The organism is Rhizobium sp. WCS2018Hpa-16 (assembly GCF_031843705.1).
GTDB lineage: Bacteria > Pseudomonadota > Alphaproteobacteria > Rhizobiales > Rhizobiaceae > Agrobacterium > Agrobacterium tumefaciens_C.
Genome location: NZ_JAVTIX010000002.1, coordinates 172,035 through 286,000, shown reverse-complemented (window position 1 = coordinate 286,000; position 113,966 = coordinate 172,035). Strand labels below are relative to the sequence as shown.

The following is a 113,966-nucleotide window of genomic DNA, read 5'->3' as shown; positions in this document are numbered from 1 at the left end:
AACGCCGGCGAATCCCCTTCGCCGGCGTTTTTGTTTGCAGAATTTTCATCTTTCGTTAAGATTTTCCTATTGCGACATTTTTCATTGTCTTTACGACAGAGAGACAACATATCGCCACAGTTTCCACAAATGTTGGCACAAAATAATCCTAAGGGGGACCGGATGGGACTGAGCCTTAAGCAGCGCTTCGGCAGAAAATTCGAAGAGGAAATCCGTTTCTTCAAGGGAATGGTCAATCAGCCAAAGAAGGTTGGCGCCATTGTTCCGACGTCAGGCGTGACCGCACGGCGCATGGCCAGCGTCATCACCCCGCAATCCGGCCTGCCCGTGCTGGAGCTTGGGCCGGGAACCGGCTGCATCACCAAGGCCATTCTGGGCCGGGGCGTGAAGCCGGAAAACGTGACGGCCATCGAATATTCCACGGATTTCTATCAGCAACTGCTGCGCAGCTATCCGGGCGTGAATTTCATCAATGGCGACGCCTTCGATCTGAATGCGACCTTGGCCGCGCAGAAAGACCAGATGTTCGACTGCGTGATTTCAGCCGTGCCGATGCTGAACTTCCCCATGGCCGAGCGCATCCGCCTTCTGGATGACCTGCTGAACCGTGTGCCGCACGGTCGCCCGGTGATCCAGATTTCCTACGGTCCGGTTTCGCCCATCGTTGCCCAGCCGCATCTCTACCACATCCGCCATTTCGACTTCGTGGTGCGCAACATTCCACCTGCCCAGCTGTGGACCTATACCCGCGCCTGAGTTAGCGTCTTGGGCATGTACGCGCTTTATATTACCCACCCGCAGGTCAGGATCGATGCGAACGTGCCAGTGCCTGATTGGGGACTGTCCGACCTCGGTGCGCAGCGCGTTCGCAGGGCTGCCGCCTCTCCCTGGGCAGAGGCGTTGCGGCGCATCGTTTCGAGCAGCGAGAAAAAGGCCATTGAAACGGCACGGATTTTCGCGCGCGCCTCCGGTATCGAGGTCGAGACAGCAGCCAACATGCATGAGAACGACCGAAGCGCCACCGGGTTTCTTCCGCCCGATGAGTTCGAACGCGCCGCAGACTGGTTCTTTGCCCACCCGCAGGCAAGCTACAAGGGCTGGGAGACGGCAGCTGACGCGCAGGCGCGGATCGTCGGCACCATCGAGGCCGTTCTCGCCAGCCACGATCCCGCTGCTCCCATCGCATTCATCGGCCACGGCGCGGTCGGAACGCTGCTGAAATCGCACCTTGCGCATGGCACCATCAGCCGTCGCGGCGACCAGCCACCCGGTGGTGGCAATATCTTCTGTTTTAGTCTTGCAGACCGCAGTCTCACATGCGACTGGACGCCAATGGAACAGTGGAAGGGGATGACATTATGACCGCACGCGAGCGCCTGATTGTCGGGCTTGATCTTCCAACCGTGGCCGAAGCCGAAAAAATCGTCAACGCATTGGGCGACGACGTATTGTTCTACAAGATCGGCCATCAACTGGCCTTTGCGGGCGGGCTTGAGTTCGCCAAGGAACTGGCCGCAAGCGGCAAGAAGATCTTCCTCGACATGAAGCTTCTCGACATCGACAACACGGTGGCATCGGGCGTGGAAAACATCGCCAAGATGGGCATGTCGATGCTGACGCTGCATGCCTACCCCAAGGCGATGCGGGCTGCGGTGAAGGCAGCGCAGGGCTCTGACCTGACGCTGCTGGGCGTGACCGTTCTGACCTCCATGGACGATGCCGATCTGATCGAAGCGGGATATCAGGGCGATGCGCGGTCGCTAGTGATGAAGCGGGCAGCGCAGGCGCGGGATGCGGGCATGGGCGGCATTGTCTGCTCAGCCGAGGAATCTGCTGCCGTGCGCGAGATCGTGGGCACCGACATGGCGGTCGTGACACCCGGCATTCGCCCCGCGGGTTCTGACGCTGGCGACCAGAAGCGTGTGGTGACACCGTTTGATGCGATCAAGGCCGGGTCCAGCCATCTCGTGGTTGCCCGCCCCATCGTCAAGGCTGCAGACCCCAAGGCTGCGGCACGCGCTATCATGGACGAAATGTCCAAGGCAATCTGAAAGGAAGACATCATGGCCAAGGGTTACTGGATTGCACAGGTGGATGTGCGCGATGCTGAACGCTACAAGGATTACATTTCGACAGCCAAGCCCGCCTTCGAGCGTTTCGGCGCGAATTTTCTGGCGCGTGGCGGTGTGGTCAACCAGCTTGAGGGCAAGGGCCGGGCGCGCAATGTCGTCATCGAGTTTCCATCGATGCAGCATGCGCTGGATTGCTACAACAGCGATGAATACCAGCAGGCGCTCAAGATCCGCCAGGAAGTGGCCGATGCTGAGTTGATGATTCTCGACGGCGCCTGATCATTATCAAGTATACGTTCACTCTCATCATGTCTGGTCGCTGTTCTCTCTTCCCGTTGCATCGGCTTTGAGCTAAGAGACGGAAACGCCTAGATTCAACGCTTCGCAGGAGCTTCCCATGCCTTTGGCCAACCTTCCCCCTCTCGTCACCGTTTTCGGCGGTTCGGGCTTTGTCGGACGGCATGTGGTGCGCACTCTGGCCAAGCGCGGATACCGCATTCGCGTCGCCGTACGCCGCCCCGATCTGGCGGGCTTTTTGCAGCCGCAGGGCAATGTCGGACAGATTTCCTTCGCGCAGGCCAACCTGCGCTACAAGGAGTCCATCAACAAGGCCGTCGAGGGTGCAGACCATGTGGTCAACTGCGTCGGCATTCTGTTTGAAAACGGACGCAACACATTCGACGCCGTGCAGGAATTCGGCGCACGCGCTGTGGCGGAAGCTGCCAGAAATGCCGGTGCGACGCTGACCCATATTTCCGCGATTGGCGCAAATTCCAATTCGACCGTCGGTTACGCCCGCACCAAGGGCCGCGCAGAAGCCGCGATCCGTACTGCTCTGCCAGACGCCATCATTCTTCGCCCATCCATCGTGTTTGGACCGGAAGACGATTTCTTCAACAAGTTCGCGGGCATGGCGCAGAGCATGCCGTTCCTGCCGCTGATCGGCGGTGGCCACACCAAGTTCCAGCCCGTCTATGTGGAAGATGTTGCAGAAGTCGTCGCCCGCAGCGTTGACGGCGCACTGAAGCCCGGCGCGACCTACGAGCTTGGCGGACAGGATGTCATGACATTCCGTGCCTGTCTTGAGGCGGTTCTGGCCGCGACCTACCGCCAGCGCCCGCTGGTGAACCTGCCATTCGGCATCGCGACGCTGATCGGCAAGATCGCTTCTATGGTGCCGCTGATCACGCCGCCATTGACGGCAGATCAGGTCACGATGCTGAGAGATGACAACGTCGTTTCTGCAGAGGCCGAAAAGGCCGGCCTGACGCTGGAAGGTATCGGCATGACGCCCGTGCGCGTGTCTTCGATCCTGCCGACCTATATGGTGAGCTACCGTACCAACGGACAGTTCAGCAATGCAGGAAAAGCTGCCTGAGGCAGTGCAACCAAACGCACATCCGTGCGTTCTCACGATAACGGGCAGCGACTAGTTCGCTGTCCTTTGCATGTGGGGGCACATCTTGATCAGAGTTTCAGCGGCACAAGCGTGGCACAAGGGCAACTGTGGACAAGAGTTCGCATTAACCCCGTATTCAGTAAGCTCCTTTATTGCTACACGCCACATCCTACACACATCCAGAACATAATAATCACCGTGCAACGCTTCGCGTCCTCACGTTCATCGTCTGAAAGGCTAAATAAAAATGGGCAAGTCTATCGCACTCTTTTTTGCGTGTGCGGCTTTGGTTGTTCTGGCAGGTTCGTTTATGGCTCCAGGTACTGTCGCAGCCAACAAGTCAGGCTGTTCACCAGCTTACGGCGTCGACCCATGCACGACGAGCTCCATCTCGGCGAACTGATCAATCGCAAGCAGAGCGCCTTGCTCTGATTTTTCAAAAAGCGCCATCGGCTCAATCGACGGCGCTTTTTTCATGAAAAACGCCCTTTTAAGCCGTTATGCGCCGGGACAATCGTCATCTCGTTAAACTTGTCTTAAAAAAGCTGAACTTATAGTTTCTGCACAGGCGATCACGTCCGCTGTCTGGCGATAAAAGACACACCCCTCCTTTCACCAAATGTTTGAGTACCGATGCCAACCCTTTTTCATTCTCCCATGTCGACTGCGTCCCGTTTCGTCCGGCTGATCCTGACCGAATACGGATTTCAGGTCGATCTGGTCGAAGAACAACCCTGGGAAAAGCGGCGGGAGTTTCTGGCGCTCAACCCGGCGGGCACATTGCCGGTCTATCTGGATGACAATATGCGCTCGCTTTGCGGGCCCTATGTTCTGGCGGAGTTTCTGGACGAAACGCATGGTGTCTTGAAAAGGGACAAGCGACTGCTGGCCGAAGACCCCTTTCAGCGCGCAGAAATTCGTCGTTTGACCGAGTGGTTTCTGCAGAAGATGGAAACGGACGTCACCCGCCCACTGGTGCGCGAGCGTGCCTACAAGTTGCAAATGTCTACCGCGCAGGGCGGCGGCCCACCAGACAGCAAGCTGTTGCGCACCGCACGTGCCAACGTGCATCAGCACATGAAATATCTGGAATGGCTGGCGGGTTCGCGCACATGGCTGGCGGGCGACCGGCTGAGCTACGCGGATCTTGCCGCAGGTGCCTCGATCTCGATTCTCGACTACCTCGGCGAGATCAACTGGCTGGAAGCGCCGATTGCCAAGGAATGGTATCAGCGCGTCAAATCCCGCCCATCCTTCCGCCCGCTTCTGGGTGAACGTGTGCCGCGTCTTGCGCCATCCTCCCATTATGCGGATCTGGATTTTTAAGCGCGCCGACAGCTTATGATAGTATGCTGCGACAGACGGGATGTCTGCCACCAGCATCGGGAGAACAGCCATCGACACGGCATTGCAGAAGCAGCAAGCGCGGATGGCGAAGCTGACGGATTTCATCCGCGCTGAAGCGACCTCGCTTGGCTTTGATCTCTGTCGCGTCACCTCTGCCGACAGCATTCCGTTGGCGCCTGAGCGATTGCGGGAATTCATCGACAACGGCTACCACGGCACGATGGGCTGGATGGAAGAGACGGAAGCACGGCGCGCCAGCCCGAAAACGCTGTGGAGCGAGGTACGGTCCGTGGTCATGTTCGGCATGAATTACGGCCCTGACGAAGACCCGCGTGGCATTCTCTCAAAACCGGACAAGGCGGCCATATCGGTCTATGCGCGCAACCGCGATTATCATGACCTTATCAAAGGACGGCTGAAAGAGATTGCCACACGCTTTGCTGCAAGGGCGGGAGAGGACGTGAAGGTCTTTGTTGATACCGCGCCTGTGATGGAAAAACCGCTGGCTGCGGCAGCAGGTCTTGGCTGGCAGGGCAAGCATACGAACCTCGTGAGCCGCAGCCATGGTTCCTGGCTGTTTCTGGGCAGTATGTTCACAACGGCCGAGCTCTGTCTGGATGAGGCGGAGCGCGACCATTGCGGATCGTGCCGGGCCTGTCTGGACGCCTGCCCGACGGATGCCTTTCCTGCACCCTACAAGCTGGATGCGCGGCGCTGCATTTCCTACCTGACCATCGAGCACAAGGGGACTATTCCCCATGCGCTGAGGCCCTTGATCGGCAACCGCATTTACGGCTGCGATGATTGCCTTGCGGCCTGCCCGTGGAACAAGTTTGCCGCCAGTGCATCCGAGATGAAATTGCAGGCTAGGGACGACCTGAAGGAGCCTGAAATCGCCTTTTTGCTGACGCTGGATGACGCGCAATTTCGCGCCTTTTTCAGCGGATCTCCGGTCAAGCGCATCGGTCGCAACCGCTTCATTCGCAATGTTCTGATTGCCGCAGGCAATTCTGGCGATACTGCATTTATTGAACGGTGCCAGATACTTAGTCAGGACGACTCACCAGACGTGCGCGGCATGGCGGTGTGGGCGCTATCAAGATTGATGGACAGGCAGAGCTTCAATGCCTACGCTTGCGCCCGTGCACCCGAGGACGATTCGGACGTGCTGAACGAGTGGATGACCGCAGGAGTGTAAATGTCGCATCTGATGATTTTCGGGGCCGGATATTCCGGCAAAGCTATCGCCAGAGCACTCCAGACAGACATGGACCGCATTTCCGGCACGACGCGCAGCGAGGGCAAACTTTCCACGCTGCAGTGCCACGCCATCGCACCTTATATCTTCACCGGCGAGACCATCAGTGATGAGTTGCGCGCCGAGCTGCTATCAGTAACGCATCTTGTGCAGTCCATTGCGCCCAGCACATTCGGCGATCCTTTGCTACGGCTGAGCGAGGGCGGCCTGAAAAGCCTGATGCCGAATTTGCAATGGTGCGCTTATCTCTCGACTGTCGGCGTCTATGGCAACCATGATGGCGCCTGGGTGGATGAGGACACGCTCTGTCGGCCCGTTTCGGTGCGCTCAAAAGAGCGGGTGCATGCCGAGAATGCCTGGGGCGAGGCCTGCAAGCAGACTGACGTCAAGCTATGTGTACTGCGTCTTTCCGGCATTTACGGGCCGGGACGCAACGGGCTTATCAATCTCGAAAAAGGCACAGCGCGACGGCTGGTGAAGAAGGATCAGGTCTTCAACCGTATTCGCGTTGAAGATATCGGCGCGGCCACAGCGTTTCTGATCGAGCAGAAGGCCAACGGCATTTTCAACGTGACAGACGACGAACCTGCCCCGCCGCAGGATGTGGTTACATTCGCCGCCGGACTGATGGGTATAGAGCCGCCTGAAGAGCAGTCTTTCGAGACCGCGCAACTGACCGAGATGGCCCGCTCCTTTTATGGCGAGAACAAACGGGTCTCCAACCGCAAGCTCAAGGCCCTCGGTTTCGATTTTTCCCATCCTGACTATCGTCAATCCTTGCGTGAGATGTGGAATGCGGGCATCTGGCGAGATGAATAAATGTTCATATTGGATGCGGTGAAAAATCCATCCAAAGGCCCTTTTGGGGAATGTTTTAATCACAATTGCGCCTAATTAACCATTTGTTAAAGTGCAATTTGGCTTAATTTTTCATGCATTGGAAAATTATTTCACAGGGATTTCGTGATCCGACTCCTGTTCGGCGCTTCACGCAATGGATTTTCGTTGCTCTTTGATTCCAAATGAATTTTTTGCGGAATCATCGAAAGCTATCCAAATTGCAGGTCAGCTGTATGATCACGAATGTTACAGACTGTAATACTTCGTGATTAGACCTCGGCCATTTTTCGCCATTTTTCCCACGCTCTACACTCCATCAATTGAATGAGCCTTAAGTTCATCGGCGCGGGGCCGAGTGTCAGGGAAGCACAGTTTGACGAATATTCGACGCATGACTATCGCGGCTGCAACTATAGCCGTCTGTTCCATCATGACTCCACTACAAGCCAATGCCGGTACCGGTTGCGGGGGCGCATCCTGGTATGCCTTGACCTCGAAGACTGCTTCAGGCGAACGGATGAACCCTTCCAACCTGACGGCTGCCCATCGCTCGCTGCGCTTCGGCACCAAGGTCAAGGTCACCAATGCCCGCAACGGCAAGGCTGTTGTGGTGCGCATCAATGATCGCGGCCCATTCATCAAGGGACGTGTGCTTGATCTTTCCAAGGCAGCGGCCAAGGACATCGGCATGGTCAGCTCCGGCACGGCCAAGGTTTGCTACGAGATCATCGCGGCCAAGTAAGGTTCTTTAGTGAAATCTGCGCGAAGGCTTGCCCTCGCCACTATTCACGTCTACCTACCCGGACGAATTTGTGTGTGAGGTAGATTATGCGTTTGGGCGGGCGTTTGGCCGGGGCGATCGAAGTGTTGGCGGATATCGAAGCGCGCAGGCGCCCGGTGGCCGATGCACTGAAGGACTGGGGACTGGCGCACCGTTTCGCTGGTTCCGGCGACAGGGCAGCGATTGGCAACATCGTCTATGACGCCTTGCGCATGAAACTCTCCCACGCATGGGTGATGGACGACGATAGCGCGAATGCGCAGGGTTACGCCGTGATGCTGCGCCAATGGGGACAATCCGTCGAGCAACTGGCCGCCGAATTCGACGGCGACAAGTTTGCACCGGAGCCCCTGTCGGATGCCGCGGCATCTGCTTTTGCATCCCGCTCTCTGACCGATGCACCTGCCCACGTGCAGGGCGATATTCCCGACTGGGTGCAGGCTTCCTTCGAGGCGACCTTTGGCGAGAACTGGCTGCGCGAGGCGCAGGCACTGAACCTGCGTCCGACACTTGACCTTCGCGCCAATACGCTCAAGGCATCCCGCACCAAGGTTATCAAGGCGCTGGAAGATGCCAAGGCACAGGCCACGCGCATTGCCCGCCACGGCGTGCGTATTGCCGCCGGTGAAGGCCCATCGCGGCTACCCAACGTGACCGCCGAGCTATCCTTCCAGAAGGGCTGGTTCGAGGTTCAGGATGAGGGTTCGCAGATCGTTGCCGATCTTGCCGGTGCTCAGGAAGGCGAACAGATCCTCGATTATTGCGCAGGCGGTGGTGGCAAGACGCTGGCCATGGCTGCAACCATGAACAATAAGGGCCAGGTTCACGCTTTCGATGCGGACCGCAAACGGCTGGCACCCATCATCGAGCGCCTGAAACGCGCTGGCACCCGCAATGTGCAGGTGCATGACCGGGCCGAAAATCTTGAACGTTACCAGGGCAAATTCGACCGTGTGCTGGTTGATGCTCCCTGCACCGGCACCGGCACATGGCGCCGCCGCCCCGACACCAAATGGCGGCTGACGCAGCGCAATCTGGAAGAGCGCGTTGAACAGCAGGTTCAGGCGCTGGATCAGGCCAAGATGTTCGTGCGTCCCGGTGGTGAGCTGGTTTATGTGACATGCTCTGTTCTGCCGGAAGAAAACGAGCGCCAAGTGCGTCGCTTCTGCGCGGAAAACCCTGAATTCTCCATCCGCTCCGGACTTGACCGCTGGACCAGCATTTTCGGTGCAGACACCATCAAGCCGCATTCTTCCGACGGAGAGACTGTGACGCTGACCCCGGCCACCACTGATACGGACGGCTTTTTCTTCTGCGCGATGAAGCGCACGGCCTGATATTCATCCAAAATGGCCTGACATGCTGGCGCAGCTGGCATGTCACCCTTGGAACATTTCTAAACTAGAATATTTGACACAAGTTTGTGATTGGTTCAGAACTCGCCATCACAGCCTCGTTACGAGTGGGCTGGATGAGGAGAGATAATGTTCCGCAAATCCATTTTGGGTGCCAGCCTGGCACTTCTGGCCGCTTCCGCGACATTCAGCGCAATTCCAGCCCGGGCCGAGACCGACACGGCCGCCGTGGTCAAGCATTATGCGGAACTGGGCTACGCCAAATATCAGGACTCGCTGCTGACAGCGCAGACGCTGGACAAGGCCATCGACGCGCTGATCGCAAGCCCCAGCGAAGCCAATCTGAAGGCTGCCCGCGAGGCATGGATCAAGTCCCGCGTGCCTTACCAGCAGACGGAAGTCTACCGCTTCGGCAACCCGATCGTTGACGAGTGGGAAGGCAAGGTCAACGCCTGGCCGCTGGACGAAGGCCTGATCGACTATGTCGACGGCTCCTACGGCACTGAAAGCGACGAGAACGAGCTCTACACCGCCAACATCATTGCCAATACCAAGCTCAAGGTTGGTGGCGAAGAGGTGGATGCCTCCAAGATCACGCCTGAGCTGATCCGCAGCCTTGCGGAGGCGGGTGAAGTGGAAGCCAATGTGACCACCGGTTACCACGCCATCGAGTTTCTGCTCTGGGGTCAGGATCTGAACGGCACCGGCGCAGGTGCTGGCAACCGCCCCTATACCGATTATGACGTGAAGAACTGCACCGGCGGCCATTGCGACCGCCGCGCCGAATACCTCAAGGCAGCATCCACGTTGCTGGTTGCCGACCTCAAGGAAATGGCTGACAACTGGGCACCGGGCGGCGAGGCGGCGAAAGCCGTCGAGGCCGACCCGAAACAGGGCCTCACAGCCATCCTCACCGGCATGGGCTCGCTCTCTTACGGCGAACTGGCGGGCGAACGCATGAAGCTTGGCCTTCTGCTGCACGATCCTGAAGAAGAGCATGATTGCTTTTCCGACAACACCTACAACTCGCATCTGAACGACGCGATCGGCATCGCCTCGGCCTATACGGGTGAGTATACCCGCGTTGATGGCACAAAGCTCACCGGCCCTTCGCTCTCGCAGCTGGTTGCCGCAAGCGACAAGACGCTGGACGCCGAAATGCAGGCGAAGCTCAACAAGACGCTGGATGCCATGCACGCCATGGAAAAGCGCGGCCAGACCGTTGAAGCCTACGACCAGATGATCGGCGAAGGCAACAAGGATGGCAACGCCGTGGTGCAGGCTGCCATTGACGGGCTTCTGGACCAGACCAAGACCATCGAGCGCGTCATTGCTGCGCTTGATCTCGGCAAGATCCAGCTGGAAGGCTCAGACAGCCTTGACAGCCCGAACGCCGTCTTCAAATAGACCCGATCATGAGGCCGCGTGGATGACACGCGGCCTCCTATTCAAAAGCGTTGCAGGCGGACCATTTTGCGAAGAGCGCAATCTCTCACATGTCGGTATCACAGAGCTGATACGGCTCAGGCGCGGCCTGCCGGTTGCCTGTCATGAGATCGGCGCGTTGGCTTTGCCGCTCCGGCGTGCTGCTTGCTTTGACCGCGGGCGGCATCGCCTTTGCCGAAGACGTGCCACGCGCCGACATTTCCTCTGAAGACTTGCAGCGCGTGCGACAGGTCACGCAGCCTACTAGCGATTTTTCCAAAGCAGAACCCTTCGAGGCTATGTCTGCCGGGGCTGCTACGACGACGGCAACGACAGACCCGTTCTCGCAACCTTCAGCCAATATGGGCTTTGAGCGTGGGCAGGATTTCAAGCTGGGCAATGCGCTGTTTCAGAAGCTTTGGGTCTCCTCGCCATCCTCCACACAGGCCTCTGACGGGCTGGGGCCGCTTTACAATGCGCGCTCCTGCCAGACCTGCCACATCAAGGATGGTCGCGGGCGTCCGCCTGTGGGCGGCGAAGATGCCGTTTCGATGTTTCTGCGGCTTGCACGCCCTGCCCGCACAGACGACGAGAGGGCCGCAATTCGCAGCCATGCGGTTGTGAACTTTCCCGATGCGACCTATGGCGGCCAGCTTCAGAACCAGGCTGTTCCGGGCTTGAAGGCTGAAGGAAAACTGTCCGTGACCTACACTGAGCAGAGCGTGACGCTGGCCGGTGGCGAGGTCGTTGCGCTGCGCAAACCTTCCTACGCCATATCCCGGCTGAATTACGGGCCGCTTGGTGATGACACGACGCTTTCGCCCCGCATCGCCCAGCCGACCCTTGGTCTGGGGTTGATCGAAGCCATTGCGGATGGGGATATTCTGGCGGGCGCCAGACCCGGTGGAGAGGTATCAGGCAGACCCGCATGGGTGCGCGACCACCGCAGCGGGGCGGTGAAGCTCGGGCGCTTCGGCTGGAAAGCGCAGAATGCCAGCGTGCGCGATCAGGCCGCCAATGCGCTATCGCATGATATCGGCATATCCTCTCCGGATGTGCCCAATGCCTTTGGTGATTGCACGCAAAGGCAGACGGACTGTCTGGCCCTGCCGACGGGTGTGCAGAAACGGCTGGGCGATGTGGAAGCGCCCTCACCCGTGCTCGACCTGATGACGTTCTATACGGAAAATCTGGCTGTGCCTGCGCGTCGCGACGTGGATGATCCGGCAGTGCTGCAAGGCAAGCAGCAGTTTTACCAGGCCGGATGCGCCGCCTGTCACACGCCGAAATTCGTGACGAAGCGCGATGCCGCAGACCCGCTGCACTCTTTCCAACTGATCTGGCCCTATTCGGATTTTCTGCTGCACGACATGGGCGAGGGTCTCAGCGACGGGCAGCAGGTGGGTGAGGCAAGCGGAAGCGAATGGCGCACGCAACCGCTGTGGGGCATCGGCCTCACGCAAGCCGTGAATGGTAATGGCTTCTACCTGCATGACGGGCGGGCGCGCAGCCTGTCCGAAGCGATTTTATGGCATGGTGGAGAGGCGCAAAAGGCGCGTGACGCCTTTGCTGCCTTGCAAAAGCCTGACCGGCAGGCTTTGCTGAGTTTTCTGGAGTCCCTTTGATGACAATAGCGATGCGACCATCCCACATGCTTCTGCCGCTTGCCTTTCTGCTGAGCTTCGGCACGGCATTGGCGCAGGATGTGGAACTGATGCCACCGCCGCCGCTGGATCCGGTCAAGATACGCTCGGTGATGACTAGGGCGGTCGATGGTTTCATCCGCCCCGGCTATGATGGTTTCCGCGACCGTGCCAAGGCGCTGGAAGGCAAGATGCAGGCGCTGTGTGCTGCCCCTTCAGCGGACACGGTGAGCGCTGCGAAAGCGGGCTATGCCGAGGCGGCGGGCGCATGGTCTGCCATCGAGATCGTGCGGGTTGGCCCCGTGATCGAACAGAACCGTTTTGAGCGTGTGCTTTATTATCCCGACAAGAAAGGCCTTGGCCTCAAGCAGGTCCAGAAATATCTTGTCGATAAAGACGAAAGCGTGACCACGCCACAAGGCTTGCGAGGCAAGAGCGTTGCGGCCCAAGGGTTCGGTGCGCTGGAATATGTGCTCTACGGCACCGGTGCAGATGACGCGCTAAAGCAGAAGAACAGCTTTCGCTGCCGATATGGCGCAGCCATTGCTGGTAACATTGCCAATATTGGCGTTGAGCTTTCCGACCTGTGGAATGCACCTGATGACACGGCGAGACACTGGAAGGAGCCGGGGCCGGACAATCCGGTATTTCGCGATGAACGTGAAGCGCTGGTGGCGCTGCTCGGCATTCTGGTGCACGCCTCCGAAGACATTCGCGACAAGCGCATCGAGACCTTTTACAAGGGGCCTGACAATGCGAAATTTCCGCGCACCGCGATCTATTTGCGCTCTGGCCTGACATGGATGAGCATTGGCACCAATATTGCTGCCGTGCAGCGCTTGATGCACACGGCGCAGATGAGCGATCTTTTGCCGCCGGATCAGCGTTCCATCATCGGCTCCATCGATTTCATCGCCAAGTCCATGGTCCGTGTTGCAGGCACAATCGAGCCTGACGTGGAAAAGGCACTTGCCGACGACAAGGAGCGCGCAAAGGTCGATTATATGCTGCTGAATGGCAAGGATATGATCTACCGCATCAACGACCAGTATGGTGGCGCCATAGGGCTCAGCTCCGGCTTTTCCTTTTCGGACGGAGACTGAACAGTGGCTCGCGACAAACGGCTGCTGATTGACCGGCGCAGCTTCATCAAGGCGGCAGGCGTGCCATTTCTGGCTGGCCTTGCGCCGCGGTCCCTCTATGCGCTTGAGCGAGCGGATGCGGTTTTTGCCTCGGCTTTCCGTGCCCGCGATGGCTCCTACGGGGTTGCGACGGTGACTGAAGCCGGAGAGATCGTTGAGGGCATGCCATTGCCAGCCCGCGCGCACGGCATGGCAACCAGCCACGTAACCGGGATGACGGTTGCCTTTGCGCGCAGACCCGGCACGTTTTTCATGGCGTTTGATCCGGCCCGAAAGCGCGAGCCCATCGTCATGCACACGCCTGAGAACCGGCATTTCTATGGCCACGGACAGTTCTCGCCTGACGGCTCCATTCTTTACGCCAGCGAGAATGACTTCGATCAGAATCGCGGCGTGATCGGTCTCTACGATGCGCGGGACGGCTTTCGACGCATCGGCGAATACAGTGCGCGGGGCATCGGCACCCATGACATGACCGTCAGCGACGATGGCAAGATGATCATCATCGCCAATGGTGGCATCGAGACCCATCCGGATTTCGGGCGCACCAAACTCAATATCGACACCATGGAGCCCTCGCTGGTGCTGCTGGATGCGGCAACGGGGCGACTGATACAGAAACATGGCCTTGCCAAGAACCTAAGCCAGCTTTCCACCCGCCATGTGGATCTGGGCCGCGACGGGCGCATCTGGTTTGCCTGCCAGTATGAAGGCCCGCGCAACACGCTGCCACCGCTGATCGGGCATTTCTCCAAGGGCGACGACCTCAATTTCATCGACCTGCCGGAGGAGACGACGACACGGCTGGCGAATTACGTCGGCGCCATCGCAGTCAACAGACGAGATGGCGTCATCGGCGTGACATCGCCCAACGGCAATGTGGTGGTGACGTTAGATGAGAAGACCGGCAAGGTTTTGCGCGAAGCCACGTTGAGTGAAGCGGCGGGCGTGGCGGCGGCGCCACATGGCGTTGTAACATCGTCCTATGACGGACATTTCGGCACGGCGACGAGCCCTGTGGCCTGGGATCAGCATATCGTGAGGCTTGCCGGCTAAATTGGCTACCGGCACTGGAACCAAAGCATTTTCTGTGCATTTCATGGTCCATGAAGAAGCCCCTCGTCTACATCGCTTTCATCGTTGCCCTCGTTGCCATTGGTGCGTTCATTGGCATGAACAATGTTCCGGGCGCGTGGTATCAAACCCTGAACAAGCCCTTCTTCAATCCACCCAACTGGATCTTCGGGCCGGTGTGGACCGCTCTCTACGTGATGATCGGCATTGCCGGTGCACGCACATGGCTGAAAAGCCGCATGGGCGGGCGGATGCAGCTGTGGGGCAGCCAGATGCTGCTCAACTTCATGTGGTCGCCAATCTTCTTCACCATGGAAAGCCCCGTTGGCGCGCTCATCCTCATCGTACCCATGCTGATCTGCGTCATCGCCTTCATCATCATGACGGCGACGCGGGACCGGCTTTCCATGTGGCTTTTCGTGCCCTATGCGGCGTGGGTGGCCTTTGCCACGCTTTTGAACGCCAGCATCGTTTATCTGAATTAACCGTCTCACGCCCTTGCCTTGCGGTCTGTCACACGCCATGTTTTGACAAAGACAAGGAGAGGCAGGGGAATGGATTTCATCGATCCCGGCGATTTTCGCCAGCGGATAGAAAAGAGCTTCGCGCGCCAGGGCGTCGTTCAGGCTATCAAGGCCGAGATTTCGCGCATTGAGCACCGGCTGGTGGAAATCGAACTGCCATTTCACCGCAAGCTGACGCAGCAGCACGGCATTTTGCATGCCGGTGTGATTGCCGCTGCCCTTGATACAGCCTGCACCTATGCCGCCTACACCATCATCGAACCCGATGCCTCCTTGCTGACAATCGAATTCAAGGTCAACCTCATGTCTCCAGGCCGGGGCGAGCGGTTTCTGTTTCGCGGTGAAATTACCAAGCCCGGCAGCAACATCATTGTGGCCGATGGCCGCGCCTATGCACTCTCGGACGGCCCCGCCAAGCTGATCGCCTCCATGACCGGCACAATGATGGTGATGAAGGGACGGGAAGGTTTTGAAGAATGAGTTTTGAGATTGTAGACGTGGCGGGCAAGCGGCTGTTGTTCGTCATGGCAGCGGATGCCGAATATGGACCTCACCTGAAAGCCCGCTTCAAACCCTTGATGACGGGTGTTGGCCCGGTGGAAGCTGCCGTTTCGCTGGCTTCGGCGCTGGCGAAGCTGGCTGCTGACCATGCCCTGCCCGACCTCGTCGTCTCCCTCGGTTCGGCGGGATCTCGCACACTGGAGCAGGCTGAGGTCTATCAGGCCACCTCCGTATCCTACCGGGATATGGATGCGTCTGCCTTCGGCTTTGAGAAAGGCCGCACGCCGTTTCTCGATCTGCCTGCCGAAATTTCGCTACCCTTGCAAATTCCAGGCATCGCTGGCGCCCGACTTTCCACGGGCGCGAATGTCGTCTCGGGTGCCGCCTATGACACTATCGACGCCGATATGGTGGAGATGGAGACATTTGCGATGTTGCGGGCCTGCCAGCGTTTCGATGTTGCGCTGATCGGTCTGCGTGGCATATCGGATGGCAAGGCGGATGTGCAGCATATTTCCGACTGGACCGCCTATCTGCATGTGATCGACGAGAAGCTGGCGCAAGCGGTGGACAGGCTCTGCCGCGCCGTGGAAGATGGCAGCATTTCGCTCTGAACCACTTGCCTGATGGCGCAATTTCTGGCTTTTCAAGCCATATCACGGGTTGCCTAAAGCACCGTATTTCTTTAAAGGCTCGCCATGACCCAGATAGCCCATCCCGACAGCATCCTCATCATCGATTTCGGCAGCCAGGTGACGCAGCTTATTGCGCGCCGTGTTCGCGAGGCCGGAGTTTACTGTGAAATCCATCCGTTCCAGAACGCAGCCGATGCGTTTGAGACGCTGAAGCCGAAGGGCGTGATTTTCTCCGGCGGCCCGGCATCTGTCACGGCAGAAGGAAGCCCGCGCGCACCGCAGGCGGTGTTCGATTCCGGTATCCCGATCCTCGGCATCTGCTATGGCCAGCAGACACTGTGCACGCAGCTGGGCGGCACGGTTGAAGGCGGACATGCGGCAGAATTCGGTCGCGCCGATATCGAGATCAAGAAGGCAAGCCCGCTGTTTGATGGCTTCTGGGATGTGGGCAATCGTTACCCCGTCTGGATGAGCCATGGCGACCGCGTAACGCAGTTGCCGCATGGTTTCGAAGTGGCCGCGACATCCGAAAACGCGCCATTTGCCATCGCCGTTAATGAAGAGCGCCGCTACTACACCACCATGTTCCACCCGGAAGTGATGCACACGCCTGATGGCGCAAAGCTTCTGTCCAACTTCGTGCACAAGATCGTCGGCCTGAAATCCGACTGGACCATGGCGGCCTACCGCGCCGAGATGATCCGCAAGATCCGTGAGCAGGTGGGCAGCGAGCGCGTGATCTGCGGCCTTTCGGGCGGTGTGGATTCCTCCGTTGCAGCCGTTCTCATTCATGAAGCTATTGGCGACCAGCTCACCTGCATCTATGTCGACCACGGCATGATGCGCATGGGCGAGAGCGAGCAGGTTGTGGGCATGTTCCGCGACCACTACAACATTCCGCTGGTGCATGTGGATGCCTCCGACCTGTTCCTGACGGAACTGGCTGGCGTTTCCGACCCGGAAGTGAAGCGCAAGACCATCGGTCGCCTGTTCATCGAGACATTCGAAGCCGAAGCCGCCAAGATCGCCTCCGACGGCAAGGGCGCACCGGCGTTTCTGGCGCAGGGAACGCTCTATCCAGACGTGATCGAAAGCGTGTCCTTCTCCGGCGGTCCGTCTGTGACCATCAAGAGCCACCACAATGTCGGCGGTCTTCCAGAGCGCATGAACATGAAGCTGGTGGAGCCGCTTCGTGAACTGTTCAAGGATGAAGTGCGCGCGCTTGGCCGTGAACTGGGCCTGCCCGAAAGCTTCATCGGTCGCCACCCCTTCCCCGGCCCGGGTCTTGCCATCCGCTGCCCCGGCGTCGTGACCCGCGAGAAACTCGACATTCTGCGCAAGGCAGACGCCGTCTATCTCGACGAAATCCGCAAGGCCGGTCTTTACGACACGATCTGGCAGGCTTTTGCCGTGCTGTTGCCGGTCCAGACCGTTGGCGTCATGGGCGACTACCGCACCTATGACTTCGTCTGCGCGCTGCGCGCCGTGACCTCCGTGGACGGCATGACGGCAGACTTCTACCCCTACGACATGAACTTCTTGGGACGTGCGGCAACCCGCATCATCAACGAAGTCAAGGGCATCAACCGCGTCGTCTATGACGTGACGAGCAAGCCACCGGGCACGATCGAGTGGGAATAATCCACTCCTGATACCAGATATCACCGGGTTTTGTCTGAAGACGGAGCCCGGTTTTTTTTGACTTCATGTCAGGCGGGTGCGGTTGCGCCGGACGAGCATCGATATTTGCTGTGGCGGTCGAAAGCGGAAAATCTAGGGAATTGGGTGATGCTGAGCATCTGATGGGAACTGCGATGCGACGGGTTGGTCGCGTGTGTCACATGTTTATCGTCGGGCGATTGCGCATCATGCGCGATGCAGCCTCAACGAATGCGGTGAAATCCACCGCGCGTGGATGAGGGGCATATGCGCCTCATACCAAGGCGAGGCAATGGCGCCTCGCCAGCAGACTTAAAAAATTAGAGCTGTACCTTGTCGAAAGCCTTGCGGTCGATGCCGAGTGCGTCGAGATCAGCGCCAGCAGGCTTGCGGTGGGAGCGAACAGCTGCAGAAACGGCCAAAGCTGCGCCGAAAACTGCAAATGTTTCGCCAAAAAACTTACGGGATGTCTTAGCAACGTTACGCATGTGCGTCTCTCCTTGTGATGCCGACAATATGAGCATTTAAGCGATTTCGCACAACTCATGATTTAGCAGCCAAGCCATGCAGCTTAGCTCGAACTCGTTTGAATGACTGACCCACTAAATATGCATAGCTAGCAGCCATTTGATCGCGGCTGATTTCTTGATATGTCCATTTCAGCAATGCGGAGGACGGCGTAATGGTCACGATTTATGGTATCAAGAACTGCGACACGATGAAGAAGGCGCGCACCTGGCTTGAGGCTGCCGATATCGCCTACACATTCCATGATTACAAAACCGCAGGCATTGATGCTGTTCACCTGAACGCCTGGTGCGATGCGGCCGGTTGGGAAACCGTGCTGAACCGCGCAGGCACGACGTTCAAGAAGCTGGATGAGGCTGATAAGGCAGATCTGACCCGCGAAAAGGCGATTGCGCTGATGCAGGCCCAGCCTTCCATGATCAAGCGTCCGGTGCTGGAAGCAAAAGGCAAGGTTACGGTTGGCTTCAAGCCTGAAATCTACGCCGCGCTGTTAGGTTAGGCTGCCCCATGTCAAAAACCACCCGCGCAACCCAGATGCTGACCAAGGCCGGTATTTCCTTCACCACCGTTGCCTATGACTACGATCCAAACGCTGAGCGTATCGGGCTGCAGGCGGCGGAAGCCATTGGGGCCGAGCCGCATCTGGTGCTGAAAACGCTGATGGCGGAGGTGGATGGCAAGGCTGTCTGCGTTGTCGTGCCCTCTGACCGGGAGGTGAGCATGAAAAAGCTGGCCGGGGCGTTTGGCGGCAAATCCGCCCATATGATGAAGCCCGCGGATGCCGAGCGCGCAACCGGATATCATGTCGGCGGCATCAGCCCCTTCGGCCAGAAAAAGCAGGTGCCGACGGCCATCGAAATACAGTCCATGGGGCATGATCTGGTTTACATGAATGGCGGCCAACGCGGGTTGCAGGTGCGTCTTTCTCCCGCAGATGCGCAGGCCGTCTTGAGGGCGCTTGCCGTGCCGCTGGTCACGGATTAGCACAAAGACGGTTGGCTTTCGCGACGAATGGGCTATGTTTTGCGCCTCGCAATAAAGACATTGAAGGCGTACCATGACAGTCTCCCCCATCGATCCCGTCAAACTGGAAAAGCTGGCCGAAGTGGCCATCAAGGTCGGGCTGCAATTGCAGAAGGATCAGGATCTGGTCATCACCGCACCGCTCGCCGCGCTGCCGCTGGTGCGATTTTTGACCAAGCATGCCTATATGGCTGGCGGTGGTCTGGTGACGGCTTTTTACTCAGATGAGGAAACGACGCTCGCCCGTTACAACCATGCCAGCGACGCCAATTTCGACCGGGCATCCGGCTGGCTCTATGAAGGCATGGCCAAGGCCTATGCCAATGGCGCGGCCCGCCTTGCGATCTCCGGCGACAATCCGATGCTCTTGGCGGATGCGGATCCCGCCAAGGTGGCGCGGGCCAACAAGGCCAACTCCACCGCTTACAAGCCAGCTCTTGAGAAGATTTCCAACTTCGACATCAACTGGAACATCATTTCCTATCCCAACCCTTCCTGGGCAAAACAGGTGTTCCCCGGCATTCCCGAGGATGAAGCGGTACAAAAGCTGGCGGATGCGATTTTCGCGGCATCTCGTGTGGATCTTGCCGATCCGGTTGCGGCCTGGGCTGAGCACAACGCCAATCTTGCCAAGCGCTCCTCGTGGCTGAACGGCGAGCGCTTCGCCTCGCTGCACTTCACCGGCCCCGGCACAGATGTGACGATTGGTCTTGCGGATAATCACGAGTGGCATGGCGGCGCGTCAATGGCCAAGAATGGCGTGACCTGCAACCCCAACATTCCAACCGAGGAAGTCTTTACCACGCCACATGCGCTGCGGGTGAACGGATATGTGTCCAGCACCAAGCCGCTGTCTCATCAGGGCACGTTGATTGACGATATCAGTGTCACGTTTGAGGATGGTCGCATTGTAGAAGCCAAGGCTTCCAAGGGCGAGGCCGTGCTGAACAAGGTTCTGGACACGGATGAAGGTGCGCGGCGTCTGGGCGAAGTGGCGCTGGTGCCGCACTCCTCGCCGATCTCGGCCAGCGGCATTCTGTTCTACAACACGCTGTTTGACGAAAATGCGTCCTGCCATATCGCGCTTGGCCAATGCTATTCCAAGTGCTTTATCGACGGCGCGACGCTGACGCAGGATCAGATCAAGGCACAGGGCGGCAATTCCAGCCTGATCCACATCGACTGGATGATCGGCTCCGATAAGGTCGATATTGACGGTGTCAGAGCCGATGGCTCGAAGGTGCCAGTCATGCGTAAGGGCGAGTGGGCCTGAGCATTCAGCGCGGTGCCTGACTTTTCTGGCTGAGCCAGACGCTTGATAGCACCATGACGAAACCGGCGATCTGCGCTGGCGCGAGGTTTTGACCGAGCGCCAGCCAGCCCAAAAGCGTTGCTGTGACCGGGCTGAGAAAGCCAAGCGATGCCGCCGCTGATGGCTCGATACGCGCCAAACCTCTGAACCACAGAAGGTATGTGAATGCGGCTCCGATCAAACCGAGATAGGCCAGACCAAGCACGTTCTCCGCGCTCAGTTCGGGCAAGGCCGGCTCGAAAAACAACGCCACCGGCACCAGCAAAAGACCACCTGCTGCCAGTTGCCACGCGGCGAAGGTGAGGCTTGAGACCGGCGGTTGCCATTTGCGCGTCAAAACCGTGCCGAAGGCCATGGACACTGCGCCCGCGAAAGCTGCCGCGACGCCCACGGGATCCAGCGCCGCCTGAGGTGTCAAAACCAGACATGCGACACCAGCGATGCCGATGATACCGGCCAATACGGTCAGCGTGCGAATGGGGCGCGCCAGATAGATCCGTGAAAGCGCGATGACGATCAATGGCTGCACGGCGCCAACGGTGGCCGCCACACCGCCCGGCAGGCGGTAAGCTGCCATGAAAAGCATGACCCAGAAAAACGCGAAGTTCAGCGCTCCAAGGATAAACACCCGGCCCCACCAGATGCCATGCGGCAGCCTGCGCACAAGTAGCAGCAAAAGCAGCCCGGCAGGCAGCGCACGCAGCATGGCCACGTGCATGGGATATCCCTGCGGAAGAAATTGCGTCGTGACGTAATAGGTACTGCCCCAGATGGCTGGAGCAATTGCGGTCATGGCGATATCAATGGTGTGGCTAAATTTTTTCTTCATTTCAAGATTCTCGACGTCAAGATAAATCGACACTATGCCATTTTATCTTGACGTCAAGATATCCAATGATATTTCTAATCCATGAGTGAAGCGCCCCCACCTGACCATGTCGACAAGATTCTCGCCCAATGGAGAAGCGAGCGACCTGACCTTGATGTTGCACCAATGGGTCTTATCGGCCGACTGCACAGGCTGACGACCCACCTTGGCCGCGAGATCGAGGCCGTGCTGATGCAGCATGGATTATCGATATCCGCGTTCGATGTGATGGCCACCTTGCGGCGGGCGGGCGCGCCCTATCAGCTCTCGCCCGGCGAGTTGCTCGCCATGACCATGGTCAGTTCCGGCACAATGACAAACCGTATCGACCAGCTGGAAAAAGCAGGTCTTGTGCAGCGGATCAACAATCCGCAGGACCGCCGGAGCGTGCTGATTGCCTTGACCGACAAGGGATTTGCCATTGTCGATGAGGCCGTGACGGCACATGTTGCAAACCAGCATGCACTGCTTGCGGAAGTGAGCGAGAACGACCGGGTCGAATTTGACCGGCTGCTCAGGTTGTTTTTAGCAAGGATCGAGTGAGAGGCGATGGGTTTCAACCCAAAGAGCTGAACCAACCTTCGCTCTCACACTTAAAACAGAGTCCCCTGATCGACAGGACCTGATGAACCTGGTTTGGCAGGCTTCTTCTTCGGCGCTGGAGGAGTGCCTTCTGCGGGTGGGGTATCGGAACCACCGGCTACGGCAGAGACGCGACCATCGGCGAATTCCATTGAGACCACAGCGCCTGAAGCGACAAAAGCGGCACGGGTTAGCGGGCGGTTGTCCTCATCCAGAATGACCGCATAGCCGCGTTTCAGCACATTCTTGTATGACAAAGATTGCAGAATGCGATCATGGGCGGCGATGCCGGCGCGGTTTTGCGACATGCGATTGAGCACGGCGGTATCGGCCCGGCGGGTGGCACCGGCCACCTTTTCTTTCTGGCGATCCAGTTGGCCCAGAAGGCGCGCGGGAAGAGCGCGCAAGGAGGAGTCCGACGACGACACGCGTGATTGCGCCTGCAGCAGGCGGCGTTCCACCAATCCTTCGGCGCGCTGCATCCGCTCCTGAATGCGCTGGCGCTGCTGCTGGATGCCATGACCAAGCACGTCTGGTCGCAGACCGGAGGCGGTGCGCTCGAAACTGCGGCGCTTGTTGAGCGTGTTCAATTCCAGCCCACGACCGAGACCGGAGGCTGCCTCATCAAACCGGCGACGCGGCAGAGCGAGCAACTGATCCAGCGAGGGAATGGCGCGCACCAGCGCCCGCACGCCCTGACGACGATTGTCCATCTGGCGCGACATGGAGCCGGACAGGCGCGCAGACAGGCCCGCCAGTTGCGCCCCCAGATCCGCCCGCACCGGCACGGCCATTTCGGCAGCACCTGTGGGTGTCGGCGCGCGCACATCGGCAGCGTGGTCGATCAGCGTCGTGTCGGTCTCATGCCCGACAGCCGAGATGAGCGGTATCTCGCTTTCGGCGGCTGCACGCACGACGATCTCATCGTTGAAACTCCAGAGATCTTCCAGACTGCCGCCACCGCGGGCCACAATCAACACATCCGGGCGGGGAATGGATCCGCCGATCTCTAGCGCATTGAAGCCTCTGATGGCGTTGGCCACCTCTTCGCCAGACCCCTCGCCCTGCACCTTGACCGGCCAGACCAGCACATGCACGGGGAAACGATCGGAAATACGGTGGAGAATATCGCGGATGACGGCACCGGTTGGCGAGGTGACGACGCCGATGACGCGGGGCATATAAGGCAGGCGGCGTTTGCGGGCCTGATCGAAAAGGCCCTCCGCTGCCAGCTTGCGGCGGCGCTCTTCCAGAAGCGCCATCAGCGCACCGGCACCGGCAGGCTCCAGGCTTTCAATGACGATCTGGTATTTGGAGGAGCCGGGGAAGGTGGTGATCTTGCCGGTAGCGATGACCTCCATGCCCTCTTCCGGGCGGAATTTGAGCTTGGAAAAGCTGCCTTTCCAGATGACGGCATCGATGCGCGCCCGGTCATCCTTCAGGGAGAAATAGGCATGGCCGGACGTATGCTGGCCGCGATAACCCGAGATTTCACCGCGCACCCGCACTTGATCAAAGGCGGTTTCCACCGTTCGCTTGATGGAGCCGGAAAGCTCCGAAACAGAAAATTCTGCGAGGTTGGTGAGAGGCTGGCTGAAAATATCGCTCATGCCCGTTTCTAACCCATGAGCCGCGATTCGCAAATCGACTTGATGACGCCGATTTGACAATTTCACGACGAATAAATTTCACAAATTTGTAACAATCTGGTATTTTAGCAATTGGACGTGCATGAATGGAGGAGAATAAGGGTTTTTGAGGATGACGGTGCCTTTCCTCAAGCCCTCTGGAGGAGGAGCGGCATCATGGTATTTATTCTTGGAATCTGTCTTGGCGTAGCTGCGCTTGCACTGCGCTCGATGACTGTAATTGCAGCGACTGGCACGTTGATTGCCATCGCATTTGGTGTCGCCGCACTTGTTTCTGCGTCAGGCGTGCACATCATAACTCTGCTCATTGCGCTTGCTGGGTACAATGTTGGCATTGGAGGTGCCATCGGCGTATTCATGGCCTTGCGTGGATTGCGTACAGCTTAAAAGCTTCTGCGCGTCGCCCTGCTCATATAGTGTCCGTTTCAACGATTTGAGACGGGGCGATGACGCATGAGCATGCTGACATTCATTCTGATGAACACCGCTTTCATAGCAATTGACGGCGCAATGACGTTTGTGCTCTCAAATGCCACGGCTTTGTCCATCGCACAGGCTCGTCTCATCGGCTGCACGATCACGCTTGTTGTGATTGGCTTCTCGATGGCCCGGCTTGTGCCACAGAGCGCCTCAAGCGACGGCCCCAGCCGCACGCAGGCTGCCATCGTTAGCGCGCTGGCCAGCGGTCTGAGTTGCGGGCTTTTTATCCTCATCCTCAGCAGAAGTCCAATGCTGCAATGGCTGGCCGTCTTCGCCGCCAGCGCATTTGCGAGCCTAATTTTCGCCTCCCTCGCCTACAGGCGCGCGCAGAGGCGTTAGACCGTTTCCCATCCGTCTTTTTCAGCGGCGCGGTAGATGGCATCGATGAAGCGCTGGCTGTTTTTCGAGCTTTCCAGCGACACGACCTCAGCCTCTGCGCCACTTGCGGCGGCTGCGAAGGCTTCTATTTCGCGACGATACTGGCGGCTGTCCTGAAAACGGAAGATTTGAGATTGACCGTGGCTCTGGTTGGTAAGCTCAACCTCCTCGGCACCCCAGCGATCTGCGTTGAAGGGAGATTTTACCTCGATGTAACCTTCCGTGCCGTGCAGAACCATGAGCTGACGGGCGGCGAGCTGGGTCGAGATATAGAAGCTGAGTTCGAAATCACCGAAATCGGCCTTCACGCTGGAATAGATATCCGTGCCGAAGACAGGGTCGCGCTCGACCACTGCCTGTACACGCTTCGGCTCCTTGCCGGTGACAAAGCGTGTGGTGATGGTTGGGTAAACGCCGATATCCGGCAATGCGCCGCCGCCGAGTTCCGGAATGTTGCGCATATTGGCCGGATCACGGTTGAAATAGGTGAAGGACCCCTGGACGTGCTTGAGCGTGCCGATGGCACCGGAAGCGAGCAGTTCCCGCACCTTCAGCCACACGGGCGTGTAGGTCACCATATAGGCTTCCGAGATCAGCACCTTGTTGCGGTCCCGGGCGGCAATCAGGCTGTCGATCTCGTTTGCCTTCAGCGCAATCGGCTTTTCGCACAGCACATGCTTGCCCGCATCTGCCGCCTTGATGGACCACTCCACATGCTGGGCGGTTGGCAGCGGAATATAGACGGCATCGATAAGGTCGGATGCCAGCATGTCCTCATAGGAGCCAAAGGCGTGAGGCACGGAGAAACGGTCTGCCAGCGCCCGCGCCTTGGTGAAATCGCGGCTGGCGATGGCGGTGACAACGGCGTTTTCCGCATCCTGAATAGCGGGAATAACCAGCTCCCGACCAATCTTCGCCGTCGACAAAATTCCAAAACGCAGCATGCAAACCTCCACAATGTTGGGCGGCACCTTATCACGCTCTGATCCGCGTGCAACATGTCCACGCGCCATGAACCATCATGGCTGAAAATGTCCGCTCTTCGGCGCTTCCGTTTCTTTCGTCTTTCTATTGAAGGCTCAATACTGTAATTCCAAGAAATCGGAGATACATGAAATGTCCCATACGAAGACAGCGCTTCTGGTGATCGATGTGCAACAGTCCTTTCGGCACGCCCCTTATTTCGATGAAAGCGGCCTGCCCGCCTTTCTCGCCGCTCAGCAGAAACTGATCGATGGCGCACAGGCCGCAGGCATTCCCATCATCCAGATTTTCCACGTCGACGGCGACCGCGCCTTTGCTGAGGACAGCGGCTTCATCCGCGCGCTCGATGGCATCACGATCAACCCGACAGTGACGTTCCGCAAGAACCGCCATTCGGCCTTTGTTGGCACGGAGCTGGATGCCTGGCTGAAGAGCCACGGCATCGAGCGGCTGATTGTATCAGGCATTCGCACCGAGCAGTGCTGCGAGACCACCACGCGGCACGGTTCCGATATGGGATATGCGATTGATTTCGTGACCGAGGCGACGCTGACATTTCCGATGACGCATACCTCTGGCACGGTGTTTTCGGCAGAGGATATCGCCAAGCGCACCGAACTGGTTCTCGCTGGCCGTTTCGCCCGCATCACCACTGTCGATGGTGCCTTGCTGGCGCAACAAGACGCCGCATGATGACCGGCACCACCACGCAGACAAAGGCCATACCGGTTTTCGTGGTGCTGCCCGCACAGACGCTGTTGCTGGATGTCGCAGGGCCGCTGGAGGTTCTGCGATACGCCAATGACCAGCAAAGTGCTATCAGGTTCGATTTTGCCTATGTGGCAGCAAACCCGACCCAGACAACGACCATCGGGCTGCTGCTGTCAGGGCTTCAACCCTTGCCAGAAACACTGCCTGAAAATGCCATGGTCATCATCGCAGGCGGATCGTTGCTGGAAACAGTACAGGGCAGCCCACGGCCGGAGCGGCGTTCTCTGGCGGACTGGCTGCGGCGATGCGTGCGAAGCGATACCACAGTCGTTTCCATCTGCTCGGGCGCGCTGATTGCCGCCGAAGCAGGGCTTTTCGATCATCGCCACTGCACCACCCATGCCGACTGCATGGATGAATTGCGGCAGATTGCGCCCCTGGCCTATGCGGTGAGCAACCGGCTATTCGTGGAGGATGGGCGCTACTTTTCCAGTGCTGGCATAACCACCGGCATCGACCTTCTGCTGCACATCGTCTCGAGCCTCACCAGCCATGCCGTCGCCTCCCGCGTTGCCCAGATCATGGTTATCTATATCAGACGGACCGCCAATGATCCGCAAATCTCTCCCTGGCTGTCAGGGCGAAACCACATCCACCCTTCCGTTCACCGGGCGCAGGATGCCATCGTTGCCAACCCCGCCGCCGAGTGGTCGCTGGGGAAACTTGCCGATGTGGCCCATTTGAGCGAGCGCCATCTCTCCCGGCTTTTTCGCGAGCATACAGGGCTGAGTGTGGTGGACTATATCAACCTGATGCGCGTCAATCTCGCGGCTGATATCCTGACGCATTCCCGGCTGGACATGGAGGCTGTGGCGGAACGATCCGGCTTTGCATCTGCCCGCCATCTTCGTCGTGTCTGGCAGCAGCACCATGCGCAACCGCCCAGTTCTTTCCGAACGCTTTCGTCCTGATCGTCCTTTGCATCACAGGCGCGAGGGCCAGGCATCAACGAAATTCAATGGTTATGCCGTGGGCCGCTTGATAGTGTCGCGCCTATCATGAAAGCAAAGGGAGTATTGTCCGTGGAGAAACGTGCGCTTGGCCGAACCGGCCTTTCCATCGCCCCCATCGTGTTTGGTGGAAACGTGTTTGGCTGGACTGCGGATGAAAAGACCTCGTTTCAGTTGCTGGACGCCTTCTTCGACGCAGGCTTCAACACCATCGACACAGCGGATGTGTATTCCGCATGGGTGCCGGGGCATGAGGGTGGCGAATCCGAGACCATTATCGGCAAATGGCTGAAAACAGGCAGCGTTGCTCGCGACAAGGCGATCATTGTTTCCAAGGTCGGCTATGACAAGGGCCTCAAGCCGCAATGGATTGAGCAAGCCGTCGAGGCATCGCTGCGCCGTCTGCAGACTGACTACATCGACCTTTATCTGGCGCATAAGCCGGATGCCGAGACACCGATTGAAGACACGCTGGCCGCTTTCACAAAACTGAAAGAGCAAGGCAAGGTGCGCGCCATCGGTTGCTCCAATTATGATGCACCGGAGTTGCAGGCGGCACTGGATGTTTCGGCCCAAACAGGGCTTGCCCGCTTTGATGTCGTTCAGCCGGAATACAATCTCTACACCCGCGAGAGATTCGAAGGGCCGCTTGCGGAACTTTCGCTGAAGGAAGATATCGGCGTCATCAATTATTACAGCCTTGCGGCTGGATTTCTGACCGGCAAATACCGCAGCAAAGCCGACACGGAAGGCGTCGCGCGATCCTACCGCGTGGGCGATTACGTCAATGCGCGTGGACTTGAGATTTTGGGTGCCATGGACACGATCGCCGCGCAAACAGGCGCAAAGCTTGCCGATATCGCGCTTGCCTGGCTGTTGCGCAAACAGGCCGTCACCGCGCCCATCGCAAGCGCCACCAGCCTCTCGCAACTGGAAAGCTTCAAGCGCGCCACGGAACTGAAATTGACCGACGACATGGTCGCCCTTCTCGACAAGGCAGGCGCATGATGAAGCCAGAGATTCGTGATGCACTCCCTGAAGATAAGGTGGATTGGCTGAAACTGTGGAACGATTATCTTGCCTTCTATAGTGTCGATCTTGCCGACGATGTGACAGACCACACATGGGCGCGCATTGTTGACCCGACTTCGCGCGTATCTGCGCGCCTTGCCATCGTGGATGGGCAAGTGGCCGGCTTTGCCATCCATCACTTCCATGATTCCACCTGGGTCAAGACACCGGACTGCTATCTGGAAGACCTGTTTATCGACAGCAGCATTCGCGGCAAAGGCATAGGGCGGGCGCTGATTGATGATCTCATTGCCATCTGCCGGGACAAGGGCTGGTCACGTCTCTATTGGCACACCAATGAAGACAATGAGCGGGCGCGCAAGCTCTATGACAGCTATGTCGAGAGCGATGGCCATATTCGCTACCGCATCAAGTTCTGACGCGGAAAAAATCCACGAAAGCCCTCAACGCCGGTCGCATTTGCTGGCGTGAGGGATAATAGATGTAAAAGCCATCGAAGGGCGCGCACCAGTCTTCCAGCACACGGATCAGACGGCGCTCCCTGATATCGTCTTCGATGCGCTGCTCGAAAACGAAGGCCAGCCCCGCACCATCAATGGCTGCCGAGCGGATGAGGCTTTGATCGGAGAGGATCAGCGGCCCCTCAACATCAACCACCAGCGGCTTGCGATCCTTCTCCAACTCCCAGCGATAGATGAGCCCGCTTGAAAAGCGGCGGCGAATGCAGCGATGTTGCATGAGATCGCGCGGATGCTGCGGCATCGGATGATGGTCGAAATAGGCCGGCGAGCCGACGATGGCGCCGCATAACGGGCCGCTCGCGCGAACCGCAATCATATCCGCTTCCAGATTCTCACCCAGCCGCAAACCGGCATCGAAGCCTTTTGCCACAATATCCTCGAAGCGATCATCGGTGGAGATTTCCAGTGCGATATCCGGATAGCGGCTGAGAAATTCCCCGAGCCTTGGCACGATGATATCTTCCGCCGCCAGCCGTGGCATGGTGATGCGCAACGGCCCGGCGGCGCGTCCGCCCTGTTCAGCCAGCGCGCCAATGACGGCATCGATATCGGCAAGCGCCGGTGCGAGTGTTTCAAGCAGCCTGCGACCTTCCTGCGTGGGCGAAACGCTGCGTGTGGTGCGGTGAAGCAGGCGCAAGCCGAGGCTGAGTTCCAGCGACGACACCGCATGGCTGACAGCGGACGGGGCAATGCCCAGCTCTGCCGCAGCCTTGCGGAAGCTCAGACCTTCAGCCACGGCGGCAAGAACTGCCAATTGTGAGAGTTGAACGCGGTTCATTGTTCGAAATGATAGAACAAGCTGGAGTGAATTACAGCAGTTATTTTGCCCTTCACGAGACGCTATCTTACAGCATGCCCTTGATGACAAGGCGGCTCCCTAGGGAAGGACATTCCAATGCAAAACAGAATTCTCGGCAAAGATCTCACGGTTTCCGCCCTCGGGCTTGGCTGCATGGGCATGAGCCATGCCTATAGCCCCTCTGCGGATGAAAGCGCATCGATTGCGACGCTTCACCGGGCGGTGGAACTGGGCGTCACATTCTTCGATACGGCGGAGGTTTATGGCCCCCACACCAATGAGGTGCTGGTTGGCAAAGGCCTGAAGCCGCTTCGGGACAAGGTGACCATTGCGACGAAATTCGGTTTCAAGATCGATACCAGCAAGCCTGCCGGGCAGATGATGGTGGGAACCGACAGCACGCCGAAAAATGTGCACGCGGTTGCCGACGCCTCGCTGACGCGGCTGGGCGTCGATGTGATCGATCTGTTCTACCAGCACCGGGTTGATCCCAATGTGCCCATCGAAGACACGGTCGGCGCCATGGCGGAACTGGTTGCGGCTGGCAAGGTGCGATATCTGGGGCTTTCGGAAGCCAATGCCGGAACGATCCGCAAGGCGCATGCCACCCACCCCATCACCGCACTTCAAAGCGAATATTCACTGTGGACGCGCGACGTGGAAACCAATGGCGTGCTGGATACCTGCCGCGAACTGGGGATTGGCTTTGTGCCGTTCAGCCCGCTGGGTCGTGGCGTTCTGACCGGGGCGTTGAAGAAGCTCGATGGCCTTTCCGATACGGATTTCCGCCGCTCCCTGCCCCGCTTTCAGGCGGAAAATTTCGACGCCAATCTGGCGCTCGTCACACTGCTGGAAGATATGGCAGCGCAGAAGGGTGTGACGGCAGCCCAACTGGCGCTCGCCTGGGTGCTGGCGCAGGGCGACTTCATCGTGCCCATTCCCGGCACCACCAAGATTGCCAATCTGGAAACTAATGTCGCGGCTGCGGATATTGTTCTGAGTGCCGATGAGGCCGCGAAGCTGGGTGAGCTTCTGTCTCCGACCAAGGTGGCGGGCGGGCGCTATCCCGAGCAGATGGCAGCGATGGCGAACCGTTAAAACACAAAGGCCGGGGAAGAATTTTCCCCGGTCTTTTGAGTTCAAGCACTATCCGTCAATCAGGCGCGCAAAACGCCGCCCGTCGATTTCTCGACATTGCCGACGATCTTGGCCGTCAGCGCTTCGAAATCCTCATCGGTCAGGGTCTTGTCAACCGGCTGGATCTGCACCTCGATGGCGATGGACTTCTTGTTCTCACCAACGGACGCGCCTTCGAATACGTCAAAGACATTGACGCCCGTGACGAGCTTGCGGTCAGCACTGGTTGCAGCCTTGATGATGGCACCGGCTTCGACCGAGCGATCCACCACGAAAGCGAAGTCACGCTTCACGGTCTGGAAGGGTGACAGGTCAAGAGCCGGCTTGGTGCGTGTTGCCTTCTTCTTCGGCTCAGGCATGGCATCGAGATAGATTTCGAAACCGGCGTAGACGCCTGACACATCCAGTTCTGACAACGTCTTCGGATGGAATTCTCCGAACGTGCCGAGGATGACCTTTGGCCCCATCTTGATCGTGCCGGAGCGACCGGGGTGATACCAGCCGGGTGCGCCCGCTTCGATCTGCACATTGCTCATGGGCAGGCCGCAGGCTTCGATGACCGCCAGCGCATCGGCCTTGGCATCGTAGACATCGACAGGCTTGCCACCGCCCTTGGTGGCGTTGGACCACATGCGACCGGAACCGGCAAGCGTTGCGGTGCCCCGGCGAATGCCGCCAGCCACGCGACGCTGGCCTTCCGGCGTGTCGCTTTCATAGGTGCCAGAAACCTCGAAGATTGCCACATCCGCATGGCCCTTGTCGGCATTGCGCTGTGCGGCGGTCAACAGTCCGGGCAGAAGTGATGGCCGCATATCCGACATGTCGGCAGCAATGGGGTTGGCCAGCTTGAGGGCTGCCGAACCACCACCGAAGAGCTTGGCCTGGGCTTCAGGAATGAAGGACCATGTGACGGCTTCCAGCATGCCACGGCTGGCCAGCGCCCGGCGTGCCGTGCGCGTGCGGATCTGCAGCGTCGTCAGAATACGACCATTCACCGCGCCGAAGCTTTCCAGCGGTTCAGGCTTGATATTATCGACGCCATGAATGCGCATGACCTCTTCCACCAGATCGGCCTTGCCATCCACATCGGGACGCCAGGATGGAACATACACGCTGACGCGCTCGCCCGATCCTTCGATGCCAAAACCCAGACCCTTGAGAATATGGAGGCTTTCTTCGCTCGAGATTTCAAGACCCGTCAGGCGCTTGACGTCCGACAATGGGAAATCCACGAACTTTGGTTCAAAGCCCTTATAGCCGACGATCTTGGCTTCTGCTGCGGTTCCACCGCACAGCTCCAGAACCAGTTCCGTCGTGCGCTCAAGGCCCGGCACCATATATTCAGGGTCAATGCCGCGCTCAAAGCGGTAACGCGCATCAGTAATGATACCCAGCGCACGGCCTGATTTGGCGATGTTAATCGGGTCCCAGAGAGCGGACTCGATCAGCACATCCGTGGTGTTTTCATCGCAGCCGGAATGCTCGCCGCCCATGATGCCGCCGATGGATTCGATGCCGTTATCATCGGCAATGACGACGTTGTTGGGCCCAAGCTTATATTCGCGCTGGTCCAGCGCAAGGATGGTTTCACCGTCCTTGGCGCGACGTACGACGAGGTTGCCCTTGACCTTTGCCGCATCGAAGACGTGCATTGGACGACCCTGATCGAAGGTCATGTAATTGGTGATATCGACCAGTGCATTGATCGGGCGAAGGCCGATGGCGAGCAGACGCTGCTGCATCCATTTCGGGCTTGGGCCGTTCTTCACGCCGCGCACGAGGCGCAGGCTGAAGCCGGGGCAAAGTGCGGCGTCATCTAGATCGAGCATCACATCTACGGAGGTCTGACCTTCGACCTTGAAGCCCGGTGCAGGCATTGTCTTCAGCGTGCCGAGACCGGAAGCCGCGAGATCGCGCGCAATGCCGTAGATCGAAGTGCAATCCGGCCGGTTCGGCGTAAGGTTGATCTCAATCATGGGATCATCAAGACCGGCATAGGTCGCGAAAGACGTGCCAACAGGCGCATCATCCGGCAGATCGATAATGCCATCATGGCTATCGGACATATTGAGCTCTTTTTCCGAGCACATCATGCCATGGCTTTCAACACCGCGGATCTTGCCGATGGCAAGCGTCACATCAATGCCCGGAACATAGTCACCCGGACGCGCCAGCGCGCCGACAAGGCCAGCACGCGCATTCGGCGCACCGCAGACGATCTGCACCGGCTTGCCGTCGCCCGCATCGACGCTTAGCACCTTGAGGCGATCAGCTTCTGGGTGCTTTTCAGCGCTCAGGATTTTGGCAATGACGAAGGGCTTATAAGCCGCCTTGTCATCGACATCCTCGACCTCGAGGCCGATGGCTGTCAGGCGTTCGCAGATCTGTTCAAGAGACGCATCGGTTTCGAGATGCTCTTTCAGCCAGGAGAGTGTGAATTTCATCGTCTTTTCTCCTTAACTGCTCAAACCGCCGAACAATGTGGGCATGTCGAGCGGGCGGAAGCCATAGTGGTTCATCCAGCGAACGTCGGCGTTGAAGAAGTCGCGCAGGTCAGGCATGCCGTATTTCAGCATGGCGATGCGGTCGAGACCCATGCCCCAGGCAAAGCCCTGATACTCATCCGGGTCCAGGCCAACGGCGCGCAGAACATTCGGGTGGACCATGCCGCAGCCGAGGATTTCCATCCAGTCCTTGCCTTCGCCGAATTTGACGATGGGACCGGAACGGTCGCACTGGATATCCACTTCGAAGCTTGGCTCCGTGAAGGGGAAGAAAGACGGGCGGAACCGCATGACGACGCTGTCGACTTCGAAAAAGGTCTTGCAGAATTCTTCGAGAACCCAACGCAGATTGCCGACATGCGCCTTCTTGTCGATGACCAGACCCTCGACCTGATGGAACATCGGCGAATGGGTAGCATCCGAGTCCTGACGATATGTCTTGCCGGGAATGACGATGCGGATCGGCGGCTTCTGGGTTTCCATGGTGCGGATCTGCACAGGCGATGTGTGCGTGCGCAGCACCTTGCGCTCACCCTTCTCATCCGGCGGGAAGAAGAAGGTGTCGTGCATTTCACGCGCCGGATGCCCTTCCGGGAAATTCAGAGCCGTGAAGTTATAATAGTCGGTTTCGATATCCGGGCCTTCGGCAATGGAGAAGCCCATATCGGCGAAGATGGCGGTGATCTCATCAACGATCTGGCTGATCGGATGAATGCGGCCACGCTCGGCGGGCGACTGGCGAACCGGCAGGCTGATATCCAGCGTTTCCGCCTGAAGGCGTGCCGTGATGGCGGCGTCTTTCAGTTCTGTTTTACGGGCGGAAATCAGATCCGTCACTTCGGTCTTGAGCTGGTTGATGGCCGCGCCACGGGTCTGGCGCTCTTCCGGCGTCATGGCGCCCAGCGTCTTCAAAAGCTCCGAAACCGAGCCCTTTTTGCCCAGAGCAGAAACCCGCACGGCTTCGATGGAAGCCTCATCTGCGGCGCCCGCGATTTCCGACATCAATTGCGATTTCAACGTATCAAGTTCGGTCATATTTTCCTGCCTCGCCGGGCTTATGCCTGCGGCTTCGGGTTCACAGCATTCTTCAGATAATCGGTCGCCACGATAAAGCGTCGGAGATCACTACCCATCTGCACGCGCCCAATCAACCGTGCCAGCGGCAAAAAACGGCTGAGAACGCCCACCAGTCGCTGCAATTCGGCGATTGCCGCCTTTGGTGCACGCAATGCCCATGCCTGATAGGCGGCATCGAGCGTGATTTCGCCGTTCTGGGCAAGGTCTGTCAGCGGCAGAAACAGCAGCCAGAGATCGCGGGCCTGCGCGGTTTCAAGCGGCATGACCGCTTGCGGCTCTTCCTCGAAATCCATGAAGCCGATGCGGCCATGGCTCAGAAAGAAATCGCGCACGTGCGGGCGACCATGACACAATCCGGCGGCATGGAGTTCGCCGATTGCGGCAGCGCATTGGATAACCAGTTCATCATGACCGGGTTCGCCATTCCGGCGCTTCGCACTGAGGGTTCGCTGAACAGTTGGCCCGACGTCCGAGAGGACTATAGCTGTGTCGGACTGATAGATGATTTCGGGCACAGGAAAACCCCTACTGCCAAATTCGCCCATCCGGCGCTTTTCACGCGCCATCATTAAATCCGGCGTCAGCGTGGGGGACGGCCTGAGGAACTTGTATGGCAAGGCGGATGCAAGACCGGCTTGAAGCTGGAGCAACCACCGGGGCAGTTCTGCACCTTGGCGCTTGATCCATACAGACCCGATAGAGAGTTCCAGCTTTTGAACCCGACCTTCGCTGGCCACAAGAGCCTGCATCAGGGCAGCAATATCCGCATCCTCAAGATGGATGTGAAATCCTTTTGCTCTCTCATCAGGGTCAGCGGTTTGGTGCATTCAAAACTCGTGCACGGGAACATTGCCCGTTTTGCGGTTCAAACTCCGCCGGAAACAGAAAAACCCGCACCGGTTTCCCGGCGCGGGTTTCAAATGAACAACAATTTGTCCGCGCCGTAATTACTTTACAGCGGTTTCAAACTCGTTGGTTGTGCCTGCGTCCTTGAGGTACTCAAGAGCCTTCTTTGCGCTTTCGACGAGAACGCCGAATGCTGCTGGCTCATGAATTGCCATGTCAGACAGAACCTTACGGTCAACTTCGATGCCAGCCTTGTTGAGGCCGTCGATGAAGCGGCCGTAGGTCAGGCCGAATTCGCGAACTGCCGCGTTGATACGCTGGATCCACAGAGCGCGGAAGTTGCGCTTGTTGACCTTACGGTCGCGGTAAGCGTACTGCTTGGAACGATCCACAGCAGCCTTGGCTGCGCGGATGGTGTTCTTGCGGCGGCCGTAGAAGCCCTTGGCTGCCTTGAGTGTCTTGGTGTGCTTGGCGCGGGAAGTTACGCCACGTTTTACGCGTGCCATGTCATGATCTCCTTAAAATGTCCAAAAGTGCGGAAAAGTCTTAGAGACCGTTCGGCAGATAGTTCTTGACGACCTTCTTGGCGTCTGGCTCGGCCAGAACCATCGTTCCGCGTGCGTCGCGAATGAACTTGTTGGACCGCTTGATCATGCCGTGGCGCTTACCGGCGGCAGCTGCGAGAACCTTGCCGGTGCCTGTGATCTTGAACCGCTTTTTAGCGGCGGACTTCGTCTTCATCTTGGGCATTTTGCTACTCCATTCTTGTATCGAAAACAGGCAGACGGAGCCTGCTTTCAAGCTATTCTGGAACGGACACGGCATGCCCTGCCGGACCGTTCGGACGCGCTCCTATAACCGCAGTTATAGAAAAGAGCAACGGGGAATCATAAATTCCCTGCAGTTTGAGCGCCAGGCGCCCGGATGGACGCCAAAAGCACGCTCTGGATCGAATGTTTGCGCATCTGAAACGATGCGCTTTGCCAAACGCCTGAAACCAGACGTCAGCGAGTTACTTCGGCGCCAGCACCATCATCATCTGACGTCCCTCGAGCTTCGGTTCGGCTTCAACCTTGGCAATGGCCAGAGTGTCTTCCTTGACCTGCAGCAGAAGCTTCATGCCGAGTTCCTGGTGGGCCATTTCGCGGCCACGGAACTTCAGCGTCACTTTTACCTTGTCGCCTTCTTCAAAGAAACGGTTCATAGCCTTCATCTTCACCTCATAGTCATGGGTGTCGATGTTGGGCCGCATCTTGATTTCCTTGACCTCAACGATCTTCTGCTTCTTGCGCGCTTCGGCCGCTTTTTTCTGGGTCGAGTACTTCAGCTTGCCAAGATCAAGAATCTTACATACAGGCGGTTCGGCGTTCGGCGAAATCTCAACGAGATCGAGACCGGCGTCTTCCGCCATCTTCAGAGCCTGGTCCGTCGGCATGACGCCAAGGTTCTGGCCTTCTTCATCAATCAGCTGAATCTTGGGAATTCGAATTTCCCTGTTGGAGCGCGGGCCCTCTTTGACGGGGGCATCGGCTTTGAACGGTCTGCGAATGGTCGTATTCTCCTGATCTGTTTCGGGATCGCGTCGGCAAAAACCAGCTTGTCGGTGCAAATGGCGGAAATGTCGTGAATGCCGCCGCGAAGTCAATAGCATGTCTGCGCAAAAAAATCACCTCCTGTCGTGCTTTTTACGAATCTGCACTACATAACCATCAAATTGCAGGAGAATAACGCCAAGATGACTGAGCAACCCATCGAATACATCACCGTCGGCGCGAGCGGCGACACACGCGAGATCGCTATACTCTCACGCCCTGCGGCAAAACAGGATGACGCCCCTGCCCTTGTTTGGCTGGGCGGCTATCGGTCCGACATGACGGGCACCAAGGCGGTGGAGCTGGACCGTTTCGCGCAAGAGAGTGGCTTGGCCTGCATACGTCTGGATTACTCCGGCCACGGTGCCTCCAAGGGTGACTTCAACAAGGGCACGATTTCGCGCTGGCTTGAAGAAACGATGGTCGTGCTGCGCCACACGGCGCCCAAGCGGATCGTGGCGGTCGGCTCTTCCATGGGCGGCTGGATTGCGCTGAGATTGGTCGAGGAACTGCGCAAGCAGACAGAAGGCCCCGCAATCGACGGGCTGCTGCTGATTGCGCCAGCACCTGATTTTACCGCCGAGTTGATCGAGCCAAACCTTTCGGATGCGGAAAAAGCGTCTCTGGTTGAACGCGGTTATTTCGAGGAACCGTCCGAATACAGTAGCGAACCCAACATCTTTACGCGCGACCTGATCGAGGATGGACGCAACAATCTGGTGCTGAAGGGCATCATAGAAACGGGCTGCCCCGTCCACATTCTTCAGGGCATGAAAGATGACGACGTGCCCTATTCTCACGCGCTCAAACTGCTCGACCACCTACCTGCCGATGATGTCGTGCTCAGCCTTATCCGCGATGGCGACCACCGCTTGTCGCGTCCACAGGATATAGAACGGATGCTAGCGGCGGCGAAAAGCCTCGCTCTGCATGGGCAGCAGCCCCGATCTTAACCATATTATTCATCTAGCGTTCACGAATGGTGAGTTCCGATTGACACATGCCCCTGTAGCCTCTTAACTTTTCATTAAGATTTTAAGGGACGGGTTTCATGAAGAACGCACCTCGGGCGCTTGCTCTGCTGTTCGCAGTCGCGGCAGGACTAATGTCTGCGGCCTCTGCGCAGGCTGAAAACAAGGGCAGCCCCGCCATGGTCACCGGAGGGATCACGTCCCAGCCCATCGGTCATTACGAGTTCTGCCAGAAGTACCAGTCCGAATGCGACATTCGCAGCAAGCTGACCCCGCCACCAAGGGTGACGGAATATGGCTGGAACGTCATTCGCGAAGTCAATAAAGACATCAATTCCCGCATCATCGCTATGACGGACCAGGAAGTCTACGGCAAGGATGAAGTCTGGGAATACCCGAAGACTGCTGGTGACTGCGAAGATTTCGTGCTGTTGAAGCGCAAGACGCTGATTGAAAAGGGTTTTGCCGTTTCCGACCTGCTGATAACAGTCGTTCGCAAGCCTGATGGCGAGGGTCACGCCGTGCTGACCTTGCGCACCAACAATGGCGATTTCATTCTCGACAACCTGTCGGATGACGTCAAACTTTGGACGGATACCAACTACACCTATCTGAAGCGTCAGGCCTCGTTCAACACAGGCCGCTGGGTTTCCATCGAAGATGGCCGCGACGTGCTGGTGGGCGCCCTTCGGTAACCTGCCAGAACCGCCTTCAGCTTTCGGCTAAAAGCCCGGATGCCAGATGGCGAAAGGCGTCCACTGCCTTGGGAAAGGCTTCGCGGGGTTCATCCGAAGCGGCAATCCACAGGGCCGCATTCAGCACCGCGCCATTCAGCAGCCAAGTCGCCGCCTTGGCATCCACGGGTTTTAACGTTCCATCATCGATCAGGGCCTGAACCGTATTTTCGATACGCTTCAAACAAGCCGTCTGGTTTGGCCATTTGGCGGGATCGCCGAGGACGGCGGGGCCGTCAAGCAGCATCACCCGCTGTATCTCTGGCTCAAGCGCCATTTCGATATAGGCCGTACTCTCAGACAGCAAACCAAGCCAGGGTGTCTCCGCACCCTCTTGCACAACGCGCAGTCGCGCTAGCATTTCCGCGTCGATCTGGTCGATCACGGCCTGCAGCAGGCCCTTCTTGTCACCGAAATTGTGATAGAGCGCGCCGCGCGTCAGCCCGGCCTCTGCCGTGATGTCGTCCATGGATGAGGCGGCATAGCCCTTGGTCGCAAATGCTTTCCGGGCCGCACTGATGAGCTTTTCGCGGGTCTCCTCAACCATCTGCGCTCTCGTTCTCGGTGCCATATCCGTGCCTCTCATTAACATACGCGGCGTATGCCTATTGACATACGTCGCGTATGTGGACTATTTAAACATACGGAGCGTATATCAAACTTCGTTCCGCCGAGTAAAGCCAATCAATCGCCAGACTGCACACTCTGCGCCTGTCGCATCCAGCGATGCGCGGGCATGGATGCGGCTGCCTTGCGCAAAGGAACACGACAATGGGTAAACGAGACGCTATTTTTCCACCGGGCCGACATGCGCTTTATGAAAAGCATGGCTATTCCGCCGCCGTGCGCTCCGGTGATCTGCTGTTTGTTTCAGGCCAGGTTGGCAGCCGTGACGATGGGTCAACAGAGCCTGATTTCGCAAAACAGGTGCAGCTGGCCTTTGACAATCTCAAAGCGGTGCTCGCTGCCGCCGGTGCGACATTCGATGACATCATAGACGTCACCACCTTCCACACCGACCCTGAAAGCCAAATGGCAACGATCATGGCGGTGAAGGAGACCGTCTTCAGTGAACAGCCCTACCCTACCTGGACGGCGGTCGGCGTGAACTGGCTGGCCGGGTTCGATTTCGAAATCAAGGTTATTGCGCGCGTTCCCTTGGCCGCATGACCATGACGACAGGGGTTGAGGGGTTTCGCAACCCCTCTCCCTTGGTCAACCATTGCCGATCAGGATGCCAGCGGCAAGCACGAGGGAGCCGCCGAGCACCACCTGAAACACCGCCCGCATAAATGGCGTTTCCATATAGCGGTTCTGGATGAAGGCGATGGCCCACAGCTCCACGAAGACGATGATGGCGGCCACAGCGGTGGCGGTCCAGAAATGCGAAATGAGGTAAGGCAGCGTGTGGCCAAGGCCACCAATGGTGGTCATGATGCCCGAGGCAAGGCCACGCTTGAACGGGGATCCACGACCGGACAGCTTGCCATCATCATGGGCCGCTTCCGTAAAGCCCATGGAAATACCAGCGCCCACGGATGCCGAAAGGCCGATGAGGAAGGTCTGCCAGGTATCCTGCGTGGCAAAGGCGGCGGCGAAAATCGGGGCGAGCGTGGAGACGGAACCATCCATCAGGCCCGCCAGACCTGGCTGGATATAGGTCAGCAGAAACTGCCGCTTGGCGGTCTGTTCTTCCTCAGATTTCGCATCGTCAGGTAAATGCTTGCCATCCAGCATGGTGGCGATGTCTTCATGCGCACGCTCGGCCTCCGCCAGATCGCCCAGCAGCTTGCGAGTGGAGGCGTCTGTAACGTGCTTGATGGCTTCCTCGTAAAACCGGATGGCCTGCTGTTCCATCTCTTCCGCCTGCGCACGGATTTTTTCCAAGGGCAGGTTTTTCACAAGCCAATCGGGTTTGCGCTCATAAAAGCCGCTGACATGTTCCCGGCGAATGAGGGGAATGAACTCGCCGAAGCGATCCTGATGCATGCCGATCAGCATGTTGCGGTGCGCCTGCTCCACCTCTGCCATATCCGCAAAGACCTTGGCTGATTGAGGAAACTGCGCCCGCAGGTGATCGGCATAGGACCGATAAATCCGCGCATCGTCTTCCTCAGACGATATCGCTAGGGCAAGAATTTCCTGCTCGGTTAGGGATGCAAATGGACGCTTTGAGCGGGGAAACAGGCTGCGCAACATGATAAGGCTCTCCTTAGAATGATTCTAAATATACCCGTAGCGAGGGACGCGCAAGCGAAATTAGAATGATTCTAATTTGATCGTCGCAGCGTGATCGCCCACTTAGAACCTTCGCTGACCACCCAGACGGTTTGACCGGCAATTGCGCGCAACGTTGTTTCGACATCCGGAGAGACTGACTTCGGAGGCAAGCAAGCTCGGCTGACGTGCATTAGAAAAGCCGACAGGATGCCGCATTTGCTACAACAATGTCTTGAAGGCTGCTTGCGGACATGGTTATTAGTTGACGGGAGGCGTACCATGCGGTTCGCCTATAGTGCTACATTCAAGGCTTGAATCACAATGGATCGCAGATCATTTATCCGCCGGGCTGGTGCCGTTGGCGCTGGCGTTACCGCAACCGCTCTCGCAGCCCCTGCTATCGCGCAGGAAAATCCCAAGATCAACTGGCGCATGACCTCGTCCTTCACCAAGGGACTGGACATTCTGTTCGGCGCTGGCCAGATCGTTGCGGATCATGTGAAGGAAGCATCCGGCGGCAACTTCGTCATTCAGCATTTTGCTGGCGGCGAAATCGTGCCTGCACTTCAGGCAGCAGATGCGGTCACATCAGGCACGGTCGAAATGGCCCACACCTGCTCCTATTATTATGTCGGCAAGGACCCGACCTTTGCACTCGGCACATCCATTCCTTTCGGCCTCAATGCCCGCCAGACCAATGCCTGGTTCAACCAGGCCGGTGGCAACGAGCTGATGAACGAGTTCCTGGCCAAGCATAACATCTATTCCATTCTGCTCGGCAACACCGGCGCGCAGATGGGCGGTTGGTTCCGCAAGGAAATCAACACGATCGATGATCTGAAGGGCCTGAAGATGCGCATTGCTGGCCTGACGGGCCAGGTCATGAAGAAGGTCGGCGTTACCCCGCAGCAGATTGCTGCCGGCGATGTCTATGCGGCGCTGGAAAAAGGCACGATCGACGCGACGGAATTTGTCGGTCCTTACGACGACCAGAAGCTCGGCTTCTACAAGGTTGCGAAATACTACTACTATCCAGCATGGTGGGAAGGTGGCCCCGCCTGCCACGCCTTCGTGAACCTCGAGAAATTCAACAGCCTGCCTGAAAACTACAAGCGCATTCTCAAAGATGCCTGCGCGGCTGGCAGCGCCTCGATGCTGGAGCGTTATGACGCCCGCAACCCAAAGGCTCTGAAGGAACTGGTCGCGCAAGGCGCTATCCTGCGTCCATTCAGCCAGGAAATTCTGGATGTCTGCCACAAGGCGGCGCTGGAAACCTACGCCGAGCTTTCTTCGGTCAATGAGAACTTCAAGAAGATCTACGAGAGCCAGCAGGCGTTCAAGAAGGACGCTTACCTCTGGGCTCAGATCTCCGAATACACCTATGACACCTATATGATGATCCAGCAGCGTAACGGCACGCTTTAATCATCCGTCAGCCAAGATCTAAGAGGCCACGCGCTCCGGCGCGTGGCCTTTTTTATTGGACGCAACAAGCTTCCAAACCTGACGCTCCCGCCAAGCCAGCGGGCTCATGCCGGTGATGCGGCGAAATTCCCGGTTGAAATTGGATTTGGTCTGGAAACCGCAGTCCAGCATGATAGCGGTCACGGATTGCTCTGTCTCCTCCAGCAGGCGGCAGGCATCGCTGATCCGTAGCTGGTTGATATATTGCGAGACATTGCCACCCGTGGCGCGGTTGATGGCCTGGGAAATCTGGCGGCTGGGCAAGGCCAGCTTGCGGGCCAGACGCGACAGATTGAGGTTCTCGTCGCGGTAAACTTTCTGCCGCGCCATCAACGCCTCCAGCCGTGCCATGATCTCGTGATCTTCGGTCGTCGCACTGACGGACGCGGCATCCGCCTGTACGCCGCCTTCCGGCGCACCACCTGCCAGCGTCTCGGGTTTACTGTTGCCCGCAACCCATGCGGTGAGGCCAATCATGAAAAGGACCAGCAGGTTGCCATTTCCGACGATGACGCCAATATTCTGGCCTCGCGCCCACTGGAAATCGAGCAGGACGAGAATGTCGAAAGTCGCTGACATGCAGAGCGCAGCACCTGCGAGAAAAAGCGCGCGATGGACCGATGCAACACTTGCGAACTGCGCCTCCTCCAGCCCATCCGGCCCACGCCTGCCAAGCAGCACGATGGCGATGGCATAGCCGACAAACAGGGCAATCAGAACGTAATCGATAGCGACGGGTGCAAGCACCATCACCAGCAGAATGACCAGGGATGGCATGACAAGACTGGCAATATTTGCCGTGCTTTTCAGCCGCCATTCATCCATCAGGCTTCGAAAACTGGCATAGGCCAATGGTGGCAAGACAGACGCCATGACCGGCAGGACAAATCTCAGCCATTCGACCTGATAACCCCAACGCAGACCGAGCAGAGCCGATTGCACCGCACTGAGCGCGATGAGCGCCAGAAACGGACGGTTGGCCTTGCCCCCTCCACTGCCGCGAACAATTGAGAACAACATCAGGAACAACAAAAGCGAAACGACAAAAGGCAAGGGAATGAAAAGCACGATGGGTGATCCGGAGTGTGAACCGATAATGCTTCCTACATGAACTGAATCGTGTTTGCGCACGACCTCAAACGTGTTTCAGGGCGTGAAAAAAGCGGGATGGACGGACATCAGCCTCGTTCCTCCAACCCATGAGGCTTTTTATGCGCTCCATTCTATCCACCATCTTGCTGTCCACTCTCTTCCTGCCATCTGCCCACGCAAGCGAAGATGTCGGCGTCCGCGACATCGCCATCCCCTCACCGCTTCGCGGCAAGGATATTGCGGTTACGGTCTGGTACCCATCTGACGGAAAGGGCGAGGCCGTCCGTGTTGGCGAAAACAGGTTTTTCGAAGGGGCGATGGCGCTGAAAGATGCTGCCATTCAGCCGGGACACCTTCCATTGGTGCTTCTTTCGCATGGCTCCGGTGCACGCGGCACCACCATGGCCTGGATTGCCACGGAACTTGCAAAAGCGGGCTTCATCGTGGCAGCACCTGACCATCCCGGCACCACGAGCGGCGATTCCACACCTGAAGATACGCCGAAGATATGGGAGCGCACGGATGATCTCTCCACCATCATCACATCACTGACCACCAATGCCGAATGGTCACCTTCCATCGATGCCAATCGCATCGGGGTCATGGGCTTTTCACTGGGTGGCAGCGCTGCGCTGGAACTGGCGGGAGCTCGCGCCAATCTCGACGCCTATGTGAAATATTGCGTCGATTATGCCCAGTCCATGGATTGCACATGGTTTTCAGGTGGCCGTGGCTATAAAAACGGCGAGGCTATTACTGTGCCGCCATTGGATTTGCGCAACGTCGATAAAGTCCGGTTCGAGCAATCGAACCACGATCAACGCATCCGCACCGCCGTTCTGGTTGATCCTGGCCTTGAGGTCGCCTTCACGAAAGAGAGCCTTCACGACATCAAGATACCGCTGACCTTCATTAATCTGGGCAGCGTCGGCGCTGTCCCCGTGTCGGTCCTAGCAGATCAACTGGCCAAGGATGTGCCAGATGGCACCTATGCGCAGGTGAACGGTTCCGACCACTTCAGCTTCTTGCCGGTCTGCAAGCCGGGCGCTCAAGAGTTTCTCAAATCGGTCGGCGAGCTCGATCCGATCTGCACGCCATCCGGTCCGCGAGAGCGTGGCGATATTCACGGCGAACTGGTCAAGATGATCGTCGGAGCCTTCAAGACATCTCTGAGCAGCCAGCCTTAAGAGCAGCAAAAATATTGCCCGTCATTAAGGCCGGTACATTTCACCGGCCTTAATGACGCAAAGCTAAACCCATAGATATTAATGGTTTTTTCAAACCTCGCCTGCAAAAGTTGAGGCACGGCGATCTCACCGAAAGAAAGAGACGCTGGTTCAAAAACGGGCCTTGGGGAAAGTTAATGATCATCGATAATCTGTTGGCGCGGTTTAAGATACAAACCAAAGTCATCGTCTTCATCGCACCATTTGTGGCAAGTATTCTTGCAGTTGGCCTTTCGGGTTTATACGCTTCAAACCTGCTTCAAAGCCGCATGGATGTTTCAAACACGATTTTGCAATCCTTGACAGGCTTCAAGGAAGTCTATGGCGGCATGACTTCGTTTCTCAGCAATACCAATGAGGAAACACGGTCTGCCCTGCACCGCCAGCTGGCTGAACAGGCCAATTTTCTGCGCGCGGCCGAAGATGGCAGCTCCGCAGAGATAAAAGATGCTGTCGAGCGCACAAAAATTATCGACAAGCAGGTCGATGAATTATGGACCAGCCACGGCCAGGAACAGTCCCTGCGGGCAAGCATGAACGCTGACCTCGCGACCATGACGCGGGAGTTGAACGGTGTTCTGGCCAATGCCACAAACATCAGAAGCACGTTGCAGTCGGATGAGGCGAAAGCCAAGCAGATGTTGCGCGAAGCGGACAAGCTGAACCGCGGCGCCAATGTCATCGCGACTGTCGTTACCGATTTTAACAAGACGACCGTGCCAGAGGAAAAGACCGCCGCCATCAAGGCCGCAATCGGAACACTGGAAGGCACCGTCAAGGAACTCGTCGGCATGGCAACCGCCGATCAGAAAATGATCATGGATCAGTTGGCCGACGGCGTGAAGCAAATCCGCGCCCAGCTGGATATCGGTGTCGTCAATGAGACCACCGTTGGTGCCATCGAGCGCGTGGTCAACCTCATGCGGCCTGCCACCATTCGTCTTCAGGGCTTTGCGAGTTTGAGATCACGGCAGGCGACAGAGGTGTTTGGCAAGCTGGACCAACCGCTGGAACAGGCATCAGGCTTCCTGGCCAATGCCCGCCAGATCGCCGAGGACGCAAAGAACCTTGAATTGGAGATGGCCGGCTATGTGGCGGCACCCAGCAAGAAGAAACTCGAGACATTTCGTGACGCAGCTTTCCGTCTGAATGTGTCCACCGGCTCCATGTCCGGCGACGACAAGATGTCAGACGCCACGCGCAAGAGCGCCAAAACCATCGACGGCCTGGCAACGAAGCTGGACGGCTCCGCGACCCAGCTTCTTGCGATCTCGCAGCAGCGCAAGGTCGCTTTCAGCATGGCGGAAGAAGAAATTGGCCGCGTCTGGACCAGCCTGACGACATTTGCTGAAAAGCAGCGCAGTGCCGCCGATACAGAGCGTAGCAAGGCGGATGGCATTTCGCTTTCTGCCATGGTCATCGGCGTTCTCGTCGCGATTTTTGCGGGCATCGGCCTCGTCATGACCTTCAAGGGCCCAATCCTTGGCATTGTTGGCGCCATGAAGCGTCTGGCCAAGGGCGACATGGACATTCCGCTTGAGGCCAAGAACCGCTACGACGAAATCGGCGACATGGCGCGTGCGCTCGAAGTGTTCAAGGAGAATGCTGAGGAGCGGATCCGGCTTGAGGCTTCAACGCAGGAGCAGCGCGCATCTGCCGAAGCTCAGCGCCACGCCAATGAAACCGAGCGCAGGGAACTCGACCGCCAGATCCAGTTTGCCGTCAGCGCGCTGGCCGGTGGCCTTGAGCGGCTGTCTGCAGGCGATATTTCCACCACGATCGATACGCCTTTCAACGATCGTCTGGAGCAATTGCGTGTCGACTTCAACCGCTCCATGCTGCGCCTGCGCGACACGATTGGCGGCATTGCCGAAAACGTTGCTGCCATTCGCGGCAACGCCCAGCAGATGTCGGAATCGGCGGTTGACCTAGCACGCCGCACGGAACGTCAGGCTGCATCGCTTGAAGAGACGGCAGCGTCTGTAGACGAGGTCAACTCGAACATGCGCAATGCGGTTGAACGTGCCCGCGAAGCCAATGGCATTGTCGACAAGACCCGTCGCAACACCGAGGAATCGCTTGTTATCGTGCGCAATGCGGTTGACGCCATGCAGCGGATCGAAAATGCATCGCAGACCATCGGCAACATCACCGAAGTCATCGATTCCATTTCGTTCCAGACCAACCTGCTGGCGCTCAACGCCGGTGTGGAAGCCGCGCGCGCCGGGGAAGCCGGAAAGGGCTTTGCCGTGGTTGCCCATGAGGTGCGGGAACTGGCGCAACGATCCGCCGCTGCGGCCAAGGAAATCCGTGAACTGATTGCCGTTTCATCCAGCGAAGTCGCCGCAGGCTCCAGCCTCGTCGCCAAGACGGGTGAAGCACTGGCCCAGATCGGCACGCAGATTGCCAATGTCAGCGATCAGGTCGGACAGATCACACAGGCGACGCAGGATCAGTCTGTGGCCATGCAGCAGATCAACAGCTCCGTTGGCGAAGTGGATCTCTTGACCCAGCAGAACGCGGCGATGGTGGAAGAAACCAGCGCAGCGAGCGAGCAGTTGAACGAAGAAACCGATCAGTTGCTCACGCTGCTGGCGCAGTTCCGCCTGGAGTCCAACCAGAGCGGCAGCCAGGGCAAACGCTTCGCAGCTTAAGCCAATATTGTTTGACACCAGAACGCGCGGGCGAAATCGTCCGCGCGTTTTGCGTTCTGGCAGACCCGGTCAAAGTGGCAAAACGGATAGCGCCTCAAGACATTTCCCGATCGTAAAGATTGGATTCAGCCTTTTTTGATAATTTGTCGTTAGTGATAATTTTTTGATGGTCCCGGGCATGCGCGCTTTGCGTTTTGCCCCTTGTTTTGCGTACGGGTTCTCATGCATCGATCGACAGTGCCAGCTTTTGTTCTAGCCTGCCTATCCCTCACAGCCTGTACATCCAGTACCGGGCCAGAAGGCCTGATGGCGGGTATCCCTTCCCGGGAAACCACAAGTTCTGTGACGCCTTCGGCACCCGTGCCTCAGGCAAGCGTTGGCCAGACGCAGGCTCCCCTTCGTGCGGAACCATCCCAGAAGGTTCTGGCCTGGGGTGGGCCCGTGCCGTCTGGCTCGCCGGCCTTTGCGGCTGTCGATCATCAGACTCCTATGCCGGAAATGAACCGACCCATGGCGCCGCAAGCCGGGGTCGCCCTACCCAATGAGCGCCCGGTGCAGATGGCCATGGCGGCAGCGCCCGCAATCAGTTCGGGACCTGCGGTGCGTTCGCGCCTCTTCCGTTCCAATTTCAGCGATGCGAAGCCGATCAATTTCGGCAGCGTCACGCCACGGCACTATCCTGTGCACGGCGTGGATGTGTCCCGTTGGCAGGCCAATATCGACTGGGAACGGTTGAGATCCCGCGGTGGCAACTTCGCCTTCATCAAGGCGACCGATGGCGGCGACCATCTGGACCCGATGTTCAAGACCAACTGGAACCGTGCCAAGGCGGCAGGGGTCAAACGGGGTGCTTACCACTTCTTCTACTGGTGCCGTGCTGCAAGCCATCAGGCGGAATGGTTCATTCGCAACGTACCACGCGACCCGGATGCGCTGCCTCCGGTCATCGATGTGGAATATAACGGCGAATCCAGCTGCAAGATGCGGCTGCCCCGCGCCAAGGTGCTGGAAAAGATGCAGGTCTTCATGGACATGCTGGAGCGCCACTATGGCAAGCGCCCGATCATCTACACCGCACCGGATTTCTACAAGGACCACCTGTCCGGCGAGTTCCTGGATTACCCCTTCTGGCTGCGGGCAGTGGCACAGCATCCATCCAAGGTTTACCCCGGACGCAAGTGGTTGTTCTGGCAATATTCCGGCTCGGGCCTTTCTCAAGGCGTTGATGGCAAGATCGACCTGAACGTCTTCAGTGGCAACGAGAAGTCTTGGGAACGCTGGTCATCGCAAGGCGGCAGGGGCTAGAGCGAAAACCTTTTCGCACCTGCCACACAGGCAACGACACCGAGTGTGACGCCCAGCATCGCCACACTCACAGGCTCACCCAGAAGCGTCGCGGCCAGCGTGAGGCCAAAGAATGGTTGCAGCAACTGCAACTGTCCCACTGCGGCGATGCCACCCAGCGCCAGGCCGCGATACCAGAAGATGAAGCCAATCAGCATGCTGAACAGCGACACGTAAAACAGCCCGCCCCACGCATCAGCGGCGATATCACCCCAGTGCGTTGGCATGGTAAGCACTGCCAAGGGCAGCATGAGGGGCAGCGACAGAACGAGCGCCCAGGAAATGACCTGCCAACCGCCCAGCCGCCGCGACAGCGCCGCCCCTTCCGCATAACCCAGCCCGCAAACGACGATGGCGCTCAACATCAAGAGATCGCCTCTCCACGACATGGCCGCGTCCTGACCCAGTGCAAACCCGGCGACCAGACTGCTGCCGAGACCGGAAAACAGCCAGAAGGCCAGACGGGGCCGCTCCCCGCCACGCAGCACGGCAAAGATGGCTGTGGCAAGCGGCAGAAGGCCGACGAAGATGATGGAATGGGCGGATGTGATGTGCTTCAGCGCAAGCGCCGTCAACAGCGGAAACCCGACGATGACGCCCAGCGCAACAATTGCCAGAGGCATGATATCGCGGCGCGCCGGGCGCTTCTCTTGAAAGACCATCAGTAAGGCCAACGCCAGAAGCCCCGCGATGCTGGCGCGGGCGAGCGTGAGAAAGGCTGGATCGAAACCCGTCACCGCCATGCGTGTGGCCGGCAGAGAGCCGCTAAAAATGACCACGCCGATAAACCCGCTCCACCAGCCGCTTGATGTCTTGTCCATTGCATCACTCCGTTTCAGGTCAACGCTATGCGTGAACATGGCTAGCGACACCAGCAACAGTGCGATACAGTTGAAACAAACCGTTATGGTATGTGGAGCAGTACGGATGGATGGATCAGCAATGAAAGCCGATGGCTCCGCGCCGCGCATCGAAGCGGTGATGCGTGAGATCAGACGCCGTATTGCGGCACGCAGCCTGCCGACCGGTGCAAAGTTGCCATCGGTGCGCAGCTTTGCAAAGCTCATGCAGGTTTCCACCTCAACCGTGGTTGAGGCCTATGAACGACTGGTGGCGGAAGGTGCGATCCGTTCCCGCCCCGGCTCGGGCTTCTATGTCGCAAGCGCACTTGCGCCTCTGTCTCTTGCTGAAATCGGTCCCAAACTCGACCGGGCGGTTGATCCTTTCTGGGTGTCTCGATTGGCGCTGGATGGCGGGGCTGATGTCGCGAAACCCGGCTGCGGCTGGATGCCCGCCGACTGGATGCCGCAGGATGTGCTGCGTCGCGCCATGCGCACTCTTTCGCGCGGTGAGCTGGAGCACCTTACGGATTACGCCACCCCGCTTGGGCTTTTGCCCATGCGCCAGTTTCTTTCGCGGCGTTTTGCCGAGCAGGGCCTGCATGCAAGCACGGGGCAGATCATTCTCGTCGATTCCGGCACTCAGGCGATTGATCTCCTGTGCCGCTTTCTGCTTGAGCCTGAGCAGACCGTGCTGGTCGACGACCCCTGTTATTTCAATTTCCATGCGTTGCTGCGCGCCCACCGGGTCAAGCTCATCGGCGTTCCCTATACGCCCACCGGGCCGGACGTGGCGCTGTTCGAGCAGGCTTTGAGTGAACACAAACCCCGGCTTTACATCACCACCTCTGGCGTCCACAATCCAACCGGTGCTTGCCTATCGCCCGTAAATGCCCATCGCGTCTTGATGCTGGCCGAACGGGCCAACCTCACCATCATCGAAGATGACATTTTTGCTGATTTCGAAGAGCAGAGAGCGCCGCGCCTTGCCACCTTCGACGGCTTGAACCGCGTGGTCCAAATCGGCAGCTTTTCCAAGACCCTTTCGGCATCCGTGCGCTGCGGCTATATCGCAGCGCCCAAGGACTGGATCGAGCCGCTGACGGATCTAAAAATTGCTGCCAACTTTTCCGGCAGCCAGCTTTCGGAAGCCCTTGTCTACGCGGCATTGAGGGATGTGCAATACCGCCGCCACATGGATGGGCTGAAACCACAGCTTTCGCGCGCGAGGATCGTGACCATCAACACGCTTGGCGACCTTGGCATCACCCCCTGGATGCTGCCGCAGGCCGGTATCTTTGTGTGGTGCAAGCTACCATCAGGCGTCGATGCTGCGCAGGTTGCCCGCCATGCTTTGACGCAAAACATGGTTCTGGCACCGGGGCAAATCTTCAGCCAATCACCCGGGGCAGCAGGCTTTATGCGCTTCAATGTCTCGCAATGCGCCAGCCCTGATCTGGTCAATACTCTGCGCCGGTCCCTGAAAGAAGGGAAATCGTCCGCTTCAGAATATTAAGGATTTCTCATGTTTCGGGAACAAAATACGAGACTGCTTGTTTTCTCGGCATAGTAGAGGAGAAACGAGCATGTCAATCGATCCAAACCTGCCACGCGATCCGAACCTTCGTCCAGATCGCCCTGAACTGCGCACCACACCGGAAGCCGCACGCAAATCACCCGGCTTGATGCCGTGGATTGCCATCATCGCCGTGCTGCTGATCGGTGGCTTCATATGGATGCAGATGAGCGCGCCGGCGACGACAGACGCAACGACGACCTCATCGACAACAGCGCCAGCGGCCAACGAGCCAGTACGGGCACCGATGACACCCGCTGCGCCAAACACCACAGCGCCAGCATCGCCAAACACTGGCGGCACGCAGACGCAGCCATAAGCTGACACCATATTGGTGAAAAAGAAAAACCGCTTGGCCTTGGCTCAAGCGGTTTTTTCGTGATCAATCGTCGCTCATCTTCAGCGCGGCGATAAAGGCTTCCTGTGGAATGTCCACCTTGCCGAACTGGCGCATGCGCTTCTTGCCTTCCTTCTGCTTGTCCAGAAGTTTGCGCTTACGGGTGGCATCGCCGCCGTAGCACTTGGCCGTCACGTCCTTGCGCATGGCCGAGATCGTTTCACGCGCAATGACGTTACCGCCGATGGCTGCCTGAATGGGGATCTTGAACATGTGGCGCGGAATAAGGTCTTTCAGCTTTTCACACATATCACGGCCGCGCTTGTCAGCTGCGGTGCGGTGCACGAGCATGGAAAGCGCGTCCACCGGCTCACCATTGACCATGATCGACATCTTGACGAGGTTGCCTTCGCGGTAACCATCCAGATGGTAATCGAACGAGGCATAGCCCTTGGAAATGGACTTCAGGCGGTCATAGAAATCGAACACGACTTCGTTGAGCGGCAGCTCATAGGTGAGCATGGCGCGCTTGCCGACATATGTCAGTTCCGTCTGAATGCCGCGACGATCCTGACAGAGCTTCAGAATACCACCGAGATAATCATCCGGCGTCAGAATGGTCGCCTTGATCCAAGGCTCGCGGATTTCTGAAATCTTGACGACATCAGGCATGTCAGCCGGATTGTGCAACTCGCGCTCAGAGCCATCGGTCATGGTCAGCTGGTAGACCACAGACGGCGCTGTTGCGATGAGGTCGAGGTCGAACTCGCGCTCCAGACGTTCCTGAATGATTTCCAGATGCAGAAGTCCAAGGAAGCCGCAACGGAAACCAAAGCCGAGAGCAGCAGAGGATTCCATCTCAAACGAGAAGGAAGCGTCGTTAAGGCGAAGCTTGCCCATGGCCGCACGAAGATCTTCGAAGTCCGCAGCATCGACCGGGAAGAGGCCGCAGAACACCACAGGCTGGGCAGGCTTGAAGCCCGGCAGTGCCTGCGCCGTCGGGCGCTTGTCTTCGGTAATGGTATCGCCAACGCGGGTGTCGGCCACTTCCTTGATGGAACCGGTGATGAAACCGATTTCACCCGGGCCGAGGCTATCGACAGCCACCATTTTTGGGGTGAGAACGCCAACGCGCTCCACCTGATACTTGGCATCGGTGCCCATCATGCGGATGGTCTGGCCCTTGGTCAGCACGCCATCGAGCACGCGCACCAGAACCATGACGCCGAGATAGGTGTCGTACCAGCTATCGACCAGCAGGGCCTTCAACGGACCCTTTTCGCCCAGCTCGCTCTTTGGCGGCGGCAACTGGTGAACGATGGCTTCCAGAACATCTGGAATGCCGAGGCCGGTCTTGGCCGAAATCAAAACGGCCTGGGATGCGTCGATGCCGATGACTTCTTCGATCTGTTCGCGGATGCGGTCCGGCTCTGCCGCAGGCAAATCGATCTTGTTCAGAACCGTGACGATCTCGTGATCATTGTCGATGGCCTGATAGACGTTGGCCAGTGTCTGCGCTTCCACACCCTGGGAGGCATCCACCACCAGAAGCGAACCTTCGCACGCGGAAAGCGAGCGGGAGACTTCATAGGCAAAGTCAACGTGGCCGGGGGTATCGATAAGGTTCAGGACATAGGTTTCGCCGTTATTCGCCTTGTAATGCAGGCGCACGGTCTGTGCCTTGATGGTGATGCCGCGCTCGCGCTCGATATCCATGTTGTCGAGCACCTGCTCGGACATATCGCGTTCGGCAAGGCCACCCGTGGACTGGATCAACCGGTCTGCAAGCGTGGATTTGCCATGATCGATATGGGCAACGATGGAGAAGTTGCGGATATGGTCAAGCGGGGTGCGGGTCGAATTTGTGCTCATGCCCCGCGCTATAGCAGGGGCTCTTGCGCTGGAAAAGCGGGAATTTGGCGAAACGCCTTTAAAGTTCGGCTTTTTAACGATCGTGACGCCGTAAGACTTTTGGAGCAGCCATTCTCCTGCGGCATCTTGACTCCATCTTGAGAGATTTATATTCTCACATAATGGAAAATCACGATGACATCGAGCGGTCCATTGCGGAGCGCATCAAACATTTGCGCCAACAGCGCAATCTCACGCTCGACCAGCTCGCATCCACATCCGGCGTCAGCCGGGCGATGATTTCGCGGATAGAGCGGGCGGAAGCCAGCCCGACGGCTGCTCTTCTGGCCCGCATCTGCGCGGCGTTCGGGCTTTCGCTATCCGGCTTCTTTGCGCAGGATGAAGGCGTCGCCTCACCGCTCATCAAACGGCAGGACCAGCCGACATGGCAAGATCCGGATACTGGCTATATCAGACGCGCCATCTCCCCTCCCCTTAACGGGTCCGATGTCGATATCGTCGAGGTGGAGTTTCCGCCCCATGCCAAAGTGACCTTCCCGCCGCACGCGGCAAGCCGCGGCATGGTGCAATATGTCTGGCTGCTGGAAGGCGCACTGGAGATGACGACCGGTGGCGAGGTGCACCAGATGGGGCCGGGCGATTGCCTGTTCATGCCCGTCGGTGAAGGACACATGTTCCACAATCCATCCGATAAACCTGCGCGCTATGCCGTGGTGCTGGACCAACGCAAGCGCTGACATCTTCAGGAGTTACGAATGACCCTCATCCGCACATTGAACGGGCAGGAAACACTGGCAGCGTTGCCAGAGCTTTGCGAGGTTCTCTCCGATTGCGTCAATGGCGGCGCGTCCGTTGGCTTCATGCTGCCCTTTTCGCCCCATGATGCGGAGGCCTATTGGCGCGGCGTGGCTGACGCAGTCGACAGAGGCGAGATCATCCTCGTTGCCGCGCAGGTGGATGGCAAAACAGTGGGCACCGTTCAGGTCGCTCTGGCATCAAAACCCAACCAGCCGCACCGGGGCGATCTGATGAAGCTTCTCGTGCATCGATCGGCAAGAGGTCTCGGCCTTTCCCGCAAGCTGATGGGCCATGTGGAAGCCGAAGCGGCCAGGCGTGGCCGAACCCTTCTGGTTCTGGACACCGCCACCGGCAGCGAAGCGGAAGCCATTTATATCAGGTTCGGCTGGCAGCGCGTGGGTGTCATTCCCGATTATGCGCTATTTCCCGATGGTCGCTACTGCGGCACAACCCTGTTTTTCAAGCGGATCGGCTAGCCCACGCACTTGCAAATCTGCACCGGCTGGCGAAACATGCTTTTCACGCCTTTCTGCAGATATGAGGATACGATGCAAGACGCCGCCCCAAAACCACGCATTGCCATCATCTACTGCACCCAGTGCAACTGGCTCCTGCGCTCCGCCTGGATGGCGCAGGAACTGCTGCACACATTCGCAGACAGCCTTTCAGAGGTAGCGCTGGTTCCGGCAACCGGCGGCCGATTCGAAATTCTGGTCGGCGACCATGTCATCTGGGAGCGCAAGCGCGATGGCGGCTTTCCCGGCCCTAAGGATCTCAAGCAGCGCGTGCGCGATATGATCGACCCGAACCGGGACCTCGGTCATTTTGACCGAACACCGAATGAAGGGATTGATAGCTGACTCTCAAGCCAGCTTCAGAGAAGAAGGCCGCTTGGCGTTGAACTCCCACAGGCTGATGTCGTTTTTTTCGCTTAAAAATCAATGATCGTCACAAAACTTCAAAATGTCTGTTGACACCAGACGGCTGCCCCCGTACATGGCTCCTCGTCGCCCAGATGGCGGAATTGGTAGACGCGCCAGCTTCAGGTGCTGGTACTCGAAAGGGTGTGGAGGTTCGAGTCCTCTTCTGGGCACCATTCCATTTTTGATCTTAGCCAGATCAACAACTTAGCAAAAATTCGCAGTGAAAATCACGCCTTCGGGCGCATGCGGATTTGCGCGCTTTCGCATTTGGAAAGCACGGGCATGCGCGTGGCTAGGTTGACGTTTTCAGCCATGCCTTTGGCGCATTGATATCGTCAGAAAAGTGTTATTGGCCGCTGGCCGCGCCGCCTTCAGTGGGCGCATGCTCTTCGCAGTTCGGCGTACAGGACAAGACCGTGCGGGCAGTCTGGCGGAAGACGCGGACGGTGTTACCTTCATCGATGGAAACGAGCACGCGCTCATCGACAATAGCATTTCCATCAATATCCAGCAGGACCAGATTGGTGGTGCCGAAGCTGCGCCCTGTCAGCACAATGGTCGTTGCATCCGCAACGGTGGCATCTGCGACTTTGGAGTTGCCGATAATGACTTTGCTGACGGGCCGATCCAGCTTCAGCACGCGGGCGTGATTCATGGAAACACGCAGCATATCGCCATCGGCTGAGAGGACTGCCGTCGAGGATGTGATGACCATAGCCAAGGTTACAGCGATTCGTGCCGTGGAAATGGACAGCATGGGTCGGGACAGCCTTGATTGGAGCGGGCGCGCTATAGTCATAGAAGCACCATGCGCGGGATTGGTGAATGAAGCGTTAAATCGCAATCCCATTATGGCATAGGCGCAAAGCTTCGCGCGTCCAGTTTCTTGCACCACTATGGGGCATGCCCCATTTTGAAACTCGATATGCGCCACATTGAAACGTTATCTGAGAGTGAATTAAAGCGTGTTTTCCGCAAGAATAAAGGCTTTCAGCGATGTATAAATATTGAAATTCTACTTTGATCTATTGTTTACTATGCTCAACGTGACCCTCGCTTAATCATTTCTTAAGCAGCTTTTTTAAGTGGTTGGAAATCTACCCTCGCTAGTTTGGCTGGAACCGAACAACGGAAAACAGTTGTCGGCGTGCTGAACAACAATCGAAGAGTTTAGGAGAACCCGCATGACACAGATTTTCGCTCGCTTCATGAAAGACGAGTCCGGCGCGACCGCCATTGAATACGGCTTGATCGCAGCGTTGATTTCCGTCGGCATCATCACTGGTGCCTCGACCATCGGATCGTCTCTTTCGCGCGTGTTCGGTGACATCTCAACGAAGATTTCTGGTTCCGGCGCTGGCGGCGCTGCTGCACCAGCCAAGTAATTCAGATAGAAATACAATCGACTATACCGCCGTATGGCGGTATAGTTTTTAATGATAAAGAAGCAGGCGATGGCATTTATTCTGAGGTCTGAATAATGGTTACCGCAGCAATATTTCTTATTATACCGCTGTGCCTCGCTTTCGCGGCTATGAACGACCTCTTTACAATGACGATCCCCAATCGCATTTCGATTGTCCTGCTTTTGTCATTTGTCGTCGTTGCACCCCTGGCAGGTATGGACCTGCAAACATTCTCCATGAGCCTTGTGGCGGGGCTTGCCGTTTTCGCAGCAAGCTTTGCCTTGTTCGCACTCAATACAATGGGCGGTGGAGATGCCAAACTACTGACAGCATCTGCCGTCTGGTTCGGCTTCGATCAGGCGTTGGCGGTCTATATGGTTGCCGTAGCCCTTTTCGGCGGCATCCTCACCATCGGCATTCTGTTCATCCGCTCTCATCATCAACAAATCATGGCAAGCGGCCTTCCTGTTCCCGACTCTCTGCTCGTTGCCAAGAAAGTGCCCTATGGCATTGCCATTGCTGCGGCTGGTCTCGTGACCTATCCGGATGCGCCCATCGTACAATTTGCCATGCGGGCCATGATATAGGTCTCTAGCTTCCAAGCAGGGCGGCGTTTAAATCTCATTAACCACAGCGCGACACATTTTATTAACTATAATTACACCAATGGCGGGCCATGGTGGGGAGAGATTCTGACTCCTTCAAGGCCCAAGCATGAAACCGTCTCGCATCGTCATTCTTTCAGTCGCCGTGGTCGCCGCCGGTCTGGCCGGTTTGCTGGCCATGCAGCTTGGCGGGCCGCAGCAGGTTGTCGAGCATGCGGAAGCGATCATTCAGAAGGAACCGACGGTCAATATTCTGGTATCTTCCGTCAATCTGCCTGTCGGAAGCCGTTTGAGCGCCGACTCCGTTCGCTGGGCAGCATGGCCGCAGGGCAGCATCAATGAAAATTTCGTCACCGAGACCAAACGGCCAGACGCTATCACCGAGTTGACAGGCTCTGTGGTTCGCCTGCCCTTGTTTGAAGGCGAGCCACTGCGGCCTGAAAAGGTGGTGGATTCCAGCACGCGCATCATGTCTGCCCTGTTGCCAGCGGGCAAACGGGCTGTAGCAACGGAAATTTCCGTTGCGACCGGAGCAGGCGGTTTCGTGCTTCCCAACGACCGTGTCGACGTGATCATGGTTCGCAAGGGCGATGCGGGGAGTTTTCTCACCGAAAACGTTCTCAACAATGTCCGTGTTCTGGCCATCGACCAGCAGATCAAGGAAGGCGAGGACGGCACCACCGCCGTCGTCGGTGCAACGGCCACGCTGGAACTGACGCCTGAGCAGGCGAAGATCATGACGGTTGCGCAGCAAATGGCAGATCGCCTGACACTTTCGCTGCGATCCGTGGCTGACGCGCAGGATAGCGACACGACATCTGCCGACTATCTCCTGAGTGGGGGCTCCGGAAAACCGGCTATCCAGATCATCAAATCCGGCTCAATCGTCCGGGACGGACAGGGAGGGTCGGCACAATGACCAGACACCGCGCAATTTCCTGCCTGACAAAAGCCATGCGCTCGTCCGTCACGGGCGGACTGGCGTTTTGCATCGCATTCTCTGGCTTTCCCGGTTTGAACGCGCCATTGGGCTTTTCGACACACGAAGCACTGGCCCAGAGCGCCAGCATCGTACGGATCAATGAAAGCGGCCAGGGTGTTCGCAAGCGGCTGAAGCTTGGGCTTAACAAGGCGCTGGTCATCGACCTGCCGCAGGACGCCCATGATATTCTGGTGGCAGACCCCAGCATGGCAGATGCCGTAACGCGCAGTTCGCGGCGTATCTACCTGTTCGGCAAGGCGGTCGGCCAGACCAATATTTTCATATTCGGAGATCAGGGGCAGGAAATTGTCAGCCTTGATCTGGAGGTCGAGCGGGATATTACCGGCCTGCAAGCCAATCTTCGCCGCTTCATTCCCGAATCCGACATTCGTGTTGAAATCGTATCGGACAATATCGTCTTGTCTGGAAGCGTGCGCACGCCTCAGGATTCCGCCCGTGCCGTTCAGCTTGCATCCGCCTTCCTGAAGGGCGGTGAGGCAACCACGCGTAACATTACCGAGACCAGCCAGAGCAATGGCGATGGTGCGGTCGCTATTTTTGCGGAAGATCGCCAGGCATCATCCATCGTCAATATGCTGACCATCGAGGGTGAAGACCAGGTCACATTGAAGGTGACGGTGGCGGAGGTCAGCCGGCAGGTTCTTAAGCAACTCGGCTTCAACGGCTCCATCAGCGGTTCCGGCAGTGACGCTAGCGGTCGCATTTCCTTTTCCAACCCAGCGAACCTTGGCAACGCAATCGGCGTTGCCGGGACAGGTAATATTGCCGGAACCATCGGCAAGGTCACTCTGGGCAGCTATTTCAACGCCATGGAACAGGCCGGTGTCATGCGCACGCTGGCAGAACCAAGCCTGACGGCCATTTCTGGCGAACAAGCGAAATTCTATGTTGGCGGCGAGTTCCGCCTGCCTGCGGAACAGGAAGTGGCCGTTGATGGTACAACCGGTCGGCCCACTGTGACGCGCACCACAGATACGGTCGATTATGGCATCGAGCTGAATTTCCGGCCCGTCGTGCTGTCGCCGGGCCGTATCAGCCTCAAAATCGAGACCAATGTCTCAGAGCCCACCTATGAAGGCAGTGCCGTCACCGGCAACGGAAGCAGCGTCAGCATTCCCGGCAGCACCTATCTGTCCATCCGCAAGCGAGAGGCTTCCACAAGCGTGGAGCTGCCATCCGGCGGTTCCATCGTGATTGCCGGTCTTGTGCAGGACAATGTTCGCCAGGCCATGTCCGGCCTGCCCGGAGCTTCCAAGGTGCCAATCCTCGGCACATTGTTCCGCAGCAAGGACTTCATCCGCAACGAGACCGAGCTTGTCATCATCGCGACGCCCTATCTGGTGCGACCGGTGGCGCGCAACGAAATCGCCCGCCCGGATGACAACTTCAACCCGGACAATGATGCCGGCATGTATTTCATGAACCGCGTCAACAAGGTTTACGGCAACCGGCAGCAGGCTCACACACAGCCCTATCAGGGCTCGGTAGGGTTTATTTACAAATGATGAAAATGCACCCAATGACCCCGTCCCAAAACGCCTCCCGCCTTCGCAGAGCCGGGATTACCCTCTCATTGCTGACCGCAACCCTGCTGCTTCAGGGATGTGCGCGCGACCCGATGTCGACTGGCGCCATTCCCGATGACTACAGAACGCGTCATCCGATCACCCTTTCGGAAGCGCAGCACTCGCTGGATATTCCGGTTTCTGCTGGCGACAACCGTCTGACCATCGGCATGGCTGATACCATCAAGGGGTTTGCGCAGAGTTATACAGCGGTCTCCTCCGGGCTGGTGCAGATCCAGGTGCCGACGGGATCGGCCAATTCTGCCGCGGCGTCCATTCTCAGGCGCCAGATCCGCTCCGTGCTGGGCAATTCCGGTATAGCGTCGAACAAGATCGTAGAAACCCATTACCGCGCAGCGCCAACGGGCGATGCCGCACCCATTCGCCTGAGCTACATTGCCATGACAGCCATGACGGGGCAGTGCGGACAATGGCCGGAAGATCTTTCCGACAACACCTATTCCAACAAGAACTGGTACAATTTCGGCTGCGCATCGCAAAACAATCTCGCCGCGCAGGTGGCAAACCCGATGGACCTCGTCGGTCCGCGTGGCATGAGCGCAATCGATGCGGAGCGCCGCTCCGTGGTGATCGGTAACTATCGCGCAGGCAAGAACACTTCCACGGCGGACTGATACCGACGAGAACGCATGCGGCAACAGGAAAAACAATGAGCCCGGTCAATTACGATATTCAACAGGCCAATCCGCAAGAGTCCTATTCCGAGGAACCCTTGCGCATGGGCGATCTGGACGGTTTGAGACCCCTGCCCCGCATCTCCATCCATGCCTTTTGCGAAAGCGAAGGCATTCAGCGGCTGATGGAGCGCCTTTCGGGCGACCGCCGCATGAACAAGGTTAGCCTGCGTGTCACCAATGGTGAAATCGAAGCGGCAGCGACGATGTTTTCATCCAGCCCGACGCCAAACCTGATCGTGCTGGAAACAGCGCGTGAACCGTCTAACCTGCTGAGCGACCTTGCTCCTCTGGCCGAGGTCTGCGACCCCACGACACGCGTCATCATCATTGGTCGCCACAACGATATCGCGCTCTACCGGGATCTCATCCGCACCGGCATTTCGGAATATCTCGTCGCGCCGGTGACGATGCCGGACCTGCTGGCGTCGATTTCTGCCATTTTCGTTGACCCGGAAGCAGAGCCACTTGGCCGCAACATCGCCTTCATCGGGGCAAAGGGCGGCGTCGGGTCATCGACCATCGCCCATAATTGCGCCTTCGGCATTTCCAACCTGTTTTCAACCGAAACCATTCTTGCCGATCTTGATCTGCCGTTTGGCACAGCCAATATCGACTTCGATCAGGACCCGGCTCAAGGCATCGCCGAGGCGGTCTATGCCCCGGAACGTCTGGACGAAGTGTTTCTCGACCGGTTGCTGACCAAGTGCTCCGAGCATCTTTCGCTGCTGGCCGCGCCATCGCTTCTGGACCGGCCCTATGATTTCGAACGCCTGGCCTTCCAGCCGCTTCTGGAGCTTTTGCAGCGCAGCGCGCCTGTTGCCGTTCTGGACGTACCCCACACCTGGTCCGACTGGACTCAGACGGTGCTGGCCGACGCAGACGAGGTGGTGATTACGGCTGTGCCTGACCTCGCCAACCTCAGAAACACCAAGAACCTGCTGGATGCCCTGAAAAAGCTGCGACCAAACGACAAGGTGCCGCATCTCGTGCTCAATCAGGTCGGCATGCTCAAGCGCCCGGAGATTGCGCCTGCCGATTTCTTCGAACCGCTGGAAATCGAGCCGATTGCCATCATTCCGTTCGATGTGCAGCTCTTTGGAAATGCGGCCAATAGCGGACGGATGATCAGCGAAATCGACGCGAAATCACCGATTGCTGAAACATTCTCGCAGATTTCCCACATCGTTACGGGCCGTTCTGCTGCGCGCAAAGCAAAGCGGGCCGGACTTGGCAAGTTCATGGATCTTATAAAACGCAAGTGATGCGCGGCTTGGCCGTGAAACATACCGGAAGACACAAATGTTCGGAAAACGTGGCAACGAAGGTCCCGCAAGGGGCGCATATAGCGGGCAGGCAGCACCATCTGCACCTGTGCCGCCTCCTGTTGCAACGGCACCACGCGCCGAGCAGGCGGACATGCTTGTCATGGCCCCACCCGCGCCACCAACCCATGCAACTCCACCCCAGGTGCGCAAGCGTGTTCGCACGGATGAATATTACCAGACAAAAGCGCAGGTGTTCTCGGCCCTGATCGACACGATCGATCTGTCGCAACTGGCAAAGCTGGACACGGAAAGCGCCCGTGAAGAAATTCGCGATATCGTCAACGACATCATCACCATCAAGAATTTCGCGATGTCGATTTCCGAGCAGGAAGAGCTGCTGGAAGACATTTGCAACGATGTACTGGGTTATGGCCCGCTGGAGCCGCTGCTGGCACGCGACGATATTGCCGACATCATGGTCAACGGGTCGGGCCAGACCTTCATCGAAGTCAACGGTAAGACCATCGAATCCGACATCCGGTTTCGCGACAATGCGCAGCTCCTGTCGATCTGCCAGCGCATCGTCAGCCAGGTTGGCCGCCGTGTGGACGAATCAAGCCCGATCTGCGACGCGCGTCTGCCGGATGGATCGCGCGTCAACGTCATAGCACCGCCGCTTGCCATCGATGGTCCCGCACTGACGATCCGCAAATTCAAGAAGGACAAGCTGACGCTTGACCAGCTGGTGCGCTTTGGTGCAATCACGCCAGAGGGTGCGGTTCTCCTGCAGATCATCGGGCGCGTGCGGTGCAACGTCGTCATCTCAGGCGGAACAGGTTCTGGCAAGACCACGCTTTTGAATTGCCTGACAAGCTATATCGACAAGACCGAACGCGTCATTACCTGCGAAGACACAGCCGAGCTTCAGCTTCAGCAGCCGCATGTCGTGCGGCTCGAAACCCGCCCGCCCAACATTGAAGGCGAAGGCGAGATCACCATGCGTGATCTCGTTAAGAACTGCCTGCGCATGCGGCCAGAACGCATCATCGTCGGCGAAGTCCGTGGCCCTGAAGTGTTTGACCTCTTGCAGGCGATGAACACCGGCCATGATGGCTCCATGGGCACCATCCACGCCAACACGCCGCGTGAGTGCCTGAGCCGCATGGAATCCATGATTGCCATGGGCGGCTTCAGCCTTCCGGCAAAGACCGTGCGCGAAATCATCTCGTCTTCCGTCGATGTCATCATTCAGGCTGCCCGTCTTCGCGATGGTTCGCGCCGCATAACGCAGGTCACCGAAGTGCTCGGCATGGAGGGTGACGTCATCATCACCCAGGATCTGATGCGCTATGAAATGGACGGCGAGGACGCCAACGGCCGTCTGATCGGTCGCCATGTTTCGACGGGTATCAGCAAGCCATATTTCTGGGATCGTGCACGTTATTTCAACGAGGAAAAGCGCCTTGCCGCTGCTCTCGACGAGATGGAAAAACAGTCTCAATAGCCAAGACCTAGAGCATTTCCGGCGAAAACGGGATCACCTGAAATGCTCTATCTATTTGTTTTCACGCAGTCCGAACGCAAAACCGCTCACGCACTTTTGCTGGACGCGCTCTAGGCGGAATGCACAATGAACATGACGGTGCTGTTGCTCGTGATCCTCGTCGCCGTTTCGGCAGGAGCGATGGCCTATGTCTTCCTGTTTCCGCAGATCGAGGTTGAAAAGAAAACAGCAAGCCGTGTGAGCCGGGTGAAGGCGGCTGAAACCGACCGCATCAAGATCAAGGCTGCGCGAGACCGCGTGCAGGAGATGAGCAAGCGCCGAAAATCGGTGCAGGACACGCTCAAGGATCTTGAGAAAAAACAGAGCGAGAAATCCAAGAACCGGCGCGACAACAGCGTTCGTGGCAAGCTCGTTCAGGCCGGACTTTCCATAACCATCCAGAAATTCTATCTGATGGGCGGTGGGCTTGGCCTTGCCGTCTTTCTGGTCTCGCTTCTTTACGGAGCGCCGCTGCTTCTTGCCGTTGGTGGTGGAATGGTGGGCGCGCTTGGGCTGCCGCGCTGGATCCTCGGCTTTCTGGTCAAGCGCCGGCAGAACAAGTTTCTGGAAGAATTTCCCAACGCGCTTGATGTCATGTACCGCTCCATCAAATCGGGCCTGCCACTTAATGATTCCGTCCGGCTGATCGCGTCAGATGGGCAAGAGCCTGTGAAGACCGAGTTTCAACGGGTTGTCGAGGCCCAGCAGGTGGGCATGACCATTCCTGAAGGCATCAACCGCATGATGTTGACCATGCCTTTGTCTGAGGTGAACTTCTTCGGTACCGTCATCACCATTCAGGCACAGGCCGGTGGCAACCTCTCGGAGGCGCTTGCCAACCTGTCCAAAGTACTGCGTGAACGCCGTAAAATGCGGGCCAAGGTCAGCGCACTTTCCATGGAGGCCAAGGCATCGGCCGTCATCATCGGCGCGCTTCCCTTCATTGTGGGGCTCCTCGTCTACCTGACATCGCCGGACTATATCGCGGTGCTTTTCAGCGATCCGCGCGGGCACCTTATTCTCGGCGTATCCGGGTTCTGGATGCTCATCGGCGTGGTTGTCATGCGCCAAATGATCAACTTCGATATTTGAGGCGCAAGAGCAATGTCACAGGAACTGATCGCCAGCCTCGTCAACCCGCACCTCATCATCGCCCTCCTCGTCGGCGTGGCCGTCTTTGCAACCTTTTATACGCTGGCACTCCCCTATTTTGAAAAGGGCGACCTCAGCAAACGCATGAAGGCGGTTTCCACCGAGCGGGACCAGATCAGAATTCGTGAACGCGACCGCATGGCCGAGGCGGCCAAGGGCGGGAAAACGACGCTGCGCGCCAGCAACAACAAATCAGCAACGCGGATCGTCGAGCGGTTCAATCTGCGCGAAGCCTTGGTGGATGCCAATACCGTCAACAAGCTACGGGCCGCGGGCTACCGTTCCCAGAACGCTTTGAACACGTTTCTGGCGGCACGTTTCATTCTGCCCTTCATCTTTCTGCTGCTGGCTTTTCTCTGGGTCTTCGTCATGGGCAATCTGGCGACACGGCCCTTCGGCCTTCGGCTGATGGCGGTTCTCGGCTTTGGTTATCTCGGCTTCTACGCGCCCAACATTTTTGTTTCCAACCAGATGTCCAAGCGGCAGAAATCCATCAAGCGGGCCTGGCCGGATGCGTTGGATCTGATGCTGATCTGCGTGGAATCCGGGGTCTCGATGGAAGCGGCGATGCGCCGGGTTGCCGAGGAGATGGCCGACCAGTCTCCCGAACTTGCCGAGGAAATGGTGCTGACAACGGCTGAATTGTCGTTCTTGCAGGACAGGCGCACCGCCCTTGAAAATCTCGGCATTCGCACGCAGCTGGATGGCGTGAAAAGCGTGGTGCAGGCGCTGATCCAGGCAGAGCGTTACGGCACACCGCTCGCACAGGCGTTGCGTGTGCTGGCGCAGGAAGGCCGTGACGAGCGCATGAATGAAGCGGAGAAGAAGGCGGCCGCACTGCCCCCGAAGCTAACCGTTCCGATGATTATTTTCTTTCTGCCGGTACTGATCGCCGTCATTCTCGGACCAGCTGGCATTCGGGTCTCTGACACGTTCTAAAGAGCTATCGACAACAAAAAAGGCGGCCCACAGGCCGCCGTTTGCAATCATTAAGATGAGCTCGGCAATCAGTTTGTCGCGGTCTTCTTGTTCTTGTCGGAAAGTTGCGACCATGCGTTCTGCTGGGACAGCATGCCCCGCAGATAGGTCAGGTTTGCCTGCGCCTGCTGTGCAGAAAGCTCCTGCATGGCAATGCGTTCGGCCTCTTCGAAGCGTCCCTGAAGTCCGACGACAAGCGCGAGGTTCTGCCGGATGCGGCTATCGGCACCGGGCTGGGAGGCCGCAGAGCGCATATAGGTTTCCGCCGTGCGCGGATCATTCTGAAGAACGTATGACATTCCAAGATTGGACAGAATGCTCGGATCATTCGGCTTGAGATCTAGCGCCTGACGGTATTTCGCCCGCGCTTCTCCAGAACGGCCCAGTTGATCGAGAACCGCACCTTCAGCGGAGTAGAGACGCCAATCGGGCCTGTCAGGCGTTTGCGCGCGGGTGATCGTCGAGAGTGCCTGTTCCAGTTGTCCGGCGGCGGCCTGCGCCTTACCATAGGATGCCAGAACCTCACGGTCGGATGGGTAGGCAATGGCCACCTGCTGCATGACGGCGAGAGCCTGCGTGTTCTTGCCGGTCATCATCAGCACATTGGCGTAGTTCAAGCCCGTATTGCGGTCCTTGGGGTTACGCTCATAGGACTTGCCGACGGAAGCCTCCGCCTGCCGCAGCTGGTCCATGTTCATCTGGTCATAGGAATGGGACACCGCCGGAATGGAGCCGGTGGACATGCGGTCGGGCTTGTTGGTAGCGCATCCGGCCAGCGCCAAGGCAAGGACTCCGGCGCAAACGCCGCGTACCAACAATGAATGGCGCGCTGAAAGGGAAGAAACAGCAATCACAACATTGCCCCCGGCTCTGGTTTTGATCGAAACGGGCAACGCAGCGCGATTTCTCTCGACGCAACCCTCGCTCCAGCAATAATCTGTTAACCCTAACAGAGTGTTAATTCGACGATTCCACCCCCCTTTCGAAAGCATCCTATGCCCCATTATCAATATATCGAACGCGCCACGCCTTTCACGTCCAAGGGGGGAAAAACACTGCCGGTCTTCGCGGTCACACCTGCCCATATCGAACAGGCTGCGATTGACCCGATTGCGCTGGATTGGGCACGCAAAGCAGGCTTCAAGGGCGATGCGGGCGCTATCCTTCTGGTGCCATCGGCAGAGGGTGCTCTGGGTGGAGCGCTGCTAGGACTTGGAACCAACCCTTCGGAATTCCCCTTCATTACGGGCAAACTGGCACGTGAGCTGCCGGAAGGCGAGTGGCATATTGAAACGGCACCGCTCACCGTCAACCGCCTGATGCTGGGCTTTGGTCTGGGCGCCTACCGTTTTGACAAGTACCGCACCTTGAAAAGCAGTGGCGCAAAGCTGCTCATGCCACGCGACGCGGCAGATGCAGAGATCAAGCGCATTCTGGCTGGCGTCTATCTGGCCCGCGATCTTATCAACGTTCCGGCCAATGATATGGGACCTGACCAGCTTGAGATCGCATTCCGCAGCCTTGCCGCCCACTACAAGGCGCAGGTTAAGGTCGTGGCCGGTGAGGACCTGCTGAAGGAAAACTTCCCTCTCATTCACGCTGTTGGCCGCGCCAGCGAAAGCGCACCTCGCCTTCTGGACATGCGCTGGGGCAAGAAGGGCAATCCGCGCATCACGCTGGTGGGCAAGGGCGTCTGCTTCGATACGGGTGGCCTCGACATCAAGCCGTCTTCATCCATGGCGCTGATGAAAAAGGATATGGGCGGAGCCGCCAATGTGCTGGGTCTCGCCTTGATGATCATGGATGCCCGGCTGCCAATCGAGTTGCGCGTCCTCGTACCTGCGGTGGAAAACTCCATTTCCTCCAATTCCTTCCGCCCCGGCGATATCTATCAGAGCCGCAAGGGCCTGACCGTACAGATCGACAATACCGATGCGGAGGGGCGTCTGGTGCTGGCGGACGCTCTGGCCTATGCGGATGAAGATGCGCCTGATCTGATGATCGACATGGCGACGCTGACGGGTGCTGCCCGTGTGGCGCTTGGTCCCGATGTTCCGCCCTTCTTCACCGATGACGAGGATCTGGCGCACGGCATAGCGGATGCGAGCATGGATGTTGATGACCCGTTGTGGCGCCTGCCGCTCTACATGGGCTATGATAAGGATATCCGCTCCCGCGCAGCAGACATTACCAATGCGCCTGCTGGCGGCATGGCTGGATCCATCACCGCCGCCCTCTTCCTCAAGCGTTTCGTGACGCAGACGAAGAGCTGGGCCCATCTGGATATTTACGGCTGGTCGCTCAGCGAGCGCCCGCATTCATCCATCGGTGGCGAAGCGCAGGGCATTCGAGCGCTGTTCCATTACATCTCGCGTAACTTCGCAAAGAAGTAACAGGGAAATGGGGGCGGAAAACCGCCCCTTTTTTATACGCGCACGTCCTGATCCTTGCGGTCTTCCTGACCGAAGAATTTCAGGTAGCGTTGCACCTCTCCCGGTTCTCCGGTTGCCTTTTGCGGGTTATCGGAGAGCTTGACGGCCGGACGGCCATTGGCGTCGATAACCTTGCAGACGATGGAGATCGGCTTCAGGCTTTCGATGGTGTTGGGCGCGCAGCCTGCGAAGTCATTCGTCAGATTGGTGCCCCAGCCGAAGCTCATTCTGACGCGGCCTTCGAAGTGCTTGTAAGTGTCGATGATGGCATCGACATCCAGACCGTCGGAGAAGATCAGAAGCTTCTTCTTCGGATCACGGTCCATCTTCTGCCACCAGTCGATGATCTTCTCGCCGCCTTCGATCGGGGGCGCGCTATCAGGTCGAAAACCAGTCCAGTCCGCCACCCATTCCGGTGCATTGCGCAGGAATGACGCCGTGCCGAATGCATCTGGCAGCACAATCAGCAGATTGCCGCCATAGAGACGGTTCCAGTCTTTCATCACCTGATAGGGTGCGGCGGCGAGGCTTTCGTCATTCTGGGCAAGAGCGGCCACTACCATCGGCAATTCATGCGCATTGGTGCCGACGGCTTCCAGGTCCGAATCCATTGCCAGCAACACGTTGCTGGTGCCGGTAAAGGCCGGACCTATGCCTTCCTTCAAAGCTTCGACGCACCAGCGTTGCCACAGGAAGCTGTGGCGCCGGCGCGTGCCGAAATCTGAAATGCGCAGGCCGGGTAATTCCCGCAGGCGCTCCACCTTCGCCCACATTTTCGCTTTTGCACGAGCATAGAGAACATCGAGCGTGAAATAGCCGAGCGAGCGCATGGCGCTGCGCGACCGCAGCTCGTTGATGATGGCAAGGGCTGGAATTTCCCACAGCGTGGTATCCATCCAGCGACCATGAAAATTCAGCTCATACTGACCATCACGCTTGAACAGTTCATATTCCGGCAACTGATAGCTATCCAGCCAGGACAGGAATTCAGGCTCGAAAATCTGGGCCCGACCATAGAACGTGTTACCGGCAAGCCAGATGCTTTCCTTCTTGGAAAGTCGCAGACTGCGGGCGTGGTCAAGCTGCTCGCGCAGTTCCATCTCGTCGATTTCATCGGCCAGCTTGACCGTTTTTGTACGGTTGATGAGCGAGAAAGTCGCGTTGACCTCTGGATAGATCTTCCAGATCATCTGCAACATCAACAGCTTGTAGAAATCCGTATCGATGAGACTGCGTACAATCGGGTCCAGCTTCCAGGCATGATTGTGAACACGGGTTGCGATATCTATCTTCGTCATTGCTGCTGAAATCCCCCGTGCCGACCGAGCCGACACCCCTTGCGCGTTACCAAAGGCCTGACATCGTGATGAGCCTTATTCGCTCTCCAATCAGAGACTTATCTGAAAACGGGATCAAGTCCAGACCGGTTCAGGCAAAGACAGTTCCGTGAATGAGGGATAGCGAATGTTTCAAAAATCCACAGCTGGCGGGTTGATCCCCGGATACCAGTCTCTGGAGGTGGGAGCACGCGTGCCAGTGGCGGAACCTCCGGCTGAGCCGGTGCAGCGGTAGCCCTGAACAGGTAATCCCTGACTACCGAAAACATCCCGGTAAGCGCCATCAGGGTAACCGGACTGAACGGATGTGGAATAGCAATTATACCGCTCTTTCGGGCGAAGCGTCTTGGGGTCCTTGACGCCGGGCAGATTGGCGTAAGCATCCGGCGCGGGCATGAAGCCGTTCTCGTAAACCGTCTGCGCCTGCGCAATCGTTGAAAACGAAATGACGGCTATACCCAGAACTGCGGCGCATGATGCCAATCTTGCCATATCAATGACCCGTATTAAACTGCCTGCCTTCATATAGAAGCCACCCCGGCACCGGAACAGTGCAGACGCTAAACGTTTTCGTGAAGGTCTAGAGTCGCCGGAACGCGGTGGGCATCTCGTAGAGCCAGCCGATCCGCTTGATGGCCTCATCAAGGTTCTCGCGTGATACATTCATGGTGTGGCCGTTGGCGTGGAGAAGCGTCTGTTCGTCCTCCATGATGCCGACATGGCCCTTCCAGAAGACGAGATCGCCACGGCGCAATTCATCCCGGCTGATATCAGTACCGAGCGTGCTGACCTGCATATCCGTATCGCGCAGGACCGATCTGCCAACCATCGCGGCGGATAATTGCACCAGACCGGAGCAATCGATACCTAAACCGGAGCGTCCGCCCCAGAGATAGGGTGTTTCCAGAAAGCGTAGGGCGACAGACACGTAATCATCCGCTACGCATTCGTTCACAGCCATGCAGTGGGCGGCGATGATGCCTTCGCCTTTTTCGGTCATGAGATAGCGTGTTCCGCGCGTCTCTTCCTCTCCAACAACAGTGACAAGGCTGCCCATGGAGAGCGCAGCGACGGGGGGCTTTCTCAGCTCTGCCTGCGGGTAGAGAAAGGTGCGGGGCGCGATGATGCGGTGGGTCGGGGCAACCGTTTCGCCGATGGCCGCTTCCGGCACATAGCCAGCATAGCCATCCGCATCGGCCTGCACCCAGGCCCAGCCATTTGCCCTGTCAAAGACACGCACCGTCTCTCCCAGCAGCAACTCGGTATCGACACCGCATTCCAGTTCAGGTTTGGGGCGAAGACCGATGACGGGAAGGTTGACGCTGGCGGGCGTGCCCGTCACGTAACGCTCCGCCTCAACCTTGCCCCGCAGTCGCTCATCGGCAAGATCGGCGCGGAAGATGTTGAGACGCCGGTCAAGGGGCATGTCCTGGGATGTCATATTGCTTTGTCCTCGGTTTACGCACGATCCAATGATCGCCACCCTATATCGCGCGTGCCTGCGCGATAACTAGGTCTCCGAATTTTTCCAGATAGAGCGCACCAGTGACAGTGCGCTTGATGATGACGTTGCGGCGGTCGCGCGGGTCGCGCTCACGCTCAACCAGACCTAGCGCGCCCATACTGTCCAAAGCACGGGTGATGACCGGCTTTGTTACACCCAGCACGGCGGCCAGACCGCGAACCGTATGGGGAGGAGGCACAAGATAGATATGTAGCAGGATTGCCATCTGCCGGGATGTCAGGTCCGGCCCGTCATCCTCGACCTGGGCCAGCACCACCCGGTGCCATAGGCTCAGCGCTTGCGATGGCGACAGTTCGAAAGACACACTCGGCTCCATTCATTGGTTCCGCAGGGGATAATAACCGGAGCATAGTCTCGCAAAACGGTGAACAAAATGAAACCGCCGACACGCATTCTGTACCCGTTTGGTACAGCGCAGTGTCGGCGGTGTCTTTGCCCGTTATCGAGCTTTTATGTCCCCTCTGGACTTGGCGATAACCATGCATGAAACGTGCCAGATGAAAAACTGCCAGTTACACGCCGAAAATCGCCTTCGAAGGGTAATCTGCTTCGGCAATTCAGCCACCGAAGCTCATTTTTTAAGCGATGCGCCATCTGAGAAGCATCGCGCACAGGTCGCTTAATGCTTGGTGCTATGTCCAGCAGCCAGCTCATGGGCTCTTTCGCGCTTGTTGTAGCGGATAGAGGACCACAGCGAGATACCAATCAGTGTCGCGCCGCCAAGACCCGTAATGACTTCGGGAATATGGACAAGGCTCTGCACATACATGATGACCGACAGGATGAGGATGGCATAAAACGCGCCATGCTCCAGATAGCGGTATTCCGCCAAGGTGCCCTTCTCAACCAGCATGATCGTCATCGAGCGGACATACATGGCGCCGATGCCAAGGCCGATGGCGATGATGAACAGGTTGGAGGTGAGCGCGAAGGCACCGATCACGCCATCGAAGGAGAAGCTTGCATCGAGCACTTCAAGATAAAGGAATGCGCCGAAACCACCCTTGGCAGCACCTTCCAGCACCTGCTGGCTGCGGTCCAGAATACCACCCAGAACTTCCACCAGAAGGAAGGTCAGGAGACCCCATATGGCTGAGCTGAAGAAGACATTTGCTGCTTCCGGCCCGAGCTTCGGGTCAGCGCTGCCCGCGATGATGCGCGAGAAGACGAGCATGACGATCAGCACGAAAGCGATCTCGATGCCCTTGATCGACGAATAGGTTGCAATCTTCTCTTCGAACCAGCGCACCCAGTGCACGTCTTTTTCGTGATCGAAGAAGAAGCTGAGGCCCACCATCATCAGGAACGTGCCACCGAAGGCAGCGATCGGCAGATGCGCGTCCTTCATGATCTGCGCGTAACGATCCGGCTCTGTTGCCGCCATGACCATGGCCGTCCAAGGACCGACATTAGCAGCAATGACGACGATGAGCAGCGGGAAGACGATACGCATGCCGAAGACGGCAATGAGAATGCCCCATGTCAGAAAGCGATGCTGCCATTCCGGCGTCATGTCTTTCAGCTTGTTGGCATTGACGATGGCGTTATCGAAGGACAGAGAGATTTCGAGAACAGCCAGAACCGCACAAATGAAGAAGATCGTGGCGGTACCGCTGACGGTACCTGTCATCTGCCAGCCGAGGTAGCCACCCAGAATGAGGCCGACAACGGTGACAATAAAGGCCCACTTGAAGTAGGTCAGTGTGGATTTTGTACTTGTGGTCATTACAGCGCTCCCAGCAACGATGTGCGAACAGGAAAACGCGGCGCAGACGTGACAGAAAGCGCACGCACAGAATGCATGGTCAGATTTTTCATGGGTTACAATCCGCCGGCGTAATAAGCAGGCGGTACCGACATCACGAGAGCGCCGTAAAACTCTCGCCAGAGGGGCCCGGCACCTAAGTTCATCTCCCAAAGCCCGATGTCAGGGCGCTGGTAATATATTTGTAGTCTCGCAACTCGCCTGCTTCGTCAAGCTCAAAGTTGTGTTCGCAACGGTTTCGACTGATTTTGACCTGAGGCGACCTCCATTTGCAAACCATGGTTGCGCGATGCCATGTCGTCATACGATTCTATAAAGTGGTACTATTTGTTTCTTGAACCGACAGTCCGGTTGCGGTAGATAGCGCAGAGCCGATGCCAATGGATGGAGATCCCCGATGACCGTTTCCTTCGACCTGACCGACAAGACAGCTATCGTCACTGGGGCCAATACGGGACTTGGACAGGGCATCGCGATTGCTCTCGCCGGTGCAGGAGCGACCGTGGTCCTCGTTGGACGTTCTTCGATGGCGGAAACGGAGGATGGGATCGCCGCCATCGGTGGGAAAAGCCACAGCATCAAGGCCGACCTTTCCAGCATTGCCCCTGTCGACGCAATCATGGAAGAAACGGTGCGCCATTGCGGCGGTGCCGATATCCTCGTCAACAATGCGGGCATCATCAAACGCGCTGACTCCCTCGACTTTACTGAGGCTGACTGGGATGCGGTGATGGATGTCAATCTGAAGACGGTGTTCTTCCTCAGCCAGGCCTTCGCCCGCCACCTCGTGGCGCAAGGCAAGCCGGGCAAGATCATCAATATCGCCTCGCTGCTATCGTTCCAGGGCGGAATTCGTATTCCGTCCTACACCGCCTCCAAGAGCGGACTTGCGGGCCTGACGCGTCTTCTGGCCTGCGAATGGGCGGGCAAAGGCATCAACGTCAACGCCATCGCACCGGGCTATTTCGACACCAACAATACGGAAGCCCTGCGCAACGATCCGGACCGCAACGCCGCCATTCTGGCGCGCATTCCCGCTGGACATTGGGGCAAGCCGGAAGAGATCGGCGGCGCGGCCGTGTTTCTCGCCTCAGCCGCATCAAACTATGTCCACGGCACGGTTCTGCCCGTGGATGGTGGCTGGATGGCGCGCTAAGCGCCGAAACCTTCAAACGATGTCGTCGAGGGGCGGGTTTGCCGCTCTCGCCTGTCGGCGCTTGAGCGCGTTCTCGCGGAAAAAAATGTAGAGGCCTGACAAGACGATCAGGCCCGCACCGATGACGATGCTGGTCTGGGGTACATCGCCAAAAATCAGCCAGCCAAACACCACCGCCCAGAGCAGCAATGTATATTGAAGCGGCGCAACCGTTGCGGCATCGGCCAGCTTGAGGGCGCGATTGACCAGAACATGCGCTGTCATCGCCACAATGCCCAAAAGCCCGAGAAGCGAGAGATCAAAGCTTGATTTCAGCGGCACCCAGCCGGATGGCGCAATGGACAGCGCCACGGCGCCCGCAAGTCCTGCACCCACGACCTGCCAGAAGGCCAGAACCGTATCCGGTGTGTTTCGCAGCTGTCGTCCCGATAGCATCATGAAGGCGAAGGCCGCACTTCCGAGGATCGAGAACAACGCGGCAGAGGTCAGGGATGCCGAACTTGGCTGGAGCGCGATCACCACGCCGACAAAACCGACGCCAATCGCGGTCCATCTGCGCCAGCCGACTTTCTCTCCCAGCAGAAATGGCGACAGCGCTGCCACATAGATGGGAGCCGCCAGCCAATAGGTCATGACATCCGCCAAGGGCAGTGCGGTCACTGCGAAATAGAAGCAGAAGAGTTCGGCGGTGGAGAAAAACACTCTGGCAGCCTGAAGCGCGGGTCGCTCGACACGCCACAGCTTTGTCATCCCCGAACGCAAAAGAATAAACAGCAGGACAATGATGGCAGCGCCACTGCGCACCAGCACGACCTGCCCCAGACTATAGGTCGAGACCAGCCACTTGCCCATGGCGTCGTTCAGCGCAAACAAAAGCATGCCGAGCAGCATGACGGCCACGCCCATACCGGTGGGCGAAAGCTGGCGGAGGAATTTTGGCATTGTAATCTCGAACTCCCTGAATGCCCATGACTCGGCGAGCCACCGCACCAAGTCAAGCCCAGCGGAAACATGTATTAGCGTGTCCGCAGTTTCTACACGGACAAAAGCTGCGTCATCGTCTGGCGGAACCGTTGCGAGATCGTTTCGCGCAGAACATGGCGGCCATTGCGCACGACTGAGCGGCCATTGATCCAGACCTGATCCGGTTTGACGAGATTGCCGAAAATCCAGCCGTCGAGCAGATGATCACCCTCCAGATAGGGGGCATTATCGACATTCAGCGACACGAAGTCTGCCGGATGACCCTGCCTTATGCCGGATTGTGCGCCGAGTGCCTGTGCGCCACCGTTCAAAGCCGCATCAAACAGGGTGCGCCCCGTGGAGCCGTTTGCGGGCGCAATCACATTGCGGGCGCGCTGCGCCAGACGTTGGGAATATTCCAGTTGGCGCAATTCATCGGCAACACCGATGAGCACATTGCTATCGGACCCAATTCCGAAGGCACCGCCATCGGCGAGAAATTCCGGCGCGGAAAATGTGCCGTCGCCCAGATTGGCTTCGGTAATGGGGCAAAGCCCCGCGACTGCACCAGCCCTTGCCACAGCAGCCGTTTCTTCCGCAGTCATATGCGTGGCGTGGATGAGGCACCAGCGATCCGTCACATCAGCATGTTCCAGCAGCCATTGCACCGGGCGCTGTCCGGACCAAGCGATGCAATCTTCCACTTCCTTGACCTGCTCGGCAATGTGAATATGCAAGGGAGCGTCTGGCGCAAGCTGCGCTGCGATTGCCAGCTGCTCCGACGTCACAGCCCGCAAACTGTGGGGCGCAAGCCCGACGACGCTATTTGGCAGTGCAGATGCGGCTTTCTGGCAGCCTTCGAACAAACGCGCAAAATCATCGGTGGAATTGATAAAACGGCACTGGCCTTCAAGAGGCTCCTGCCCGCCAAAGCCGGAATGGGCGTAGAGCACGGGAAGCAGCGTCAGCGCGATGCCGGTCTCAGCGGCTGCGCTTGCAATGCGCTCTGCAAGCTCGGCGATGTTGGCGTAGTGCCCGCCATCCGTATCGTGGTGCAGATAGTGAAACTCGCCGACGCGACCGAAGCCCGCCTCCAGCATTTCCATGTAAAGCTGTGCGGCGACCGCTTCCATCTGGTCCGGCGTCATCGTCAGGGCGAAGCGGTACATTAGCGTGCGCCAGCTCCAGAAACTATCCTGCGTGGGACCGCGCGTTTCCACCATGCCTGCCATGGCCCGTTGAAAAGCATGGCTGTGCAGGTTCGGCATGGCCGGGACGATGACCTTCACCCGCTCATCACCGGCAGCCGCCTCCACGCCACTTTCAACAGAGGCAATCCGCCCTTCCTCGATTTTCAGGCGGATACTCCTGGCCCAACCGTCTGACAGGAAAGCGGTTTCAGCATGAAGGTACATGTCGGCTCCTCATTTTCAACTGACGGCTCTTGCCTCGCAACCTATTATGTATATACATATTAAACATATGGGAAGGGAAAATTGAGCATGACTGGCACCTTCATTCCAGACCAGACCACCGATCAGACCGCAATTTCTCTCTGGCGCAACGCCCGGATTGCAACGCTTGCACCATCAGCGCCAGATCTCGGAATTGTCGAAAAAGGCGCCATTGCCGTGCGCAATGGGCGGATCCTGTTTGCAGGACCCGAAGCAGAGCTGCCTAATGACTATGCAAGCGCCGCCCATGTGTTTGATTGCAAGGGGCGCTGGATCAGCCCTGCGCTCATGGATTGCCACACCCATCTCGTTTTTGGCGGCAACCGCGCCATGGAATTCGAGATGCGGTTGAATAGCGCAAGCTATGAAGACATCTCAAGAGCGGGCGGCGGCATCGTTTCTTCCGTGCGCGATACGCGGGCCTTATCAGAGGATGAACTGGTTGCGCAGGCGCTGCCGCGACTGGATGCGCTTCTGGCCGAGGGCGTTTCCACCATCGAGATCAAATCCGGTTACGGGCTGGATATCGAAACCGAACTGAAGATGCTGCGCGTGGCGCGTAAACTCGGTGTGTTGCGGCCCGTGCGTATTCTCACCACCTACCTCGCCGCCCACGCGACCCCGGCTGACTATAAAGGCCGCAACGCAGATTACATAGCCGATGTTGTTTTGCCCGGCATGGAGCGCGGCCATGCCGAAGGCTTGATCGACGCCGTCGATGGTTTTTGCGAAGGTATCGCATTTTCCGTTGAGGAGATGCGCATTGTCTTTGAGAAGGCCGTGTCGCTCGGCTTGCCGCTCAAGCTGCATGCCGAACAGCTTTCCAATCTGGGTGGCTCGCAACTGGCGGCGTCTATGGCGCATTGTCTGCCGATCATCTGGAGTATCTGGATCAAGCGGGAGCCTTGGCGCTTGCCAAAGCCGGGACAGTTGCTGTGCTGTTGCCCGGCGCATTCTACACATTGCGCGAAACGAAAGCGCCGCCGGTTCAGGCCTTGCGTGATGCAGGCGCCGAAATGGCGCTTGCCACCGATTGCAACCCCGGCACCTCACCGCTGACCTCGCTGCTGTTGACCATGAATATGGGCGCGACGCTGTTCCGGCTGACGGTCGAGGAATGCCTCACAGCCACCACACGCAACGCTGCCAAGGCGCTCGGTCTTTCCGGCGAAACCGGAACGCTGGAAGCCGGAAAATCCGCCGATTTTGCCATCTGGAATATCGAGCGGCCCGCCGAGCTTGTCTACCGCATCGGGTTCAACCCGCTTCATGCCCGTATTTTCAAGGGACGGATCACATCATGACCATCACTCTCCACCCCGGCTCCGTGCAGCTTGCCGATCTGGCCGATATCTACTGGAACAACGGTTCGGCAAAGCTTGATCCGTCTTTCGATGCCGGCATTGAAAAAGCTGCGAGACGCATAGCGGAAATTGCCGCGGGCAATGCTCCTGTCTATGGCATCAATACTGGCTTTGGTAAACTGGCCTCGATCAAGATCGATGCGGCCGACGTCGCCACACTCCAGCGCAATCTCATCCTGTCCCATTGCTGCGGCGTGGGTGCGGCCCTGCCGGAAAATATCGTGCGGCTCATCATGGCGCTGAAGCTGATTTCGCTCGGTCGCGGTGCATCCGGCGTGCGGCTGGAACTGGTGCGGTTGATTGAAGCCATGCTGGAAAAAGGCGTCATCCCCGCCATACCGGAAAAAGGTTCGGTCGGCGCATCGGGAGACCTTGCACCCCTGGCGCATATGGCCGCTGTCATGATGGGTGAAGGCGAAGCATTTTATGAGGGCGCCTTGATGCCCGCAGCAGAGGCGCTCGCAAAAGCTGGTCTGACGCCTGTCGTGCTGGCCGCGAAAGAGGGTCTGGCACTGATCAACGGCACCCAGACATCTACGGCTCTTGCGCTGGCAGGGTTGTTCCGCACCCACCGGGCAGCCCAAGCGGCGCTCATTACCGGCGCTCTCTCCACAGATGCGGCCATGGGCTCATCCGCGCCATTCCATCCAGACATTCACACATTGCGTGGCCACAAGGGGCAGATCGATGCCGGTGCTGCCCTTCGCAATCTGCTTGACGGTTCCGAGATCCGCGTCAGCCATATCGAGGGCGATGAGCGTGTGCAGGACCCCTACTGCATCCGCTGCCAGCCACAGGTGGATGGTGCCTGCCTCGACCTTCTGCGCCACGTCGCCCAAACCTTGCAGATCGAGGCGAATGCGGTAACCGACAATCCCCTGGTGCTTTCAGATGACACCGTTGTATCCGGCGGTAATTTCCACGCAGAGCCGGTTGCGTTCGCGGCGGACCAGACAGCCCTTGCCATTTGCGAGATCGGGGCCATTGCCCAGCGCCGTATCGCGCTTCTGGTGGACCCGGCGCTGTCTTACGGCCTGCCTGCTTTTCTGTCGAAAAAGCCGGGTCTCAATTCCGGCCTGATGATTGCCGAGGTTACCTCGGCAGCCCTGATGAGTGAAAACAAGCAGATGTCGCACCCGGCCTCTGTGGATTCCACGCCGACCTCTGCCAATCAGGAAGACCACGTGTCCATGGCCTGCCACGGCGCGCGCCGCCTTTTGGTGATGACGGAAAACCTGTTTGCCATTCTGGGCATCGAAGCCCTGTCTGCCGTTCAGGGCGTGGAATTGCGCGGACCGCTGAAAACCAGCCCGGAGCTGCAAAAAGCGATGGCTGTGCTGCGCGGCGTCATCCCCTCACTGGATGATGACCGTTACATGGCTCCCGATCTGAAAGCCGCATCGGAATTGATCGCGTCAGGCGCACTGATTTCGGTCATTTCAGACGGCATCCTGCCGAAGCTGGAGGTCTGAGCATGTCTGTTTTCGAACTGCATCATGGGTCATCGCCCATCATTCTAGGGTTGCCGCACACCGGCACCGAGGTGCCAGCGGATATATGGGAACGGCTGAACGGCAATGGCAGAACCATTGCCGATACCGATTGGCACATTCACGATCTCTACGCCGGACTGCTGGATGACGCGACGACCGTGCGCGCCACGTTCCACCGTTACGTCATCGATGCGAACCGCGATCCTGCGGGTGTGAGCCTCTACCCCGGCCAGAATACGACAGGGCTGGTTTCGACAACGGATTTCGACGGCAATCCCATCTGGAACGAGGGCGAAGAACCGACTGCGGCGGATATTACCCAGCGGCTGCAACAGTTTCACGCGCCCTATCACGCAGCCCTTTCGGCTGAAATTGCGCGGGTGAAGGCCATACATGGCATCGCCATTCTCTATGATTGCCACTCGATCCGCTCTCACATTCCGTTCCTGTTTGACGGTGCGCTGCCTGATTTCAACATCGGCACGGATATGGGTCGGACATGCGACCCTGCCATCGAAACCATCGTTCGCGAGGGTGCGGCGGAGGCGCAAGGCTACACCTCCGTTCTGAACGGTCGTTTCAAGGGCGGCTGGACAACACGCCATTATGGAAAGCCGGAAACCGGCGTTCACGCCATCCAGATGGAACTGGCGCAATCCAACCATCTCACTACGCAAACGCCGCCATTTGCCTATGACCGCGAAAAGGCGATGCGCCTTCGCATTCACCTCAAAGACATTCTGACGCGTCTGGAAGACTTCGCGCTTCAGGCCAACGACAAGGGGAGATCATCATGAACAATCCACGCCACAATGAACGCGAGGTCCGCAGCCCAAGAGGCCCGGAACTCAACGCCAAAAGCTGGATGACCGAAGCGCCGCTGCGCATGTTGATGAACAATCTCGATCCTGATGTCGCCGAGCGCCCACATGATCTGGTTGTTTATGGCGGCATTGGCCGCGCCGCCCGCACCTGGGAGGATTTCGACCGCATCGTCGCCACGCTGAAGGACCTCAACGAGGATGAGACGCTGATGGTGCAATCCGGCAAGCCGGTTGGCGTGTTTCGCACGCACAAGGATGCGCCGCGTGTGCTGATCGCCAATTCCAACCTCGTGCCGCATTGGGCAACGTGGGAGCATTTCAACGAGTTGGATAAGAAGGGGCTGGCCATGTATGGCCAGATGACCGCCGGTTCGTGGATTTATATCGGCACTCAGGGCATCGTGCAGGGCACCTATGAGACTTTCGTGGAGGCCGGACGGCAGCATTACGAAGGCAACCTCAAGGGCAAATGGATCCTGACTGGCGGGCTGGGTGGCATGGGCGGCGCACAGCCACTGGCCGCCGTCATGGCTGGCGCCTGCTGCCTTGCGGTGGAGTGCGATGAAACCCGCGTCGATTTTCGTCTGCGCACCCGTTACGTCGATGCCAAGGCCCATACGCTGGATGAAGCCCTTGACCTGATCGACCAATGGACAAAGGCGGGCGAAGCGAAATCCGTCGGCCTGATCGGCAATGCCGCCGAGATATTCCCGGAACTGGTCAAGCGCATGCAGGCTGGCGGTCCACGCCCCGATATCGTGACCGACCAGACATCAGCCCATGACCCGGTCCACGGATATCTGCCGCTGGGTTGGACGGTTGGTGAATGGCGCGCAAAACAGGAAAGCGACCCGAAAGCGGTGGAAGTTGCCGCCCGCGCTTCGATGAAGCAGCATGTTCAGGCCATGGTCGATTTCTGGAATGCCGGTGTCCCGACACTCGATTATGGCAACAACATCCGCCAGGTCGCCAAGGAAGAGGGCCTGGACAATGCCTTCGCCTTCCCCGGCTTCGTGCCTGCCTATATCCGTCCGCTGTTTTGCCGGGGCATCGGCCCGTTCCGCTGGGCAGCCCTTTCGGGTGATCCTGAGGATATCTACAAGACGGACGCCAAGGTAAAGGAACTCACGCCCGGCAACACCCATCTGCACAATTGGCTGGATATGGCGCGTGACCGCATCGCCTTTCAGGGCTTGCCCGCCCGCATCTGCTGGGTGGGTCTTGGCGACAGGCACCGCCTGGCGCTCGCCTTCAACGAGATGGTGAAAAGCGGCGAGCTGAAAGCGCCCGTCGTGATCGGTCGAGACCACCTCGATTCAGGCTCCGTCGCCTCTCCCAACCGGGAGACGGAGGCAATGAAGGACGGATCGGATGCTGTTTCCGACTGGCCGCTTCTGAATGCGCTGCTGAACACTGCATCGGGCGCCACGTGGGTTTCGTTGCACCATGGCGGCGGCGTCGGCATGGGCTTTTCCCAGCATTCGGGCGTCGTCATCTGCGCCGATGGCACAGACGACGCAGCACGGCGTCTGGATCGTGTGCTGTGGAACGACCCGGCAACCGGCGTGATGCGGCATGCCGATGCGGGCTATGATATCGCGCTAGATTGCGCCCGTGAAAAGGGCCTTCGCCTGCCCGGCATTCTAGGCAACTGACGCCATGAAGCTCTACCGCGCGCACGACCACAAGCGTATGCCATGGAAGAATGGTGGTGGGGAGACGGTGGAAATCGCCGTCTTTCCACCCGGTGCTGGCGTCGATGACTTCGATTGGCGCATCAGCATGGCGACGGTTGCCAGCGATGGCCCATTCTCCATCTTTCCCGGCATTGATCGCACATTGTCCATTCTGGATGGTGCCGGACTGTCGCTGAAGATGGAGGGCGGCAATGCGTGGCGCTGAATGGCGCAAGCCTGCCATTGTCCTTCGCAGCCGATATTGCAGTGGCGGCCACGCTTCCCGATGGGCCCGTGACCGACCTCAATGTCATGACCCGGCGCGGGCGCTATCACCACACCGTCGAGCGGGTGACGGGGCGTTTTTCCGCCAGCAAACAGACTTTGAGCGAGACGGTGCTCGTGCTTGTTACGGGAGATGCCTTGGCGACATCGGGGACCCAGACGGTAGAGCTGGCCGCACTGGATGCTGTCGAGGTCGTCGAAGCGATGACAATTGAGGCCAATCACGCCGTTTGCTACGTCATCCGCATCATGCCGCAGGGCTGAAGATGTGGCGCTCGCTTGCGACAATGTCCTGAAGAAACTGCACGACAGTTCGCACACGGGCCAACTGGCGCGCGTTCTCATGAAACGCCGTCCAGTAGGAGCGGCGGATGGTGACGTCAGGCATGATGCGCGTAAGCTCGGGGTGATTGCGGGCAATGTAATCATGCAGGATGCCGATGCCAGCGCCGGATCGCACCGCCTCTGTCTGGCCGATGGCGCTCGAGATTTCAAAGCTCGCATTCCAGTCCCGCATCACTTCGCCCGTATAATTCAGCGATGGCGAAAAGATGAGATCCTCGACATAGCCGATGCGCCGGTGAAGCTTTAGTGCCTCGATGGTATCTGGCACTCCATTGAGGCGCAGATAGGCGTCCGACGCATAAAGACCCAGTGAATAATCGGTGAGTTTGGACAAAACGAGCCTGCCCTGCTCGGGCCTCTCAATGGTAATGGCAATGTCTGCCTCACGCTGTGATAGCGAGAATGATCGCGGCACAGGGACGAGTTCTATTTTCAGGTCCGGGTGCATTGCCGTCAGTGCGCCAAGACGCGGCGCGAGAAAGGAAACGCCGAAACCATCGGGCGCGCCGATCCGCACCGTGCCGGTGATGGCCGAATCCCCTCGCCCCAGATCAGCCCGCACGCCGAGCATTTCCGTTTCCATCCGTTCCGCCGAGGCCAGAAAGCGGGTGCCGTCCTCGGTCAGCTCGCATCCGGTCGTGCTGCGCAGGAACAGTTGACAGCCGAGTGCTTCCTCCAGCACGGACACCCGGCGGCTGAGCGTCGCATGGTTGACGCCGAGCTTTCTGGCCGCTGCGAGAAACTGCCCGCTTCGCGCAACGCTGAGGAATACGCGCACATCGTCCCAGTTCATATCCCACCCCTAATGTCGATTTATGCACAACGGATGATTATTCGAGGTGATTGATTTGTGCAATTCAAAGCGCGAAGGTGCGGCATCAAATCTGGAGGACTACCCATGAAAGAAATCGGCCATTTCATCGACGGCAAGCATGTGAGCGGCACCAGTGGCCGCACATCCAATGTCTACAATCCGGCAACAGGCGAAGTGCAGGCAACGGTCTCGCTGGCCAGCGATGCCGACATTCTGGCAGCTGTTGAGAGCGCCAAGAAAGCCCAGCCAAAATGGGCAGCGACCAACCCGCAGCGTCGCGCCCGCGTGTTCTTCAAGTTCGTAGACCTGCTGAACCAGCACATGGACGAGCTGGCTGTGCTTCTTTCGAGCGAACACGGCAAGACGGTGGAAGATTCCAAGGGCGACATTATTCGCGGGCTGGAAGTCTGCGAATTCGTCTGCGGCATCCCGCATCTTTCCAAGGGTGAGTTCACCGAAGGTGCTGGCCCTGCCATCGACATGTATTCCATCCGCCAGCCAGTTGGCATCGGCGCTGGCATCACGCCTTTCAACTTCCCCGGCATGATCCCGATGTGGATGTTTGCACCGGCAATCGCCTGCGGCAACGCCTTCATTCTGAAGCCTTCCGAGCGCGACCCATCCCTCCCGATCCGTCTTGCCGAACTGATGATCGAAGCCGGTCTGCCCTCAGGCATTCTCAACGTCGTCAATGGCGACAAGAGCGCTGTTGATGGCCTTCTGACGAACCCGGATATCGGCGCGGTATCCTTCGTCGGCTCCACACCAATCGCACGCTATGTTTATGGCACGGCTGCCATGAACGGCAAGCGCGCACAGTGCTTTGGCGGCGCCAAGAACCACATGATCATTATGCCGGATGCCGATCTCGACCAGGCCGTCAGCGCGCTGATGGGTGCCGGTTACGGTTCGGCTGGCGAACGCTGCATGGCGGTATCGGTTGCTGTCCCCGTGGGTGAAGACACGGCAAATCGCCTCATCGAAAAGCTGATCCCGCAGATCGAAGCATTGAAGATCGGCCCCTACACAGACGACAAGGCCGATATGGGCCCGCTGATCACCAAGGAAGCACAGACCCGCGTTCAGGGCCTGATCAACAGCGGTGTCGAGCAGGGTGCCGAACTCCTCGTCGATGGCCGGGATTTCAAGCTTCAGGGTTATGAAAACGGCTATTTCGTCGGCGGCTGCCTGTTCGACCATGTGACCACGGATATGGACATCTACAAACAGGAGATCTTCGGACCGGTTCTGTCGGTCGTTCGCGCTAGGAACTATGAAGAAGCCCTGGAACTGCCGATGAAGCACGAATATGGCAATGGCGTTGCGATCTTCACCCGCGATGGTGATGCCGCCCGTGATTTTGCCAGCCGCATCAATATCGGCATGATCGGCATCAACGTGCCAATCCCTGTTCCGCTGGCCTACCATTCCTTCGGCGGCTGGAAGGCATCAAGCTTCGGTGACCTCAACCAGCACGGCACGGACTCGATCAAGTTCTGGACCAAGACCAAGACGATCACGACGCGCTGGCCGTCTGGCATCAAGTCAGGTGCAGAATTCGTCATGCCGACGATGAAGTAATTGAGATGATGCGCCCCCGGTTGGACCGGGGGCGCATGGACTGCTTATTTCGTGCCGTACATGCGGTCGCCCGCGTCACCCAGACCGGGCATGATATAGCCCTGTTCATTCAGGTGGCTGTCGATGGAGGCCGTGAAGATTGGAACATCCGGGTGGGCTTCGCGGAAGTTCTTGATGCCTTCAGGGGCGGCGAGAAGGCACACGAAGCGCATATTCTTGGCGCCGCGTTCCTTCAGCTTATCAACGGCGGCGATGGACGAATTGCCCGTTGCCAGCATTGGGTCCACAACGATAATCAGGCGTGCATCGAGATTGTCGGGTGCCTTGAAGAAATACTCCACGGCCTCAAGCGTATCGTGATCGCGGTACACACCGATATGCGAGACTCGGGCGGATGGAACGAGCTCCAACATGCCTTCCAGCAGACCGTTACCGGCGCGGAGGATGGAGGCGAAAACGAGCTTCTTGCCTTCCAGAACCGGCGCCTGAATGGTCTGCATCGGTGTTTCGATGGTTTCCTGCGTCATTTCCAGATCGCGCGTCACTTCATAGCACAACAGCGTCGATATTTCGCGCAGCAGACGGCGGAAACCAGCAGTCGAGGTTTCCTTCTTGCGCATGATGGTAAGTTTGTGCTGCACGAGCGGGTGAGCGATAACGGTGACGCCGTCCATGAACCTGGCCTTTTCTTTGATCTCTGATGTCTCTGTATTTCACCGAATGAACCGGTTTCGCAAGACCGGAAGCACATTTTGCGCCTCCGTCCTTGCCTGTTTCTATGAAGCAGATGGTGTATCCAACAGGACGAGCAGCCGGGCGCGGGTTTCCTCATCCACAAAGGCCGCTTCGATGGCAGTGCGGGTCATTGCATTGATCTCGGCGTCACTGAAACCGAAGGCGTGGCGGGCGATCTCATATTCCTGCGCCAGCGACGTGGAGAAGAAGGGTGGGTCGTCAGAACTGACGCAGACGCGAACGCCCGCATCCCGCAGGCGCTTCAAAGGATGGCTTTCAAAATCCGGGTAGACATTCAGCGCGATGTTGGAGCCGGGGCAGACTTCCAGAACCGTGCCGAGCTCTGCCAGTCGAGAAACCAGCGCAGCATCTTCGATGGCGCGCACGCCGTGACCAATGCGCGGCGGCTTGATGAGATCAAGCGCGTCAGACACACTGAATGCACCGCAAACCTCGCCCGCATGAATGGTGAGGCCAAGCCCCGCATCGCGGGCGACATCGAAGGCCCGGGCATAATCCGCCACCCGGCCCATGCGCTCTTCTCCCGCCATGTTGAAGCCGGTGATGAGCGGATGCTTGACCCGGGCCGCATATTCCGCAGCGGCAATGACGCTTTCGGGACCGAAATGGCGCTCACCCGTGACGATGATGCGTGCTTCGATGCCGGTCTTCTGCTTTGCCACCGCTATGCCCTCAGCAATGCCAGCCAGATAGGCATCTGCGCCGAGGCCAATGCGGTCGCCATGATCGGGAGAAATGATCAACTCGCTATAGATGGTATTCTCACCCGCCAGTTCGGTCAGATAGGCCTCGGTCAGGCGGGCATAATCGTCATCCGTCTTGAAAACCTGGGCCACGGCATCATAGCATCGGATGAACTCGGCGAAATCGGACCAGACATAAGCGCCATCGCGCAGAAACGAACTGGTATCGATGCGGTATTTCCGTGCCTGTTCCTCCACCAGCGCGGGCGGTGCAGCCCCTTCCAGATGGCAATGAATCTCGGCTTTCAGAAGGTGCGATGTCACATGAAGCTCCTGCCGTGGCGACCGGTCGGTATATCGAGATGGGCGGCGATGCTCTCGCCAATATCGGCAAAGGTCGAGCGGATGCCGATGCTGCGTTCGCGGATGCCGGGGCCGAAGGCCATGATCGGCACGCGCTCGCGTGTATGGTCCGTGCCGCGCCATGTCGGGTCGCACCCATGGTCGGCGGTGATGATCGCGAGATCGCCGGGCTGCATCTTGCGATGAATTTCCGGCAGGCGCGCATCGAAGGCTTCGAGCGCCGCCGCATAGCCTGCGACATCGCGGCGGTGGCCATAATTCATGTCGAAATCGACGAAATTGGTGAAAACGAGATCGCCGTCCTCCGCCTCGTCCATGGCTTGAAGCGTCGCATCCATCAGCGCCTCGTTGCCATTGGCCTTGATGACGCGGGACACGCCTTGGTGGGCATAGATATCGCCGATCTTGCCGATGGCCAGCACCTTGCGGTCCTTCTCGACAAGCCGGTCCAGCAGCGTCGGCTCTGGCGGCAGAACTGAAAAATCGCGTCGATTGCCGGTTCGCTCGAATGTCGCCGGTGTTTCGCCCGTAAAGGGCCTGGCGATGACCCGGCCGATATTGAGCGGATCGACAAGTTTTCTCACGGTCTGGCAGAACGCAATTAGCCGCTCAAGGCCGAAATGCTCTTCATGGGCTGCAATCTGGAACACGGAGTCCGATGAGGTGTAGCAGATCGGCTTTCCGGTCTTGATATGCTCTGCGCCGAAACGCGCGATAATATCTGTGCCGGATGCGTGGCAATTGCCGAGGATGCCGGGCACGCCACCCTCAGCGCAGATGGCTGCGACCAGCTCCGGCGAAAAGGCATCGCCCTCAGTTGGGAAATAACCCCAATCGAACCGAACGGGTGTACCGGCAATTTCCCAATGGCCCGATGGCGTGTCCTTGCCTTTGGAAACCTCGCTGGCGCAACCGTGAAGGCCATAGATGCGCTCTGGTGGCTCCATTCCCGCCGGGCGTTCACCGCTAGCAAGGTGCGCAATATTCAGAAGCCCGAGCGCCGACATGTTTGGCAGCTTCAACGGACCAGCGCGCAGGCCTGCTCGATCCGCCGCACCGGCGGCGCAGAACTCGGCAATATGGCCAAGCGTGTTCGATCCCAGATCGCCATAGGCTTCAGCATCCGGTGCGCCACCCACACCAAAGGAATCGAGAAGCAGAAGAAAAGCGCGTGCCATATATCACCACAAAAACTGCGGCTCTTGCGGCCGCTCTCACAACACGGTGATATAATCACCCAGCGCATAAAGGGGAAATGCTTTATTTAAGCACGAGGCTGGCGGGGTTCAGACGCCTCGTTACTCACCGCCCACTTTTGGTGCATTCAGATTGCGCGTCACATACCACCCCGCCGCAACCATCATTCCAGCCAGAATATACCATGTGATGGCATAGGAGAGATGGTTGTTGGGGAAGGTCAGCATGGTCTTGCCGCCCACCGGCAAGCCGCCGGGATTGGGGGTCGCATCCGCATCGATGTAGAAAGGTGCGGCATTCTCGATCTTTTTTGCGTCCGTGATCTGCGCGATGTTGCGTGAATACCAGCGATCATTTTGCGGATCGTTGGTGCGCAGGAAGAGCCCGCCTGTTTCCGGCGCACGCATCAGTCCGACAATCTCGATCGTGCCCTCGACCTCAGCTTGAGGGCGAGTGGATGGATCACGCTTGTCGGTTGGCACAAAGCCTCTGTTGATGATGACCCGGGTTCCGTCCTGACGATCCAACGGCGTCAGCACCCAGTAGCCGGGACCGAGATCCGTCACGGTATAGACCTGAACCTCATCCTGATGGCGGAAAGTGCCGGTGACTTTCACGCGGCGATATTCATATTGCGCGGGGTCCGTCAGCGCAGGCCACTCGGAAGCGGCGGGCGCCTCGACCGGGCTCGCGTGCGCACGTTCTTCGACGCGAGCAACCAGATCCTTCTTCCACGCCAAGCGGTTGACCTGCCATGTACCGAGCACCAGCAGGCACCCGGTCAGGATGATGGTCATGACCATGACGGCGATTGCCGCAGGGCGGATGCCCTTTCGAGCCGATGCTTCTTTGTTTTGAATGGTCATTTGGCTTCTCGCTCAACACAAAACCCCATGAATCCGCTCTCCGATTCATGGGGTTTTCGTATCTCTCGGAGAGGAACGGCCCGCTGTCGCGGGCCGCTAGATCGTGGCAGATGCCGCCGGTTACGGCATGTTGCGCATCTGCTCCATCGTCATGGTCGGCATCATGTTCTTGTTCATGTTGTACATGACCCAGAGCGAGCCAACGAGTGTGATCATGACCACCACAAGCGTGAACAGCAGCGACATGAAGGTCCAGCCGCCCTGCGACTTGGTGTTCATGTGCAGGAAGTAGATCATGTGCACGAAGACCTGGATCACGCCGAAGATCATGATGACGATGACGGTTGTCGTGCGGTTTTCGAGAACATCGCCCATGACCAGCCAGAACGGGATCGCCGTCAGGATGACCGAGAGGATGAAGCCGATCATGTAGCTCTTGAACGAGCCATGATCTTCACCGCTGTCATGATGGTCGTGATCATGAGCGTGGTCATGACCGTGGTCGTGGTTATGCTCGTGTGTGTTTGAACCCATCACAGAACTCCAACCAGGTAAACAAAGGAAAAGACGCCGATCCAGATCACGTCCAGGAAGTGCCAGAACATGGAAAGGCAGGTCAGGCGGCGCATATTTGCACCATGCAGACCGAACTTCTTGATCTGCACCATGAGCGTGACGAGCCAGATGACGCCGAAGGTGACGTGCAGACCGTGCGTGCCGACCAGCGCGAAGAAGGCAGACAGGAAGGCAGAACGCTGTGGCGTCGCACCTTCATGAATGAGGTGGTAGAACTCGTAAAGTTCCAGGCTGAGGAACGCCAGGCCGAAGAGACCGGTGATGCCGAGCCAGATCAGCGTGGAGTTGATCTTCTTCTTCTGCGCTTCCAGCATGGCAAAGCCATAGGTGATGGACGACAGCAGCAGGAATGCCGTGTTGATCGCCACCAGCTTGAGGTCGAACAGATCGGCACCGGATGGGCCGGCCGCATAGCTGCGGCCGACAACGGCATAGGTTGCAAAGAGCGTTGCGAAGATCAGGCAGTCGCTCATCAGATACAGCCAGAAACCGATGGATGTACCGTTTTCCGTGTGGTGGTCTTCCTTCAGGTAGAAGACCGGCTTTTCCGCGCCATTGGCGCTCTGGGCAGGTGCTTGAGACATTCTTTTACGCCTGAGTTGCCAGCAGCTTCGTACGTTCTGCTTCGACTTCCGTCACATCCGATGCGGGGATGTAATAGTCGCGATTGTAGTTGAAGGTGTGGGCAATGGAGACCCCGATGATGGCCACCAGAGAGACAATTGCCAGCCACCAGATGTGCCACACCAGTGCAAACCCAAGCACGACGGAGATGGCGCTGATGATGACACCCGTGCCGGTATTCTTCGGCATGTGGATCGGGATGAAGCCATCGACGGGGCGCTCGGCGCCGTGCTTTTTCATATGCGCCCAGGCATCGATTTCATGCACGACAGGCGTGAAAGCGAAGTTGTAGGCAGGCGGTGGAGAAGACGTAGACCATTCCAGCGTACGACCGCCATAGGGATCGCCCGAGGTATCACGCAGTTCTTCGCGACGCAGGAAGCTGACGACGAGCTGGATGATGAAGGATGCGATACCCAATGCGATGAGGAATGCACCGAAGGCTGCCACGAGGAACCACGGCTGAAGCGATGTGTCCTCGAACTGGCTGAGGCGGCGGGTGATGCCCATCAGACCAAGCACGTAGAGCGGCATGAAGGCGAAGTAGAAGCCGACGAACCAGAACCAGAAGGACATCTTGCCCCAGAATGGGTCCAGACGATAGCCGAAGGCCTTTGGATACCAGTAGGCAATACCGGCGAGCACACCGAATACCACGCCGCCAATGATCGTGTTGTGGAAGTGGGCGATCAGGAACAGCGAGTTGTGCAGCACGAAGTCCGCTGGAGGAACGGCCAGCAGAACGCCGGTCATGCCACCGATGACGAAGGTGATCATGAAGCCGATTGCCCACAGCATGGGCACATCGAAGGTGATGCGACCCTTATACATGGTGAACAGCCAGTTGAAGATCTTCGCGCCTGTCGGGATCGAGATGATCATCGTCGTGATGCCGAAGAAGGCATTGACGCTGGCACCGGAACCCATGGTGAAGAAGTGGTGCAACCAAACGACATAGGCCAGAATGGTGATGACCACGGTCGCATAGACCATAGAGGCGTAACCGAAGAGACGCTTGTTGGAGAAAGTCGATACGATCTCGGAGAAGATGCCAAAGGCTGGTAGCACGAGAATGTAGACTTCCGGGTGACCCCAGATCCAGATGAGGTTGACGTACATCATCGGGTTGCCGCCAAGATCATTGGTGAAGAAGTTCGTACCAACGTAACGGTCAAGCGTCAGAAGTGCGAGCGTACCGGTCAGGATCGGGAACGAGGCCACGATCAGGATGTTGGAACACAGCGAGGTCCACACAAAGATCGGCAGGCGCATCATTGTCATGCCGGGTGCGCGCATCTTGATGATGGTAACGATCAGGTTGATACCCGACAACGTCGTTCCCACACCGGCAATCTGCAGGCCCCAGATGTAATAGTCCACACCGACGCTCGGGCTTCCCTGAATGCCTGATAGTGGCGGATAGGCCAGCCAGCCGGTCTGTGCGTATTCACCAATGAACAGCGAGATCATGGTGATGACGGCACCGGCCGTTGTCATCCAGAAGGAGAAGTTGTTGAGGAACGGGAACGAGACGTCACGGGCGCCGATCTGCAACGGTATGATGTAGTTCATCAAGCCCGTGATCATCGGCATCGCCATGAAGAAGATCATGATGACGCCGTGCGCGGTGAAAATCTGGTCATAGTGGTGAGCGTTCAGATACCCTTCCGAACCGCCAGAGGCTATGGCCTGCTGGATACGCATCATGATGGCGTCGGCAAAGCCGCGCATCAGCATGACGAGTGCCAGGATGATGTACATGATACCGATCTTCTTGTGATCGATACTCGTGAACCATTCCTTCCAGAGATAACCCCAGAGCCGGAAATAGGTGAGCGCGCCCAGAACGGCTGCGCCACCCAGCGCCACGACCGCAAAGGTCACGATGAGAATGGGCTCATGGATGGGGATGGAGTCCCACGTCAGCTTCCCGAAGAGAAATGACGTTTGATCGGTATTGACGACCATTTTAGCCTCTTGCGATTTTTAGAATGCCGCTCGTCCCATTGGACGAGACGGACATTCCCAAGTCATTGAATTTACGCCTCGAACAGACCGAAGCGTTCAGAGCAGCGCGGAAATCGCGCCGCAGGCAACTCTCGTATCAACCAGCACTCTTGCTGGCATTGGGTGCAGTGGCCTTCGTAGCAGGCAAAGCTGCTGGCTCGAATGTCTGGCCCTGGATAGCCGCAGGCGTCGACTGTGGACCCATCGCCACGCCATAGGGCGAAAGCGGTGTGCAAACCACGGAGTTCAGCGCCTTGGCAATATCAATGCCTTCCTTGCCGCCACCGCCATTGGCATCGATATGCATCATGTCACGCATGCAAAGCTTGTTAGGCTCGACGCAACGGTTGAGGATCGCGTCGTAAAGCTGCGGGTCAACACTGGCGAAATACTGCACGGGCTCGCGCTCACTTGGCTTGGCGAATTCGAGATACTCCATGCGGCCGAAGCCCTTACCGCCATCCTTCGCCTTGGCAACCCACTGGTCGAAGCCTTCCTGGCTCATACCATGGAACTTGAAGCGCATGTGCGAGAAGCCGGGACCGGAAAAGTTAGCCGAGAAGCCATCATAGACGCCGGGCTTGTTGATCACGGCGTGAAGCTTCGTCTGCATGCCGCCCATGGCGTAAATCTGACCGGCCAGTGCAGGTACGAAGAACGAGTTCATGGCCGTGGTGCCGGTGATCTTGAAGTTGATTGGAACATCAACGGGCGCTGCGAATTCGTTGACGCTACCAATGCCAAGCTCGGGATAGAAGAACAGCCACTTCCAGTCCATAGCCACGACTTCAACCGTCAAAGGCTTCATATCAGCCGTCACTTCGCGGTTCTCGTCCAGACGCTCGATCGGACGATAGGGATCAAGACGGTGGGTCGCGATCCATGTCACCGTGCCAAGCATCAGGATGATGGCGACAGGAGCGGACCAGATAACCATTTCAAGGCGCGTGGAGTGGTGCCATTCTGGATCGTAATCCTCCGCCTTGGCGGATGCACGATACTTCCACGCAAAGAACAGCGTGAGTGCGAGAACCGGAACGATGATGAGCAGCATCAGCACCGTCGAGGTGATGATGAGGTCACGCTGCTGAACAGCGATATCACCCGCAGGGTTCATCACAACGAGGTTGCAGCCGCTGAGCAGAAGCAAAGACGAAATGGCCACGAGGGCAGATGGAATTTTCATGAGCGTGCGCACGTTCTGATACTCGTACTGTTTCTTGTATTGTCGGGTATAATTGGCAAACGTCATAAATGACATGAGGTAGTTTGTCGCGGTGCAGCATGGATTATTTTCTGCAGCAATCGCGGCACAGGCAATTCACGTCGAAATGCTGGTATTGCCGTATTATCGCACATGTTTTGGCCCCTGCAAGCCCTCCCCCGCATTCTCCAATTGACGGCCTTACACCCCTGTGTGACAATCCGCCGCATAGGACGCAACGCAAGAGGAGGCGCTGCGTTTGAACTAAGGCTTACGCCTACGCAGGAGGGAATTTTCATGAGTTATACTGATACGGCCTTTCACGAACACAGAGGACCGAATGGCAAGGCTTCAGCGCCAATCGCTGTCGATCCTGACCGCATTACCATCGCAGTCATCCTGGCCAGAATGACAGAGTTTTTTGACTTCTTCGTCTACGCCATTGCCTCTGCGCTGGTGTTTCCTCATGTCTTCTTCTCCTTCGTCGATCCCCTCACAGCCACGCTCTATTCCTTTGCCGTGTTCTCGCTGGCATTCATCGCCCGTCCGATCGGTTCGCTCATCTTCCTGCAGGTCGACCGCAAATTCGGGCGTGCCGTCAAACTGGCCGCTGCGCTATTTACCCTCTGTGGTTCAACGATGGCGATCAGCTTTCTGCCATCTTATGCAGAAGCCGGCATGATTGCCCCTATTCTTCTGGCCGTCTTCCGCATCGGTCAGGGCATTGGCCTGGGTGGTGCTTGGGATGGACTGGTTTCCCTGCTGGCCATGAATGCACCGGAAAAACAGCGCGGCTGGTATGCCATGATGCCGCAGCTTGGCGCGGCCATGGGCTTTGGTCTGGCAAGTGCATTCTTCATTATCTTCACCACGCAGTTGTCCAACCCGGAGTTTCTGGCCTGGGGCTGGCGCTTCCCGTTCTTCGTGGCACTGGCGCTCAATGTTCTGGCACTGTTTGCCCGCCTGCGCATGATCGTAACGCCCGAATTCCAGACCATGCTGCAACAGCATGAGCTGGAGCCCAAGCCCATGTTCCAGATGCTGCGCAAACAATCGCGCGTGGTTCTGACGGGCGCGTTCGTTCCGCTTGCCAGCTTCGCGCTGTTTCACCTCGTCACCGTTTTCCCGCTCAGCTGGGTGTCGCTCAATACGGATCAGAAGGTCTCCGACTTCCTGTTCGTGCAGTTCGTCAGCGCCATCATTGCCGGTGGCATGATTGTCGTCTCCGGCGTCCTCTCAGACAAGATCGGCCGCCGCAAGCTGCTGGGCATTGCCGCCGCCATGATTGCTGTCTTCAGCTTCGTGGCACCGGTGCTTCTGTCATCGGGCGACATTGGTCGCTACCTCTTCGTGCTCATCGGCTTCTCGCTGCTTGGCCTGTCCTTCGGCCAGTCCGGCGGAGCGCTGGCATCGCGCTTTAGCCGTGAATATCGCTATACAGGGGCGTCCCTGACCTCGGATATCTCATGGCTGATCGGCGCTGGCTTTGCGCCGCTGGTGGCACTCGGCTTCTCCTCGAAGTTCGGCCTGTTTGCCGTCGGCATCTACCTGCTGTCAGGCGCACTCTGCACACTCATTGCACTTTACTTCAGCCGAACGCTGGATATGCCGGCCGAGTAAATCACCGCGATGCAACTTAACGAAAAAGCCGCTGGTCGTAAGACACCAGCGGCTTTTTATGCAATACGCTTTGTTTCGAGCCTTAGCAGTCCGAGCAGGTGATGGCATCTGCCTCACGTTTTGCGAAGTAATACTCGCGACCGATGGTGATCGATGTCAGGTTTGATGACAAGGATGACATGAACATCAAAAGCGTATGGGGCTTCGTCAACTCGGAATGAACCAGAAACGCGCCGGGCTGCTTCAGATTATCGGGAATGCTGACAATCGAGTTTAAAACGTAAGGTCGCTTATCACCCTCATCCCATGACCACTTAATCCGCGCCACCTTGTTGGCATCCACCTCGATGCCGCTGATTTTCAGTTTCAGCCCTGTTGTCGAATAGGGCGCGAAAATCGCAGCAGTCACATCCCGCATGGAGCCGAGATAAGCCTTGTTCACGGTCTGGGGCTGGGAGGCCAAGTCTGCGACAGCGCCAGCCGCACGGGTTGCGCGCTTATAGACACTGAAGCCGATCGTCAGTTCGAAAGCCGTGATGTAGAGCGCCAGCAGAAGCGGAAATATGATGGCAAATTCGACAGCCCCCACACCCTGCTTGTCGCGTTTCAGACGCTTCAACGTCTCTACAAGCGCTCGCCAGATCGTGTGTGATCGTCTTTTCATGTTGTCGCGCTCACTGGTACGGCTCATTCTGGTAGGCATCCGTCGCGACGATCAGGAAATGAGATGGCATAGAACCATCCTTCGGACGGATTCTGGTGAGGAAGGGTCGTACCAGATCCGCGGTCACCTGCCAGCGGTAATAGACGCGCAGCATGTTGATGGACTTGGGTCCGCCGGGTGAAAAGCCGAAAGCCGAAACATCAAGATCGAAATACTCGCCATTCGGCGTCAGCGGTATCGTCTTTGGAATATCGGCGAAAGCGTTGAAGCGGCGCAGGTCGACATAGAGTTTCTGCGGCGTCCTGATCTCATCTGCAGAGCAGGTGATCAGGATCGAGACTTCCGCACAGAACTGCGTTCTGAACTCTTCCCTGGTAATCGTGCTGGTAATTTGCCCCGTGCGCAACTTTCGCGCCATCGTATCCGTCGCGTTTATCACAAGCTGTTCGCCAACCAGCGCGAGAAAGGTCTCGATGATGGCAAAAACGACCATGAAATAGGGAATTGCGAGAATGGCAAACTCAATGGCAGCAGAGCCATCCCGGGAGCGCAAAAACTTTTTACCAAGTTTTGCCTTTGATACCAATGATCGCATTTAGCTTTTTCTATCTTCATGACGGGAAAGCATGTCTGCCGCAAAGCTTTATGCGATAGAACTGTAGCGTGGCTTCGTTTAAATTGTCTTTCCCGAAAGCTTCGCATTTCCCCTATCGGGATGATTTCAGGGCTTGGCACCTGCGTCAGGAGATCATATCAATGAATGCAGAAATAATATAAATATTGCCAATTCCCCGCATTTGCGGAATATTTGCACATAGAGATCCTTAGCCGAGATGGCGCCTTGCGCGATATCTCTCATGACCCGGAGTGAATTTTGGCCAGCGTCAACGAAAACGCCGATAGCAGCGTGAAAGAACAGGCACCAGCAGGCCGCTCCGGCGGCTCGCTTGTGAGCCAGACTGCAGATGCTTTGCGTCACGCCATTCTTTCGGGCGAGTACAAGCCGGGCGACAAGCTACCGAGCGAAGCGGGACTGACCGAGCTTTACAAGGTTAGCCGAACCGTTGTGCGCGAAGCTGTGGCGGCATTGCGTGCCGATAAGCTGGTGGAGGCACGTCACGGCGCGGGTATCTTCGTGCTGACACTGCCTACACAGCAACCGCAGCCGTTTCAGGATGTTGACCACGACCGCATCTCGTCGATCATCGAGCTTCTGGAATTGCGGGCAGCCGTGGAGACCGAAGCAGCAGAGCTTGCCGCTGTTCGCCGCTCACCTGCGCAGGAAGAAGCCATCATGCGCTGTCTCTCAGCCGTTCAGGCCTGTATAGACAAGGGCGACCCGACCGCCGAAGCGGATTTCAAACTGCATCTGGCCATTGCTGACGCCACCAACAATCCACGCTTTCGCGAATTTCTGGAAGTGATGGGGCAAAATATCATTCCCCGTGCGGCTCTGCGGTCCTCGCAATCGGAAAAATCAGCTGCCTCCTACCTTCAGCAACTCCAGAAGGAACACGACGTCATCGTGCAGGCCATTTCCGACGGAGACGCATCGGCTGCACGCGAAGCAATGCGCCTGCATCTGAAGGGCAGCCAGCAACGCTACCGCGCAATGCTTCGGCAGGTTGATCGCTAGAAATTCCAACCGCCGGTCTAAGGCCGTGCGTGAGCACCCCCGCGACCGTTGCGGTATCAAAGTGCGCGATGCCGAGGAGGATTTCATGACCATCACAAGAACATTCGAGGGCCAGAAGCCCCGCACCGCCATGCCGAAAGGGGCAATCGATACGCAGATGCACATGTATCTGCCCGATTTTCCACAGCAGGCGGGTGGCCCCGCCATTCCGGAAGGCACGCCGGGACCAGATGAATACCGCCGCATGATGAAATGGATCGGCATCGAGCGGGTGGTGATTACCCAAGGCAATGCGCATCAACGCGATAATGGCAATCTGATTGCATGCCTGCGGGACATGGGCAGCGTCGCGCGTGGCGTGGCGGTCGTTACCCGTGAGACACCGATCAAAGAGCTGGAAGAACTGGTCAGCATCGGTGTCGTCGGCGCGCGCATCATGGATTTGCCCGGTGGTGCCGTTGATCTCACCCACCTGGAGGAGATCGATAGCATCGCCCAGGAACTCGGCTGGTGCATTGCCATTCAGTTCGATGGCTCCAACATTCTGGAGCATGAACCGCGTCTGGCCGCCGTCAAGAGCCGCTGGATCCTCGATCACCACGGCAAGTTTTTTGCGGGCGTGACGCTTGAAAGCGAGCAGGTTGCGGCTCTGAAGCGGTTGATCGACAAGGGCAATTGCTGGTTCAAATTCGCTGGCTGCTACGAATCCAGCCGTGTCGGCGGACCTGATTTCGAGGATATTGCGGCTGTGGCCCGCCATATCGCCAACTATGCGCCGGATCGCATCATCTGGGGCACCAACTGGCCGCACAACAACGCCAAGACCACGGAAGAATACCCCAGTGATGCAGACCTGCTGGACACGGTTCTATCCTGGCTGCCTTCCGATGAAGCGCGCCGGAAGGCGCTGGTGACCAACCCTGAACAACTCTTCGGCTTCAATCCACTCTAAGCCAAAAAACCAAAAAGCCCGGCATGGCCGGGCTTTTTCAGTTCTCTAGCGATTTTCAGTCTATTCGCTATCGGCGTTATAGAGCACGTCGAGTGTCGGGATCGAGGTGATGTTGAAACCGCCATCGACATAATGACATTCGCCGGTCACGCCGCGCGACAGGCTGGACAGAAGATAAAGCGCCGAGCCGCCGATATCATCGATATCGGGCGTGCGGCGCAGGGGCGCGTTCTTCTGGTTCCAGGAGAAGATGGCGCGCGCGTCAGAGATGCCGGCACCGGCCAATGTGCGGACAGGGCCAGCCGAGATGGCGTTGACGCGAATGCCCTTTGGACCGTAATCTGCAGCCAGATAGCGCACAGACGCTTCCAGAGCCGCCTTTGCCACGCCCATGACATTGTAGTTCGGGATGACGCGCTGCGACCCATTATAGGTCAGCGTCAGCATGGAACCGCCATCGCTCATCAATGCTGCTGCGCGCTTTGCGATTTCCGTGAATGAGAAGCAGGAAATCACCATTGTGCGGCTGAAGTTTTCCCGCGTGGTGTCTGCATAGAGACCCTTCAGTTCATTCTTGTCGGAAAAGCCGATGGCATGAACCACGAAGTCGAGAGAGCCCCAACGCTCACGCACCGCTTCAAACAGGGCATCAACCGAGGCGACATCCTCGACGTCGCAGGGAACGATGAAGTCTGAGCCGACTTCGGCAGCCAGCGGCTTGACGCGCTTACCCAGGGCTTCACCCTGATAGGTGAAGGCCAGTTCTGCGCCTTGAGCCGCCAATGCCTTGGAGATGCCCCAGGCGATGGAATGGTTGTTTGCGACGCCCATGATGAGGCCGCGCTTACCCTGCATGATGCCGTTCATGGGCAATTATCCGTTATAACGCTGGAAGACGAGCGTGGCATTGGTGCCGCCGAATCCAAAGGAGTTGGAAAGAACCGTGTCGATCTTGGCATTGTCGATGCGCTTGCGAACGACAGGCACGCCTTCGAATTCAGGATCCAGCGTTTCGATATGGGCGCTTTCGCCGATGAACCGCTCCTGCATCATCAACAGGCCGTAGATGGATTCCTGAACGCCAGCGGCACCCAGCGAGTGGCCGGTCAGCGACTTGGTGGACTGGACATGCGGGATTTTCGAGCCGAAGACTTCGCGGATCGCGCCGACTTCCTTGCTGTCGCCCACAGGCGTGGATGTGCCGTGGGTGTTGATGTAATCGACTTCGCCCTGCACATTGGCAAGTGCCTGACGCATGCAGCGGATAGCACCTTCGCCCGATGGTGCGACCATGTCGTAACCGTCGGACGTTGCGCCGTAACCGACGATTTCCGCATAGATCTTGGCGCCACGCGCCTTGGCATGTTCAAGCTCTTCTAGAACCAGAACGCCAGCGCCGCCAGCAATGACGAAGCCGTCACGATTGGCGTCATAGGCGCGCGAGGCAATGGATGGCGTGTCGTTATATTTGGATGACATGGCGCCCATGGCATCGAAGAGGTTCGACATCGACCAGTCGAGGTCTTCATGGCCACCGGCAAACATAACATCCTGCTTGCCCCACTGGATCATTTCAGCAGCGTTGCCGATGCAATGCGCTGAGGTCGAGCAGGCTGACGAGATGGAATAGTTGACGCCGTGGATCTTGAACCAGGTGGCAAGCGTGGCAGATGCAGTCGAGGACATTGCCTTTGGAACGGCAAAGGGCCCAATGCGCTTGGGGCTGTTGTTCTTCAGCGTAATGTCGGCAGCTTCAACGATGGTGCGGGTGGATGGACCGCCCGAACCCATGATGATGCCGGTGCGCTCATTGCCGCTGATGACGCTTTCTTCCAGACCGGAATCGGCAATCGCCTGCTTCATGGCCACATGGTTCCAAGCACCGCCCTGAGACAGGAAGCGCATGGCGCGACGGTCAACCAGTTCGGTCGGGTCCAGCGACGGCTTGCCCCAGACCTGGCACTTGAAGCCATGCTCGGCAAAATCCGGCGAGAATGAAATGCCCGACTTCGCATCTCTCAAGGACGCCGTAACTTCTGCAGCATCGTTGCCGATGGATGAAACGATACCGAGGCCGGTGACTACAACTCTTCTCATGAAGTTGACCTTTTCTGTGTTTGCCGCGCGATGTGTGCCGCATCAGGCCGACTTGGCCGACCTGACGCTAACGATCAAAGATCAGGCGGTCTTTTCTTTGGACAGGCCGACACGCAGGTCCGACGCTTGGTAGATGGTTTCGCCATCGGCCTTCAACCAGCCATCGGCCGTGCCGAGGACAAGGCGACCGCGCATGACGCGCTTGAAATCGATGCCATATTGCAGGAGCTTGGTTTCCGGGCGAACCATGCCCTTGAACTTCACTTCGCCAGTGGAAAGCGCCATGCCGCGGCCTTCTTCACCCAGCCAACCCAGGAAAAAGCCGGTCAGCTGCCACATGCCATCAAGGCCAAGGCAGCCGGGCATGATGGGGTTGCCCTGGAAGTGGCATGGGAAATACCAGTCATCTGCCGAAACATCATATTCCGCGCGAATGAAGCCCTTGTCGTGGGCACCGCCGGTTTCAGAAATTTCCGTGATGCGGTGAACCATGAGCATGGGAGGCAGAGGAAGCTGCGCATTGCCGGGGCCGAACAGTTCGCCACGTCCGCAAGACAGAAGTTCCTCGTAATTGTAGCTCGATTGCCTCGTTGCCATGTTGTATCCGTTTCCCCGTTTTCACGTGTTGAAAGACTTCTGTAGAACAAGTTAGGCGCAAAATGAAGCGCTGCAAGGGCAGCTTGCACCCGTCACAGCTCATGTTTTGTGCCGAAGTCTGCCTTAACATGGCGCCCGCATACAGGAAGCGTAAGGCCCGAACCAGAGGAAATTTGCAAAATACCCTTGTTTGCCGCCAATTGCTGCGTCCGTGATGGCGGAAACTATTGAAAGCATTGCGCGTAAAAGTTATATGCTACTTGGATTGGAATAATTTATCGCATTTGAGGCCGGATTGCATGGCATTTGACGCAACATTAGATATAGGAACCAGGTTGCGCCGTTTTGGCCTTCGCCCCACGCGTCAGCGTGTCGCGCTGGGCGATCTTCTGTTTGCAAAGGGCGACCGGCATCTGACTGTCGAGGAATTGCACGACGAAGCCGTCAATGCCGGCGTGCCGATCTCTCTTGCCACCGTTTACAACACGCTGCACCAGTTTACCGAAGCGGGCCTGATCCGGGTGCTGGCCATGGAAGGCGCAAAAACCTATTTCGACACGAATGTCTCCGATCACCATCACTTCTTTGTTGAAGGTGAAAACGAGGTTCTCGATATTCCGGTCAACAATCTGGAAATCGGCAACCTGCCGGAGCCACCCGAGGGCATGGAAATCGCCCATGTGGACGTGGTCATCCGCCTTCGCCGCAAGCGCGGATGACGTCTCCGCCATGCCATCTGAGTGGCATGGACTATCCTGACATCGATCAGTTAGTTCGACGGGCCGTCGTTGAAACCAACCTCATCGACAAGCTCTGATGCTTTTTTGCGCTGAGCCGCAATCTCGGTCAGCGAAAGCGTGTCCGGCTTGATCGGCCCGAAATTCTTCACAACATCAGATGGCTGCGCGCCGGGAAGCACAGGATATTCGAAAACCTGCCGCGCATAGATTTCCTGCGCCTCACCGGACGCCAGGAATTCCATGAGCTTCAACGCATTGTCCCGGTTGGGGGCATATTTGGTCATGGCGACGCCTGAAATATTGACATGCGTGCCTCTATCCTGCGCATTCGGGAAGATCACCCTCACCGCATTGCCCCAGACTTTCTCCTCGGGTTCCTGCTCGTTGGTCAGCATCAGACCCACATAATAGGTGTTGCCCAGCGCAATATCGCACTCACCCGAATAGATTGATTTCGCCTGGCTGCGGTCCGTGCCATCAGGCTTGCGGGCCAGATTGTTTTTCAGGCCCGTCAGCCATGTGCGGGTATAATCCACACCGTGATGGGCAATCATCGATGCAAAAAGCGCGATGTTATAGGAATGCTGGCCATCGCGTATGCAGATCTTGCCCTTCCATTTGGGATCGGCAAGCTCCTCATAGGTGATGTCTTTCTGGCTCACACGCTCCTTGGAAGCGTAGACGACCCGGCCACGGGTGGTCAGCCCGAACCACTCGCCTTCAGGGTCACGCAGATTGGCCGGAATATCTTTCTCGATGATGGGATCGTTGAGAACCGCTTGCGTGACCTTGCCCTCTTTTGCCTCGACAAGGCGGGCAATATCGACAGTCAACAGAATATCGGCAGGCGAGTTGACGCCCTCGGCCTGAATGCGCTCCACCAGACCCTTATCCAGAAACAGCACATTGGCTTCGATTCCGGTTTCCTTGGTGAAGGCATCGAGCAGTGGCTGGATCAGTTCGGGCTGACGGTAGGAGTAGACATTGACCTCCCCACCCGCAAAAGCTGTGGACATTCCGCCGCCAACAACCGAAATCATCGATGTCATTGCACAAATCAGGAATTTCGATCTTGCCACAGCCAGCGCCTCCGATAAATTAGATAGTTGAGTTGTTTGTTCATGAATCGGACGAACGGTCAACGGGGCAATTCTTCAGTTCGAAATGGCTGATGTAGAATTTTTTAATTCTGGAATTGTTCTAAAGTGAAAAAGCAACTATATGACTCCACATTCGAAGGTGTCAGGAGATCAGCATGCGTTTGACCAAACAAACAAATTACGCCGTCCGCATGTTGATGTATTGCGCTGCCAATGAGGGCAACCTCAGCCGCATACCCGAGATTGCCCAGGCTTACGGCGTATCAGAACTCTTTCTGTTCAAAATCCTTCAGCCTTTGAACAAGGCAGGCCTCGTGGAAACCGTGCGCGGCCGCAATGGCGGCGTTAGACTTGGCAAGCCAGCGGACACGATCAGCCTGTTCGATGTCGTCAAGGTCACCGAAGACAGCTTCGCGATGGCGGAATGTTTTGAGGATGGCGCCGTTGAATGCCCATTGGTAGACAGCTGCGGATTGAACTCCGCGCTTCGCAAGGCACTGAACGCGTTTTTCGAAGTGCTGACACAGTATTCCATCGATGATCTGGTCAAGGCACGCCCACAGATCAGCTTCCTGCTCGGTCTTGAGGAAACCATGGCGAAGCGTCGCCCGGTTGGTGGCCAGGCTGCGGCCCCTGCCGTACCGGCGGCATGAAGCCCACTCTTTGACGCATCCAAACCCGCAAACACTGTTTGCGGGTTTTATTTTTGCGCGGATGGTGGTTGACGATAGTGCCAAAACAGGCGCAACTGCTAAGCGAAACCAGTCTTCCAGCATTGCTTCTGTAATTTGAAATGATCATCAGCCCAGACCTCAAAAGCTTCTTTCTCACCGCAATCATTGGCTGTCTCGGCGCACTGGTCGCATTTGCGATCGGCCTTCCGGCGCCGTTTCTGTGCGGTCCGGCGATTGCCGTGACGGCGGCTGGACTTGGCGGCTTGACGCTTTCCGTGCCGAAATCGCTGCGCAATGCCACCTTCGTCGTGGTCGGCATTTCCATGGGAACAAGCGTCACGCCTGACGTGATCGACGCTGCAAAGACATGGCCTCTCAGCTTTCTGGCCGTGCTGGTGACCGTGGTCATCCTGCTCTATGTCGCTTACTGGATCCTGCAGCATGGCTTCGGATATGACCGAAACACGGCCATGCTGGCCGCCTCGCCCGGTCACCTCAGCTATATCATCAGCCTCACGGCAGAAACAAAAAGCGATCTGGCCAGCGTCAGCGTCATTCAAAGCGTTCGCGTTCTGGCGCTGACGCTCGCTGTACCGCTGCTGGTCGAGTATCTGGATCTTGTCAGCATCGATCCTATTGTTCTCATCTCACCCATGCCACCCCTTGTTCTGGGCCTCACCATTCTCGGCTCGCTGGCGGTTGGATGGATCTTTATGCGCTGGCGCTTCCCTGCCGCATTGCTTCTGGGCGGCGTTGCGGTGTCGATCTTCATTCATATTACCGGCCTGGCCAGTGGCGGTGTCCCTAACTGGCTGAGCCAGCCGACGTACATCGTTCTGGGAAGCCTGATCGGCACACGCTTCTCCCGCGCTTCCCTTCGGGATATGCGCAAGGCTTTTCTGGCAGGCGGCGTTGTTACCGTCGCCGTGGTTCTGCTTGCCTCAATCGTCGCTCTGTTGGTCTCGCACCTGACCGGCGTACCCATCAACGCGGTCATGATTGCCTTCGCGCCGGGCGGGCTGGAAACTATGGCCGCCATGGCCGTGATGATGCATGCCGATACCGCCTATGTCGGCTCTCACCACGTTCTGCGCCTGCTGTTTTTGTCCGTGCTAATGCCATGGGTCTTGCGGAAGAAACCCGCCGCCTAAGTTTCAGTATGGCAGCCTGAAAAGTTTGAATTCACTAAAATTCCATGCAACTATTGTGAGCGCCGTTCGTTTCTCAAGCCGGACCGGGGAAGTGCGCTTGCATATCGACATGAGGATGAATTTCCCTCCTGAGCTCTCGTTGAAATGGAGAATGTGGATGAAGCGTTTGATGAAACTCACCGGCGCGGGCCTTGTCCTCGCACTTTATGCTTCCCTCGCACAGGCTCAGGTCGTCGTCGGATCTAAGATCGATACCGAGGGCTCCGTCCTCGGCAACATCATCATGACAGTTCTCAGCAAGAACAACATCCAGACCACCGACCGCATCCAGCTGGGCGCAACGCCTGTTGTCCGCAAGGCGATTACGGCTGGCGAGATCGACATTTATCCAGAATATACCGGCAACGCCGCCTTCTTTTTCGAAAAGGCCGAGGACCCGCTCTGGAAGGATGCCGCCAAGGCCTATGAGGAAGCCAAGACGCTGGACTTCGACGCCAACAAAATCGTCTGGCTGACGCCCTCGCCTGCCAACAACACCTGGGGCATCGCGATCCGCAAGGATGTGGCCGAGAAGAACAATCTGAAGACGCTGAGCGAATTCGGCAAATATATTGCAGATGGTGGTCAGGTCGTGCTGGCGGCCTCGTCGGAATTCGTCAATTCAGCCGCAGCCCTTCCGGCTTTCCAGAAGACCTATGGCTTCACCCTGAAAGCCGATCAGCTGATCACCCTCGCCGGTGGCGATACGTCGGCCACGATTTCCGCCGCCGCCAACCAGACCAACAATGCCAATGCCGCGATGGTCTACGGCACGGATAGTGGCATCGCGCCATCAGGCCTTGTTGTGCTGGAAGACGATAAAAATGTTCAGCCGGTCTACCAGCCAGCGCCCATTGTGCGCGAAGAGGTGCTGAAGAAGCATCCCGAAATCGAAACCCTGCTGAAGCCCGTCTTCGAAAAGCTGGATCTTGTAACACTTCAGGACCTGAACGGTCGTGTGCAGGTGGGTGGCGAGCAGGCCAAGGCAGTGGCGCTGGACTTTCTGACGAAAAACGGCCTGGTGAAATAAGGCGCCGTGTTGCAGCGCGCCGCACACTGGCCCATTTCCAAACCGGACAAGGTCGGAGCGCTCATCGGGGCGCTTCTGGTCTATGTGCTGTTCGTTTTGCCGTTTGCGACGTACCGCGCCAACCGGATCGTTCAGGGTGAAGTGCGCGGCATTCTGGAGGCCATTCCGCTGGCATGGGCTTACCTGCTGTTGGCAGTTATTAGCATTGCGATAGCGACTGCGTTTTTTCGAACTGACGCGCGTTTGAGGCTTGGCGTGGCGATGGCAAGCCTTGCCATTCTTGCCGTCACGATCGGGATTGCCGCCACTCATCTCACGCCCGCCGGTAACAGCTATGCGCGGGTTTCGCCTGCCAGCGGTTTCTGGCTTCTGGCCGCCGGTCTGATCCTGATGGCAACCGATGCCATAACCCGCCTTCGCCCTCGTCCTGCAACGAAGGTCATGTTGCTCTTACTGGCGCTGGGGGTGATGGCTGGCACACTCCTTTCGGGACATTGGGACGCGCTTTCCATTCTCAAGGAATATCAAAGCCGACAGGATATTTTCTGGACAGAGGCTGGGCGGCACGTGCAGCTTGCCATCGGCTCTCTTGTTGCCGCTACACTTGCGGGCATTCCGCTGGGCGTTCTCTGCTACAAGGTAGCACGGTTGAGGACCGGCGTGTTGAACAGCCTCAATATCATCCAGACCATTCCCTCTATCGCCTTGTTCGGCCTGTTGATTGCGCCGCTTGGGTGGATTGCGGCCAATGTCCCCGGTGCATCGGCGCTCGGCATTCGCGGCATCGGCATGACACCGGCCTTTGTCGCGCTGTTTTTATATTCGTTGCTGCCGGTCGTTTCCAACACGGTGGTTGGGCTGGACGGTGTTTCGAATTCCGTGCGCGAAGCGGCGCGAGGTCTTGGAATGACGGCTGCACAGAGGCTTTTCAGAATCGACTTCCCCCTGGCTCTTCCCATCATCCTCACTGGCATTCGCATCGTTCTGGTCCAGAATATCGGGCTTGCCACTATTGCGGCGCTGATCGGCGGCGGTGGCTTTGGCGTGTTCGTCTTTCAAGGTATCGGCCAGACGGCCATGGATCTCGTTCTGCTCGGCACCATTCCCACGGTCATCCTGGGCTTCAGTGCCGCAATCCTGCTGGATGCCATCATCGAGCACAACAGCTTCAACGGGAGATCCCGCGCATGATCGAGGTCGTCAATCTCACCAAGGAATATGACGGAACGGTCGTGGTTGACGATGTCTCGCTGACCATCGCCGCACGCAGCATAACCGTGATTGCCGGCACCTCGGGATCTGGCAAGACCACGCTTCTGCGCATGATCAACCGGCTGGTGGAGCCATCCTCCGGCATCATCCGCATCGACGGGCAGGATATTCTCGATATGCCCGGCTACAAGCTTCGCCGCAGCATCGGCTACGCAATTCAGGGCCACGGACTTTTTCCCCATAGAACCGTGGCGCAGAACATCGCCACCGTGCCGGAATTACTTGGCTGGGACAAAGCGCGGATCGATGCCAAGGTGGGCGAGCTTCTCGATCTCTTCCAGCTCGATCCCGCCCTTTACGCCAACCGTTTCCCATCGGAACTGTCAGGCGGGCAGCAGCAGCGAGTGGGCGTTGCCCGGGCGCTGGCAGCCGAGCCCAACATTCTCTTGATGGATGAGCCATTCGGCGCCCTCGATCCCATCATTCGCGCCAAGGCGCAGGATGATCTCCTGGCGATCCAGAAGAAGCTTGGCGTCACCATTGTTCTTGTGACGCATGATATGGATGAGGCCTTTCATCTGGCAGACCGTATTGCCGTGATGGACAAGGGAAAGATCGTGCAATATGGGCGGCCTGCCGAGCTGGTGCTGAAGCCGGCGACCGATTTCGTGCGCACGATGATCGGCGAGCGGGAAAGGCCCCTGCGCCTGCTATCCGTCGCGACGGTCGGCGACATTGTCGAGCCGGGTCAATCGGATGGTGAGGCCTTACCCTCGTCAACCAGCCAGCGCGATGCGCTGTCTGCCATGTTATGGGCCGGGCGCGACACTCTGCCGGTCACCGATGAAACGGGTACCATCACAGGCCGCATCCGGCGCGAGACCCTCCTGCTAAACGCTGCTGGCTCCGCATGAAGATTGGAATTGGACCAATCCTTCTGGCGGCTCTGATTGTCATTCTAGCCATATTTCTTGTTTGGCCGGAAGCGTTCGAGCCGGTTTTCCGGCCCCTCGTCCAGACCAACGCACCGGCCATCTACAAGCAGGCCAATCTTTTGTCCTTGACCCTGTCCCATCTCCAAACCGTAGCAATCGCGACTTCGGGTGCCATCGTGATTGCCGGAACGCTTGCTATTCTGGTGACGCGGCCCTTCGGGCGTGCGTTTCTGCCCCTTTCACGCAGCATCGTGAATATCGGCCAGACGTTTCCGCCCGTGGCCGTTCTAGCGCTGGCCGTGCCGATGATCGGCTTTGGCGAAAAGCCGACATTGATTGCGCTTTTTCTCTACGCACTGTTGCCGATTTTCGAAAACACGGTGACTGGTCTCACCACTCTGTCCCCTGCCATTATGGAGGCGGCACGGGGAACGGGCATGACCGGATTTCAACGCCTGCGGCGCGTGGAATTACCGCTGGCGCTGCCCGCCATTCTATCCGGCATCAGGTTGTCTGCCGTCATCAGCCTCTCCACTGCAACCATCGGCTCAACGGTGGCCGCGAAAACGCTGGGTGAGGTCATTATTGCCGGGCTGCAATCCAACAATCTGGCGTTCATCCTGCAAGGTGGCCTTGTTGTCGCGGCACTCGCCGTGCTCATTCACAGCGCCTTCTCCATGTTGGAAGCGAAAGCCTCCCGCCGTGCCGGCTATTGATACCGAAGGCTCTCAAACCGGACGTGCAGAAAAAGTTTTGGCATCGCAGCTAGGATGTTGTAGGCGATAGCCACATGCTTTCGACAATGCGGAGAACTTCATGAAACAGGCAATCATCGTCATGGGCGTCAGCGGCTGTGGCAAGTCCACCGTTGGCGAGGCGCTGGCGGAAAAGCTCGGTATTCCCTTCATGGAAGGTGATAAGCTTCACCCCGCCTCCAATGTTGAGAAAATGGCTGCCGGAACGCCGTTGAATGATGATGACCGTTGGCCGTGGCTGGATCTTGTTGGTGCGGAACTGCGCAAGGGTTCTGAGGCTGATGGTATCGTCATTTCCTGCTCGGCGCTGAAGAAGAGCTACCGCGAACGTCTGCGGGATGCCTGTGGCGGTCCCCTTGCCTTTGTCTACCTTGATGGCAGCGAAGCGCTTCTGACGGAGCGCATGGGTGCCCGGACCGGCCACTTCATGCCGCTGTCCCTGTTGAAAACACAGCTCGCAACCTTGGAAGTGCCAACCGGCGAACCCGGTGTTGTCACCGTCAGCATCGACGCGTCTCCAGAAGAAATCACCGAGAACGCCTTGAAGGGTCTCGCTGCCCTTTAACCGCTACACACCCAGCCTGTCGCGCAAGCCGTACCACCATGCGCCGAGCATGGTGAGCGGCACGCGGAAGGTCTTGCCGCCCGGGAACGGGTAGTTCGGCAGGGAAGACCAGACATCGAAGCGCTCCGCATGTCCGGCCACCGCTTCGCCCAATATCTTGCCTAGCAATTGCGTTGTAGTCACGCCATGACCACTATCGCCGTGGGAGAAGTAGACGTTGGGAGACAGTTGCCCGATATGGGGAATGCGGGTCAGCGTCAGCGCGAAATTGCCGCTCCATGCGAACTCAATCTTCGTGTTCTGCAATTGCGGGAAGGTCTTCAGCATATTGGGGCGGATGACGCTGGTCAGATCATCAGGATCGGTCCCGCCATAGCCAATGCCGCCGCCATAGAGCAGACGGTTGTCGGAGGTGCGTCGATAATAATCGAGGATGTAATTGGCGTCCTCGACGCAATAATTGGCAGGCAGAAGCTCCTCGATCAAGCCAGCATCCAATGGCTCCGTTGCCATGACCTGGCTTGACACCGGCATCATGCGCTCACCGATTTCCGGCAGCAGACCGCCGAGATAAGCGTTACCGCAGACCAGAACATATTTGGCCGTGACCTTGCCCTGCGCTGTTCGCACAACCGGGTTTGCACCTTGTTCGACGGCGATGACACGGGAGTTTTCAAAGATGCGCCCGCCGAGCCGCTCGATTGCGGCAGCTTCGCCCAGAACATAGTTCAGCGGGTGGATATGGCCGCCGAAACGGTCGATCATGCCGCCCGCGTAGCGATCCGACTTCACATATTTGCCGACCTCGGCCTTGGACACCATTTCAAGACCGGTATGGCCGTGCTTTTCCCAATTGGCCTTGTTGGCCGCCATTTCGGTGATCTGCTTGGGCGTAAAGGCAGCGAAGAAGCCACCATCGACAAGGTCGCAATCGATGCCGTATTTCGCCACCCGCTCGCGGATGATGTTTCCGCCCTCAAGCGACATTGCGCCCAGCTGTGCGGCTTTCTGCGCGCCATAACGTCTTGCGACCGTGTGGAGATCGCGGCTGTAACCATTGACGATTTGCCCGCCATTGCGCCCCGAGGCACCAAAGCCCACGCGCTCGCCTTCCAGAACAATGACGGAGAAACCCTTTTCCGCCAGTTCCAGTGCTGCGGACAGGCCGGTGAACCCTGCGCCAATGATGCAGATATCGGCATCTTGATCGCCCTGCAAAGCGGTGCGCACGGTCTTGCTGTTGGCAGACGCGGCGTACCAGGAGGGGGCGTGGCCGGAATTGGGAGTGGTCGTTACAGCTGCCATGTTACACCGTCCTGATATATGCGTCATATTCGACGTCGGTCACGCGGAGCGAAAATTCCGACAATTCCTGCTGCTTGCAGGCCGAATAGAGCGTTCGATATTTCTGCCCGAAGGTTGCGTAGGCAAAGCTGGAACGGGTGAAACGCTGAAGCGCGTAATCCCAGTTTGTCGGCAGTGGCTCGTGGTTGACCGCGTGGCTATCGCCAGAGATCGCGCCGCCCGGCTGCCGCTTTTCCTTCATGCCGGCCAGTGCGGCACTGAGGATCATCGCAAGCACCAGATAGGGATTGGTATCTGCCCCCGCCACGCGGTGCTCGATGCGGGTTGCGTGCTTGTTGGCCACAATCACGCGCACCGCAGCGGATCTGTTATCGATGCCCCAAGATGCGTAGGTCGGCGCGTGTTCGCTCGGGCGCAGACGGCGGTAGGAATTGGCATGGGGCGCAAACACCGCCATGCTCTCCCCCATATTTTCCAGAAGCCCCCCGACGGAATGCATCAGTGCTTCGGAAGGTCCGTTTTCGCTCGCATAGATGTTGTTACCTTCGGCATCCAGCATGGAGAAATGCACATGCATACCGTTGCCAGCCTGCATGCCGTAGGGCTTGGCCATGAAGGTGGCATCAAGGTCATGCTTGCGCGCCACGCCCTTGACGATGCGTTTCAGAAACACCGCATAATCTGCCGCCTGAAGGGCATCGGGCACGTGGTTGAGGTTGATTTCATATTGCCCCGGCCCGTTTTCCCGAAGGGTCGTATCGGCAGCGACATTCTGCGCACGGCATGCGGTTGAGATATCGTGGAAAACGCCTTCGAAATCCTGCAATTCAGAGATGGAGAGAACCTGCGTCTGACCCGTGTGCCAGCGCCCCTCGCGGCTGCGTGGCGGGCGCACCGGGTCCAGCGCGGAGCGAACGGGATCGATCAGGTAGAATTCCAGTTCGGTCGCAACGACAGGCGTCAGGCCGCGCCGGGTAAAACCGGCCAGCACCTGCGCCAGCACATTGCGCGGATCTCCATAAAAGCCATTGCCATCAGGGTCTTTCATGGCCAGCAGAACCTGCGCGGTGGGGCGGCCGAGCCACGTTACACGCGATAGCGTTTCCGGGACGGCAACGCAGAGACCATCAGGATCGCCAGTGCCTTCGGCAAGACCTGCGGCATTGACGTCGCGGCCCCAAATATCCAGCGCATAGACCGAGCGCGGAACCGCCATGCCTTTTTCCAGCACATCGATGGCACGCTCCCGCGGTATCCATTTGCCACGCGGCACGCCATTGACGTCAATGACGAACGCTTCCAGAATTTCAATATCGGGATTTTCTTCGAAAAACTTCTTCGCGTATTCAATATCGACCATTATTCACCAGCTGTTTGTTTCGGCTTCGGTTCGCGGCAAAGTCGCTAACGGAAAGCATCCACAAGCTGATAAATAAGATATCGCGCCGTCATGATGACATTACGCCTCATTGTTTCCCACGTTGATACCACATCGTACGTGGGCTGAGCGCAGAAGGCCAGCCTGTTCTTGAAAATCCCTATTCGCTGACCGCAGCCGTCTCCACCGCCTCGATATTGAAGGCAGCCGCCATCAGTGCGCGGGTGTAGTCTTGGGCTGGCGCCTCAAAGATGGTCTTGGCCGGGCCGCTCTCCACCACCTTGCCGTGGCGCATGACAATCATGTCGTTGGCAAGGGCTTTCACAACCTTCAGGTCGTGGCTGATGAAAAGATAGGCCAGATCGTGTTTCGCCTGCAGGTCACGCAACAGGTCCACCACCTGCGCCTGCACGCTCATGTCGAGCGCCGATGTCGGCTCGTCCAGCATCACGAAACGGGGTTTCAGCACCATGGCGCGGGCAATGGCGATGCGCTGCCTCTGGCCGCCGGAAAACTCATGCGGGAAGCGCCAGCGTGTTGCTGTATCCAGCCCCACCTCGTCCAAAGCCTGCGCCACGCGCCGGTCCCGCTCATCCGCAGACAGGGATTTCTCATGTACCCGCAGACCTTCGGCAATGATTTCGCCCACCGACATGCGTGGGCTGAGCGAGCCATAGGGGTCTTGAAACACCACCTGAAGCCGGTTTCTGAGTGGCTTCATCATCGAATAGGAATAGCCTTCGATGGACTGGCCGAGAAAGGAGATGCGACCCTTGGATGCAATCAGCCGTGATAGAGCCAGACCAAGCGTTGTCTTGCCCGAACCGGATTCTCCAACCACGCCCACCGTCTGCCCTGCCCGCAGGGTGATATCGATGCCATCCACCGCCTTGACGTGATCCACGACCCTGCGCATCAGGCCCGCCTTGATCGGGAACCAGACCTTGATGTCATCGCCCTGCATGACAACAGGCTTGCTGCTATCGGAATGCGGCGGCTCACCCTTTGGCTCCGCTGCCAGAAGATGGCGCGTATAGGCGTGCTGCGGATCATTAAAGACCTGCGCGACCGTGCCGGTTTCCACAATCTGACCCTTGGTCATGACGCAGACACGGTCTGCGAATTTTCGCACAATGCCGAGATCATGGGTGATGAACAGCATGGACATGCCATGCTGGTTCTTCAGATTGCCCAGAAGTTCGAGGATCTGGGCCTGCACGGTGACGTCGAGTGCTGTCGTCGGCTCATCGGCAATCAGCAGCTTCGGGCGGTTGGCGAGTGCCATGGCAATCATCACGCGCTGACGCTGGCCGCCGGAAAGCTCGTGCGGATAGGCCTTCAATCGCTTTTCCGGCTCACGAATACCGACCTGCAACAACAGTTCCAGAATGAGTTTACGCGCCTCGCCCCCCGATAGAGCCTGATGAAGCTCAAGGATCTCTCCGATCTGCCGCTCAATGCTGTGAAGCGGATTGAGCGAGGTCATCGGCTCCTGAAAGATCATAGTGATGTCGTTGCCGCGCACAGAGCGCAGCTCACGCATCGAGGCGTTCAGCAAATCCTTGCCTTCGAACAATATCTCGCCGGAGGGATGGCTTGCGGCGGGGTAAGGCAGCAGCTTCAGGATAGAGTTCGCGGTCACCGATTTGCCGGAACCCGACTCACCCACCAACGCCACGACTTCACCGGGCATGATATCGAACGACACGTTATCAACAGCCACGGTTTCCTTGCCGCCCTGATGGAAGGCGACGGAAAGGTCACGGACGGAAAGAAGCGGCGTTGTCATCTGGTCCGTCATGGCACTCATCGGAAGGTCTTTCGCGGATCGAAGGCATCACGCACGGCTTCGCCGACGAAAATCAGCAGGGACAGCATGATCGACATGGTGAAGAAGGCCGTGAGGCCCAGCCATGGAGCCTGAAGGTTGTTCTTGCCCTGCGCAATCAACTCGCCAAGCGATGGAGAGCCGGGCGGCATTCCAAAGCCCAGGAAATCGAGCGAGGTCAGGGTGGTGATCGATCCGGACAGGATAAACGGCAGGAAGGTCAGCGTTGCCACCATGGCATTGGGCAGAAGGTGGCGATACATGATGGTGCCATTGCCAACCCCCAAAGCGCGTGCGGCATTGACATATTCGAAGTTTCGGGCGCGCAGAAACTCGGCGCGCACGATGCCCACAAAACCGACCCATGAGAACAACAGCATGATGCCAAGCAGAATGAAGAAGCCGGGCGGTAGAATGGCGGCGATGATGAGCAGAATGTAAAGCACCGGCATGGATGACCAGATCTCGATGAAGCGCTGCATCAGAAGGTCCGTCCAGCCACCGAAATAGCCCTGCACGGCACCGGCGGTCACACCGACAATGGCAGAAGCGATGGTCAGCGCCAGCCCGAACAGCACCGAGATACGGAAGCCATAGATCACGCGGGCGGCCACATCGCGCGCCTGATTGTCCGTGCCCAGCCAGTTGAGATTGCCAAGCGTACAGCCGGGATCGGCTGCCCCTTGCGGATAGGCCGAGCAACGCTGCTGCTCATCCATCAGCCAGAAGGGCGGCGTCGGGGCCGAATGCGGAATATTGGAGTTGACGGTCTGGTAGGAATAGCGGATCGGCGGCCAGATCATCCAGCCATTGGCGTTGATCTCATCCTGAATAAAGGATGATTTGTAATCGGTCTGGGCCAGAAAGCCGCCAAATTTCTCCTCCGGGTAATCCACCATCACAGGCACCAGAATCTCGCCCTTGTAGGAGGCGATGATCGGCTTGTCATTGGCCAGAAACTCGGCAAACAGGCTCAATCCGAATATCAGCAGGAACAGCCAGAACGACCAGTAACCTCGACGGTTGGCCTTGAAATTCTGCCAGCGCCGCACGCTCGTCGGGGAGAAAAAGGGACGCTTCTGTGGTGCATCGGCTGGGGCGGGAGCAGCAATGGTCATCACACATCCCTCCGGTCAAAATCGATGCGCGGGTCGATCCAGGTGTAGATCATGTCGGATATCAGGCTAACCACCAGACCCATGAGCGAGAAGATGAACAGCGTTCCGAACACGATCGGATAATCCCGGTTGACGATGGACAGATAGCCCAATCGTCCCAAGCCATCGAGCGAGAAGATGTTCTCGATCAGAAGCGAGCCGGTGAAGAAGGCCGAGATGAAGGCGCCGGGGAAACCGGCGATCACGATCAGCATCGCATTGCGGAAGACATGACCGTACAGCACCTTGTTTTCCGACAGGCCCTTGGCGCGCGCCGTCACCACATAT

At 57.8% G+C, this 113,966-nt stretch carries 112 protein-coding genes, 1 tRNA gene and 2 pseudogenes (1 of these 115 only partly in view); 70 read left to right on the top strand and 45 right to left on the bottom strand.

The window, feature by feature from the left end:
- The first annotated feature begins 162 nt into the window (after positions 1–162).
- The 18 genes from pmtA to guaA all read left to right on the top strand — a co-directional run bounded on the left by pmtA (position 163) and on the right by guaA (position 17,637).
- A complete protein-coding gene (gene pmtA / locus RQI55_RS07530; protein ID WP_243256753.1) occupies positions 163–756 on the top strand; it encodes a phospholipid N-methyltransferase PmtA in 594 nt (197 codons plus the stop codon).
- Between the two features lie 15 nt (positions 757–771).
- Complete coding sequence (locus RQI55_RS07525) at positions 772–1,362, top strand: histidine phosphatase family protein (RefSeq protein WP_243256754.1); 591 nt, start codon at positions 772–774, stop codon at positions 1,360–1,362.
- A complete protein-coding gene (gene pyrF, locus RQI55_RS07520) occupies positions 1,359–2,051 on the top strand; it encodes an orotidine-5'-phosphate decarboxylase (RefSeq protein WP_243256755.1) in 693 nt (230 codons plus the stop codon). The genes RQI55_RS07525 and pyrF overlap by 4 nt, the downstream gene beginning before the upstream one ends.
- 12 nt (positions 2,052–2,063) lie before the next feature.
- Positions 2,064–2,351 (top strand): DUF1330 domain-containing protein, encoded by a 288-nt coding sequence (locus RQI55_RS07515; protein WP_243256756.1) that lies wholly within the window; start codon positions 2,064–2,066, stop codon positions 2,349–2,351.
- Positions 2,352–2,469: 118 nt separating this feature from the next.
- Entirely contained in the window at positions 2,470–3,450 is a 981-nt protein-coding gene (locus RQI55_RS07510) for a complex I NDUFA9 subunit family protein (RefSeq protein WP_311272448.1), read from the top strand.
- Positions 3,451–4,104: 654 nt separating this feature from the next.
- The gene (locus tag RQI55_RS07505; RefSeq protein ID WP_042616345.1) at positions 4,105–4,797 is read left to right on the top strand and encodes a glutathione S-transferase family protein; all 693 of its coding nucleotides are present in this window, start codon (positions 4,105–4,107) and stop codon (positions 4,795–4,797) included.
- A gap of 103 nt (positions 4,798–4,900) precedes the next feature.
- Positions 4,901–6,016 (top strand): tRNA epoxyqueuosine(34) reductase QueG, encoded by a 1,116-nt coding sequence (gene queG / locus RQI55_RS07500; RefSeq protein WP_243257006.1) that lies wholly within the window; start codon positions 4,901–4,903, stop codon positions 6,014–6,016.
- Positions 6,017–6,895, top strand: a complete 879-nt coding sequence (locus RQI55_RS07495) for an SDR family oxidoreductase (RefSeq protein WP_311272447.1) — start codon at positions 6,017–6,019, stop codon at positions 6,893–6,895. It begins immediately after the preceding gene.
- Positions 6,896–7,289: 394 nt separating this feature from the next.
- Positions 7,290–7,658 (top strand): septal ring lytic transglycosylase RlpA family protein, encoded by a 369-nt coding sequence (locus tag RQI55_RS07490; RefSeq protein WP_155398731.1) that lies wholly within the window; start codon positions 7,290–7,292, stop codon positions 7,656–7,658.
- Positions 7,659–7,744: 86 nt separating this feature from the next.
- Entirely contained in the window at positions 7,745–9,034 is a 1,290-nt protein-coding gene (locus RQI55_RS07485; protein WP_311272446.1) for an RsmB/NOP family class I SAM-dependent RNA methyltransferase, read from the top strand.
- 147 nt (positions 9,035–9,181) lie between these two features.
- The gene (locus tag RQI55_RS07480) at positions 9,182–10,459 is read left to right on the top strand and encodes an imelysin family protein (RefSeq protein WP_243256759.1); all 1,278 of its coding nucleotides are present in this window, start codon (positions 9,182–9,184) and stop codon (positions 10,457–10,459) included.
- A 143-nt stretch (positions 10,460–10,602) separates the two neighbouring features.
- Complete coding sequence (locus RQI55_RS07475; protein ID WP_243256760.1) at positions 10,603–12,102, top strand: di-heme oxidoredictase family protein; 1,500 nt, start codon at positions 10,603–10,605, stop codon at positions 12,100–12,102.
- A complete protein-coding gene (locus tag RQI55_RS07470; RefSeq protein ID WP_409233702.1) occupies positions 12,102–13,223 on the top strand; it encodes an imelysin family protein in 1,122 nt (373 codons plus the stop codon). The genes RQI55_RS07475 and RQI55_RS07470 overlap by 1 nt, the downstream gene beginning before the upstream one ends.
- Positions 13,224–13,226: 3 nt before the next feature.
- Positions 13,227–14,318, top strand: a complete 1,092-nt coding sequence (locus tag RQI55_RS07465) for a DUF1513 domain-containing protein (protein WP_311272445.1) — start codon at positions 13,227–13,229, stop codon at positions 14,316–14,318.
- A 50-nt stretch (positions 14,319–14,368) separates the two neighbouring features.
- On the top strand, positions 14,369–14,821 hold the full coding sequence (locus RQI55_RS07460; RefSeq protein ID WP_243256762.1) for a TspO/MBR family protein: 453 nt from the start codon (positions 14,369–14,371) through the stop codon (positions 14,819–14,821).
- 69 nt (positions 14,822–14,890) lie between these two features.
- Positions 14,891–15,340 (top strand): PaaI family thioesterase, encoded by a 450-nt coding sequence (locus RQI55_RS07455; RefSeq protein WP_042616338.1) that lies wholly within the window; start codon positions 14,891–14,893, stop codon positions 15,338–15,340.
- Positions 15,337–15,975, top strand: a complete 639-nt coding sequence (locus tag RQI55_RS07450; RefSeq protein ID WP_243256763.1) for a 5'-methylthioadenosine/S-adenosylhomocysteine nucleosidase — start codon at positions 15,337–15,339, stop codon at positions 15,973–15,975. Before RQI55_RS07455 ends, RQI55_RS07450 begins: the two co-directional genes overlap by 4 nt.
- An 84-nt stretch (positions 15,976–16,059) precedes the next feature.
- Positions 16,060–17,637 carry a glutamine-hydrolyzing GMP synthase gene (gene guaA / locus RQI55_RS07445; RefSeq protein ID WP_243256764.1) on the top strand — a complete coding sequence of 526 codons (1,578 nt, stop codon included), beginning with the start codon at positions 16,060–16,062 and terminating at the stop codon, positions 17,635–17,637.
- Positions 17,638–17,975: 338 nt separating this feature from the next.
- On the opposite strand, the gene RQI55_RS07440 is transcribed toward guaA, so the two are convergent.
- Complete coding sequence (locus RQI55_RS07440; protein WP_164470680.1) at positions 17,976–18,143, bottom strand: hypothetical protein; 168 nt, start codon at positions 18,141–18,143, stop codon at positions 17,976–17,978.
- Positions 18,144–18,337: 194 nt separating this feature from the next.
- On the opposite strand from RQI55_RS07440, the gene RQI55_RS07435 reads away from it, so the two are divergent.
- From RQI55_RS07435 to RQI55_RS07425, 3 genes are all read left to right on the top strand, one after another.
- A complete protein-coding gene (locus RQI55_RS07435; RefSeq protein ID WP_243256765.1) occupies positions 18,338–18,682 on the top strand; it encodes an ArsC family reductase in 345 nt (114 codons plus the stop codon).
- A gap of 8 nt (positions 18,683–18,690) precedes the next feature.
- The gene (gene ybaK / locus RQI55_RS07430) at positions 18,691–19,167 is read left to right on the top strand and encodes a Cys-tRNA(Pro) deacylase (RefSeq protein ID WP_243256766.1); all 477 of its coding nucleotides are present in this window, start codon (positions 18,691–18,693) and stop codon (positions 19,165–19,167) included.
- Positions 19,168–19,240: 73 nt separating this feature from the next.
- Complete coding sequence (locus tag RQI55_RS07425) at positions 19,241–20,479, top strand: aminopeptidase (RefSeq protein WP_243256767.1); 1,239 nt, start codon at positions 19,241–19,243, stop codon at positions 20,477–20,479.
- 4 nt (positions 20,480–20,483) lie between these two features.
- On the opposite strand, the gene RQI55_RS07420 is transcribed toward RQI55_RS07425, so the two are convergent.
- The gene (locus tag RQI55_RS07420; protein ID WP_243256768.1) at positions 20,484–21,347 is read right to left on the bottom strand and encodes an EamA family transporter; all 864 of its coding nucleotides are present in this window, start codon (positions 21,345–21,347) and stop codon (positions 20,484–20,486) included.
- 81 nt (positions 21,348–21,428) lie between these two features.
- Between RQI55_RS07420 and RQI55_RS07415 the strand changes: the two genes are divergently transcribed.
- On the top strand, positions 21,429–21,929 hold the full coding sequence (locus RQI55_RS07415) for a MarR family winged helix-turn-helix transcriptional regulator (protein WP_243256769.1): 501 nt from the start codon (positions 21,429–21,431) through the stop codon (positions 21,927–21,929).
- Positions 21,930–21,979: 50 nt separating this feature from the next.
- Here the strand turns inward: RQI55_RS07415 and xseA are convergent, their stop codons facing one another.
- Positions 21,980–23,578 carry an exodeoxyribonuclease VII large subunit gene (gene xseA / locus RQI55_RS07410; RefSeq protein WP_243256770.1) on the bottom strand — a complete coding sequence of 533 codons (1,599 nt, stop codon included), beginning with the start codon at positions 23,576–23,578 and terminating at the stop codon, positions 21,980–21,982.
- Between the two features lie 195 nt (positions 23,579–23,773).
- Between xseA and RQI55_RS07405 the strand changes: the two genes are divergently transcribed.
- Both RQI55_RS07405 and RQI55_RS07400 read left to right on the top strand, forming a co-directional pair.
- Positions 23,774–24,004, top strand: a complete 231-nt coding sequence (locus tag RQI55_RS07405; RefSeq protein ID WP_192063275.1) for a hypothetical protein — start codon at positions 23,774–23,776, stop codon at positions 24,002–24,004.
- Positions 24,005–24,070: 66 nt separating this feature from the next.
- A complete protein-coding gene (locus RQI55_RS07400) occupies positions 24,071–24,436 on the top strand; it encodes a hypothetical protein (protein WP_243256771.1) in 366 nt (121 codons plus the stop codon).
- On the opposite strand, the gene RQI55_RS07395 is transcribed toward RQI55_RS07400, so the two are convergent.
- Positions 24,433–25,419 (bottom strand): Gfo/Idh/MocA family protein, encoded by a 987-nt coding sequence (locus RQI55_RS07395; protein WP_243256772.1) that lies wholly within the window; start codon positions 25,417–25,419, stop codon positions 24,433–24,435. The genes RQI55_RS07400 and RQI55_RS07395 overlap by 4 nt on opposite strands.
- A 172-nt stretch (positions 25,420–25,591) precedes the next feature.
- Here RQI55_RS07395 and RQI55_RS07390 point away from each other — a divergent pair, with 172 nt between their 5' ends.
- The 4 genes from RQI55_RS07390 (at position 25,592) to RQI55_RS07375 (ending at position 28,631) form a co-directional block, all read left to right on the top strand.
- Positions 25,592–26,152 (top strand): isochorismatase family protein, encoded by a 561-nt coding sequence (locus RQI55_RS07390; RefSeq protein WP_243256773.1) that lies wholly within the window; start codon positions 25,592–25,594, stop codon positions 26,150–26,152.
- Positions 26,149–27,141 carry a GlxA family transcriptional regulator gene (locus RQI55_RS07385; protein ID WP_243256774.1) on the top strand — a complete coding sequence of 331 codons (993 nt, stop codon included), beginning with the start codon at positions 26,149–26,151 and terminating at the stop codon, positions 27,139–27,141. Before RQI55_RS07390 ends, RQI55_RS07385 begins: the two co-directional genes overlap by 4 nt.
- A gap of 111 nt (positions 27,142–27,252) precedes the next feature.
- A complete protein-coding gene (locus RQI55_RS07380) occupies positions 27,253–28,188 on the top strand; it encodes an aldo/keto reductase (protein ID WP_243256775.1) in 936 nt (311 codons plus the stop codon).
- A complete protein-coding gene (locus tag RQI55_RS07375; protein WP_311272559.1) occupies positions 28,188–28,631 on the top strand; it encodes a GNAT family N-acetyltransferase in 444 nt (147 codons plus the stop codon). The genes RQI55_RS07380 and RQI55_RS07375 overlap by 1 nt, the downstream gene beginning before the upstream one ends.
- Here the strand turns inward: RQI55_RS07375 and RQI55_RS07370 are convergent.
- A complete protein-coding gene (locus RQI55_RS07370; protein ID WP_311272444.1) occupies positions 28,621–29,511 on the bottom strand; it encodes a LysR family transcriptional regulator in 891 nt (296 codons plus the stop codon). The genes RQI55_RS07375 and RQI55_RS07370 overlap by 11 nt on opposite strands.
- Positions 29,512–29,628: 117 nt before the next feature.
- On the opposite strand from RQI55_RS07370, the gene RQI55_RS07365 reads away from it, so the two are divergent.
- On the top strand, positions 29,629–30,630 hold the full coding sequence (locus RQI55_RS07365) for an aldo/keto reductase (RefSeq protein ID WP_243256777.1): 1,002 nt from the start codon (positions 29,629–29,631) through the stop codon (positions 30,628–30,630).
- A gap of 59 nt (positions 30,631–30,689) precedes the next feature.
- Here the strand turns inward: RQI55_RS07365 and pheT are convergent, their stop codons facing one another.
- From pheT to infC, 6 genes are all read right to left on the bottom strand, one after another.
- A complete protein-coding gene (gene pheT, locus RQI55_RS07360) occupies positions 30,690–33,113 on the bottom strand; it encodes a phenylalanine--tRNA ligase subunit beta (RefSeq protein ID WP_243256778.1) in 2,424 nt (807 codons plus the stop codon).
- 12 nt (positions 33,114–33,125) lie between these two features.
- Entirely contained in the window at positions 33,126–34,208 is a 1,083-nt protein-coding gene (gene pheS / locus RQI55_RS07355) for a phenylalanine--tRNA ligase subunit alpha (RefSeq protein ID WP_042616321.1), read from the bottom strand.
- Positions 34,209–34,228: 20 nt separating this feature from the next.
- A complete protein-coding gene (locus RQI55_RS07350) occupies positions 34,229–35,077 on the bottom strand; it encodes a lipopolysaccharide kinase InaA family protein (RefSeq protein WP_243256779.1) in 849 nt (282 codons plus the stop codon).
- Between the two features lie 120 nt (positions 35,078–35,197).
- On the bottom strand, positions 35,198–35,602 hold the full coding sequence (gene rplT / locus RQI55_RS07345) for a 50S ribosomal protein L20 (protein ID WP_042616319.1): 405 nt from the start codon (positions 35,600–35,602) through the stop codon (positions 35,198–35,200).
- A 40-nt stretch (positions 35,603–35,642) separates the two neighbouring features.
- Positions 35,643–35,846 carry a 50S ribosomal protein L35 gene (gene rpmI / locus RQI55_RS07340; RefSeq protein ID WP_042616318.1) on the bottom strand — a complete coding sequence of 68 codons (204 nt, stop codon included), beginning with the start codon at positions 35,844–35,846 and terminating at the stop codon, positions 35,643–35,645.
- 262 nt (positions 35,847–36,108) lie between these two features.
- On the bottom strand, positions 36,109–36,645 hold the full coding sequence (infC, locus tag RQI55_RS07335) for a translation initiation factor IF-3 (protein ID WP_042616409.1): 537 nt from the start codon (positions 36,643–36,645) through the stop codon (positions 36,109–36,111).
- 186 nt (positions 36,646–36,831) lie between these two features.
- Here infC and RQI55_RS07330 point away from each other — a divergent pair, with 186 nt between their 5' ends.
- Both RQI55_RS07330 and RQI55_RS07325 read left to right on the top strand, forming a co-directional pair.
- Positions 36,832–37,641 carry a carboxylesterase gene (locus tag RQI55_RS07330; RefSeq protein WP_243256780.1) on the top strand — a complete coding sequence of 270 codons (810 nt, stop codon included), beginning with the start codon at positions 36,832–36,834 and terminating at the stop codon, positions 37,639–37,641.
- Positions 37,642–37,739: 98 nt separating this feature from the next.
- Positions 37,740–38,354 (top strand): transglutaminase-like cysteine peptidase, encoded by a 615-nt coding sequence (locus RQI55_RS07325; protein WP_243256781.1) that lies wholly within the window; start codon positions 37,740–37,742, stop codon positions 38,352–38,354.
- 16 nt (positions 38,355–38,370) lie between these two features.
- On the opposite strand, the gene RQI55_RS07320 is transcribed toward RQI55_RS07325, so the two are convergent.
- Positions 38,371–38,964 (bottom strand): TetR/AcrR family transcriptional regulator, encoded by a 594-nt coding sequence (locus RQI55_RS07320; RefSeq protein WP_243256782.1) that lies wholly within the window; start codon positions 38,962–38,964, stop codon positions 38,371–38,373.
- Positions 38,965–39,164: 200 nt separating this feature from the next.
- Between RQI55_RS07320 and RQI55_RS07315 the strand changes: the two genes are divergently transcribed.
- Positions 39,165–39,563: a RidA family protein gene (locus RQI55_RS07315; protein WP_243256783.1), complete on the top strand. Its 399-nt coding sequence runs from the start codon at positions 39,165–39,167 to the stop codon at positions 39,561–39,563.
- A gap of 45 nt (positions 39,564–39,608) precedes the next feature.
- Here the strand turns inward: RQI55_RS07315 and mbfA are convergent, their stop codons facing one another.
- Positions 39,609–40,592 carry an iron exporter MbfA gene (mbfA, locus tag RQI55_RS07310; RefSeq protein WP_192063260.1) on the bottom strand — a complete coding sequence of 328 codons (984 nt, stop codon included), beginning with the start codon at positions 40,590–40,592 and terminating at the stop codon, positions 39,609–39,611.
- A 342-nt stretch (positions 40,593–40,934) separates the two neighbouring features.
- On the opposite strand from mbfA, the gene RQI55_RS07305 reads away from it, so the two are divergent.
- Positions 40,935–42,038 (top strand): TRAP transporter substrate-binding protein, encoded by a 1,104-nt coding sequence (locus RQI55_RS07305; RefSeq protein WP_192063259.1) that lies wholly within the window; start codon positions 40,935–40,937, stop codon positions 42,036–42,038.
- 18 nt (positions 42,039–42,056) lie between these two features.
- Here RQI55_RS07305 and RQI55_RS07300 read toward each other — a convergent pair whose 3' ends face one another.
- On the bottom strand, positions 42,057–43,145 hold the full coding sequence (locus tag RQI55_RS07300; protein WP_243256784.1) for an AraC family transcriptional regulator: 1,089 nt from the start codon (positions 43,143–43,145) through the stop codon (positions 42,057–42,059).
- Between the two features lie 143 nt (positions 43,146–43,288).
- Between RQI55_RS07300 and RQI55_RS07295 the strand changes: the two genes are divergently transcribed.
- The 3 genes from RQI55_RS07295 to RQI55_RS07285 all read left to right on the top strand — a co-directional run bounded on the left by RQI55_RS07295 (position 43,289) and on the right by RQI55_RS07285 (position 48,354).
- A complete protein-coding gene (locus RQI55_RS07295; RefSeq protein ID WP_243256785.1) occupies positions 43,289–44,356 on the top strand; it encodes an alpha/beta fold hydrolase in 1,068 nt (355 codons plus the stop codon).
- A 176-nt stretch (positions 44,357–44,532) separates the two neighbouring features.
- Positions 44,533–47,049 (top strand): methyl-accepting chemotaxis protein, encoded by a 2,517-nt coding sequence (locus RQI55_RS07290; RefSeq protein WP_243256786.1) that lies wholly within the window; start codon positions 44,533–44,535, stop codon positions 47,047–47,049.
- 222 nt (positions 47,050–47,271) lie between these two features.
- Positions 47,272–48,354, top strand: a complete 1,083-nt coding sequence (locus RQI55_RS07285; RefSeq protein WP_243256787.1) for a GH25 family lysozyme — start codon at positions 47,272–47,274, stop codon at positions 48,352–48,354.
- Here RQI55_RS07285 and RQI55_RS07280 read toward each other — a convergent pair.
- Positions 48,351–49,214: a DMT family transporter gene (locus RQI55_RS07280; protein WP_243256788.1), complete on the bottom strand. Its 864-nt coding sequence runs from the start codon at positions 49,212–49,214 to the stop codon at positions 48,351–48,353. The two genes, RQI55_RS07285 and RQI55_RS07280, sit on opposite strands and share 4 nt — an antisense overlap.
- 106 nt (positions 49,215–49,320) lie before the next feature.
- On the opposite strand from RQI55_RS07280, the gene RQI55_RS07275 reads away from it, so the two are divergent.
- Together RQI55_RS07275 and RQI55_RS07270 are read left to right on the top strand one after the other, a co-directional pair.
- A complete protein-coding gene (locus RQI55_RS07275) occupies positions 49,321–50,748 on the top strand; it encodes a PLP-dependent aminotransferase family protein (protein WP_243256789.1) in 1,428 nt (475 codons plus the stop codon).
- A 70-nt stretch (positions 50,749–50,818) separates the two neighbouring features.
- Complete coding sequence (locus RQI55_RS07270) at positions 50,819–51,127, top strand: hypothetical protein (RefSeq protein WP_042616307.1); 309 nt, start codon at positions 50,819–50,821, stop codon at positions 51,125–51,127.
- Between the two features lie 63 nt (positions 51,128–51,190).
- Here the strand turns inward: RQI55_RS07270 and lepA are convergent, their stop codons facing one another.
- Positions 51,191–53,029: a translation elongation factor 4 gene (gene lepA, locus RQI55_RS07265; protein ID WP_042616306.1), complete on the bottom strand. Its 1,839-nt coding sequence runs from the start codon at positions 53,027–53,029 to the stop codon at positions 51,191–51,193.
- Between the two features lie 149 nt (positions 53,030–53,178).
- On the opposite strand from lepA, the gene RQI55_RS07260 reads away from it, so the two are divergent.
- From RQI55_RS07260 to RQI55_RS07245, 4 genes are all read left to right on the top strand, one after another.
- On the top strand, positions 53,179–53,754 hold the full coding sequence (locus RQI55_RS07260; RefSeq protein WP_243256790.1) for a helix-turn-helix domain-containing protein: 576 nt from the start codon (positions 53,179–53,181) through the stop codon (positions 53,752–53,754).
- Positions 53,755–53,772: 18 nt separating this feature from the next.
- Entirely contained in the window at positions 53,773–54,291 is a 519-nt protein-coding gene (locus RQI55_RS07255) for a GNAT family N-acetyltransferase (protein WP_243256791.1), read from the top strand.
- A 72-nt stretch (positions 54,292–54,363) separates the two neighbouring features.
- Positions 54,364–54,675, top strand: a complete 312-nt coding sequence (locus tag RQI55_RS07250; protein ID WP_243256792.1) for a SelT/SelW/SelH family protein — start codon at positions 54,364–54,366, stop codon at positions 54,673–54,675.
- A gap of 149 nt (positions 54,676–54,824) precedes the next feature.
- Positions 54,825–54,911 (top strand) — tRNA-Leu (locus RQI55_RS07245).
- 173 nt (positions 54,912–55,084) lie between these two features.
- Here the strand turns inward: RQI55_RS07245 and RQI55_RS07240 are convergent.
- The gene (locus RQI55_RS07240; protein ID WP_243257009.1) at positions 55,085–55,453 is read right to left on the bottom strand and encodes a pilus assembly protein N-terminal domain-containing protein; all 369 of its coding nucleotides are present in this window, start codon (positions 55,451–55,453) and stop codon (positions 55,085–55,087) included.
- Between the two features lie 469 nt (positions 55,454–55,922).
- On the opposite strand from RQI55_RS07240, the gene RQI55_RS07235 reads away from it, so the two are divergent.
- From RQI55_RS07235 to RQI55_RS07195, 9 genes are all read left to right on the top strand, one after another.
- A complete protein-coding gene (locus tag RQI55_RS07235) occupies positions 55,923–56,123 on the top strand; it encodes a Flp family type IVb pilin (RefSeq protein ID WP_243256793.1) in 201 nt (66 codons plus the stop codon).
- Between the two features lie 95 nt (positions 56,124–56,218).
- A complete protein-coding gene (locus RQI55_RS07230) occupies positions 56,219–56,731 on the top strand; it encodes a prepilin peptidase (RefSeq protein ID WP_042616301.1) in 513 nt (170 codons plus the stop codon).
- Between the two features lie 127 nt (positions 56,732–56,858).
- Positions 56,859–57,668 (top strand): Flp pilus assembly protein CpaB, encoded by an 810-nt coding sequence (cpaB, locus tag RQI55_RS07225; protein WP_243256794.1) that lies wholly within the window; start codon positions 56,859–56,861, stop codon positions 57,666–57,668.
- Positions 57,665–59,257: a type II and III secretion system protein family protein gene (locus tag RQI55_RS07220; RefSeq protein WP_243256795.1), complete on the top strand. Its 1,593-nt coding sequence runs from the start codon at positions 57,665–57,667 to the stop codon at positions 59,255–59,257. The genes cpaB and RQI55_RS07220 overlap by 4 nt, the downstream gene beginning before the upstream one ends.
- 14 nt (positions 59,258–59,271) lie before the next feature.
- Complete coding sequence (locus RQI55_RS07215) at positions 59,272–59,952, top strand: CpaD family pilus assembly protein (RefSeq protein ID WP_243256796.1); 681 nt, start codon at positions 59,272–59,274, stop codon at positions 59,950–59,952.
- A 35-nt stretch (positions 59,953–59,987) separates the two neighbouring features.
- Positions 59,988–61,277, top strand: a complete 1,290-nt coding sequence (locus RQI55_RS07210) for a CpaE family protein (protein WP_311272443.1) — start codon at positions 59,988–59,990, stop codon at positions 61,275–61,277.
- A 37-nt stretch (positions 61,278–61,314) separates the two neighbouring features.
- Complete coding sequence (locus RQI55_RS07205) at positions 61,315–62,784, top strand: CpaF family protein (RefSeq protein ID WP_192063243.1); 1,470 nt, start codon at positions 61,315–61,317, stop codon at positions 62,782–62,784.
- Between the two features lie 126 nt (positions 62,785–62,910).
- Complete coding sequence (locus RQI55_RS07200) at positions 62,911–63,915, top strand: type II secretion system F family protein (protein WP_243256798.1); 1,005 nt, start codon at positions 62,911–62,913, stop codon at positions 63,913–63,915.
- 12 nt (positions 63,916–63,927) lie between these two features.
- Positions 63,928–64,914 carry a type II secretion system F family protein gene (locus tag RQI55_RS07195; RefSeq protein WP_042616294.1) on the top strand — a complete coding sequence of 329 codons (987 nt, stop codon included), beginning with the start codon at positions 63,928–63,930 and terminating at the stop codon, positions 64,912–64,914.
- Positions 64,915–64,982: 68 nt separating this feature from the next.
- Here RQI55_RS07195 and RQI55_RS07190 read toward each other — a convergent pair whose 3' ends face one another.
- Positions 64,983–65,696, bottom strand: coding sequence for a tetratricopeptide repeat protein (locus RQI55_RS07190; protein WP_192063827.1), 714 nt, complete (start codon positions 65,694–65,696; stop codon positions 64,983–64,985).
- Between the two features lie 252 nt (positions 65,697–65,948).
- On the opposite strand from RQI55_RS07190, the gene RQI55_RS07185 reads away from it, so the two are divergent.
- Positions 65,949–67,346 (top strand): M17 family metallopeptidase, encoded by a 1,398-nt coding sequence (locus RQI55_RS07185; protein ID WP_192063241.1) that lies wholly within the window; start codon positions 65,949–65,951, stop codon positions 67,344–67,346.
- 32 nt (positions 67,347–67,378) lie between these two features.
- On the opposite strand, the gene pncB is transcribed toward RQI55_RS07185, so the two are convergent.
- From pncB to RQI55_RS07160, 5 genes are all read right to left on the bottom strand, one after another.
- Entirely contained in the window at positions 67,379–68,683 is a 1,305-nt protein-coding gene (pncB, locus tag RQI55_RS07180) for a nicotinate phosphoribosyltransferase (protein ID WP_042616292.1), read from the bottom strand.
- A gap of 171 nt (positions 68,684–68,854) precedes the next feature.
- On the bottom strand, positions 68,855–69,214 hold the full coding sequence (locus RQI55_RS07175; protein ID WP_042616291.1) for a hypothetical protein: 360 nt from the start codon (positions 69,212–69,214) through the stop codon (positions 68,855–68,857).
- A gap of 88 nt (positions 69,215–69,302) precedes the next feature.
- A complete protein-coding gene (locus RQI55_RS07170; RefSeq protein WP_243257010.1) occupies positions 69,303–70,148 on the bottom strand; it encodes a C40 family peptidase in 846 nt (281 codons plus the stop codon).
- A 58-nt stretch (positions 70,149–70,206) separates the two neighbouring features.
- Positions 70,207–70,551 (bottom strand): helix-turn-helix domain-containing protein, encoded by a 345-nt coding sequence (locus RQI55_RS07165; RefSeq protein WP_192063239.1) that lies wholly within the window; start codon positions 70,549–70,551, stop codon positions 70,207–70,209.
- 315 nt (positions 70,552–70,866) lie between these two features.
- The gene (locus tag RQI55_RS07160; RefSeq protein WP_192063238.1) at positions 70,867–71,973 is read right to left on the bottom strand and encodes a DUF475 domain-containing protein; all 1,107 of its coding nucleotides are present in this window, start codon (positions 71,971–71,973) and stop codon (positions 70,867–70,869) included.
- 436 nt (positions 71,974–72,409) lie between these two features.
- Between RQI55_RS07160 and kduD the strand changes: the two genes are divergently transcribed.
- Positions 72,410–73,168, top strand: a complete 759-nt coding sequence (gene kduD / locus RQI55_RS07155) for a 2-dehydro-3-deoxy-D-gluconate 5-dehydrogenase KduD (RefSeq protein ID WP_243256799.1) — start codon at positions 72,410–72,412, stop codon at positions 73,166–73,168.
- 12 nt (positions 73,169–73,180) lie between these two features.
- Here kduD and RQI55_RS07150 read toward each other — a convergent pair whose 3' ends face one another.
- The gene (locus RQI55_RS07150) at positions 73,181–74,110 is read right to left on the bottom strand and encodes a DMT family transporter (RefSeq protein ID WP_243256800.1); all 930 of its coding nucleotides are present in this window, start codon (positions 74,108–74,110) and stop codon (positions 73,181–73,183) included.
- 92 nt (positions 74,111–74,202) lie between these two features.
- Complete coding sequence (locus RQI55_RS07145; RefSeq protein ID WP_243256801.1) at positions 74,203–75,546, bottom strand: formimidoylglutamate deiminase; 1,344 nt, start codon at positions 75,544–75,546, stop codon at positions 74,203–74,205.
- Positions 75,547–75,633: 87 nt separating this feature from the next.
- On the opposite strand from RQI55_RS07145, the pseudogene hutI reads away from it, so the two are divergent.
- The 5 genes and pseudogenes from hutI to RQI55_RS07120 all read left to right on the top strand — a co-directional run bounded on the left by hutI (position 75,634) and on the right by RQI55_RS07120 (position 81,491).
- Positions 75,634–76,889, top strand: a pseudogene (hutI, locus tag RQI55_RS07140) (imidazolonepropionase).
- The gene (hutH, locus tag RQI55_RS07135; protein WP_243256803.1) at positions 76,886–78,421 is read left to right on the top strand and encodes a histidine ammonia-lyase; all 1,536 of its coding nucleotides are present in this window, start codon (positions 76,886–76,888) and stop codon (positions 78,419–78,421) included. Before hutI ends, hutH begins: the two are co-directional and overlap by 4 nt.
- Before the next feature lie 2 nt (positions 78,422–78,423).
- Entirely contained in the window at positions 78,424–79,239 is an 816-nt protein-coding gene (hutG, locus tag RQI55_RS07130; protein WP_243256804.1) for an N-formylglutamate deformylase, read from the top strand.
- Complete coding sequence (gene hutU / locus RQI55_RS07125; protein WP_243256805.1) at positions 79,236–80,921, top strand: urocanate hydratase; 1,686 nt, start codon at positions 79,236–79,238, stop codon at positions 80,919–80,921. Before hutG ends, hutU begins: the two co-directional genes overlap by 4 nt.
- A 4-nt stretch (positions 80,922–80,925) precedes the next feature.
- Positions 80,926–81,491, top strand: a pseudogene (locus tag RQI55_RS07120) (HutD family protein).
- On the opposite strand, the gene RQI55_RS07115 reads toward RQI55_RS07120, so the two are convergent.
- Complete coding sequence (locus tag RQI55_RS07115; RefSeq protein ID WP_311272442.1) at positions 81,475–82,365, bottom strand: LysR family transcriptional regulator; 891 nt, start codon at positions 82,363–82,365, stop codon at positions 81,475–81,477. The pseudogene RQI55_RS07120 and the gene RQI55_RS07115 sit on opposite strands and share 17 nt — an antisense overlap.
- Before the next feature lie 105 nt (positions 82,366–82,470).
- On the opposite strand from RQI55_RS07115, the gene RQI55_RS07110 reads away from it, so the two are divergent.
- The gene (locus RQI55_RS07110) at positions 82,471–83,967 is read left to right on the top strand and encodes a CoA-acylating methylmalonate-semialdehyde dehydrogenase (protein WP_243256808.1); all 1,497 of its coding nucleotides are present in this window, start codon (positions 82,471–82,473) and stop codon (positions 83,965–83,967) included.
- Between the two features lie 44 nt (positions 83,968–84,011).
- Here the strand turns inward: RQI55_RS07110 and upp are convergent, their stop codons facing one another.
- The 8 genes from upp to cyoA form a co-directional block, all read right to left on the bottom strand.
- Complete coding sequence (gene upp, locus RQI55_RS07105) at positions 84,012–84,641, bottom strand: uracil phosphoribosyltransferase (protein WP_042616278.1); 630 nt, start codon at positions 84,639–84,641, stop codon at positions 84,012–84,014.
- Positions 84,642–84,743: 102 nt separating this feature from the next.
- Positions 84,744–85,730: an adenosine deaminase gene (locus RQI55_RS07100; protein WP_243256809.1), complete on the bottom strand. Its 987-nt coding sequence runs from the start codon at positions 85,728–85,730 to the stop codon at positions 84,744–84,746.
- Positions 85,727–86,947 carry a phosphopentomutase gene (locus RQI55_RS07095; RefSeq protein ID WP_311272441.1) on the bottom strand — a complete coding sequence of 407 codons (1,221 nt, stop codon included), beginning with the start codon at positions 86,945–86,947 and terminating at the stop codon, positions 85,727–85,729. Before RQI55_RS07095 ends, RQI55_RS07100 begins: the two co-directional genes overlap by 4 nt.
- A 120-nt stretch (positions 86,948–87,067) precedes the next feature.
- Positions 87,068–87,832: an SURF1 family protein gene (locus RQI55_RS07090; RefSeq protein WP_243256811.1), complete on the bottom strand. Its 765-nt coding sequence runs from the start codon at positions 87,830–87,832 to the stop codon at positions 87,068–87,070.
- A gap of 120 nt (positions 87,833–87,952) precedes the next feature.
- Positions 87,953–88,366, bottom strand: a complete 414-nt coding sequence (cyoD, locus tag RQI55_RS07085; RefSeq protein WP_243256812.1) for a cytochrome o ubiquinol oxidase subunit IV — start codon at positions 88,364–88,366, stop codon at positions 87,953–87,955.
- Positions 88,366–88,992: a cytochrome o ubiquinol oxidase subunit III gene (cyoC, locus tag RQI55_RS07080; RefSeq protein WP_042616273.1), complete on the bottom strand. Its 627-nt coding sequence runs from the start codon at positions 88,990–88,992 to the stop codon at positions 88,366–88,368. Before cyoC ends, cyoD begins: the two co-directional genes overlap by 1 nt.
- 4 nt (positions 88,993–88,996) lie before the next feature.
- Positions 88,997–91,000, bottom strand: coding sequence for a cytochrome o ubiquinol oxidase subunit I (gene cyoB / locus RQI55_RS07075; RefSeq protein ID WP_243256813.1), 2,004 nt, complete (start codon positions 90,998–91,000; stop codon positions 88,997–88,999).
- 136 nt (positions 91,001–91,136) lie between these two features.
- Positions 91,137–92,225 (bottom strand): ubiquinol oxidase subunit II, encoded by a 1,089-nt coding sequence (gene cyoA, locus RQI55_RS07070; RefSeq protein ID WP_192063824.1) that lies wholly within the window; start codon positions 92,223–92,225, stop codon positions 91,137–91,139.
- 315 nt (positions 92,226–92,540) lie between these two features.
- On the opposite strand from cyoA, the gene RQI55_RS07065 reads away from it, so the two are divergent.
- Positions 92,541–93,863 carry an MFS transporter gene (locus tag RQI55_RS07065; RefSeq protein WP_042616271.1) on the top strand — a complete coding sequence of 441 codons (1,323 nt, stop codon included), beginning with the start codon at positions 92,541–92,543 and terminating at the stop codon, positions 93,861–93,863.
- Positions 93,864–93,945: 82 nt separating this feature from the next.
- On the opposite strand, the gene RQI55_RS07060 is transcribed toward RQI55_RS07065, so the two are convergent.
- Both RQI55_RS07060 and RQI55_RS07055 read right to left on the bottom strand, forming a co-directional pair.
- Positions 93,946–94,554, bottom strand: a complete 609-nt coding sequence (locus tag RQI55_RS07060) for a TadE/TadG family type IV pilus assembly protein (protein ID WP_243256814.1) — start codon at positions 94,552–94,554, stop codon at positions 93,946–93,948.
- The gene (locus RQI55_RS07055) at positions 94,538–95,122 is read right to left on the bottom strand and encodes a TadE/TadG family type IV pilus assembly protein (RefSeq protein ID WP_192063221.1); all 585 of its coding nucleotides are present in this window, start codon (positions 95,120–95,122) and stop codon (positions 94,538–94,540) included. Before RQI55_RS07055 ends, RQI55_RS07060 begins: the two co-directional genes overlap by 17 nt.
- A gap of 279 nt (positions 95,123–95,401) precedes the next feature.
- Here RQI55_RS07055 and RQI55_RS07050 point away from each other — a divergent pair, with 279 nt between their 5' ends.
- Both RQI55_RS07050 and RQI55_RS07045 read left to right on the top strand, forming a co-directional pair.
- Positions 95,402–96,163 (top strand): FadR/GntR family transcriptional regulator, encoded by a 762-nt coding sequence (locus tag RQI55_RS07050; protein ID WP_243256815.1) that lies wholly within the window; start codon positions 95,402–95,404, stop codon positions 96,161–96,163.
- 85 nt (positions 96,164–96,248) lie between these two features.
- Positions 96,249–97,115 (top strand): amidohydrolase family protein, encoded by an 867-nt coding sequence (locus RQI55_RS07045; RefSeq protein ID WP_243256816.1) that lies wholly within the window; start codon positions 96,249–96,251, stop codon positions 97,113–97,115.
- Positions 97,116–97,175: 60 nt separating this feature from the next.
- Here RQI55_RS07045 and fabI read toward each other — a convergent pair whose 3' ends face one another.
- From fabI to fabA, 3 genes are all read right to left on the bottom strand, one after another.
- A complete protein-coding gene (fabI, locus tag RQI55_RS07040) occupies positions 97,176–97,982 on the bottom strand; it encodes an enoyl-ACP reductase FabI (RefSeq protein WP_243256817.1) in 807 nt (268 codons plus the stop codon).
- Positions 97,983–97,988: 6 nt separating this feature from the next.
- Positions 97,989–99,212: a beta-ketoacyl-ACP synthase I gene (gene fabB / locus RQI55_RS07035; protein WP_192063219.1), complete on the bottom strand. Its 1,224-nt coding sequence runs from the start codon at positions 99,210–99,212 to the stop codon at positions 97,989–97,991.
- A gap of 81 nt (positions 99,213–99,293) precedes the next feature.
- Complete coding sequence (gene fabA, locus RQI55_RS07030; RefSeq protein ID WP_042616266.1) at positions 99,294–99,809, bottom strand: 3-hydroxyacyl-[acyl-carrier-protein] dehydratase FabA; 516 nt, start codon at positions 99,807–99,809, stop codon at positions 99,294–99,296.
- A gap of 299 nt (positions 99,810–100,108) precedes the next feature.
- Here fabA and irrA point away from each other — a divergent pair, with 299 nt between their 5' ends.
- Positions 100,109–100,528, top strand: coding sequence for an iron response transcriptional regulator IrrA (gene irrA, locus RQI55_RS07025; protein WP_042616265.1), 420 nt, complete (start codon positions 100,109–100,111; stop codon positions 100,526–100,528).
- 50 nt (positions 100,529–100,578) lie between these two features.
- Here the strand turns inward: irrA and RQI55_RS07020 are convergent, their stop codons facing one another.
- On the bottom strand, positions 100,579–101,598 hold the full coding sequence (locus RQI55_RS07020) for a Fe(3+) ABC transporter substrate-binding protein (protein ID WP_243256818.1): 1,020 nt from the start codon (positions 101,596–101,598) through the stop codon (positions 100,579–100,581).
- 206 nt (positions 101,599–101,804) lie between these two features.
- On the opposite strand from RQI55_RS07020, the gene rirA reads away from it, so the two are divergent.
- The 7 genes from rirA (at position 101,805) to RQI55_RS06985 (ending at position 108,010) form a co-directional block, all read left to right on the top strand.
- The gene (rirA, locus tag RQI55_RS07015; protein WP_042616263.1) at positions 101,805–102,302 is read left to right on the top strand and encodes an iron-responsive transcriptional regulator RirA; all 498 of its coding nucleotides are present in this window, start codon (positions 101,805–101,807) and stop codon (positions 102,300–102,302) included.
- 140 nt (positions 102,303–102,442) lie between these two features.
- Positions 102,443–103,474, top strand: coding sequence for an AbrB family transcriptional regulator (locus RQI55_RS07010; RefSeq protein WP_042616262.1), 1,032 nt, complete (start codon positions 102,443–102,445; stop codon positions 103,472–103,474).
- Positions 103,475–103,625: 151 nt separating this feature from the next.
- Positions 103,626–104,543: an ABC transporter substrate-binding protein gene (locus RQI55_RS07005; RefSeq protein WP_243256819.1), complete on the top strand. Its 918-nt coding sequence runs from the start codon at positions 103,626–103,628 to the stop codon at positions 104,541–104,543.
- Positions 104,544–104,549: 6 nt separating this feature from the next.
- Positions 104,550–105,734: an ABC transporter permease gene (locus RQI55_RS07000; protein ID WP_409233701.1), complete on the top strand. Its 1,185-nt coding sequence runs from the start codon at positions 104,550–104,552 to the stop codon at positions 105,732–105,734.
- Positions 105,731–106,669, top strand: coding sequence for an ABC transporter ATP-binding protein (locus RQI55_RS06995; RefSeq protein WP_311272440.1), 939 nt, complete (start codon positions 105,731–105,733; stop codon positions 106,667–106,669). Before RQI55_RS07000 ends, RQI55_RS06995 begins: the two co-directional genes overlap by 4 nt.
- Entirely contained in the window at positions 106,666–107,406 is a 741-nt protein-coding gene (locus RQI55_RS06990) for an ABC transporter permease (RefSeq protein WP_243256821.1), read from the top strand. The genes RQI55_RS06995 and RQI55_RS06990 overlap by 4 nt, the downstream gene beginning before the upstream one ends.
- A 100-nt stretch (positions 107,407–107,506) precedes the next feature.
- Positions 107,507–108,010 carry a gluconokinase gene (locus tag RQI55_RS06985; RefSeq protein WP_202905891.1) on the top strand — a complete coding sequence of 168 codons (504 nt, stop codon included), beginning with the start codon at positions 107,507–107,509 and terminating at the stop codon, positions 108,008–108,010.
- A 3-nt stretch (positions 108,011–108,013) separates the two neighbouring features.
- Here the strand turns inward: RQI55_RS06985 and RQI55_RS06980 are convergent, their stop codons facing one another.
- From RQI55_RS06980 to RQI55_RS06960, 5 genes are all read right to left on the bottom strand, one after another.
- The gene (locus tag RQI55_RS06980; RefSeq protein WP_311272439.1) at positions 108,014–109,315 is read right to left on the bottom strand and encodes an FAD-binding oxidoreductase; all 1,302 of its coding nucleotides are present in this window, start codon (positions 109,313–109,315) and stop codon (positions 108,014–108,016) included.
- 1 nt (position 109,316) lies between these two features.
- Positions 109,317–110,678 carry a glutamine synthetase family protein gene (locus RQI55_RS06975; protein ID WP_311272557.1) on the bottom strand — a complete coding sequence of 454 codons (1,362 nt, stop codon included), beginning with the start codon at positions 110,676–110,678 and terminating at the stop codon, positions 109,317–109,319.
- 175 nt (positions 110,679–110,853) lie between these two features.
- A complete protein-coding gene (locus RQI55_RS06970; RefSeq protein ID WP_243256823.1) occupies positions 110,854–112,503 on the bottom strand; it encodes an ABC transporter ATP-binding protein in 1,650 nt (549 codons plus the stop codon).
- Positions 112,500–113,642, bottom strand: a complete 1,143-nt coding sequence (locus RQI55_RS06965) for an ABC transporter permease (RefSeq protein WP_409233700.1) — start codon at positions 113,640–113,642, stop codon at positions 112,500–112,502. Before RQI55_RS06965 ends, RQI55_RS06970 begins: the two co-directional genes overlap by 4 nt.
- A protein-coding gene (locus tag RQI55_RS06960) for a microcin C ABC transporter permease YejB (RefSeq protein ID WP_042616254.1) crosses the window boundary here: on the bottom strand, positions 113,639–113,966 show its 3' end. 764 nt of this gene lie beyond the right edge of the window; only the last 328 of its 1,092 coding nucleotides appear in the window; the start codon falls outside the window, past its right edge; the stop codon is at positions 113,639–113,641. Before RQI55_RS06960 ends, RQI55_RS06965 begins: the two co-directional genes overlap by 4 nt.

Excerpts from the sequence above, each read along its gene's own strand:
- RQI55_RS07365 (WP_243256777.1), top strand. The coding sequence starts at position 29,629 with ATGCAAAACAGAATTCTCGGCAAAGATCTCACGGTTTCCGCCCTCGGG.
- RQI55_RS07525 (WP_243256754.1), top strand. The coding sequence starts at position 772 with ATGTACGCGCTTTATATTACCCACCCGCAGGTCAGGATCGATGCGAAC.
- RQI55_RS07090 (WP_243256811.1), bottom strand. The coding sequence starts at position 87,832 with ATGACCATTCAAAACAAAGAAGCATCGGCTCGAAAGGGCATCCGCCCT.
- RQI55_RS07450 (WP_243256763.1), top strand. The coding sequence starts at position 15,337 with ATGAGTTTTGAGATTGTAGACGTGGCGGGCAAGCGGCTGTTGTTCGTC.
- RQI55_RS07210 (WP_311272443.1), top strand. The coding sequence starts at position 59,988 with ATGAGCCCGGTCAATTACGATATTCAACAGGCCAATCCGCAAGAGTCC.
- RQI55_RS07375 (WP_311272559.1), top strand. The coding sequence starts at position 28,188 with ATGAAGCCAGAGATTCGTGATGCACTCCCTGAAGATAAGGTGGATTGG.
- mbfA (WP_192063260.1), bottom strand. The coding sequence starts at position 40,592 with ATGTTGCGCAGCCTGTTTCCCCGCTCAAAGCGTCCATTTGCATCCCTA.
- cyoB (WP_243256813.1), bottom strand. The coding sequence starts at position 91,000 with ATGGTCGTCAATACCGATCAAACGTCATTTCTCTTCGGGAAGCTGACG.
- RQI55_RS07480 (WP_243256759.1), top strand. The coding sequence starts at position 9,182 with ATGTTCCGCAAATCCATTTTGGGTGCCAGCCTGGCACTTCTGGCCGCT.
- RQI55_RS07385 (WP_243256774.1), top strand. The coding sequence starts at position 26,149 with ATGATGACCGGCACCACCACGCAGACAAAGGCCATACCGGTTTTCGTG.
- RQI55_RS07305 (WP_192063259.1), top strand. The coding sequence starts at position 40,935 with ATGGATCGCAGATCATTTATCCGCCGGGCTGGTGCCGTTGGCGCTGGC.
- RQI55_RS07060 (WP_243256814.1), bottom strand. The coding sequence starts at position 94,554 with ATGAGCCGTACCAGTGAGCGCGACAACATGAAAAGACGATCACACACG.
- ybaK (WP_243256766.1), top strand. The coding sequence starts at position 18,691 with ATGTCAAAAACCACCCGCGCAACCCAGATGCTGACCAAGGCCGGTATT.
- hutG (WP_243256804.1), top strand. The coding sequence starts at position 78,424 with ATGTCTGTTTTCGAACTGCATCATGGGTCATCGCCCATCATTCTAGGG.
- kduD (WP_243256799.1), top strand. The coding sequence starts at position 72,410 with ATGACCGTTTCCTTCGACCTGACCGACAAGACAGCTATCGTCACTGGG.
- xseA (WP_243256770.1), bottom strand. The coding sequence starts at position 23,578 with ATGAGCGATATTTTCAGCCAGCCTCTCACCAACCTCGCAGAATTTTCT.
- RQI55_RS07460 (WP_243256762.1), top strand. The coding sequence starts at position 14,369 with ATGAAGAAGCCCCTCGTCTACATCGCTTTCATCGTTGCCCTCGTTGCC.
- cpaB (WP_243256794.1), top strand. The coding sequence starts at position 56,859 with ATGAAACCGTCTCGCATCGTCATTCTTTCAGTCGCCGTGGTCGCCGCC.
- RQI55_RS07350 (WP_243256779.1), bottom strand. The coding sequence starts at position 35,077 with ATGCACCAAACCGCTGACCCTGATGAGAGAGCAAAAGGATTTCACATC.
- RQI55_RS07440 (WP_164470680.1), bottom strand. The coding sequence starts at position 18,143 with ATGCGTAACGTTGCTAAGACATCCCGTAAGTTTTTTGGCGAAACATTT.
- RQI55_RS07325 (WP_243256781.1), top strand. The coding sequence starts at position 37,740 with ATGAAGAACGCACCTCGGGCGCTTGCTCTGCTGTTCGCAGTCGCGGCA.
- RQI55_RS07010 (WP_042616262.1), top strand. The coding sequence starts at position 102,443 with ATGATCATCAGCCCAGACCTCAAAAGCTTCTTTCTCACCGCAATCATT.
- RQI55_RS07455 (WP_042616338.1), top strand. The coding sequence starts at position 14,891 with ATGGATTTCATCGATCCCGGCGATTTTCGCCAGCGGATAGAAAAGAGC.
- RQI55_RS07175 (WP_042616291.1), bottom strand. The coding sequence starts at position 69,214 with ATGGCAAGATTGGCATCATGCGCCGCAGTTCTGGGTATAGCCGTCATT.
- RQI55_RS06985 (WP_202905891.1), top strand. The coding sequence starts at position 107,507 with ATGAAACAGGCAATCATCGTCATGGGCGTCAGCGGCTGTGGCAAGTCC.
- RQI55_RS07170 (WP_243257010.1), bottom strand. The coding sequence starts at position 70,148 with ATGCCCCTTGACCGGCGTCTCAACATCTTCCGCGCCGATCTTGCCGAT.
- RQI55_RS07435 (WP_243256765.1), top strand. The coding sequence starts at position 18,338 with ATGGTCACGATTTATGGTATCAAGAACTGCGACACGATGAAGAAGGCG.
- cyoA (WP_192063824.1), bottom strand. The coding sequence starts at position 92,225 with ATGAAAATTCCATCTGCCCTCGTGGCCATTTCGTCTTTGCTTCTGCTC.
- rplT (WP_042616319.1), bottom strand. The coding sequence starts at position 35,602 with ATGGCACGCGTAAAACGTGGCGTAACTTCCCGCGCCAAGCACACCAAG.
- pheT (WP_243256778.1), bottom strand. The coding sequence starts at position 33,113 with ATGAAATTCACACTCTCCTGGCTGAAAGAGCATCTCGAAACCGATGCG.
- RQI55_RS07405 (WP_192063275.1), top strand. The coding sequence starts at position 23,774 with ATGGTATTTATTCTTGGAATCTGTCTTGGCGTAGCTGCGCTTGCACTG.
- RQI55_RS07150 (WP_243256800.1), bottom strand. The coding sequence starts at position 74,110 with ATGCCAAAATTCCTCCGCCAGCTTTCGCCCACCGGTATGGGCGTGGCC.
- hutH (WP_243256803.1), top strand. The coding sequence starts at position 76,886 with ATGACCATCACTCTCCACCCCGGCTCCGTGCAGCTTGCCGATCTGGCC.
- RQI55_RS07425 (WP_243256767.1), top strand. The coding sequence starts at position 19,241 with ATGACAGTCTCCCCCATCGATCCCGTCAAACTGGAAAAGCTGGCCGAA.
- RQI55_RS07045 (WP_243256816.1), top strand. The coding sequence starts at position 96,249 with ATGACCATCACAAGAACATTCGAGGGCCAGAAGCCCCGCACCGCCATG.
- RQI55_RS07275 (WP_243256789.1), top strand. The coding sequence starts at position 49,321 with ATGGATGGATCAGCAATGAAAGCCGATGGCTCCGCGCCGCGCATCGAA.
- RQI55_RS07065 (WP_042616271.1), top strand. The coding sequence starts at position 92,541 with ATGAGTTATACTGATACGGCCTTTCACGAACACAGAGGACCGAATGGC.
- RQI55_RS07475 (WP_243256760.1), top strand. The coding sequence starts at position 10,603 with ATGAGATCGGCGCGTTGGCTTTGCCGCTCCGGCGTGCTGCTTGCTTTG.
- RQI55_RS07395 (WP_243256772.1), bottom strand. The coding sequence starts at position 25,419 with ATGCTGCGTTTTGGAATTTTGTCGACGGCGAAGATTGGTCGGGAGCTG.
- RQI55_RS07185 (WP_192063241.1), top strand. The coding sequence starts at position 65,949 with ATGCCCCATTATCAATATATCGAACGCGCCACGCCTTTCACGTCCAAG.
- RQI55_RS07515 (WP_243256756.1), top strand. The coding sequence starts at position 2,064 with ATGGCCAAGGGTTACTGGATTGCACAGGTGGATGTGCGCGATGCTGAA.
- RQI55_RS07190 (WP_192063827.1), bottom strand. The coding sequence starts at position 65,696 with ATGTCCACCGGCTCCATTCCGGCGGTGTCCCATTCCTATGACCAGATG.
- RQI55_RS07270 (WP_042616307.1), top strand. The coding sequence starts at position 50,819 with ATGTCAATCGATCCAAACCTGCCACGCGATCCGAACCTTCGTCCAGAT.
- RQI55_RS07020 (WP_243256818.1), bottom strand. The coding sequence starts at position 101,598 with ATGACATCGATGATTTCGGTTGTTGGCGGCGGAATGTCCACAGCTTTT.
- RQI55_RS07315 (WP_243256783.1), top strand. The coding sequence starts at position 39,165 with ATGGGTAAACGAGACGCTATTTTTCCACCGGGCCGACATGCGCTTTAT.
- pheS (WP_042616321.1), bottom strand. The coding sequence starts at position 34,208 with ATGACCGAACTTGATACGTTGAAATCGCAATTGATGTCGGAAATCGCG.
- rirA (WP_042616263.1), top strand. The coding sequence starts at position 101,805 with ATGCGTTTGACCAAACAAACAAATTACGCCGTCCGCATGTTGATGTAT.
- RQI55_RS07510 (WP_311272448.1), top strand. The coding sequence starts at position 2,470 with ATGCCTTTGGCCAACCTTCCCCCTCTCGTCACCGTTTTCGGCGGTTCG.
- RQI55_RS07370 (WP_311272444.1), bottom strand. The coding sequence starts at position 29,511 with ATGAACCGCGTTCAACTCTCACAATTGGCAGTTCTTGCCGCCGTGGCT.
- RQI55_RS07115 (WP_311272442.1), bottom strand. The coding sequence starts at position 82,365 with ATGAACTGGGACGATGTGCGCGTATTCCTCAGCGTTGCGCGAAGCGGG.
- RQI55_RS07295 (WP_243256785.1), top strand. The coding sequence starts at position 43,289 with ATGCGCTCCATTCTATCCACCATCTTGCTGTCCACTCTCTTCCTGCCA.
- RQI55_RS07110 (WP_243256808.1), top strand. The coding sequence starts at position 82,471 with ATGAAAGAAATCGGCCATTTCATCGACGGCAAGCATGTGAGCGGCACC.
- RQI55_RS07400 (WP_243256771.1), top strand. The coding sequence starts at position 24,071 with ATGAGCATGCTGACATTCATTCTGATGAACACCGCTTTCATAGCAATT.
- RQI55_RS06990 (WP_243256821.1), top strand. The coding sequence starts at position 106,666 with ATGAAGATTGGAATTGGACCAATCCTTCTGGCGGCTCTGATTGTCATT.
- cyoD (WP_243256812.1), bottom strand. The coding sequence starts at position 88,366 with ATGGGTTCAAACACACACGAGCATAACCACGACCACGGTCATGACCAC.
- RQI55_RS07235 (WP_243256793.1), top strand. The coding sequence starts at position 55,923 with ATGACACAGATTTTCGCTCGCTTCATGAAAGACGAGTCCGGCGCGACC.
- RQI55_RS07505 (WP_042616345.1), top strand. The coding sequence starts at position 4,105 with ATGCCAACCCTTTTTCATTCTCCCATGTCGACTGCGTCCCGTTTCGTC.
- RQI55_RS07160 (WP_192063238.1), bottom strand. The coding sequence starts at position 71,973 with ATGACCACAAGTACAAAATCCACACTGACCTACTTCAAGTGGGCCTTT.
- pmtA (WP_243256753.1), top strand. The coding sequence starts at position 163 with ATGGGACTGAGCCTTAAGCAGCGCTTCGGCAGAAAATTCGAAGAGGAA.
- RQI55_RS07260 (WP_243256790.1), top strand. The coding sequence starts at position 53,179 with ATGGAAAATCACGATGACATCGAGCGGTCCATTGCGGAGCGCATCAAA.
- queG (WP_243257006.1), top strand. The coding sequence starts at position 4,901 with ATGGCGAAGCTGACGGATTTCATCCGCGCTGAAGCGACCTCGCTTGGC.
- RQI55_RS07005 (WP_243256819.1), top strand. The coding sequence starts at position 103,626 with ATGTGGATGAAGCGTTTGATGAAACTCACCGGCGCGGGCCTTGTCCTC.
- RQI55_RS07200 (WP_243256798.1), top strand. The coding sequence starts at position 62,911 with ATGAACATGACGGTGCTGTTGCTCGTGATCCTCGTCGCCGTTTCGGCA.
- RQI55_RS07330 (WP_243256780.1), top strand. The coding sequence starts at position 36,832 with ATGACTGAGCAACCCATCGAATACATCACCGTCGGCGCGAGCGGCGAC.
- RQI55_RS07095 (WP_311272441.1), bottom strand. The coding sequence starts at position 86,947 with ATGGCACGCGCTTTTCTTCTGCTTCTCGATTCCTTTGGTGTGGGTGGC.
- RQI55_RS07145 (WP_243256801.1), bottom strand. The coding sequence starts at position 75,546 with ATGTACCTTCATGCTGAAACCGCTTTCCTGTCAGACGGTTGGGCCAGG.
- RQI55_RS07415 (WP_243256769.1), top strand. The coding sequence starts at position 21,429 with ATGAGTGAAGCGCCCCCACCTGACCATGTCGACAAGATTCTCGCCCAA.
- RQI55_RS07495 (WP_311272447.1), top strand. The coding sequence starts at position 6,017 with ATGTCGCATCTGATGATTTTCGGGGCCGGATATTCCGGCAAAGCTATC.
- RQI55_RS07320 (WP_243256782.1), bottom strand. The coding sequence starts at position 38,964 with ATGGCACCGAGAACGAGAGCGCAGATGGTTGAGGAGACCCGCGAAAAG.
- irrA (WP_042616265.1), top strand. The coding sequence starts at position 100,109 with ATGGCATTTGACGCAACATTAGATATAGGAACCAGGTTGCGCCGTTTT.
- RQI55_RS07280 (WP_243256788.1), bottom strand. The coding sequence starts at position 49,214 with ATGGACAAGACATCAAGCGGCTGGTGGAGCGGGTTTATCGGCGTGGTC.
- RQI55_RS07205 (WP_192063243.1), top strand. The coding sequence starts at position 61,315 with ATGTTCGGAAAACGTGGCAACGAAGGTCCCGCAAGGGGCGCATATAGC.
- pncB (WP_042616292.1), bottom strand. The coding sequence starts at position 68,683 with ATGACGAAGATAGATATCGCAACCCGTGTTCACAATCATGCCTGGAAG.
- cyoC (WP_042616273.1), bottom strand. The coding sequence starts at position 88,992 with ATGTCTCAAGCACCTGCCCAGAGCGCCAATGGCGCGGAAAAGCCGGTC.
- RQI55_RS07215 (WP_243256796.1), top strand. The coding sequence starts at position 59,272 with ATGACCCCGTCCCAAAACGCCTCCCGCCTTCGCAGAGCCGGGATTACC.
- RQI55_RS07220 (WP_243256795.1), top strand. The coding sequence starts at position 57,665 with ATGACCAGACACCGCGCAATTTCCTGCCTGACAAAAGCCATGCGCTCG.
- RQI55_RS07255 (WP_243256791.1), top strand. The coding sequence starts at position 53,773 with ATGACCCTCATCCGCACATTGAACGGGCAGGAAACACTGGCAGCGTTG.
- RQI55_RS07195 (WP_042616294.1), top strand. The coding sequence starts at position 63,928 with ATGTCACAGGAACTGATCGCCAGCCTCGTCAACCCGCACCTCATCATC.
- fabI (WP_243256817.1), bottom strand. The coding sequence starts at position 97,982 with ATGAACGGCATCATGCAGGGTAAGCGCGGCCTCATCATGGGCGTCGCA.
- RQI55_RS07055 (WP_192063221.1), bottom strand. The coding sequence starts at position 95,122 with ATGCGATCATTGGTATCAAAGGCAAAACTTGGTAAAAAGTTTTTGCGC.
- pyrF (WP_243256755.1), top strand. The coding sequence starts at position 1,359 with ATGACCGCACGCGAGCGCCTGATTGTCGGGCTTGATCTTCCAACCGTG.
- RQI55_RS07485 (WP_311272446.1), top strand. The coding sequence starts at position 7,745 with ATGCGTTTGGGCGGGCGTTTGGCCGGGGCGATCGAAGTGTTGGCGGAT.
- RQI55_RS06980 (WP_311272439.1), bottom strand. The coding sequence starts at position 109,315 with ATGGCAGCTGTAACGACCACTCCCAATTCCGGCCACGCCCCCTCCTGG.
- RQI55_RS07420 (WP_243256768.1), bottom strand. The coding sequence starts at position 21,347 with ATGAAGAAAAAATTTAGCCACACCATTGATATCGCCATGACCGCAATT.
- RQI55_RS07470 (WP_409233702.1), top strand. The coding sequence starts at position 12,102 with ATGACAATAGCGATGCGACCATCCCACATGCTTCTGCCGCTTGCCTTT.
- RQI55_RS06970 (WP_243256823.1), bottom strand. The coding sequence starts at position 112,503 with ATGAGTGCCATGACGGACCAGATGACAACGCCGCTTCTTTCCGTCCGT.
- RQI55_RS07230 (WP_042616301.1), top strand. The coding sequence starts at position 56,219 with ATGGTTACCGCAGCAATATTTCTTATTATACCGCTGTGCCTCGCTTTC.
- hutU (WP_243256805.1), top strand. The coding sequence starts at position 79,236 with ATGAACAATCCACGCCACAATGAACGCGAGGTCCGCAGCCCAAGAGGC.
- rpmI (WP_042616318.1), bottom strand. The coding sequence starts at position 35,846 with ATGCCCAAGATGAAGACGAAGTCCGCCGCTAAAAAGCGGTTCAAGATC.
- RQI55_RS07390 (WP_243256773.1), top strand. The coding sequence starts at position 25,592 with ATGTCCCATACGAAGACAGCGCTTCTGGTGATCGATGTGCAACAGTCC.
- RQI55_RS06995 (WP_311272440.1), top strand. The coding sequence starts at position 105,731 with ATGATCGAGGTCGTCAATCTCACCAAGGAATATGACGGAACGGTCGTG.
- RQI55_RS07285 (WP_243256787.1), top strand. The coding sequence starts at position 47,272 with ATGCATCGATCGACAGTGCCAGCTTTTGTTCTAGCCTGCCTATCCCTC.
- RQI55_RS07290 (WP_243256786.1), top strand. The coding sequence starts at position 44,533 with ATGATCATCGATAATCTGTTGGCGCGGTTTAAGATACAAACCAAAGTC.
- guaA (WP_243256764.1), top strand. The coding sequence starts at position 16,060 with ATGACCCAGATAGCCCATCCCGACAGCATCCTCATCATCGATTTCGGC.
- upp (WP_042616278.1), bottom strand. The coding sequence starts at position 84,641 with ATGGACGGCGTCACCGTTATCGCTCACCCGCTCGTGCAGCACAAACTT.
- RQI55_RS07240 (WP_243257009.1), bottom strand. The coding sequence starts at position 55,453 with ATGGTCATCACATCCTCGACGGCAGTCCTCTCAGCCGATGGCGATATG.
- fabA (WP_042616266.1), bottom strand. The coding sequence starts at position 99,809 with ATGGCAACGAGGCAATCGAGCTACAATTACGAGGAACTTCTGTCTTGC.
- RQI55_RS07250 (WP_243256792.1), top strand. The coding sequence starts at position 54,364 with ATGCAAGACGCCGCCCCAAAACCACGCATTGCCATCATCTACTGCACC.
- fabB (WP_192063219.1), bottom strand. The coding sequence starts at position 99,212 with ATGAGAAGAGTTGTAGTCACCGGCCTCGGTATCGTTTCATCCATCGGC.